Annotated in this window: 99 protein-coding genes, 2 other RNA genes, 1 pseudogene and 1 riboswitch (2 of these 103 cut by a window edge); of the genes and pseudogenes, 46 read left to right on the forward strand and 56 right to left on the reverse strand. The window is 66.7% G+C overall.

Annotated features, from left to right (window positions below; genetic code table 11):
* Positions 1–1,376 carry the 3' portion of an NAD-dependent DNA ligase LigA gene (ligA, locus tag BM198_RS02835; protein ID WP_074967628.1) on the forward strand. 997 nt of this gene lie to the left of the window's left edge, so only the last 1,376 of its 2,373 coding nucleotides appear in the window; its start codon lies off the left edge, out of view; it ends in the stop codon at positions 1,374–1,376.
* Positions 1,377–1,423: 47 nt separating this feature from the next.
* Here ligA and BM198_RS02840 read toward each other — a convergent pair whose 3' ends face one another.
* Positions 1,424–1,705: an HU family DNA-binding protein gene (locus BM198_RS02840; protein ID WP_044412796.1), complete on the reverse strand. Its 282-nt coding sequence runs from the start codon at positions 1,703–1,705 to the stop codon at positions 1,424–1,426.
* 134 nt (positions 1,706–1,839) lie between these two features.
* Between BM198_RS02840 and BM198_RS02845 the strand changes: the two genes are divergently transcribed.
* The 3 genes from BM198_RS02845 (at position 1,840) to BM198_RS02855 (ending at position 5,207) form a co-directional block, all read left to right on the forward strand.
* Complete coding sequence (locus BM198_RS02845) at positions 1,840–3,474, forward strand: methyl-accepting chemotaxis protein (protein WP_074967630.1); 1,635 nt, start codon at positions 1,840–1,842, stop codon at positions 3,472–3,474.
* A 104-nt stretch (positions 3,475–3,578) separates the two neighbouring features.
* Positions 3,579–3,675: signal recognition particle sRNA small type (gene ffs, locus BM198_RS02850), an RNA gene on the forward strand.
* A gap of 80 nt (positions 3,676–3,755) precedes the next feature.
* Entirely contained in the window at positions 3,756–5,207 is a 1,452-nt protein-coding gene (locus tag BM198_RS02855) for a site-specific integrase (RefSeq protein WP_074967632.1), read from the forward strand.
* A gap of 29 nt (positions 5,208–5,236) precedes the next feature.
* Here the strand turns inward: BM198_RS02855 and BM198_RS02860 are convergent, their stop codons facing one another.
* The 7 genes and pseudogenes from BM198_RS02860 to BM198_RS02880 form a co-directional block, all read right to left on the reverse strand.
* Positions 5,237–5,743: a DUF4823 domain-containing protein gene (locus BM198_RS02860; RefSeq protein WP_074967634.1), complete on the reverse strand. Its 507-nt coding sequence runs from the start codon at positions 5,741–5,743 to the stop codon at positions 5,237–5,239.
* Between the two features lie 210 nt (positions 5,744–5,953).
* A complete protein-coding gene (locus tag BM198_RS02865; RefSeq protein WP_074967636.1) occupies positions 5,954–6,535 on the reverse strand; it encodes a KilA-N domain-containing protein in 582 nt (193 codons plus the stop codon).
* A 267-nt stretch (positions 6,536–6,802) separates the two neighbouring features.
* Positions 6,803–6,964 (reverse strand): annotated as a pseudogene (locus BM198_RS30740) (hypothetical protein); the annotation flags it as partial.
* A gap of 34 nt (positions 6,965–6,998) precedes the next feature.
* On the reverse strand, positions 6,999–7,277 hold the full coding sequence (locus BM198_RS30745; RefSeq protein ID WP_083422309.1) for a BRO-N domain-containing protein: 279 nt from the start codon (positions 7,275–7,277) through the stop codon (positions 6,999–7,001).
* A gap of 403 nt (positions 7,278–7,680) precedes the next feature.
* A complete protein-coding gene (locus tag BM198_RS29480; RefSeq protein WP_139233554.1) occupies positions 7,681–7,869 on the reverse strand; it encodes a hypothetical protein in 189 nt (62 codons plus the stop codon).
* Positions 7,869–8,012, reverse strand: a complete 144-nt coding sequence (locus BM198_RS30080; protein WP_167368445.1) for a hypothetical protein — start codon at positions 8,010–8,012, stop codon at positions 7,869–7,871. The genes BM198_RS29480 and BM198_RS30080 overlap by 1 nt, the downstream gene beginning before the upstream one ends.
* Positions 8,012–8,833, reverse strand: a complete 822-nt coding sequence (locus BM198_RS02880) for an antA/AntB antirepressor family protein (RefSeq protein ID WP_208610348.1) — start codon at positions 8,831–8,833, stop codon at positions 8,012–8,014. Before BM198_RS02880 ends, BM198_RS30080 begins: the two co-directional genes overlap by 1 nt.
* Before the next feature lie 1,533 nt (positions 8,834–10,366).
* Between BM198_RS02880 and BM198_RS02885 the strand changes: the two genes are divergently transcribed.
* Positions 10,367–12,109, forward strand: coding sequence for an ATP-dependent nuclease (locus BM198_RS02885; RefSeq protein ID WP_074967640.1), 1,743 nt, complete (start codon positions 10,367–10,369; stop codon positions 12,107–12,109).
* Positions 12,110–12,582: 473 nt separating this feature from the next.
* Here the strand turns inward: BM198_RS02885 and BM198_RS02890 are convergent, their stop codons facing one another.
* Positions 12,583–13,164 (reverse strand): recombinase family protein, encoded by a 582-nt coding sequence (locus tag BM198_RS02890; RefSeq protein WP_074967642.1) that lies wholly within the window; start codon positions 13,162–13,164, stop codon positions 12,583–12,585.
* A gap of 602 nt (positions 13,165–13,766) precedes the next feature.
* Here BM198_RS02890 and ffs (BM198_RS02895) point away from each other — a divergent pair.
* The 4 genes from ffs (BM198_RS02895) to recR all read left to right on the forward strand — a co-directional run bounded on the left by ffs (BM198_RS02895) (position 13,767) and on the right by recR (position 17,346).
* Positions 13,767–13,863, forward strand: an RNA gene (gene ffs, locus BM198_RS02895) — signal recognition particle sRNA small type.
* A 205-nt stretch (positions 13,864–14,068) separates the two neighbouring features.
* Positions 14,069–16,225, forward strand: coding sequence for a DNA polymerase III subunit gamma/tau (dnaX, locus tag BM198_RS02900; RefSeq protein ID WP_074967644.1), 2,157 nt, complete (start codon positions 14,069–14,071; stop codon positions 16,223–16,225).
* 11 nt (positions 16,226–16,236) lie between these two features.
* Complete coding sequence (locus BM198_RS02905) at positions 16,237–16,563, forward strand: YbaB/EbfC family nucleoid-associated protein (protein WP_044412787.1); 327 nt, start codon at positions 16,237–16,239, stop codon at positions 16,561–16,563.
* A gap of 183 nt (positions 16,564–16,746) precedes the next feature.
* The gene (gene recR, locus BM198_RS02910) at positions 16,747–17,346 is read left to right on the forward strand and encodes a recombination mediator RecR (RefSeq protein ID WP_044412784.1); all 600 of its coding nucleotides are present in this window, start codon (positions 16,747–16,749) and stop codon (positions 17,344–17,346) included.
* 61 nt (positions 17,347–17,407) lie between these two features.
* Here recR and BM198_RS02915 read toward each other — a convergent pair whose 3' ends face one another.
* On the reverse strand, positions 17,408–17,893 hold the full coding sequence (locus BM198_RS02915; protein ID WP_074967646.1) for a GNAT family N-acetyltransferase: 486 nt from the start codon (positions 17,891–17,893) through the stop codon (positions 17,408–17,410).
* On the reverse strand, positions 17,887–18,324 hold the full coding sequence (locus BM198_RS02920) for a rhodanese-like domain-containing protein (RefSeq protein ID WP_074967648.1): 438 nt from the start codon (positions 18,322–18,324) through the stop codon (positions 17,887–17,889). The genes BM198_RS02915 and BM198_RS02920 overlap by 7 nt, the downstream gene beginning before the upstream one ends.
* A gap of 97 nt (positions 18,325–18,421) precedes the next feature.
* Here BM198_RS02920 and ftrA point away from each other — a divergent pair, with 97 nt between their 5' ends.
* On the forward strand, positions 18,422–19,390 hold the full coding sequence (ftrA, locus tag BM198_RS02925) for a transcriptional regulator FtrA (RefSeq protein ID WP_074967650.1): 969 nt from the start codon (positions 18,422–18,424) through the stop codon (positions 19,388–19,390).
* A 77-nt stretch (positions 19,391–19,467) separates the two neighbouring features.
* A complete protein-coding gene (locus tag BM198_RS02930) occupies positions 19,468–20,616 on the forward strand; it encodes an acyl-CoA dehydrogenase family protein (RefSeq protein ID WP_074967652.1) in 1,149 nt (382 codons plus the stop codon).
* A gap of 64 nt (positions 20,617–20,680) precedes the next feature.
* On the opposite strand, the gene BM198_RS02935 is transcribed toward BM198_RS02930, so the two are convergent.
* Positions 20,681–21,754, reverse strand: a complete 1,074-nt coding sequence (locus BM198_RS02935; protein ID WP_074967654.1) for an NAD(P)H-dependent flavin oxidoreductase — start codon at positions 21,752–21,754, stop codon at positions 20,681–20,683.
* A 237-nt stretch (positions 21,755–21,991) separates the two neighbouring features.
* On the opposite strand from BM198_RS02935, the gene BM198_RS02940 reads away from it, so the two are divergent.
* Positions 21,992–25,456 (forward strand): response regulator, encoded by a 3,465-nt coding sequence (locus tag BM198_RS02940; protein WP_074967656.1) that lies wholly within the window; start codon positions 21,992–21,994, stop codon positions 25,454–25,456.
* A 28-nt stretch (positions 25,457–25,484) separates the two neighbouring features.
* Here BM198_RS02940 and BM198_RS02945 read toward each other — a convergent pair whose 3' ends face one another.
* The 6 genes from BM198_RS02945 to BM198_RS02970 all read right to left on the reverse strand — a co-directional run bounded on the left by BM198_RS02945 (position 25,485) and on the right by BM198_RS02970 (position 35,864).
* Positions 25,485–28,406 (reverse strand): bpX6 domain-containing protein, encoded by a 2,922-nt coding sequence (locus BM198_RS02945; RefSeq protein ID WP_074967658.1) that lies wholly within the window; start codon positions 28,404–28,406, stop codon positions 25,485–25,487.
* Positions 28,403–30,235 (reverse strand): hypothetical protein, encoded by a 1,833-nt coding sequence (locus BM198_RS02950; protein ID WP_083422310.1) that lies wholly within the window; start codon positions 30,233–30,235, stop codon positions 28,403–28,405. The genes BM198_RS02945 and BM198_RS02950 overlap by 4 nt, the downstream gene beginning before the upstream one ends.
* A complete protein-coding gene (locus tag BM198_RS02955; protein WP_074967660.1) occupies positions 30,232–30,666 on the reverse strand; it encodes a bpX5 domain-containing protein in 435 nt (144 codons plus the stop codon). The genes BM198_RS02950 and BM198_RS02955 overlap by 4 nt, the downstream gene beginning before the upstream one ends.
* Positions 30,663–31,772: an AAA family ATPase gene (locus BM198_RS02960; protein WP_074967662.1), complete on the reverse strand. Its 1,110-nt coding sequence runs from the start codon at positions 31,770–31,772 to the stop codon at positions 30,663–30,665. Before BM198_RS02960 ends, BM198_RS02955 begins: the two co-directional genes overlap by 4 nt.
* 114 nt (positions 31,773–31,886) lie before the next feature.
* The gene (locus tag BM198_RS02965; protein WP_074967664.1) at positions 31,887–34,523 is read right to left on the reverse strand and encodes a patatin-like phospholipase domain-containing protein; all 2,637 of its coding nucleotides are present in this window, start codon (positions 34,521–34,523) and stop codon (positions 31,887–31,889) included.
* A gap of 78 nt (positions 34,524–34,601) precedes the next feature.
* Complete coding sequence (locus tag BM198_RS02970) at positions 34,602–35,864, reverse strand: MFS transporter (RefSeq protein ID WP_044412758.1); 1,263 nt, start codon at positions 35,862–35,864, stop codon at positions 34,602–34,604.
* Between the two features lie 157 nt (positions 35,865–36,021).
* Here BM198_RS02970 and BM198_RS02975 point away from each other — a divergent pair, with 157 nt between their 5' ends.
* Positions 36,022–36,900 carry a LysR family transcriptional regulator gene (locus BM198_RS02975; protein WP_074967666.1) on the forward strand — a complete coding sequence of 293 codons (879 nt, stop codon included), beginning with the start codon at positions 36,022–36,024 and terminating at the stop codon, positions 36,898–36,900.
* Positions 36,901–37,091: 191 nt separating this feature from the next.
* On the opposite strand, the gene BM198_RS02980 is transcribed toward BM198_RS02975, so the two are convergent.
* Positions 37,092–38,135, reverse strand: coding sequence for an LLM class flavin-dependent oxidoreductase (locus tag BM198_RS02980; protein ID WP_074967669.1), 1,044 nt, complete (start codon positions 38,133–38,135; stop codon positions 37,092–37,094).
* 182 nt (positions 38,136–38,317) lie between these two features.
* Here BM198_RS02980 and BM198_RS02985 point away from each other — a divergent pair, with 182 nt between their 5' ends.
* Entirely contained in the window at positions 38,318–40,264 is a 1,947-nt protein-coding gene (locus BM198_RS02985) for a methyl-accepting chemotaxis protein (protein ID WP_074967671.1), read from the forward strand.
* Between the two features lie 67 nt (positions 40,265–40,331).
* Here BM198_RS02985 and BM198_RS02990 read toward each other — a convergent pair whose 3' ends face one another.
* Positions 40,332–41,102, reverse strand: a complete 771-nt coding sequence (locus tag BM198_RS02990) for a COG4705 family protein (protein WP_044400299.1) — start codon at positions 41,100–41,102, stop codon at positions 40,332–40,334.
* A gap of 229 nt (positions 41,103–41,331) precedes the next feature.
* On the opposite strand from BM198_RS02990, the gene BM198_RS02995 reads away from it, so the two are divergent.
* The 3 genes from BM198_RS02995 to BM198_RS03005 are packed head-to-tail and all read left to right on the forward strand — an operon-like array spanning position 41,332 to position 45,200.
* Positions 41,332–42,987: a phosphoethanolamine transferase gene (locus BM198_RS02995; RefSeq protein WP_074967673.1), complete on the forward strand. Its 1,656-nt coding sequence runs from the start codon at positions 41,332–41,334 to the stop codon at positions 42,985–42,987.
* Positions 42,988–43,019: 32 nt separating this feature from the next.
* On the forward strand, positions 43,020–44,294 hold the full coding sequence (locus BM198_RS03000; RefSeq protein ID WP_074967675.1) for a sensor histidine kinase: 1,275 nt from the start codon (positions 43,020–43,022) through the stop codon (positions 44,292–44,294).
* 30 nt (positions 44,295–44,324) lie between these two features.
* On the forward strand, positions 44,325–45,200 hold the full coding sequence (locus BM198_RS03005) for a hypothetical protein (protein WP_074968036.1): 876 nt from the start codon (positions 44,325–44,327) through the stop codon (positions 45,198–45,200).
* 271 nt (positions 45,201–45,471) lie between these two features.
* On the opposite strand, the gene BM198_RS03010 is transcribed toward BM198_RS03005, so the two are convergent.
* From BM198_RS03010 to BM198_RS03020, 3 genes are all read right to left on the reverse strand, one after another.
* Positions 45,472–45,900 carry a thiol-disulfide oxidoreductase DCC family protein gene (locus BM198_RS03010; RefSeq protein WP_074967677.1) on the reverse strand — a complete coding sequence of 143 codons (429 nt, stop codon included), beginning with the start codon at positions 45,898–45,900 and terminating at the stop codon, positions 45,472–45,474.
* Between the two features lie 74 nt (positions 45,901–45,974).
* Positions 45,975–47,279: a methyl-accepting chemotaxis protein gene (locus tag BM198_RS30610; RefSeq protein WP_074967679.1), complete on the reverse strand. Its 1,305-nt coding sequence runs from the start codon at positions 47,277–47,279 to the stop codon at positions 45,975–45,977.
* 311 nt (positions 47,280–47,590) lie between these two features.
* Positions 47,591–49,213: a methyl-accepting chemotaxis protein gene (locus BM198_RS03020; RefSeq protein WP_074967681.1), complete on the reverse strand. Its 1,623-nt coding sequence runs from the start codon at positions 49,211–49,213 to the stop codon at positions 47,591–47,593.
* Between the two features lie 463 nt (positions 49,214–49,676).
* Between BM198_RS03020 and BM198_RS03025 the strand changes: the two genes are divergently transcribed.
* Complete coding sequence (locus BM198_RS03025; RefSeq protein WP_074967682.1) at positions 49,677–50,303, forward strand: TetR/AcrR family transcriptional regulator; 627 nt, start codon at positions 49,677–49,679, stop codon at positions 50,301–50,303.
* Positions 50,304–50,360: 57 nt separating this feature from the next.
* On the opposite strand, the gene BM198_RS03030 is transcribed toward BM198_RS03025, so the two are convergent.
* Complete coding sequence (locus BM198_RS03030; protein ID WP_044400321.1) at positions 50,361–50,909, reverse strand: thioesterase family protein; 549 nt, start codon at positions 50,907–50,909, stop codon at positions 50,361–50,363.
* Between the two features lie 107 nt (positions 50,910–51,016).
* On the opposite strand from BM198_RS03030, the gene BM198_RS03035 reads away from it, so the two are divergent.
* Entirely contained in the window at positions 51,017–51,985 is a 969-nt protein-coding gene (locus BM198_RS03035; RefSeq protein WP_074967684.1) for a GlxA family transcriptional regulator, read from the forward strand.
* A gap of 5 nt (positions 51,986–51,990) precedes the next feature.
* On the opposite strand, the gene BM198_RS03040 is transcribed toward BM198_RS03035, so the two are convergent.
* The gene (locus tag BM198_RS03040) at positions 51,991–52,239 is read right to left on the reverse strand and encodes a hypothetical protein (protein ID WP_074967686.1); all 249 of its coding nucleotides are present in this window, start codon (positions 52,237–52,239) and stop codon (positions 51,991–51,993) included.
* 182 nt (positions 52,240–52,421) lie between these two features.
* Between BM198_RS03040 and BM198_RS03045 the strand changes: the two genes are divergently transcribed.
* Positions 52,422–53,072: a FadR/GntR family transcriptional regulator gene (locus BM198_RS03045; protein ID WP_069565353.1), complete on the forward strand. Its 651-nt coding sequence runs from the start codon at positions 52,422–52,424 to the stop codon at positions 53,070–53,072.
* Between the two features lie 29 nt (positions 53,073–53,101).
* A complete protein-coding gene (locus BM198_RS03050; RefSeq protein WP_074967688.1) occupies positions 53,102–54,376 on the forward strand; it encodes a CynX/NimT family MFS transporter in 1,275 nt (424 codons plus the stop codon).
* A gap of 375 nt (positions 54,377–54,751) precedes the next feature.
* Here BM198_RS03050 and BM198_RS03055 read toward each other — a convergent pair whose 3' ends face one another.
* From BM198_RS03055 to BM198_RS03070, 4 genes are read right to left on the reverse strand one after another with little or no spacing between them, the layout of a single operon-like run.
* Positions 54,752–55,774: a FecCD family ABC transporter permease gene (locus tag BM198_RS03055; RefSeq protein ID WP_139233555.1), complete on the reverse strand. Its 1,023-nt coding sequence runs from the start codon at positions 55,772–55,774 to the stop codon at positions 54,752–54,754.
* Positions 55,771–56,736: an ABC transporter substrate-binding protein gene (locus BM198_RS03060; RefSeq protein ID WP_074967692.1), complete on the reverse strand. Its 966-nt coding sequence runs from the start codon at positions 56,734–56,736 to the stop codon at positions 55,771–55,773. Before BM198_RS03060 ends, BM198_RS03055 begins: the two co-directional genes overlap by 4 nt.
* Entirely contained in the window at positions 56,733–57,512 is a 780-nt protein-coding gene (locus BM198_RS03065; RefSeq protein ID WP_074967694.1) for an ABC transporter ATP-binding protein, read from the reverse strand. Before BM198_RS03065 ends, BM198_RS03060 begins: the two co-directional genes overlap by 4 nt.
* Positions 57,513–57,522: 10 nt before the next feature.
* Positions 57,523–59,661 (reverse strand): TonB-dependent receptor, encoded by a 2,139-nt coding sequence (locus BM198_RS03070; protein ID WP_083422312.1) that lies wholly within the window; start codon positions 59,659–59,661, stop codon positions 57,523–57,525.
* 108 nt (positions 59,662–59,769) lie between these two features.
* A riboswitch (cobalamin riboswitch) is annotated at positions 59,770–59,973 on the reverse strand.
* A 118-nt stretch (positions 59,974–60,091) separates the two neighbouring features.
* Between BM198_RS03070 and BM198_RS03075 the strand changes: the two genes are divergently transcribed.
* On the forward strand, positions 60,092–60,721 hold the full coding sequence (locus BM198_RS03075) for a class I SAM-dependent methyltransferase (RefSeq protein WP_074967696.1): 630 nt from the start codon (positions 60,092–60,094) through the stop codon (positions 60,719–60,721).
* Between the two features lie 76 nt (positions 60,722–60,797).
* On the opposite strand, the gene BM198_RS03080 is transcribed toward BM198_RS03075, so the two are convergent.
* On the reverse strand, positions 60,798–61,283 hold the full coding sequence (locus BM198_RS03080; protein ID WP_074967698.1) for a flavin reductase family protein: 486 nt from the start codon (positions 61,281–61,283) through the stop codon (positions 60,798–60,800).
* A 320-nt stretch (positions 61,284–61,603) separates the two neighbouring features.
* On the opposite strand from BM198_RS03080, the gene BM198_RS03085 reads away from it, so the two are divergent.
* From BM198_RS03085 to BM198_RS03125, 9 genes are all read left to right on the forward strand, one after another.
* The gene (locus tag BM198_RS03085) at positions 61,604–63,010 is read left to right on the forward strand and encodes a purine-cytosine permease family protein (protein ID WP_044400353.1); all 1,407 of its coding nucleotides are present in this window, start codon (positions 61,604–61,606) and stop codon (positions 63,008–63,010) included.
* 140 nt (positions 63,011–63,150) lie between these two features.
* A complete protein-coding gene (locus BM198_RS03090) occupies positions 63,151–63,777 on the forward strand; it encodes a LysE family translocator (protein WP_074967700.1) in 627 nt (208 codons plus the stop codon).
* Between the two features lie 57 nt (positions 63,778–63,834).
* A complete protein-coding gene (locus BM198_RS03095) occupies positions 63,835–64,641 on the forward strand; it encodes an AraC family transcriptional regulator (RefSeq protein WP_074967702.1) in 807 nt (268 codons plus the stop codon).
* A gap of 108 nt (positions 64,642–64,749) precedes the next feature.
* Positions 64,750–65,559 (forward strand): alpha/beta fold hydrolase, encoded by an 810-nt coding sequence (locus tag BM198_RS03100; protein ID WP_044400362.1) that lies wholly within the window; start codon positions 64,750–64,752, stop codon positions 65,557–65,559.
* A complete protein-coding gene (locus tag BM198_RS03105; RefSeq protein ID WP_074967704.1) occupies positions 65,556–66,419 on the forward strand; it encodes an alpha/beta hydrolase in 864 nt (287 codons plus the stop codon). The genes BM198_RS03100 and BM198_RS03105 overlap by 4 nt, the downstream gene beginning before the upstream one ends.
* Before the next feature lie 51 nt (positions 66,420–66,470).
* Positions 66,471–67,133, forward strand: a complete 663-nt coding sequence (locus tag BM198_RS03110) for a glutathione S-transferase family protein (RefSeq protein WP_074967706.1) — start codon at positions 66,471–66,473, stop codon at positions 67,131–67,133.
* An 8-nt stretch (positions 67,134–67,141) separates the two neighbouring features.
* Entirely contained in the window at positions 67,142–67,948 is an 807-nt protein-coding gene (locus BM198_RS03115; RefSeq protein ID WP_044400369.1) for a DUF4892 domain-containing protein, read from the forward strand.
* Positions 67,949–68,021: 73 nt separating this feature from the next.
* Positions 68,022–69,083 carry an AI-2E family transporter gene (locus tag BM198_RS03120; RefSeq protein ID WP_074967708.1) on the forward strand — a complete coding sequence of 354 codons (1,062 nt, stop codon included), beginning with the start codon at positions 68,022–68,024 and terminating at the stop codon, positions 69,081–69,083.
* A 148-nt stretch (positions 69,084–69,231) separates the two neighbouring features.
* A complete protein-coding gene (locus BM198_RS03125) occupies positions 69,232–70,785 on the forward strand; it encodes a YdgA family protein (RefSeq protein ID WP_074967711.1) in 1,554 nt (517 codons plus the stop codon).
* A gap of 60 nt (positions 70,786–70,845) precedes the next feature.
* Here BM198_RS03125 and xopAW read toward each other — a convergent pair whose 3' ends face one another.
* From xopAW to BM198_RS03140, 3 genes are all read right to left on the reverse strand, one after another.
* Positions 70,846–71,670: a XopAW family type III secretion system calcium-binding effector gene (xopAW, locus tag BM198_RS03130; RefSeq protein WP_074967713.1), complete on the reverse strand. Its 825-nt coding sequence runs from the start codon at positions 71,668–71,670 to the stop codon at positions 70,846–70,848.
* Between the two features lie 123 nt (positions 71,671–71,793).
* Complete coding sequence (locus tag BM198_RS03135; RefSeq protein ID WP_139233556.1) at positions 71,794–72,828, reverse strand: ATP-binding protein; 1,035 nt, start codon at positions 72,826–72,828, stop codon at positions 71,794–71,796.
* Complete coding sequence (locus BM198_RS03140; RefSeq protein ID WP_074967717.1) at positions 72,825–73,574, reverse strand: response regulator; 750 nt, start codon at positions 73,572–73,574, stop codon at positions 72,825–72,827. Before BM198_RS03140 ends, BM198_RS03135 begins: the two co-directional genes overlap by 4 nt.
* Before the next feature lie 287 nt (positions 73,575–73,861).
* Between BM198_RS03140 and BM198_RS03145 the strand changes: the two genes are divergently transcribed.
* Both BM198_RS03145 and pyrF read left to right on the forward strand, forming a co-directional pair.
* A complete protein-coding gene (locus BM198_RS03145; RefSeq protein WP_074967720.1) occupies positions 73,862–74,599 on the forward strand; it encodes a ZIP family metal transporter in 738 nt (245 codons plus the stop codon).
* Positions 74,600–74,819: 220 nt separating this feature from the next.
* On the forward strand, positions 74,820–75,518 hold the full coding sequence (gene pyrF / locus BM198_RS03150) for an orotidine-5'-phosphate decarboxylase (RefSeq protein ID WP_074967722.1): 699 nt from the start codon (positions 74,820–74,822) through the stop codon (positions 75,516–75,518).
* A 69-nt stretch (positions 75,519–75,587) separates the two neighbouring features.
* On the opposite strand, the gene BM198_RS03155 is transcribed toward pyrF, so the two are convergent.
* Both BM198_RS03155 and BM198_RS03160 read right to left on the reverse strand, forming a co-directional pair.
* Positions 75,588–76,949 (reverse strand): class II 3-deoxy-7-phosphoheptulonate synthase, encoded by a 1,362-nt coding sequence (locus BM198_RS03155; protein ID WP_074967724.1) that lies wholly within the window; start codon positions 76,947–76,949, stop codon positions 75,588–75,590.
* Between the two features lie 65 nt (positions 76,950–77,014).
* Positions 77,015–78,343, reverse strand: coding sequence for a flavin-containing monooxygenase (locus BM198_RS03160; RefSeq protein WP_074967726.1), 1,329 nt, complete (start codon positions 78,341–78,343; stop codon positions 77,015–77,017).
* Positions 78,344–78,500: 157 nt separating this feature from the next.
* Here BM198_RS03160 and BM198_RS03165 point away from each other — a divergent pair, with 157 nt between their 5' ends.
* Both BM198_RS03165 and tpx read left to right on the forward strand, forming a co-directional pair.
* Entirely contained in the window at positions 78,501–79,247 is a 747-nt protein-coding gene (locus BM198_RS03165; RefSeq protein WP_074967728.1) for a spermidine synthase, read from the forward strand.
* Between the two features lie 124 nt (positions 79,248–79,371).
* The gene (gene tpx, locus BM198_RS03170) at positions 79,372–79,869 is read left to right on the forward strand and encodes a thiol peroxidase (protein ID WP_044400399.1); all 498 of its coding nucleotides are present in this window, start codon (positions 79,372–79,374) and stop codon (positions 79,867–79,869) included.
* 96 nt (positions 79,870–79,965) lie between these two features.
* Here tpx and BM198_RS03175 read toward each other — a convergent pair whose 3' ends face one another.
* Complete coding sequence (locus tag BM198_RS03175; RefSeq protein WP_074967730.1) at positions 79,966–80,856, reverse strand: SDR family NAD(P)-dependent oxidoreductase; 891 nt, start codon at positions 80,854–80,856, stop codon at positions 79,966–79,968.
* The gene (locus tag BM198_RS03180) at positions 80,853–82,412 is read right to left on the reverse strand and encodes a flavin-containing monooxygenase (protein ID WP_074967732.1); all 1,560 of its coding nucleotides are present in this window, start codon (positions 82,410–82,412) and stop codon (positions 80,853–80,855) included. Before BM198_RS03180 ends, BM198_RS03175 begins: the two co-directional genes overlap by 4 nt.
* Before the next feature lie 112 nt (positions 82,413–82,524).
* On the opposite strand from BM198_RS03180, the gene BM198_RS03185 reads away from it, so the two are divergent.
* Positions 82,525–83,238, forward strand: coding sequence for a TetR family transcriptional regulator (locus tag BM198_RS03185; RefSeq protein ID WP_139233557.1), 714 nt, complete (start codon positions 82,525–82,527; stop codon positions 83,236–83,238).
* A 62-nt stretch (positions 83,239–83,300) separates the two neighbouring features.
* Here BM198_RS03185 and BM198_RS03190 read toward each other — a convergent pair whose 3' ends face one another.
* The 3 genes from BM198_RS03190 to fnr all read right to left on the reverse strand — a co-directional run bounded on the left by BM198_RS03190 (position 83,301) and on the right by fnr (position 85,695).
* The gene (locus BM198_RS03190) at positions 83,301–84,134 is read right to left on the reverse strand and encodes a metal-dependent hydrolase (protein WP_074967734.1); all 834 of its coding nucleotides are present in this window, start codon (positions 84,132–84,134) and stop codon (positions 83,301–83,303) included.
* A 214-nt stretch (positions 84,135–84,348) separates the two neighbouring features.
* Positions 84,349–84,897, reverse strand: a complete 549-nt coding sequence (locus BM198_RS03195) for an adenine phosphoribosyltransferase (RefSeq protein ID WP_044400411.1) — start codon at positions 84,895–84,897, stop codon at positions 84,349–84,351.
* Positions 84,898–84,960: 63 nt separating this feature from the next.
* Entirely contained in the window at positions 84,961–85,695 is a 735-nt protein-coding gene (gene fnr, locus BM198_RS03200) for a fumarate/nitrate reduction transcriptional regulator Fnr (protein ID WP_044400414.1), read from the reverse strand.
* A 146-nt stretch (positions 85,696–85,841) separates the two neighbouring features.
* Between fnr and BM198_RS03205 the strand changes: the two genes are divergently transcribed.
* On the forward strand, positions 85,842–86,330 hold the full coding sequence (locus BM198_RS03205; protein WP_233473250.1) for a hypothetical protein: 489 nt from the start codon (positions 85,842–85,844) through the stop codon (positions 86,328–86,330).
* 33 nt (positions 86,331–86,363) lie between these two features.
* On the opposite strand, the gene hemN is transcribed toward BM198_RS03205, so the two are convergent.
* The 14 genes from hemN to ccoN (BM198_RS03275) form a co-directional block, all read right to left on the reverse strand.
* Positions 86,364–87,746 (reverse strand): oxygen-independent coproporphyrinogen III oxidase, encoded by a 1,383-nt coding sequence (hemN, locus tag BM198_RS03210; RefSeq protein ID WP_044400420.1) that lies wholly within the window; start codon positions 87,744–87,746, stop codon positions 86,364–86,366.
* Between the two features lie 124 nt (positions 87,747–87,870).
* Complete coding sequence (locus tag BM198_RS03215; protein ID WP_074967736.1) at positions 87,871–88,554, reverse strand: sulfite exporter TauE/SafE family protein; 684 nt, start codon at positions 88,552–88,554, stop codon at positions 87,871–87,873.
* A complete protein-coding gene (gene ccoS, locus BM198_RS03220) occupies positions 88,547–88,765 on the reverse strand; it encodes a cbb3-type cytochrome oxidase assembly protein CcoS (protein WP_044400426.1) in 219 nt (72 codons plus the stop codon). Before ccoS ends, BM198_RS03215 begins: the two co-directional genes overlap by 8 nt.
* A 46-nt stretch (positions 88,766–88,811) precedes the next feature.
* Entirely contained in the window at positions 88,812–91,211 is a 2,400-nt protein-coding gene (locus tag BM198_RS03225; RefSeq protein ID WP_074967738.1) for a heavy metal translocating P-type ATPase, read from the reverse strand.
* Positions 91,212–91,220: 9 nt separating this feature from the next.
* Positions 91,221–91,718 (reverse strand): FixH family protein, encoded by a 498-nt coding sequence (locus BM198_RS03230; protein WP_074967740.1) that lies wholly within the window; start codon positions 91,716–91,718, stop codon positions 91,221–91,223.
* A 12-nt stretch (positions 91,719–91,730) separates the two neighbouring features.
* Positions 91,731–93,146 (reverse strand): cytochrome c oxidase accessory protein CcoG, encoded by a 1,416-nt coding sequence (gene ccoG, locus BM198_RS03235; protein ID WP_074967743.1) that lies wholly within the window; start codon positions 93,144–93,146, stop codon positions 91,731–91,733.
* 139 nt (positions 93,147–93,285) lie between these two features.
* Positions 93,286–94,260: a cytochrome-c oxidase, cbb3-type subunit III gene (ccoP, locus tag BM198_RS03240; protein ID WP_074967745.1), complete on the reverse strand. Its 975-nt coding sequence runs from the start codon at positions 94,258–94,260 to the stop codon at positions 93,286–93,288.
* On the reverse strand, positions 94,257–94,445 hold the full coding sequence (locus tag BM198_RS03245) for a CcoQ/FixQ family Cbb3-type cytochrome c oxidase assembly chaperone (protein WP_044400436.1): 189 nt from the start codon (positions 94,443–94,445) through the stop codon (positions 94,257–94,259). Before BM198_RS03245 ends, ccoP (BM198_RS03240) begins: the two co-directional genes overlap by 4 nt.
* Positions 94,446–94,450: 5 nt before the next feature.
* Positions 94,451–95,062, reverse strand: coding sequence for a cytochrome-c oxidase, cbb3-type subunit II (gene ccoO / locus BM198_RS03250; RefSeq protein WP_044400438.1), 612 nt, complete (start codon positions 95,060–95,062; stop codon positions 94,451–94,453).
* A complete protein-coding gene (gene ccoN / locus BM198_RS03255; RefSeq protein WP_044400440.1) occupies positions 95,062–96,501 on the reverse strand; it encodes a cytochrome-c oxidase, cbb3-type subunit I in 1,440 nt (479 codons plus the stop codon). Before ccoN (BM198_RS03255) ends, ccoO (BM198_RS03250) begins: the two co-directional genes overlap by 1 nt.
* A gap of 436 nt (positions 96,502–96,937) precedes the next feature.
* Complete coding sequence (gene ccoP / locus BM198_RS03260; protein ID WP_044400442.1) at positions 96,938–97,876, reverse strand: cytochrome-c oxidase, cbb3-type subunit III; 939 nt, start codon at positions 97,874–97,876, stop codon at positions 96,938–96,940.
* Positions 97,873–98,055, reverse strand: coding sequence for a CcoQ/FixQ family Cbb3-type cytochrome c oxidase assembly chaperone (locus tag BM198_RS03265; protein ID WP_044400444.1), 183 nt, complete (start codon positions 98,053–98,055; stop codon positions 97,873–97,875). The genes ccoP (BM198_RS03260) and BM198_RS03265 overlap by 4 nt, the downstream gene beginning before the upstream one ends.
* Positions 98,056–98,058: 3 nt before the next feature.
* A complete protein-coding gene (gene ccoO, locus BM198_RS03270) occupies positions 98,059–98,670 on the reverse strand; it encodes a cytochrome-c oxidase, cbb3-type subunit II (protein WP_044400446.1) in 612 nt (203 codons plus the stop codon).
* Positions 98,671–98,681: 11 nt separating this feature from the next.
* On the reverse strand, positions 98,682–100,106 hold the full coding sequence (ccoN, locus tag BM198_RS03275; RefSeq protein ID WP_044400448.1) for a cytochrome-c oxidase, cbb3-type subunit I: 1,425 nt from the start codon (positions 100,104–100,106) through the stop codon (positions 98,682–98,684).
* Between the two features lie 46 nt (positions 100,107–100,152).
* On the opposite strand from ccoN (BM198_RS03275), the gene BM198_RS03280 reads away from it, so the two are divergent.
* A complete protein-coding gene (locus tag BM198_RS03280; RefSeq protein ID WP_394328321.1) occupies positions 100,153–100,836 on the forward strand; it encodes an alpha/beta family hydrolase in 684 nt (227 codons plus the stop codon).
* Positions 100,837–100,851: 15 nt separating this feature from the next.
* On the opposite strand, the gene BM198_RS03285 is transcribed toward BM198_RS03280, so the two are convergent.
* Complete coding sequence (locus BM198_RS03285) at positions 100,852–101,322, reverse strand: Lrp/AsnC family transcriptional regulator (RefSeq protein WP_074967749.1); 471 nt, start codon at positions 101,320–101,322, stop codon at positions 100,852–100,854.
* Positions 101,323–101,452: 130 nt separating this feature from the next.
* Here BM198_RS03285 and kynB point away from each other — a divergent pair, with 130 nt between their 5' ends.
* From kynB to BM198_RS30615, 6 genes are all read left to right on the forward strand, one after another.
* A complete protein-coding gene (gene kynB, locus BM198_RS03290) occupies positions 101,453–102,094 on the forward strand; it encodes an arylformamidase (RefSeq protein ID WP_074968042.1) in 642 nt (213 codons plus the stop codon).
* A gap of 9 nt (positions 102,095–102,103) precedes the next feature.
* A complete protein-coding gene (kynU, locus tag BM198_RS03295) occupies positions 102,104–103,354 on the forward strand; it encodes a kynureninase (RefSeq protein ID WP_074967751.1) in 1,251 nt (416 codons plus the stop codon).
* 69 nt (positions 103,355–103,423) lie between these two features.
* On the forward strand, positions 103,424–104,734 hold the full coding sequence (locus tag BM198_RS03300; protein WP_083422314.1) for an OprD family porin: 1,311 nt from the start codon (positions 103,424–103,426) through the stop codon (positions 104,732–104,734).
* Positions 104,735–104,766: 32 nt separating this feature from the next.
* A complete protein-coding gene (locus BM198_RS03305; RefSeq protein ID WP_074967753.1) occupies positions 104,767–106,185 on the forward strand; it encodes an amino acid permease in 1,419 nt (472 codons plus the stop codon).
* A gap of 223 nt (positions 106,186–106,408) precedes the next feature.
* Entirely contained in the window at positions 106,409–106,852 is a 444-nt protein-coding gene (locus BM198_RS03310; protein WP_074967755.1) for a hypothetical protein, read from the forward strand.
* A 317-nt stretch (positions 106,853–107,169) separates the two neighbouring features.
* On the forward strand, positions 107,170–108,468 hold the full coding sequence (locus BM198_RS30615) for a methyl-accepting chemotaxis protein (protein ID WP_083422315.1): 1,299 nt from the start codon (positions 107,170–107,172) through the stop codon (positions 108,466–108,468).
* On the opposite strand, the gene BM198_RS03320 is transcribed toward BM198_RS30615, so the two are convergent.
* The gene (locus tag BM198_RS03320; RefSeq protein WP_074967757.1) at positions 108,461–110,362 is read right to left on the reverse strand and encodes a sigma-54-dependent Fis family transcriptional regulator; all 1,902 of its coding nucleotides are present in this window, start codon (positions 110,360–110,362) and stop codon (positions 108,461–108,463) included. The genes BM198_RS30615 and BM198_RS03320 overlap by 8 nt on opposite strands.
* A gap of 308 nt (positions 110,363–110,670) precedes the next feature.
* Here BM198_RS03320 and BM198_RS03325 point away from each other — a divergent pair, with 308 nt between their 5' ends.
* Together BM198_RS03325 and BM198_RS03330 are read left to right on the forward strand one after the other, a co-directional pair.
* On the forward strand, positions 110,671–111,471 hold the full coding sequence (locus BM198_RS03325) for an SDR family NAD(P)-dependent oxidoreductase (protein ID WP_074967759.1): 801 nt from the start codon (positions 110,671–110,673) through the stop codon (positions 111,469–111,471).
* Between the two features lie 8 nt (positions 111,472–111,479).
* Positions 111,480–112,169: the 5' portion of an ATP-NAD kinase family protein gene (locus tag BM198_RS03330; RefSeq protein WP_074967761.1), read on the forward strand. The gene runs 375 nt beyond the window's last position; only the first 690 of its 1,065 coding nucleotides appear in the window; its start codon is at positions 111,480–111,482; its stop codon lies beyond the right edge, outside the window.

A 112,169-nucleotide genomic window follows, 5' to 3' on the forward strand; every position in this document is an offset into this window, starting at 1 on the left:
CCGAGCTGCTGGACGTCGAGTTCCAGGTCGGCCGTACCGGCGCGGTGACGCCCGTGGCGCGCCTCAAGCCGGTCAAGGTGGCGGGTGTCACCGTCGCCAACGCTACCCTGCACAACATGGACGAAGTCGCCCGCCTGGGTCTGATGATCGGCGACACCGTCATCATCCGTCGCGCCGGTGACGTGATCCCGCAGGTCATGCAAGTGGTAGCAGAGCGCCGCCCTGCGGATGCCCGCCCGGTGCACGTGCCGGAGCAATGCCCGGTGTGCGGTTCCGCCGTCGAGCGCACCCAACTGGTCAAGCGCGCCAAGGGCAAGGCCACCACCAGCGAAGGCTCGGTGTACCGCTGCGTCGGCCGCCTGGCCTGCGGCGCCCAGCTCAAGCAGGCGATCATCCACTTCGCCTCCCGCCGCGCCATGGATATCGACGGCCTGGGCGACAAGATCGTCGAGCAGCTGGTGGATACCGGCCTGGTGGCGTCGCCCGCCGACCTCTACACCCTCACCTACGAGCAGGTGGTGGAGCTGGAGGGCTTCGCCGATCTGTCGACCCGCAACTTGCTGGCGGCGGTCCAGGACAGCGCCAAGCCGACCCTGGCGCGCTTCATCTTCGCCCTCGGCATTCCCGATGTCGGTGAAGAGACCGCCAAGCTGCTGGCTCGCGCCCTCGGCTCGCTGAAACGACTGGAACAGGCCCTGCCGGAAGTGCTGACCTACCTGCCCGACGTGGGGCTGGAAGTGGCGTCGGAGATCCACAACTTCTTCGGCGACGACCACAACCGCCAGGTGATTGCTGACCTGCTGGCCCGCGGCGTCGTCCTGCAGGACGAAGGCGAGGTCAGCGCCGAGTTCACCGCCTGCGCCTCCCTGGGTGGCTTCCTCGACAAGCTGAACATCCCCGGTATCGCCACCACCGGCGCCGAGAAGTTGGCGGCCCGCTTCGGCAGCCTGCAGGGCGTGATCCAGGCCGATTGGCTGGACCTGCGCCAGGTGGAACGCCTCAACGAAAAGGCCGCCCGCTCCCTGCGCGACTTCTTCGACGAGCCGGCCAACCGCGAGCACGCCCTGCGCATCGAGGCGCAACTGCTGGAGTTCGGCATGCACTGGTCGTGCGAGCGCAAGGTGGTGGAAGGGTTGCCCCTGGCCGGGCAGACCTGGGTGCTGACCGGCACGCTGGAGGCCATGAGCCGCGACCAGGCCAAGGACAAGCTGGAAGCCCTGGGGGCCAAGGTCGCGGGCTCAGTGTCGGCGCGCACCCACTGCGTGGTCGCCGGGCCGGGTGCTGGCTCCAAGCTGGCCAAGGCCACCGAGCTGGGGTTGCGGGTGCTGGACGAGGAGCAGTTCCTCGCTGAACTGAAGACCCTCGGCGCCGCGTGAGGCGCCACACATGAAAAGGCCGGGCTTCGATGCCCGGCCTTTTCGTATCAGCCGTTGATGGCGTCGGTCAGGGCCTTGGCCGGCACCAGCTTGACCACCTTCTTCGCGGCGATCTCGATGCTCTTGCCGGTCTGCGGGTTGCGGCCGGTGCGCGCCGGGCGTTCGCTGACCTTGAGCTTGCCGATGCCCGGCAGGGTGATCTCATCGCCGTTCTCCAGCGAGTCGCTGACGATCTCGCTCAGTTGCTCCAGCACGGCGCGCACGGTGGCGCGGGTGGCGTCTGTGGCGTCGGCGATGTCGGCGATGAGTTGGTCTTTGGTGAGTGCCATGGGGGTGCTCCGATGAAGATGAAGGCGCCCGGCTCTAAGCGGGGCGGGGGCACGCTAGCACAGATCGGTTTCCCGCGCGTTGCAGGGAGTCGGGCTACGCTTGTGCGAATCGCCGCGCCCTGGGGAGAGTCGTCATGCTGCAAGCCTTCGCCGACCTGAGTTTCCGTTGGAAGATCACGTTGCCCATCCTGCTCCTGCTGGTCCTGCTCGCGCTGCTGGGCGGGCTCGGCGTGCAGGGGCTCAACCAGGTGGTCGACTCCAGTGCCCGCCTGACCAATCGCTACCTGCCCGCCGTCAGTCTGTTGCTGAACGCCGACCGCGACCTCTACCAGGCCTTCACCGCCGAGCGCAGCCTGCTGGACGAGAGCTCCGGGGACTTCGTCACCCAGCTCAAGTCCGACCATGCCGAGAACCTCCAGCAGGCCTACGACCGGGTGCACAAGTACGCCGACCTCAAGCCCGGTGACGAGGCTCGCCAGCTGGTGGCCAGCTTCGACCGTGGGTTTGCCGAGTGGAAAGCCACCTCGCTGAAGGTGGTGGCCCTGTCCTCCAGCGAGCCCGAGGCGGCCAGTCGCCTGAGCTTCGGCGACAGCGAGAAGCAGTTCCAGGCCATGCGCGATGTCATCAACAAGCTGGGTGAGCTGGAGGATGCCGAAGCCAGCGCCGAGGGCCTGGCATCCACCGCCCTGGGTCAGCAGCGCAGCCTCCAGCAGGGCGTGATCATGGCCGTTGCCTGCGGCATCTGCCTGGTGCTGGTGCTGGGGTTCCCCACCCTGGTGACCCGCCCGCTGCATCGCCTGCTGGAACGCATCGAGCAGATCGCCGAGGGCGACGGCGACCTGCGTGTACGGCTGGAAGTCACCTCGCGGGATGAACTGGGCAAGCTCAGCCATGCCTTCAACCGCTTCCTCGACAAGCTCCAGCCGTTGATCCGTGAAGTCGGCCGCGTGACCGACGAGGTGGCCAACTCCGCCCGCAGCCTGGCCGGCCTGGCGGCCGCCAATGACCGCCTGATCACCAGCGAGCACGCCGCCGTCGACCAGGTGAGCACCGCTGCCACCGAGATGAGCGCCGCCGTCCACGAGGTGGCCCGCAGCGCACAGAACGCCGCCGATGCCGCCCGCCACGCCGAAAGTCAGTCCCGCGAGGGCGCCCAGGTGGTGGGGGCCACAATCCGTGCCATCCGCCAGCTCGCCCAGGAAGTGGAGAGCGCCTCCACCACCATCGAGACGCTGCAGCAGGAGACCGCCAACATCGGCGCGGTGCTCGCTGTCATCAAGGGCATCGCCGACCAGACCAACCTGCTGGCACTGAACGCCGCCATCGAAGCCGCCCGGGCGGGCGAGCAGGGCAGAGGGTTCGCGGTGGTAGCCGATGAGGTTCGCGCACTGGCTGCCCGCACCCAGGACTCCACCAAGGACATCCAGGAAATGATCGCCCGCCTGCAGGTCGGCGTTGAGAATGCCGTGCGGGCCATGCAGGCCGGCAGTCATCAGGCGCGGGACAGCGTCGAGCGCGCCGCCGGGGTGGACCAGGCCCTGAGCGACACCGGCGATTCGGTGCAGCGGATCAACGACATGGCCGCGCAGATCGCCACCGCCTGCGAGGAGCAGAGCAGCGTGACGGAGGAGATCGCCCGCAACATCAGCGACATCCGCAACCTGTCCATGGAGGCCTCGCAGACCTCGGACCAGAGCACCCAGGCCAGCCGGCACCTGTCCGAGCTGTCCAGCGGCCTGGCCAGCCTGGTGGGGCGCTTCCGGGTCTGAACGCAAGTGCTTGTCAGGAAAAGTGATTTCAGCGGTTGTAAGTTTGCCAAGAGCCAGTACAATGGCGCGGCTCGCCGATCTGGCGAGCCGCGTTATGGTGGCCCTGCCGGTCCCCCCGCATTGATCAGCCGTGAACCCGGTCAGGCCCGGAAGGGAGCAGCCGCAGCGGTGACATCGAGTGCCGGGGTGTGGCTGGTGGGGTCGCCTCCATTTCTGTAAGTAATTGATTTCTAACGGTTTTTCGCTCTGGAGCACGCAGGTGATCCAAAGGGTGATCCACCGTGTCAGCTCTTCCCTCCTACCTCTGGTTGTCTCGGCATTCGATCTTCTATTTCAGGATCGTGGTGCCCGAAGTCATACGCCCGTTATTTCCTTGCGTTGAGATCCGTCGCTCCCTGCAGACCCGCTGCAAGCGCGAAGCCTTGATTCGTGGCCGTGAGTTGCTCTTGCAGGTTCAGCGCCTCTACACCCAAGCCTTCCAGGGGATTCGGCCTTGTCTGGATGTCTTGTGTGGTGGTTGGGAGGCTGGAGGCAAGAGAGTCGCCAGTTGGGCCTCATGGCTCCGTCAGCAGCAGTTGGTCATGGCGGCTGCTGGAGCGCCCCTGCAGGGGCAGTCTGGAGCGAATGGCGAGGTGGGGCAGGGTAGAGTGGCAGAAGGCACTCAGAAGCTCCGCAGAGCCTCTGCAAGAGCCTCTTCAGGTCAGGGCATGGGGTTAGTACCAGATTCGCCCAGTACGTCTCCTCGCTTCTCCAAGGTGGTCGAGGAGTGCTTGGGGCAGCAGGGGCAGGAAGGCGTCTCGACCAAGACCATCGACGACAAGCGATCCGTTGCATCCCTACTGGTGCGTATCATCGGTGACATGCCCATTGACCTGATCACCCGCCAGGATGCCAGGAAGTTCCGCGAGACAGCTCTCAAGCTGCCCCCGCGTCTCAATCAGCTCCCCGAAGGTCAATCCTTGGAGGAGATCATCAAGACGGCAACGAGCACGATCAGCCACACTACGTTCAACAACTATGTGAAGAACCTGACAACCTTCTTCTCCTACGCCATCCGTGAGGGCTACTGCGAGCGCAATCCCTTCGATGGGCTGAGGGTGAAGCAGCGGGGCAAGGTCAGCGAGGAGCGCAGTGTCTTTACCGAGGAGGAACTGCGCCGATTGTTCTCGACGGAGGTATACGCCTCAGCCGGCACCAAGAAGCCGAATCAGTACTGGCTGCCGCTGCTGGGGCTGTACACCGGAGCGAGGCTCAATGAGCTGTGTCAGCTCTACCTCGACGATGTGGTGACCATCAACGGTGTGGACTGCCTCCACATTCGAGCATCACGACCCGATCAGAAGCTCAAGACTGCATCTTCCGAGCGGCTGGTGCCGATTCATTCCAAGTTGAAAACGCTGGGCTTCATTGAGTTCATTCAGAAACAGCGAGCGGCAGGGTATCAGCGTGTCTTCCCTGAGCTGACCTGCCATAAGAAGCATGGCTATGCGGCTGCTCCTTCCAAATGGTTTGCACGGATTAGGGCTCAAATGGCGTTTGAAGGAAAAAAGGACTTCCATAGCTTTAGGCATACCGTGGCTGACCACTTGAAGCAGAAGGGCGTATCGGAAGCGCTTGTGGGAGGTATCTTGGGTCATCAGACCGGGGGAATAACCTTCGGCCGTTATGGGAAGGATTACAGGCCGGAAGTGCTTGCGCCGGTGGTAGAGCTTCTTACGCTGAATGTGTTGTAGGGGGGGCGTTTTTGGCGCCCCGGTGGTTGTTAGTACTGAGCCTTTACAAACGCTTCAATAGGCTTTTGTAGAAGGTCTTGTGGGTGATCGCCACCGAATGTTGCCCACTTGCTTTTGCCGACAATTACGGTGGAGGCAAGAGGTGCCTGTCCCTCTTGTTCGTAAATTGAGAGTTTTACTTGGATCTTATCGGGAATGCCCGACCACTCAGTTGCGCGATCTTCCCAGTGAAGAATCTCTGGTACGACGAAGTACCCAGAGTGGCCTTGCTGTCGCAGACAGTTGAGTTCTCGGCAGGACTCTATAATCGCAACCTGATTTGAGTAAAGAGAAAATGCATTGCGAACGGCCGCAGCGGTCATCTCTCCCGATGCTTGATAGGTTGTCGATTCATAGCGCCCGTCATTGGGCGTTGCGATAGTCACTGCTGCAGTGCGGTCCAGCTTTCCTGGGTTAATGGATACATCTGTCTGTGCGTACTTCGCAGTGCATCCGCTGGCTAGAATCGAAGCCGCTATTACTAATATCTTTTGCACGTGGCCTCCGCTGTACTTCCATTTTTGACTTGTCCCTGCTGTATGGGTCGCGATTGGCAGTAGGGGAAGAGAAGGCTACTAATGTGCCACCATGCTGTCTATGTCCTTGATGTGTAAATGACTGCCGGGACGCTGCCGAGAGACTTAGCGCTGAGTAGGCGTCAGAGGATTGGCCACAGGGACAAGGCAAGTGGGTTTGCACCCACTCGCTCATGCTGCTGCGTATGCCTTCTTCATGGTCAGCTTGCCGTCACGGTAGAGCTGGACGATCAGCTTCTTGCCCTCGGGAGTCGGCAGGATTTCGTAGACCGGGCGGGTCGGATGGGCGATCAGCTTCTCGGTGAACAACACGTTCCGGTACTTGGCGTACACGCGGTACTTGCCAGCGCCGACGGTGCGGTACAGGTAGCCCAGGTCAGCCAGATCACCCTTGATGGCCATCGTGTTGACGCCTTCCAGGGTGCGCACGAAGGTGGCCAGGGACTCCTGACGCAGCGCCACGCAGTTGTCGAAGACGACAGCCTTCGGTGCCATCTCCTTGTTCTCCAGGGCGAGGCGGTCGCGCTCTGCCTTCAGTACCTTGGCCTGGGCGATGACCTTCTCCATGTAGGTGAGCGGGTCGTCGAGCACTGCCTCGGCGGCGGACGCATGGACGGCCACGCCCTCGGTGGCCAGCCGGTCGTAGGAGCGGATGACTTCGAGGTGGAACTTCGGGCTGATCCACATGGCGTAGGCGTAGGCCAGCTCCTTCACCACGAAGGTGCCGCCGTTGCGCCCGAGCCTGGTTTGCAAAGGGTACGAATCCGTACCTTTTCTCAGCTCATCAATCAGGTCGCCAGCTTGGCGCTCTCACAGCGCTGGCTTATGGCGCGGTTCAGCGCCGGCAGCCTTGTGCAGATCGTTCAGGCAGTAACGGCCCTCGGCGTCCTGCTTGATGGCCACGCCGCATACAGTCAGTTGCTTGCTCATGTTCTGTCCTCCAGAAAAGACGAAGCCCGCTCAGAGGCGGGCTATGGGTGTTCGCTAGAAGTGAGGGGATTTACTGGCCGATCAGTGCCTTCAGGTTCTCGGCGGTCTCCTTGGCAGCCTGGGCTTCTGCGAGCGCATGATCAGCTTGTACAGACCGGACTCATTGAGTACCAAGAGCCGTGCAGTACGGCCCTGGAAGAGAACGTGGTTAGGGCGCGCTCTCTTCTCCAGAGACATCCGCTCATCCTCGCTGAGGTGACGGAACGAACCCCTGTCTGAATCTGTTTCAGAATGACTTCATCATCGGCCATCTTTGGGTGGCCCCAGGTGCCGCCGTTGTTACCACGCTTGGCTTCCACCAAAGCTGTGGATTCCACAGTTTTGGAAAGGGCGTCGATGTACTCCACCGTCTCAGGGGAGCGCGGCCCGGCAAACCTAGATTCAACCTAACTTTGCGGGAGTCTTTGATTTGCCTGGTGGCATCCGTGACGTTCTGGATACCGAGGACGTTGCACACATCCTTTGCCAGGAACCACGGCTCACCGTTCAGATCGACGACGCGGATGCCCTTGGCCTCGACGCTGCCGTCGTGGAAGAAGAAGTTCTGTCCTCCAGAAAAGACGAAGCCCGCTCAGAGGCGGGCTATGGGTGTTCTCTGGTAGCTGACCAGTTGAATCGCCGGGTCAGGTCTGGAGGCTCGTTGGTTATCCCTTGCCTGGTAAGTGATAAGGCTCCCAGAAGCAGCCTTATCCCTACTCGGATCAGTGATAGCCATACCAGCAGCAGCCTTTACCCTTAACCTGAGTAAGGGTTACACCAGCGATCAAAATGCGGGAAAATCCCGCCTTTTAGACATCCACCAGTCCCACCATGGCTCAACTCTGAGCCATCCGCGAAAAAATAACCCCCAGCACCAAGCCGATAAGTCGGCCTCCTGGCTCTCCAGGAGAAGGGTGATGGGGGTTCTGTTAGTCGCTGCTTGTAAGTGCTAGCCGGAGCACCGGAAGGTTCATCTGCTGGGCTGCTTTCCATCTGCGTTTATCTGCGGCCAGGATCTCGCTCAGCAGCGGATGCTGGACGGTGCCTTCTGTTGTGGCAGCCATGCCCGAAGCACTCCGTTTCCTGGCTTTCCTTACTTCGCTGCCGATGCTCTTCATCAGCGAGACCCTTCTGCGGTTCTGTGCTTGGATCGAGCTACCAGCTTGAAGTCGGTCTGCCAGACGATGCACAGCAGGTACACCAGTGGAACCAAAGGCCAGAGAAGCAGGGCGCCCAGGAAGATCAGTTCAGGTAGACGCATCAGGCCACCTCCGCTTGGGTCTTGATGTAGTCGCTCGGGTCGACGCTGTTTCCGAAGGGCAGGTTCAGCACGGCTTCGATCTGCGACAGCGTGAGGCCGCCAGCCAACATGGTCAGGGCGGAGTCGTAGGCTCGGGCGTACTGGTTTAGGTCTTCTGGGCAGAGTACATCACGGATGCCTTTGCCTACCTTGGCCCTCCATTCACCTGCAGAGAGACCAGTCATCACCCTGCACACCAGCGACATGAGTGTCTTCTGGGTATTGAAGGCTTCCTGCTTGACCAGGCTCTTCGGTAGCTCACCAGCCTTGGCCTTGTTACCAGCAACCACGAATGCCTGATGGGCCACTTGGTTGTCGATGGTGGTGATCATGGAGCCACGGATCGGCGTGTACCTCAGGAGCTTGTTTCCGAGTTCCTCCATATCGAGGAAGTAGTCGCGCACGAAGAAACCCTCGTTAGTGTTTGCCGTCATCGCTAGATGTGCAGCACAGTCGCGGCTGAGGGTGTAGTCAGTGCGAGGGCGCTTGCCTGTCGGAGTCTGGTGCTCTAGGACTTCCCCATTTTTCCCGAATCTGTGAAATATGGCTGAAGCTCCGCGAGTTACCCAGTTTGCGAACTTCCCCTCGGGCTTGCCGATGTTCTCCCACAACTTGCGGGCATCAATGCAGGGTGCAGTTCTGCTTTCAACGAACGGGAGGATGCGGCGAACCTTGGTCATCCTCGTAGTCTGTTCCTCGGTGAAACCGAGAGTCAGCATCACATGCTTCGGACAATCAGCCGGGGTGTAGTTGAAGGACTTGCCAGTTCGTTTGCTTTTCATGGCGTAGATGTTCCTTTTTGTTCAGCCGTCAGAGTCCCTTCCATCCATGCCACCAGCTCCCATCTACAAGGGAAACACGGACGGCTCGGACGGCTGGACAAAACGGGCTGGGTTTCAGGGGTATCTGCAAGGGATGCAGGGTTGATGCTTGGTGACTTGCCCAGGAGTTCCCCGGTGCCTGGATGCCATTCACGGGCCAAAGCCTGGGCAGCAGTGGTTGCCTAGGTCGCTACTGTGCTGAGGCCAGGGCTGATGGGTGACAGAGGCGAATGGGGAAACTCCTGGGCGGAGTCATCTGGAGGGGCATGAAGATGAGCAGGAGGCGGACTGACAGAGAGTCTTGGGCTTCCTGACAACCACTGACGGGGATGGTCACTGACAACATCGTCATCGGTGATCATCGATCCTGTGTCAGCAGAGTTGGGGAGGCATCAAGAGCAACTTGCGGTGCAGCTTGAAGAGCACCTGCCAGTGTCCTTCGCAAGACAGGCTTGATGCTGTCTCATTGCTTCGTTCTTCATTGATGGATTGATGGTAATGGCCATGGATACAGGACGGCTCAAAGACACTCATAGAGTGGCTTCGCCATCCACCGCTACACCCCGCGAGTTATCGCAGGTAGCCAGCCTCGACTGGGTGCCATCACCTCCCAGCCAGCTATGTCAGGTTCGTCATCACCCGTGACTGCTGGCCGATCTGTCGGGGCAGTGAGAGGGGCTGTACGCCTGAGCTCAAAGTAGCAGTAGGTACTCGGCGGTCGCCTCGCTGGGCTGTTGCCTTTCCCTGGCTCGACCGTCCTTCCGGCTGTTTGCGGCGGTAATGATCGAGCGCCATGGTTGAGGCTCGAACTTGCGAGATTGCGCGTTCTCCTCTCCATAACTGTGTGTTAATCGATCTTCGTCGAACGTGATTCGATATTGCAAGATTTGTGATGTATAAAGTGATTGGCTTTTGGCTTGCAAGGGTCTCCTATCGCCCAGAAGTCGACATCCGCCGTATGATGCGCACGCCTGAATATCAGAAAGCTCAGAAGCAGTCTTGACCATTGAGAGCACAATCTGCAGGACTCCACATCGCACAGACGAGGATAAGGCGCAGCGGGTTGATTTGCCCCTAAACCTCTCCTGTGCGTCTTCCTTCTGCAACCGTTCGCGGTGTGGGAGAAGATCGAAGCCCTTTTCTGTCGATCACGTTCTGATTGAAAGTCGCGGCCATATTCAACTCACAAAGCTAGGAGAGCTGCTCGGTGATAGCTGTTTTTCTGCTTCGTGCGCAGTCTTGAGCGCCTTTCGTCGTCTGCGATCAGAGGGCGGCCGCCGCTTTGACGCACTGATGCGTAAAAACAAAGTCGACTTGTCGATGGCAGCGATCATGGTCGAAAAATACTGCTCCCTAACATTTCATTATCGATATCCATAGCTGAAAAACAATCACAATGATGTCGTATTGACATTCTGCTGGCGGCGGAGATATTAATTTCGCCTAGAGTTCTCCATTCTCGGGTGCTCAAATTACAACTACAGGGATTTTTCTATGGCTAAGAAGGCTGCAGTACCCGAAATTGTTTCGCTGATTGAAGAGGGTGTACCTCGTCCACGACTGCATAAACTCATCATTCAGAATTTTCGGTCAATTGGTGCAGTTCCAGTTGAGATTGAACTGGATGACATCGTTGTGTTAGTTGGCGCCAACAACGCTGGAAAAAGTAGCATTTTACGAGCTTATGAAATCGTGATGTCTCACGGATCATCTGCCGGCAAGCTGAGCATCAGCGACTTCCCAAATGGCGTAGTAGAGAGGGAAGCGCTTCCGACCATTGAACTTCAAACGATCGTGTTCAGTGATGCGCCAGGGGCGCGCTGGCTTGATGTCCAGGCCAACGGAGAATTCCTGATCCGCGAACGCTGGATCTGGGACAGTCCAACCAAAGATCCGGTCCGGCAGGGCTTCGATGTGCAGAAGGGGGATTGGGATGCACAAGTGCCGTGGGGGGCCCCAAACATAGCCAATGCAAAGCGCCCACGTCCCCATCGCATTGATGCGTTTGCTTCACCCGACGCTCAAGCGAATGAGATTGTCAACTTAATCAGCTCCTTGCTTAAAGAGCGTGTTCAACAGATCAAGTCGGATCCCGCTCAAGTGTTATCTGACTATGAGCTTGTGATTGAGAAAATCAAGTTGCTCCAGACAAAAGCTGTAGAAGCGACTGAGGCAGAGGTTGCTTCGATTGAGTCTGAGATCACCAAGTATCTTGACCGTCTGTTCCCGAACCACCATGTGAAGTTTGATGCCAAACCTGAGTTGGATATCGAAAAGGCCTACACCCCATTCAAAACTACTGCTGATCTGCTGATGGGCCCAAAAGATGGTTACCTGTCAGGAATTGCCAACCAAGGTAGTGGTGCCCGTCGAACTTTGCTCTGGGCAGCCTTGAAATACCTGTCGGAGGTGAAGGATCGCGAAGGGACAAGGCCGCACGTCTTGCTTCTGGATGAACCTGAGATTTGCCTTCATCCCTCGGCTATCCGGGAGGCTAGAGCAGTTCTTTACGATCTGCCTCAGACAGGTAACTGGCAGGTGATGATTACTTCGCACTCACCGATCTTCATCGATCTGTCCAAGGACAATACCACCATTGTTCGCGTATACCGTGGCGAAGGTAACGAGGTAGAAAGTACGACTCTGTACAGACCTACCCGTGCCAAGTTGGACGATGACGATAAGAAAAACCTCAAGATGCTCAACGTGTGTGACCCCTACGTGAACGAGTTTTTCTTTGGTGGGCGGCAGATCATCGTTGAAGGCGATACCGAGTACACAGCCTTCTCCATCATCAAGGACATGTACGTTGAGGAGTATAAGGACGTCCAGATCATCCGGGCTCGTGGTAAGGGGATTATCCCGTCCTTAGCGAAAGTCCTCCTGCAGTTCTCCAAGCAGTTTACGATCCTCCACGATACCGATTCTCCGCTCACGGTAACAGGTAATGGCAATCCAGCTTGGGGAATGAATAAAACCATCGCCTCCGTGCTAAAGCTCGACAATGCTGAAGGACGCGTCAGGCTTGTTGCGTGCTGTACCTGCTTTGAGACGGCGTTGTTCGGAAAAGAGTCCAAGGACGAGAAGCCATATCGAGCTTTCGTCCGTATCCAAAACGATGCAGAGTCTGCTGAGAAGGTGAAAGCACTATTGGATTATCTGCTAGACGCCTCTAAGCCAAAACCGGTTAATTGCCTTGAGTGGACAGCGATTGAAGAGCTGAATGAGGTCGTTTAATCGTCCTGAGGGGACGATGACCATGATCAGCCAATGGTATCGTTCCCTATTCCAAGCGCACTTACAGCACAAGGCACTCTACCGTCGAGAGGGTAAAGTGGCTTTTCTATGACCTCGGCGTAGACGCTCACGGTTGATCAAGGGCGTTCTTGTGAGCGCATTGGTCAAAAAGTGGCTAGCCCCAATATGAATCTGGCGCTGGAAGGTCTTGCTGACAGCCCGCTGAAAATCTCTGGGGTGACCAACTCAGCGAACCTCAAGCTCTCTGTATATAGGCGCCTCGTTTGGCGCTTTCGTTGATCAGGGCGTTAACTGTGATTTGCCTCCCGGCTCTGTAGGAACCCCAAGCCTCGGAATGAAGTGTTGATGAACGTCCACTTGCTTGTTCTCACCGGTCGCTTCGGGTTGATATTGGCCAACTTGCTATGTCTATGGCGAAAAAATAATGCGCCCCCACGCACTCAAGCCTTTTGTTAGGCATCTAACGCTTGGGCCCGCAGCACTCTGCAAGCTCGCTTAACCGCCGCCGTAGAGATCCCCCAGTGCTTCGCTGTATCAGCGATGCTGGCGCCGTTCTCCTTCCTCCAGATAGCCACGGCCTGATCATCGATCACCTTCGGCGCCCCCAGCTTCTTGCCCTGAGCCCTGGCTCGCTCGATCCCGGCCATCTGGCGGGCCTTGATGTTGGCTCGTTCCAGCTCAGCTACTGCAGCCAGCATGGTGAGCATGGCTTTACCGACTGCGCTGGACAGGTCGAAGCCTTCGCGCATCGAGACCACCGTCACGCCCTTGACCTTCAGGGCTTCGACTGTCTCCAGAACGTCGATGGTGTCCCTGCCCAGGCGGTCGATGGCCGCCACGACAACTGTGTCTCCCTTCCTGGCATAGGCATGGAGTGCCTTGAAGCCCTCCCGTTGCAGTGCCTTCGTGGCCCCGCTGGTTGCCTCATCGGAGAACCACTCGCTCACATTGAAGCGTTGGATGATGGCGTGGCGCTGGGCCTCAGTTGTTTGGTCGTCAGTACTGACTCGGACGTAGGCGATGGTGGCGGTCATGGCTAATAGCTCCTTGAGTGCCAGGTGGATCACAAAGCTGGCTCAAGATGCTATTTGGTGGATCATTAGAAATCAACAGTTCTGATCCATCTAGAGGCCGCAGCGCTTCGTCTGGCTCAAGCTGTGATTAGCTTGGCTCGGAAGGTACACCCTCTGATCCACCTCCTGAGCCCGCATGTAGCCCAACTTGGGGCGATCTGAATGACCACACCTTCCGCTTAGTCGCCTTTGCTGAGCAAGCTACGCCTTTATATGTGAGTGAGTTGAGCCACATGCTTGATTGACGCGCCCAGGCTAACCGTCTCTGCGAAAGGGCAGCCTGAGCATCGTGCTTGATGGGGTAGGGGGTGCCCTGATTTTCCAGGCGGGGAGGGGTGGGCACCGGGGGGACTCAAGTGGGACGACTCGATAGATAGGGGCTCGTATTTTTGGCAAAAAACGGCCGGTGGGGTGTGGCCAAGTGATCCAAAAGGGATCCAGAAGTGATCCGAAACGGTGATCCAAAGCGCTCCCAAAGGCTCATGCCAGCGCTATAGAATGTGGTCTCCGATTGATAGTCGTGCGACGAGCAGAAAACGCTAGAAGTCAGGAATGGCGAGGCTTTCAGGCCTTCCCGCATTGATCAGCCGTGAACCCGGTCAGGCCCGGAAGGGAGCAGCCGCAGCGGTGACATCGAGTGCCGGGGTGTGGCTGGTGGGGTCGCCTCCTTATTTTTCCCCTCGCTTCATCCCCTTCTTGCTGATTTCCTCGCCACGCATTGCGTGAGCACTGCCGTGCCACGTCCCGCCCTTATGGCGTTCCCGTCACCGAAAGAAGTTCGTCACGGGCGTGCATCTCGGGTGCAATTTGCAGGTTGCTCCGCTAGCATTAGCCCCCTCCCGATTCACTGCTGCGACGGTTTTCAATGAGTTATCAGGTTCTTGCGCGCAAATGGCGTCCCCGCTCGTTCCGGGAAATGGTCGGCCAGACCCATGTGCTGAAGGCCCTGATCAACGCCCTGGACAACCAGCGCCTGCACCACGCCTACCTCTTCACCGGTACCCGTGGCGTGGGCAAGACCACCATCGCGCGCATCCTCGCCAAGTGCCTGAACTGCGAGACCGGCATCAGCTCCACGCCCTGCGGCCAGTGCTCGGTCTGCCGGGAGATCGACGAAGGTCGCTTCGTCGACCTGATCGAAGTGGACGCCGCGAGCCGCACCAAGGTCGAGGACACCCGCGAGCTGCTGGACAACGTGCAGTACGCGCCGACCCGGGGCCGCTACAAGGTCTACCTGATCGACGAAGTGCACATGCTCTCCACGCACTCGTTCAACGCGCTGCTCAAGACCCTCGAAGAGCCGCCGCCCCATGTGAAGTTCCTGCTGGCTACCACCGACCCGCAGAAGCTGCCCGTCACCATCCTCTCCCGCTGCCTGCAGTTCTCCCTGAAGAACATGCCGCCGGAGCGCGTGGTGGAGCACTTGACCCACGTACTCACCGCCGAGAGCGTCCCCTTCGATCCGGACGCGCTGTGGCTGCTGGGCCGCGCCGCCGATGGTTCCATGCGCGATGCCATGAGCCTCACCGACCAGGCCATCGCCTTTGGTGAAGGCAAGGTCCTGGCCGCCGACGTGCGCGCCATGCTCGGTACCCTCGACCATGGTCAGGTCTACGGCGTGCTCCACGCGCTGCTGCAGGGCGATGCCCGTGGCGTGCTTGAGGCCATCCGTCACCTGGCCGAGCAGGGCCCGGACTGGAACGGCGTGCTGGCCGAAATCCTCAACGTGCTGCACCGCGTGGCCATCGCCCAGGCCCTGCCCGATGCCGTCGACAACGGCCAGGGCGACCGTGACCGCGTGCTGGCACTGGCCGAGGCGCTGCCGGCGGAAGACGTGCAGTTCTACTACCAGATGGGCCTGATCGGTCGTCGTGACCTGCCCCTGGCGCCGGACCCGCGCGGCGGCTTCGAGATGGTGCTGCTGCGCATGCTGGCGTTCCGCCCGGCTGATGCCGACGGCGCGCCGAGGGTGGTGCTAAAGGACCCGGGGATCAGCAAGGCCACAGCTGATTCCAGCCAGAACCCCGTGGCCGGAGCCGCCGTTGTGGCTCCGGCGGCCGTCATCCCCGCGCCCGTGCCCCAACCGCCCATGCCGGCCCCTGCCGCCGCGCCCACTCCGGCGGTCGTGCCGGCCCTGCAGCCGGCGCCGGAACCGGTGGTCGAGGCCGCGCCTGCTGCCGTGGTGCCCGAGCCTGAACCCGAGCCTGTAGCGCCGGTCGAGCCCGGCGTGGTGAGCGAACCGGTCATCGAGCCGGCGCCGCAGCCCGCCGTGGTTGCCGAGTCCCGCGCCGAGGTGCCGGTCGACCTGCCCTGGGAAGAGCCCGCAGCAGCGGCCGCGTCCGTGCAAGTCGCGCAACCTGCCCCCGAGCCCGAGCCCGAGCCCGAGCCCGAGCCTGTAGCTGAAGCGCCCGTACCGAACGCCGCACCGGCACCTATCGCCGCAGCGCCGGTGCCCGTCGCCGAAGCCTTGCCGGCGTCCGAAGCGCCCTTCGACGACGAAGAGCCGCCGCCTGGGGACTATGACGACTACTATCAGGCGGACGCCGATTCCATCGCCTACCTCGACGAGCTCCCCGTCGGCGAGCCGGCCGTGGTGGCCGAGCCCGAAGTCCTGCCGGATGTGCAGCCGGCCACTGGCCTGGCCGCCGAATGGCTGGACCTGTTCCCGCGCCTCGGCATCAGCGGCATGACCGGCAACATCGCCGCCAACTGCACCCTGGTGGCCGTGGAGGGCGACACCTGGCGCCTGCATTTGGACCCGGCCCAGAGCGCCCTGTTCAACGCCACGCAGCAACGGCGCATGAACGAGGCCCTCAACCAGTATCACGGCCGCACCCTGACCCTTGAGGTGGAGATCCGCCGCCCCGAGCAGGAAACCCCGGCCCAGGCCGCCGCCCGCAAACGTGCGGCCCGCCAGCGTGACGCCGAAGACTCGATTGCCAGCGACCCGCTGGTGTTGAAGATGATCGAACAGTTCGGGGCCAGCGTGCGCCCGGACACCATTGAACCCCTTGACCGCTGAGGACAACCATCATGATGAAGGGTGGCATGGCAGGCCTGATGAAACAGGCCCAGCAAATGCAGGAAAAGATGCAGAAGATGCAGGAAGAGCTGGCCAACGCCGAAGTGACCGGTCAATCCGGTGCCGGCCTGGTGAGCGTGGTCATGAACGGCCGTCACGACGTCAAGCGCGTGAGCCTGGATGACAGCCTGATGCAGGAAGACAAGGAAATCCTCGAAGACCTGATCGCCGCCGCCGTCAACGACGCTGTGCGCAAGATCGAGCAGAACAGCCAGGAGAAAATGTCCGGCATGACGGCCGGCCTGCAGCTGCCGCCCGGCTTCAAGATGCCCTTCTAAAGAGGGCGTGCACCCCGACTCGTCGGGGTGCCTTCTGCTTCAAACTCCGGTGCCCGTAGCCGTTCACGCCTTGTACTGCATGCCATCTGATCGCTCCTGGCGACAGCGCGTGGAGTAGAGGTCGGAAGCGAGCAGGGCACCGGAGTCCGTTCTACCCCCCAGCCCCCATTTCCGAGACGCCCCATGAGCTTCAGTCCGCTGATCCGCCAACTGATCGACGCCCTCCGCATCCTGCCCGGTGTAGGCCAGAAGACGGCCCAGCGCATGGCGCTGCAGTTGCTGGAGCGTGACCGCAGCGGCGGCCTGCGCCTGGCCCAGGCACTTACCGCTGCAATGGAAGGTGTCGGGCATTGCAAGCAATGCCGCACCCTCAGTGAGGACGACCTCTGCCCGCAGTGCGCCGATCCGCGTCGCGACGACTCGCTGCTGTGCGTGGTGGAAGGGCCGCTGGACGTGTTCGCCGTGGAGCAGACCGGCTATCGCGGCCGTTTCTTTGTGCTCAAGGGGCACCTCTCGCCCCTGGATGGCCTGGGCCCGGAGGCCATCGGCATTCCCGAGCTGATGGAGCGGATCGAGGCCGGCGCCTTCAGCGAAGTGATCCTCGCCACCAACCCGACCGTGGAAGGGGAGGCGACCGCCCACTACATCGCCCAACTGCTGGCACCCAAGGGCCTGGTGGCCTCGCGCATCGCCCACGGCGTACCGCTGGGTGGCGAGCTGGAACTGGTGGACGGCGGCACCCTTACCCACGCTCTGGCCGGCCGCCGCCCCATCGGCCTCTGATCGCTCTTCCGTAGCCCGGGCTTCAGCCCAGGACAGCATCGGCAACGCATCGACCTACCGGCTACCCCAGCGCTGCCAAGGCCTCCAGCGTCTTGGCATCCATCCCGTAGGCAATCCACTTGCTGTCGGGGCGACCGCCCAGGCGTTGATAGAAGCGCTCGGCACCTCGGTTGCCCACCAGTACATCCCACTTCAGGCGTCCCGCGCCGCGAGCTTGCGCCCAGCGCGCCACGGCGACCATCAGGCGCTGTCCCTGACCCTGGCCACGCGCGTCCGGCACCAGGTACAGCTCCTTGAGCCGCACCGTCGGGCGCAAGTCGTAGGTGAAGGCGATCTCCTGGGCCACGGCATAGCCGAGCAGTCGGCCCGAGGTTTCCACCACGAAGACCTGGCACTGGGGCTCCGGGCCGAAGGCGCGGGCCAGCAGTTGTGCCTCGTTCACCGCGAACTCCTCCAGGTACGCCTCGAAACGCGCCAGCTCGCGCATCAGCGGGAGGAGGGCGGGCACGTCCTCGGCCCGCGCCTCGCGTACGGATGGGCTCAACATGCGCACGAGATGGCTGGGTGGGCTGCCTGCTGGCTTTGCGCACCGCTCAGGCTCAGGCCCTCGTCCAGCCAGCCGGTGACACCGCCGAGCATCTCCTTCACCGCGAAACCCAGCCCGGCCAGGCGCACGGCTGCGCGATGCACGCCGTTGCAGTGAGGCCCTGCGCAGTAGACGACGAACAGCGTGTCGCGCGGGTAGCCGGCCATGAACTCGGCGGTCATCAGCCGATGGGGGATGTTGATCGCACCCGGCACATGGCCGGCGGCATAGGCCGCCTCGCTGCGCACGTCGACCAGCACGTAGTCCATGTCACCGGCCTGCTGGCTGGTATGTACGTCCGAGCAATCGGTCTCGAAGGCCAGGCGTTGGGCGAAATGGGCGAGGGCGGCTTCCGGGTGGGCAGCGGGGTGTTGGCGAACGAGGCTGGGCATGGTGGTTCTCCGTCGGTTAGGGGATGGCGCCACTGTATCCAGCGCGTTTTCTTCCCTAAAGTGGCGGGCGAGACAGTAACTGGTAAGTTTCCGCCAAATGCACGACGACCCCGGCCTGGTGGCCATCCTCGCCTACGACGGCCTCTGCACCTTCGAATTCGGCATTGCCGTGGAGATCTTCGGCCTGCCACGGCCCGAGTTCGATTTCCCCTGGTATCGCCACTGCATCGTCGGCCTGGACGACGGCCCCATGCGCGCCATGGGCGGCATCCAGGTGCTGGCCGATGGCGGCCTGGAGCGCCTGGCCGAGGCCCGGACCATTGTCATTCCCGGCTGGCGTGACCGCGCCGAGGCACCCCCGGAGCGGTTGCTGGCAGCCCTGCGTGATGCCCATGCCCGTGGGGCTCGGCTGGTGTCCATCTGCTCCGGCGTTTTCGTCCTCGCCGCCAGCGGCCTGCTGGACGGCCAGCGCGCCACCACCCACTGGCGCTACACCGACGAACTGGCGCAGCGCTTCCCGGCCATCGAGGTGGACCCGGACGTGCTCTACGTGGATGCCGGCCCGCTCATCACGTCGGCCGGCAGCGCCGCCGGCATCGACGCCTGCCTGCATCTCGTAGCGCGGGACTTCGGCACCCAGGTGGCCAACACCGTGGCCCGGCGCCTGGTCATGTCGCCCCAGCGGGCCGGCGGCCAGGCGCAGTTCATTCCCGCCCCGGTGGCGCAGGCGCCGCGCAATGACCTGTCCGCCCTGATGCAGTGGGCACGCCAGCACCTGCACGAGCCCCTGGAGGTAAGCCAACTGGCCCGCCGCGTGGCCATGAGCGAACGCACCTTCCTGCGGCGTTTCAGCGAAGCCACCGGCATGACCCCCAAGGCCTGGCTGCAGCACGAGCGCCTGGCCCGCGCCCGCGAGCTGCTGGAAAGCACGGCCGACGGCAGCGAGCGCATCGCCGAACGGTGCGGCTTCCGCTCGGTGGAGAGCTTCCGCGTGGCCTTCCGCAACGCCGTCGGGTTGCCGCCTTCGGCCTACCGGGAGCGCTTCGGCGCGGCGCATACGACCTGATCGATGGCGCAACTCCCGCCTTGAAAACCAAGCAAGCGCTCGGTAAGTTTTCCTGACTTTCGCCAGGGAGCTACGCCATGCCGGCCTGCCAGGAATACTTCGACGAATCCCATCAACTGGTGCGTGATTCGGTATGCCGCTTCGTCGAGCGGGAAATCCTCCCCCACATCGACGACTGGGAAGAGGCCGAATCCTTCCCCCGCGAGCTCTACCTCAAGGCCGGTGCCGCCGGCATCCTCGGCATCGGCTACCCCGAGCAATACGGCGGCAGCCATGAGGGCGACCTGTTCGCCAAGGTGGCGGCCAGTGAAGAGCTGATGCGCAGCGGCTCCGGCGGCCTGGTGGCCGGGCTCGGCTCCCTCGACATCGGCTTGCCGCCCCTGGTCAAGTGGGGCCGCCCCGAGCTTCGCGAGCGCATCGCCCCGCAGGTGCTGGCCGGCGAGAAGATCATGGCGCTGGCCGTTACCGAGCCCTCCGGCGGCTCCGACGTGGCCAACCTCAAGACCCGCGCGGTGCGCGAGGGGGACTTCTACCGCGTCAACGGCAGCAAGACCTTCATCACCAGCGGCGTGCGCGCCGACTACTACACCGTGGCGGTGCGCACCGGCGGCGACGGCTTCGGCGGCGTCAGCCTGCTGCTGATCGAGAAGGGCACCCCCGGCTTCAGCGTCGGGCGCCAACTGAAGAAGATGGGCTGGTGGGCCTCCGACACCGCCGAGCTGTTCTTCGAGGACTGCCTCGTCCCGGTGGGCAATCTCATCGGCGTCGAGAACATGGGCTTCGCCTGCATCATGGCCAACTTCCAGTCCGAGCGGCTGGCCCTGGCCATCATGGCCAACATGACCGCCCAGATGGCCCTGGAAGAAGCCGAGTGCTGGGCCCGCGAGCGGCAGGCCTTCGGCAAGCCCATCGGCAAGTTCCAGGTGCTCAAGCATCGCCTGGCGGAAATGGCCACCCAGGTCGAGGTCTCCCGCGAGTTCACCTACCGCCAGGCGGCGAAGATGGCCGCCGGCAAGAGCGTCATCAAGGAAATCTCCATGGCCAAGAACTTCGCCACCGACGTGGCCGACCGGGTCACCTACGACGCCGTGCAACTGCTCGGTGGCATGGGCTACATGCGCGAGAGCCTGGTGGAGCGGCTCTACCGCGACAACCGCATCCTCTCCATCGGCGGCGGCTCGCGGGAAATCATGAACGAGATCATCAGCAAGCAGATGGGCCTCTGAGCCCACGCCCGGTGCCGCGAGGCACCGGGGCTCCACCCTCAGGGGATGAAAGCGCAAAGGCCTTTCAGCGCCCCATGCGCTCCAGGGCTTCGGCCGCCAGCGCCCGAGTCAGCTCGCCCGCCGGCAGGTGCTTCGACAGCGCCGCCGCCTGGCCCGACCACAGCGACATGAAATCATCGGCACCTGCCGCCTCGGCCTTGGCCCGTAACGGGGCCAGCGCACCGCCCGCCAGCGGGAAGGCCGGCGCCAGGTCGCTCAACGGCCCCATCTCACGCATCACCCGATTGAGAATCCCCCGCGCCGGACGCCCGGTGAACAGGTTGGTGATGGCCGTACCGTCGTCCCGGCTCTGCGCCAGCGCCTGGCGGTGCAGGGCCGGCAGGCGCGCCTCCGGGGTGAACAGGTAGGCCGTGCCCAACTGCACCGCCGCCGCCCCCAGCGCGAAAGCCGCTGCGATGCCGCGTGCATCGGCGATGCCACCGGCCGCAATCACCGGCACCCGCACCGCATCCACCACCTGGGGCAGCAGCGCAAAGGTGCCCACCTGGGTGTCCACCCGCGTGTCGAGGAACAGCCCGCGATGACCGCCAGCCTCCGCGCCCTGGGCAATAACCGCGTCGCACCCCCGGGCCTCCAGCCAGCGGGCCTCGGCCACCGTGGTGGCCGACGAAATCACCTTCGCCCCGGTCGCCTTCACCCGCTCCACCAGCGCTGCCTCCGGCAGGCCGAAGTGGAAGCTCACCACCTCCGGCCGCAACGCCTCCACCAGCTCGCAGAGCGCTTCATCGAACGGCGCGCGGTTGGACAGCGGCACTGGCTCGGCGGGGTCCAGGCCGAGTTCCAGGTAGTAGGGTTCCAGGCGCTGCTTCCAGGCTGCCAGGCTGGCCTCGTCCGGCACCGGCGCCGAGTGGGCGAAGAAGTTCAGGTTGATCGGCGCCGCAGTCCCTTCGCGAATCCGCCCGACTTCCTGGCGGATCTGCTCGGCACTCAGCATCGCGCAGGGCAGCGAACCCAAGCCACCGGCCTGTGCCACCGCCACCACCATCTCCGCATACGACGGCCCCGCCATCGGCGCCTGGATGATGGGCAGTTCGATGCCGAACAGATCCTGGATACGGGTATCGGGCCAACGGGACATGGCAGCGCTCCTGGCAGGGGAAAGGGCGACAGGATACTGCCAAATACAGCGCGGCAGAGCGGCTCTAGCATCGTGTGGGTGCGACAGGTGGCCACGTTTCCGGAGCCATGCAGGCATTTTGCCTACGACTGTCTACAGTCTTTCTTGGGTGCCTACGCCGTATCCGACCCCAGTGCAAGGCCTCGGGATGTGCCCTTGTGCGGGGAGTTCCGCTCCACCGTTCAGCAGGGAAGGCCGATGAACAGCACGTCTTTCAGCATCGATGCAGACAGTTTCCGCCGCATTCTCACCCGTAACGTGGCATTGCCCCTGGGCGTTGGCGTCCTGGGCGTGGTGCTGTTCGTCGGGCTGATCGGCTACCTGTTGCACGTGCTCGACTGGGTCGAGCACACCGACCAGGTGATCGCCCGCAGCAACGAGAACCTGCGCCAGTCGGTGGAGTGCGAGTCCAGCTTCAGGGGGTTCCTGCTGTCCGGGGAGGAAGAGTTCCTCGAAGGCTACCGGGAAACGGCCCCGCGTCTGCTGGCCGGGCTGCAGGCGCTGCGTGAGCTGATCCGCGACAACCCCGTCCAGAGCGAGCGTCTGGCGCGCATTGAAGCGGCCCAGACGCGCTGGCTGCAGATGACCGAACCTCTGATCGACGCGCGGCGTGCCAATCAGGACATCAGCGCGTTCATCCGCGAAAAGCAGGGCAAGCGGCAGATGGACGAGGTGCGCCAGGGCTTCGTGGCCCTGGTTGCCACCGAAGAGCAGCTGCGCCACGAGCGCAGCGAGCGGGCCAACCGGGCGGTGGTGCTGATCATCGGCCTGCTGGTGGTCATGCAACTGGGTGGCAGCGGAGCGCTGGCGATCTTCGGCCGGCGCGAGTTGATCGGCCTCTCGACCCACTACAACCGCATCCTCGACCAGCAGTCACGCTTCACCGAGCAGCTGCAGGCCCAGGCTTGGCTGCGGGAAGGGCAGTCGCAACTGGCCGAGCAACTGATCGGCCAGCAGACCCCGGCATTGATCGGTCGCGCCGTGCTGGATTTTCTCGCCGGTTACCTGGAGGTCGCCGTGGGTGCCCTCTATGTGCGCGAGGGCGAAGGGCGGTTGCGACGCGTGGCCGACTACGGCTTCGCGCCCGGGCAGCAGGCCCGCGAGCAGGTCTTCGAGGACAGCGCCAGCCTGCTCGGCCAGGTGCTGCGGTCCCGCGAGGCGCGGGTCATGGAGGGGCTTCCCCCGTCCTACCTGCGGGTCAACTCCGGGTTGGGCGATACCGATCCGCTGACGGTGATCCTGTCGCCGACCCGAAGCGATGGGCAGGTCAACGGCGTGCTGGAACTGGCCTTCCTGCGGCCCCTGTCACCCCGCGACCGGCAACTGCTCGAAGCCGTTGCCGAGAGCCTGGGGACCTCCATCGAGGCGGCCCGCTACCGCCAGCGTCTGCACGACATGCTCACCGAGACCCAGCAGCTCAACGAAGAGTTGCAGGTGCAGCAAGAGGAGCTGCGCGTCGCCAACGAGGAACTGGAAGACCAGGCCCGGGTGATCCGCGACTCCCAGGCCAACCTGGAGACCCAGCAGGCCGAACTGGAGCAGACCAACGAACAGTTGAGCGAGAAGACCCGCCGCCTGGAAGACCAGCGCGACCTGCTGGACGAGCGCAACCACGCCCTCGACCAGGCCCGGCGCGAGCTGGAGGCGCGTGCCGAGGAGCTGCAGCGGGCCAGCCGCTACAAGTCCGAGTTCCTCGCCAACATGTCCCACGAGCTGCGCACCCCGCTGAACAGCTCGCTGATCCTCTCCAAGCTGCTGGCAGAGAATCGCAAGGGCAACCTCGACCCGCAGCAGGTGCATTACGCCGAGCTGATCAACAAGTCCGGCAACGAGTTGCTGCGGCTGATCAGCGACATCCTCGACATCTCCAAGGTGGAGGCCGGCCGCCTGGAAGTGCACCCCGAGGACACCGACGTTGCGCAACTGGTGGACGGGCTGCGCGCTCTGTTCCAGCCCCAGGCCGACGACAAGGGGCTGGGGTTCGATGTGCAGGTCGAGCCCGACGCCCCAGCACGGCTCTACACCGACGGCCAGCGAGCCGGGCAGATCCTGCGCAACCTGCTGTCCAATGCCGTCAAGTTCACCGCCAGCGGTCGCATCGGCCTCAAGGTCCGCGCCGCCAGCGGCGGCATCGCCTTCGAGGTCAGCGACTCCGGTATCGGCATCAGCGACGAGCAGATGGGCATCATCTTCGAGCCCTTCCGCCAGGTAGACGGCACCACCAATCGACGCTTCGGCGGCACCGGCCTCGGCCTGTCCATCTCCCGCAACCTCGCGGAAATGCTCGGTGGCAGCATCACCGTGCAGAGCCAGCCCGGGTGCGGCAGCTGCTTCACCCTCTGGCTGCCCAGCAACTGCCTTGCCGGGGAGCCGCTGCCGTCCATCGCCCAGGTTCAGCCCGCCGAAGGTGTGCGGGCTGCCGCGCCCGCGGCGTCCGCCAGTGGCCTTCAGGACGACCGCCAGCGGCCCGTCGATGCGCGCCACTGCGTGCTGGTGATCGAGAACGACCCGAAGTTCGCCCGTGACCTCTACGAGCTTGCCCACGAACTGGGCCACCGCTGCCTGGTGGCCGGCAACGCCGAGGAAGGCCTGCGTCTGGCACGGGAGCAGGGGCCCGATGCCGTGCTGCTGGACATGCGCCTGCCGGACGAGTCCGGCCTCGCCGTGCTGCAGACGCTCAAGGAAGACCCCGTCACCCGGCACCTCCCTGTGCACGTGCTCTCCGTCGACGACCGCACCGGTCCGGCGCTGCAGCTGGGGGCCATCGGCCACGCACGCAAGCCTGCCACCCGCGACCAACTGCGCGAAGTCTTCGCCCGCCTGGAGGACAAGCTCACCCAGAAGGTCAAGCACGTCCTGGTGGTGGAGGGCGACGCCAGCCAGCGCGACAGCATCGCCCAGTTGGTGAGCGACGAAGACATTCAGGTCAGCGCCGTCGCCAGTGGCACCGAGGCCCTGGAGCGCCTGCGTGGCGGCACGTTCGACTGCATGATCATCGACCTCGCCCTGCCGGACATGCGCGGCAACGAACTGCTGGAGCGCATGGCCGCCGAGGCGCTCGGCAACTTCCCCCCGGTGATCGTCTACACCGCCCGCCAGCTCAGCCTGCGTGAAGAGGAGGAACTGCTACGCCACTCCCGCTCCATCATCATCAAGGGCGCCTGCTCCCCCGAGCGTCTGCTCGACGAGGTCACCCTGTTCCTGCACAAGGTCGAGTCCTCCCTCTCCAGCGACCGCCAGCGCATGTTGCAGAGCGCGCGCAATCGTGACCGCGTGTTCGAGGAACGCACCGTGCTGGTGGTGGACGACGACGTGCGCAACATCTTCGCCCTCATCAGCGCCCTGGACGAGAAGGGCGCCCAGGTGGTGACCGCCCGCAACGGCCAGGAGGCCCTGGAGAAGCTGGAGGAGAACCCGCAGATCGACCTGGTGCTGATGGACGTGATGATGCCGGTCATGGACGGCTTCGAAGCCACCCGGCGCATCCGCCAGGACCCGCGCTGGAGTCGGTTGCCGATCATCGCCGTCACCGCCAAGGCGATGAAGGACGACCAGGAGCAGTGCATGGGCGCCGGCGCCAGCGACTACCTGGCCAAGCCCATCGACCTGGAGCGGCTGTTCTCGCTGATCCGCGTGTGGCTGCCGAAGCTGGACAGGTTCTGAAGCGCGGCGTTGACCGCCGCGCGGCCGCTTACCCGCGCAGCTCGCGGAGTTCGCTGGTCAGGGTGTCCAGGCGCAGCAGGCGTCCCGTCTGGTCGAACAGACGCCAGTCGTGTGCCTGGGCGCGTACCTGCAGCGGGGCGTCCGCCGGCCAGTCCAGCACGGCGCAGGTCTGCAGCGACTGCTGGCTCACCAGGCGCCACTGCCGGGTGTTGCCCAGGGGGGCGAGGCCGATCAGCAGCCACTCCGGGAGCACCTCCAGGTCCGGCACCGTCACCTGCTCCGGCGTCATACCGGGCAGGGGAATGTCGTATCGCCCACCGGTGCTTTCCATCGTCAGGCTCATCATGCCGTTGGTGCCGTCCTGGCAGGTGAAGGTCAGCAACCCGCCCAGGGGGTTGGGGATGATGAGTTGGCGCTCCAGGGGGGCGTCCACGGGCCTGCGCTCGGCCAGGCGCCGCGAGGGCAGGGCGTAGCGCCAGAGTACGAGCGATCCGTCTGCGCCGGACACCAGCCATTGCTCGAAGTGCTCGGTGTGGTGGAAGAGGCGGATGTCGCCCTTGAGGTCGCTGACGTGCCAGAGCACGGCGAACGAGCGGTCCACGTCCACGACACGAACGCTGTCCCGCAGGGTGACGGCCCAGCTGATGCCGTCGAAGACCAGTGAGTGGGCGTGCAGCTCCAGTACACCCAGGTCCAGTGCCGTGCGCCTGACCAGGTCCAATTTGGTGATGCGCCAGACCTGGTCGCGGCGTGCCATGGCCAGGGCAACGCGCCGGTTGTGCGCGATGACCAGGCGGTGTGCCGGCTCGGCGAAGCTGAATACTGCGCGCCCGTGGGCATCCAGCACCTGGGCACCGGCTTCCCCGAGGGCCACCAGTGTGCGTTGGTCCTCCAGGGCCACCGCGTCGAGAATCGCCTGCTGCCCGGCGGGGGGCGCCTGCCAATGCAGCGGCGAGGTGGCGCGCTGCAAGGGGGTGGCACGCCCTTTGGGAAAACCGCGGGACGGCAGGTCGGCCTGCAGCAGCGTGTCTCGGCTGAGCTTGAGCAGGCTGTCCAGCTCGGACCTGGACAGGTGCGCGCGTTGGGTGGCGTGGTCATCCAGCAAGGCGGGCAGCACCATCCGGGCCAGCAGGGCCAGTGAGCGGTTGTCCCGCGTGTGCCGGTTCTTGGTGCCGACCCACAGCAGGGCGCGGGCCAGGGCCTGGCGATCCCGGACACGTGCCGGGTCGTCGCGCAGCGCACGCAGGGGGGCGGCGTAGGCCTCCAGGGTGTCCGGCAGCAGGGCGGCGCGGGTCACCAGGGCCTCGGTGCCCAGGCTGCCACCTGCCGCTTCGGCTTGACTCAGCCAGTGCACCGCGCGATCCCGTGCCTCGGGAATCGGCCAGGCTACGTCCACGGCCTTCAACCAGTCGCCGCGCGCTACCAGCATCTCGGCCCATTCCATGCGCAGCCGGTCGGCCACTTGCGGCCACTTGGTCTGCAACATCTGCACCGCGCTGACGAAGGCGTCGTCACGGCGTGCCACCTGCAGGGCCGTCTTCCAGTCGTCGGCCAGGCAGAAGAGGCGCACGATCCAGTCGGCCGACATGTCCCAGGCCAGTGCCAGCTCGGCGGCCTGGCGGAAGCGTTGGTGGCGCTCCAGGTAGTCCAGCGCCTCCTGCCGCACCTTGAGCAGCTCGGCGAGGATGAACACTGCTTCGTCGATGCGCCCCGCACGGTCGAGTTTCTCGAAGTGCTGGCGATAGACCTTGCGCAGGTGGGCTTCCAGGTCCTCGCCCAGGGAGATGGAGGCCCCGGGGCCTGAGGGGCGTCCCAGGGACAGGTCGTCGCGGCGGTCCGGCGTGCCGAATGCCTGGCCCAGGCTGCCCTGCTCGCCTCCCAGGGGCAGTGCGTGGCGCAGCGCCTCGTCGATGTCGCCCTTCTCGAACAGGTTGAGCATGCGCCTCAGGTAGGCACTCTGGCGGCGGTTGAGCAGTGCACTGAAACGGGAAGTGATGGCCAGGCTGGTGAGCAGGCGACGCCAGCGGCTCGGGGTGGCCGGCGCCTGGTTCCTGCGGGGAGGGAGGGCGCGCGCACTGGCGACCGGCGTGGGGGCTGCCGTCCAGTGCTGGGGCGTGCCGGAGAAGAACCGGCGCAAGGCGCCGATGAGCAGTAGGGTGATGACGATCAGCAGGGCGGCCACGAACAGGAGTGCCCCGGGGCCGGATGGATTGTCGGAGTCCTGGGCCAGCGGAGCCGTGCTGGCCGAGGGCGACACGGCCTTCTGGGCCAGGTGCACGGCGTCTGGCAGGTGGTTACCCAGGATCACCACGGCGAACAGCACGATCCAGATAAGCAGGCCCTTGCCGGCGCCTCCGGATGTTGCCTGCGCAGACGCCTGCTTGCCCGACGCACGCGCCGGGGGTTGCTTCGCCAGTGACTGGAGGAAGGCCTCGCGTTGCGGGCTGGGTGGTTTCACCTTGCCCTGGAGGATGGTGTGGATGTCCTTGGCGGGTGGCAGCTCCTCGATCACCAGTGGCGGTAGCGCGTCCCGGCAGTCATGGGTGTCCTGCCAGGGGTGGCCGTCGAGATCGAGGCAGTCCTCCAGCGCCAGGCGTTCGGCCTGATGCAGGTCCAGCGCGGCGACGCGGCCACCCTGTACCAGCCAGAGATCGGCGGCCGGCAGGGTTGCCTGCTCTTCCTGTGTCAGCTCGGCCGAGCACAGGCCACCGGTCTCCAGGGCCAGCAGCGGCCAGCCCTCCAGCGCGTCACAGTCCTGCACAACGGTCGCGTTGAAGCGCAACAGGTCGCCCTCGGGGAAGCGCCAGGCTGCCGATCCGGCCCGCCAATGGCGCAGCAACAGCGCCGCACGGACCTCGACCGCCAGCCAGTCGGCAGGCAGCCACAGGCCTGCGACCGGTCGGCGCCCCTTGAGCGAGGGCTGACGAACGTGGGTATCCGGTGCACTCATGGCGTGCCTCCTTGGTCATCTGCCCGGGTGCAGGAGGCTCGCAGGCGCACGACGTGGTGCCGGGTGCAATAGAGCACCAGCTCGCGAGCCTGACTGAGGACCGCCAGCAGGCCGCTGCTGGCACAGACACTCAGCCGTGCAATGGCATCGGGTGTTTCGACGATGCTCCGGAGCGCAGTGCCGTCATACAGGGCAAGGCGTTTGCGATCGCCGGACATCAGCACCAGCAGCAACCCCCTGGCGTCGGGGTCGGCCACCAGGCCCTGGGCATTCCAGCCCGGGGGCACGTCGAGTGTCCAGTTCTCTGCAGCGCCGCCTTGCCGATCCTTGGGGCGACACAGCCTCCAGCGCTCCTGGGGCGTTGCGCTCAGTAGCAGGGCGCATGCCGGGTGGGTGCTGGTGGTGCTGAACCGGGCCATGAAGGCCTTGCTGGCCTCACCCACCTCGCCAAGGCGCAGGGGCGTGCTCACGCGGTGGCCCGACAGCACCTCCTGGAGGATGAAGCGCTGGTCACGCTTGTGCAGGTAATAGAGGCGGCCATCGTCGAGGTGGCTCATGGCGAGCACATCGTCTTCGACGCGTTCCAGAAGCGGCTCCTGGCTGCGAGGAAGGCCTTTCTGGTGGTGCCAGTGCAGCAGTCGCCCCTGGGCATCCAGCAGGTAGAGGCGCTCGCCGTCATGGGCGCTGTCCACCAGGGCGAGGGGCAGCAACCTGGCGGTGCCTGGCGGAGCGCTCAGTACCTCCTGTGGCGGGCGTGTGGCGGTACTCAGGGGCGACAACTGCCAGAAGCGCAGGTTGGGGCCGGCATCCATCACGCCCGCCAGGCTCCGCCCGGTGAATGCCAGGGCCAGCGGCTGCTCCCCCGTGCTCCAGAGGAGCCGGCGGGTCCTGGGTTTCTTCTTGCTCCCCAGGGCCGGCAGCTTGAACACCAGTACGCCGGGCTGATCGAGCAGCGCCAACGCCACCATCTGCCCGGAGCGCGAAATGATCGGTGGCAAGGTCAATGCCACACGCTCCACGTTCAGGGTCTCAGCGTGCCCGGCAGGCACCTGCCCGGCGAGGGCGAACTGCCCTGAAAGCAGGCGCCTGCCGATGGCCGGGCTCGGCAAGGGCAGGCTCAGGGCACGTCGGCTGTTGCCCAGGTGCAGCTCGGCCTCCAGCGCTTCGCCATCCAGACTGGTGGACAGGTGCAGGCGGTGGCTGAAACCGTCATCCATGGCCTGGGCGCCAATCAGCCAGCATTCGTCCGGCGTTGCCGGCAGCGCGTTGCGCAGGTCGCTCCAGGCGCGCCAGTCATCGGGCTCGGCGGCTTGCCAGCCCCGGGCTTCGAGCAGGCGGGCGAAGTCGACTGCGCCGCGCACGCCATCGATCCAGCCGGGTTGCTGGAGGATGCCCCAGCGCAACTCGCCACCCACGGCCTGGGCACGGCGCGCCAGGAGGATCAGCATCGCAATGTGGGCCAGTCGTGGGGCGCCCAGTTGCCGGGGGCCGGCATCGAACAGGGCAATGATCGTGCGGTTGCCCTGGCAGGCGCGTGCCTCGGAAGCGAGGAACAGGTGCTCGCCGCTGGCGGCACGCCGCAGGAACTCGTCGGGAAATGCGTCGGCCAACAACCACTCGCTGGGCAGCAGGCGCTCATAGGGGCCGCGACGTTGCAGGTCGCCCAGACCATCCGGCTCCTTCAGCTCGCCGCTCTGCCGGCGCTGAACCGGCCCCACCAGGTTGTGCAGGCGTTGCGCGATGTCGGCCAGGGCTTCGGCCAGCTCGCTGTCCAGTTCCTGCAGAGGCTGGCCCCAGTGGGCCAGGGCGTCGGGCAACTGCAGGCTCATGGGGCTGCCCAATGTTCGGCAATGCGCGCCAGGTGACCTTCGGAAAGCGGCAGCTGGCGGTCCAGCGGCACCGTCCTGGCCGGCGCGGGCCAGAGCAGCAGCGGGGTGCGGCCGTGGCGCTTGGCGAGGGCACGGGCGAGCAGGTCCAGTGGCGCATCGGGGCACAGCCGGGTTGGCAGCCAGAGTTCGGGGGCGCCTTCACAGGGGGCGGCGTAGTCGATGCCATCCACCCAGGGCAGGGCGTCGCCTTCCCCGATCACCACCAGCAGGTCATCGGCGGCAGTGGCCTGCAGGCCCGCCAGTTGCCCGGCGGGCAGGGCCAGCAGGCGTGCGTGCAGGCGCCGGGAGGCTTCGCCCCAGGCCACGGCAGCACGGGGTTCCAGGGCCTGGGCGCGGGGTTGCCAGCGCCAGGTCTGTTTCAGGGCGCTCATGCGGGGGTGGCGAGGCGGGCGACCAGGCGCTCGCGCAGCTCGGCCAGTTCCGGCGGCAGGGCGTCAGCGAGGAAGTTGGCGTCGATCTCCCGCAGCACCGCTTCCGGGTTCGTCCCCTCGGCCTCGTCCAGGCAGGCGCGGGCTTCTTCGGCCAGGCGGCTGGCTCGCGACAGCGGTTGCAGGGTGGCTTCTTCCACCGCGCTGAAGAGGTTGTCGTTGCTGGCCTGGGCGAACAGCTCGCGCAGGACCTCACGGGCCTGTTGCTGCATGGCCTGGGTGGGCAGGGCGTAGAGCAGCGGCCAGAGGTCCGCCTCGCTGGCCTGCTGGCGGCCGCCGAGCAGTGCGGCGGCGGCGATCAGGCGCTGCGATTTGACGATGCGCCGGTCGGAAAGCGGGATGCCGGCCTGGCGCAGGCGGCGGATGGCGTCGGCCAGGGCCGGGCGCACGCTGTCGAGGTCGACCTGGCGCAGGGCGCCGCAGAGCGTGTCCAGGTGGCCCAGGTGGTGCGCGTCCAGCACGGGTAGCTGCTCGGCCTTCCAGCCGCCGGCGAGCATGGCTTCCAGTTGGTGGTCCGGCACGGTGTCGACGAACAGGTGCAGCAGGAAGCGGTCGGCGAAGGCCGCCAGGGCTTCGTCGTCCGGCAGGCCGTTGGCCGCGCCGACGCAGACCCGCAGCGGGCAGCGCAACTCGGTGTGGCCACGGCGGAAGCGCCGTTCGTTGAGCACGCCGAGCAGGGTGTTGAGGATGGCGGTGGAACCGAGGAACACCTCGTCGAGGAAGGCCACGTCGGCTTCCGGCAGCATGCCGCTGACATCGGTTTCCACCGTGCCTTCGCGCAGCTTGCGCAGGTCCACCGGGCCGAACAGCTCGCTGGGCTCGGTGAAGCGCCCGAGCAGGTATTCGAAGTAGCGGCCGCCCAGCACCTGGGCCACCCGCCGCACCACGGCGCTTTTTGCCGTACCGGGCGGGCCGACCACCAGCAGGTGCTCCTGGGCCACGGCGGCGAGGATGATGAGTTCGGCGAGTTGCTCACGGCCGACGAGGCCGGTGGTGGCGGTGCGAATGGCCGAGCGGAGTTCCCTGGCGGCGTGCTGGATGGCGTTCAAAGCGGCGTCTTCCCTGATGGCAAGGCGCGGATTTTGCGCAAATCGACCGGGCTGTCAATGCGCCATGACGCAACCCGTCGGACGGCTCACAAGGAACCGTCCCGACACCTGGGTTCACTCCCCGGCGGCATCCTCCAGCACCGGCTTGGCCAGGTAGCGCGACAGGGCGTGGGCGATGTTGTTGGGGCGCTGGCCGTCGCCGAACAGCAGTTGCCCGATGCTCAGGCCCAGTTGGCGGTAGCTCTCGAACTGGGCTTCGTCGAAGAACTGGTCGCCGGTGGTCTGGTTGGGGAAGTCCGGGTTGGCGCGCACGTAGTTGAGCACGTCGGTGGGCACGCCCTCGATCAGCCGGGGCTTGATCAGCAGGATGCGGCTGGTGAGGCGGCGCGGGATGTCGGGGTTTTCCCGGTCCGGGGTGTGGAAGACGTTGAGCAGCACGGCGCAGCGGCGGTCGCTCGGCTCGGTGGCGGCGCGCAGGGACTGGGTGCTGCCGAACACCTGGGACAGCAGCGGGTGGCGCAGCACGCCGGGGTCTTCCTCGATCTCCAGGTCGTGGTCGATGCGCGACAGCCGCACCAGGTTGGCCAGGTCGTCGAAGCGGTACTCCGGGTCGCAGCCGCAGTCGCACATCACCACCAGTTCGATGTCGCGGGCGGGGCGCAGCAGCTCGTAGGTGGCGGTGTTCTCGAAGTGGCCGCCGTCGGTGAGGTAGAGCTTGTCGCGGCGATGGCCGTGGAAGCGCGCGGTGAGTTCGTAGAACAGGTAGGTCTGGGTCGGCAACCAGTGGGACGACGCCTCGCCGATCCGCGACAGCGGCTTGGCGCGGCCGACGAAGTTGCTCTGCCACCAGGTGCCCAGGCGCACGTTGGCCAGCCCCAGCAGCAGCGAGAGGCCCAGGCTGGTCTGGCGGCCGAGGCCGGTGCTGGCGGCGGCGCCGGAGGTGGCCACCCACTGGCCGAGGCTCAGCGGCTGGTTGATCTCGCCGCGGCCGTTGGGCGGCTGCCGGGACTTGCGCTGGCCGTCGAGGATGAAGCTGGTGACCTGGTCCTGCTCGCCGCCGGGGGTGTAGCGGTAGGGCGCCACGCACAGCGGCTTGCCCTTGCGGTCGCGCTGCACCAGTTGCTCGGCTGGGTCCACGGTGAGGTTCATGGTGACGTTGATCAGGTGCAGCGGGCCGGCGGTGCGTTTGCCGTAGTAGTCCTTCAGGGGAATGTCGTCCCGCGAGAGGGGCTGCGCCACGCTCATGCGTCGGCGGCTCTGGGCGCAGGAGACGTCGAAGCGCTGGCCGTTGGAGGCGCCCAGGTAGGCGCGGGTCAGGCGGGCGGCGTAGAACGCCTGGAGGCTGGAGAGGTTGATGAAGCCGATGAACTGCCCGGTGACCACCGCCATCACCAGGGCGATGGCCGCCAGCAGGCCGAAGCGGAAGAGCTGCGCATCACCCGCGTGGGCGCCCGGCACCCGGCCGTTCCAGGCGAACCAGTGGGCCAGCAGGCCCCAGGCCAGGGTGACGGCCAGCAGCAGGGCCAGGCCGGCGACCAGCGCCAGGGCGTCCAGGGGCAGTTTCTTCAGCAGGCCGGGGGCGGGTTTCTCGTCACGGCTGCGGGCCAGGTGGCGCACCAGCCAGATCAGCACCGGCAGCACGCTGAAGGTGAGGCTGCCCTGCCAGTGCCGGGCCAGCACCGTGTACAGCTCGAAGGTCAACTGGTGCACCAGGACCAGCACCAGGGCGACAGCCGCCCAGGTGATCGCCGTGCTCAGCGCCCGGGTGACGTTGACCCGGTAGTTGCGCACGTTGTCGGCGTCCAGCCCGCCGTCGTCGGGGTGCTGCTTCAGACGTTGGGACGCCACCAGCGCGGCGCACCAGGCCAGCCCCAGGCCGAGCACCGTGACCACGATCCAGAGCAGGTCGCGGGCAGGCACCGGCAGCCAGTCCGCTGTGTCGGGCACCTGGCAGGTGAGCCAGCCCAGCGCCACGGCCATCGCCAGGGCGCTGCCGGTGGCCCAGTTGAGCAGCGCGGGCGGTTCGTCCTGGGTCTTGCGCGAGTAGATCAGCCAGTACGCCAGCATCAGCGGGGCCACGGCCAACAGGGCGATGCCCAGGAGGTGGTCGCAGAACAGGTTCCAGCGCGAACAGGCCACGCCCTGGGTCAGGGCCAGCAGCGCGGTGACCAGCAGGATCGGCAGCCCGATCACCAGGTGCACGGCCACCCAGTTGCGCCAGGTCATCGCCAGGGCGTAGAGCAGGTCACCGGCGCCGGTGGGCGTCAGGTAGCGGCCGTTCTCCCGCAGCCAGGCGGTGGGCCCGGCGCCGACTGGGGCCGCGCGGTAGTTGGTGGAGGAGTGGATGCGCCCCGGCGGCTGGTAGCTCAGCACCCGGTAGGCGTCCTCGGCCGCCTGGCGCGCCTGGGCCTGCTCGGTGCCCGTGCTGGGACGCAGGCGCCCGGGCTGGAACAGGCTGGAGAAGAACGAGCCCATGTAGCCGCCGCCGCTCACGGTGGAGAGGTAGTCGAAACGCGGCAGCAGGCGCTCGGCGGGGGCGTCGCCGGTACTGCCGAGGGGGCGGTTGGCGGGGGTGTAGGGCGCGCGGGCCAGGGCCTGGAGCACGCCGAAGCAGAAGGTGGCGCTGCGGATGCCGCCGCCGGAGAGGGCCAGGGCCCAGGGGCGGCGGCGCGGTTCCGCCGGGGTGTCGATGCCGAGCGTCTCGCGGCGCCAGTCGATGCGTTCCTGTTCGGCCTTGTATTGGTCTTCCACGTGCCCTCCCTGGTGCGATGTTGCCTACAGCTCCTTACTAAAGCAGGTGCCGGGCATTCCGCCAGCCAGGCGTCGGGCTCAGCGCGGGCCTCCCGGGCAGGTTCCCGCTTCGCCCAGGGGGCGCCGGGCCAGGCCGATGGCCAGTACCAGGGCCAGCACCAGCATGCCGCCGACGAACAGGCCGATGCCGTGCCAACCGGCCTGGTGCCAGAACAGCCCGCCGAGGGTGCCGGCCACGCCGGAGCCGGTGTAGTAGAAGGCCTGGTAAAGCGACGCCGCCTGGCCCCGCGCCTGGGTGGCACGGCGGCCGACCCAGCTGCTGGCCACCGAGTGGGCGCCGAAGAAGCCGAAGGTGAACAGCAGCATGCCCAGCAGGATCAGCGGCAGCGGCGCCAGCAGGGTGAGGCCGAAGCCGACGAGCATCAGCAGGATCATCACCCACAGCACTTTCTGCCGGCCCACCCGGTCGGCCAGGGAGCCGGCCATGGCCGAGCTGTAGGTGCCGGAGAGGTACACCACCGAGAGCATGCCCACCGCCGCCTGGCTGAGGTGGTAGGGCGCCTGCAGCAGGTGGAAGCCGATGTAGTTGAAGAAGGTCACCAGGCTGCCCATCAGCAGGAAGGCCTCGACGAACAGCACCGGCAGCCGGGCATCGCGCAGGTGCAGGGCGAAGCCGCCGGCCAGGTTGCCCAGGGTAATCGGCCGGGGCCGGAAGTGCCGGGACTCCGGCAGCAGGCGCCAGAACACCAGGCCGGCGAGCAGCGCCAGCAGGCCGATGCAGGCCAGCACCCAGTGCCAGGACAGGTAGTCCACCATCACCCCGGCCACCAGGCGGCCGCACATCCCGCCGATGGCGTTGCCGCCGATGTACAGGCCCACCGCCAGCCCGGTGTGGGCCGGGTGGATCTCCTCGCTCAGGTAGGTCATGGCCACGGCGGTCAGGCCGCTGAGGGAGAGCCCCACCAGCACGCGCATCAGCAGCACCAGCTCCCAGCGGGTCATGGCGGCGCTGGCGAGGGTGAACAGGGCCGCGCAGAGCAGCGAAACGCCCATTACCCGCTTGCGCCCCAGGGCGTCGGACAGCGAACCGGTGAACAGCAGGCCCACCGCCAGCGCCAAGGTGGACACCGACAGCACCAGGCTGGCCTGGGCAGCGCTGATGGCGAAGGCCTGGGCCAGCACCGGCATCATCGGTTGCACGCAGTAGAGCAGGGCGAAGGTGGCGAAGCCGCCGCAGAACAGCGCCAGGTTGGTGCGCAGGAAGGCGGCGCTGCCTTTCTCGATATGGGTGGGCGGCTCGGCAGGCGCGCCGGTGGCGGTCTGGCGCTCGGGGTGGCTCATCGGGGACCTCATCACGCGAATCAGGCAGTCGGCCCGTCGGGGCCGTGGCCCGCTGCTGGCGGGCTCTGGGGGACGGTGAAAAGCCTATCGGTGCGCAATACGCGTTTCCAATATATTGTTCGACATCTTTGATATCTGAAACCTATCAATCGCCACGATGGAACTCCGCCACCTGCGTTACTTCATTGCCGTCGCCGACGAACTCCATTTCGGTCGCGCGGCGGAGCTGCTGGGCATATCCCAGCCACCGCTGAGCCAGCAGATCCAGGCCCTGGAGGAGGAGCTGGGGGCGCGACTGTTCGAGCGCACCAACCGCCGCGTGGCCCTCACCGAGGCCGGTCGGCTGTTCCTCGACGAGGCGCGCCAGATACTCGTCCAGGTGGACCAGGCGGCCGAGGTGGCGCGCCGTGCCCAGCGCGGCGAGCTGGGTCAATTGAAGCTGGGGTTCACCTCCTCGGCGCCGTTCACCTCGGTGATTCCTGGCGCCATCCTGCGCTTTCGCCAGGCCTTCCCCGAGGTGCAGCTGGAACTGCACGAGCTGAACAGCCGGGAGGTGGCCGACGCGCTGCTCAACGGGCGCATCCAGGTGGGGCTGATCCGCCCGTTGCCGTTGCCGGAGTCTTTGGTGGCGGTGGAGCTGTTCCGCGAGCCGCTGGTAGCGGTGCTGCCCGCCCAGCACCGGCTGGCAGGTGAGAGCGCCGGCCTGCACCTGGCGGAGCTGGCGGCCGAACCCTTCGTGTACTTCCCGCGCAATGCCGGCACCGGCCTCTACGACCAGGTGATCGCCCTGGCCCACGAGGCCGGCTTCAGCCTGCGCATCACCCAGGAATCCCACAGCGCACTGACGCTGATCGGGCTGGTGGCGGCGGGGCTCGGGGTTTCGGTGCTACCGGCGTCCTTCACCCGCATGCACTTCGATGGCGTGGTCTACCGGCCATTGCTGGACGCCGGCGCCACCACTGCCGTGTGGCTGGTACGCCGGGATGACGAGCGCTCACCGCTGTCGCGGGCTTTCATCGAGCTGATCGCGCCCTGAACGCGCGTGCTTGCGGCCCGTCATGGCCGCGCAGGGCATGGCCAGGTGCTGCGGGGGCGGAGGGCTGGGTTCGGCGTTCAGCGAGGGGGCGGGTGACGGGGGAGGGCCCGTGAAAGGGCGGGGGAATGCAAAACGACCCGCCATGCCTGGACGCTCGATCGGCATGGCGAGTCAGAAGGGAGAGCGGGGGATCAGCGGAACGCGGGCACCACGTGCTTGATGAACAGGTCCAGGGACTTCTTCTTCTCGGCGTGGGGCAGGCTGTTGTCACACCAGAAGCTGAACTCGTCCACACCCAGCTCTTGGTAGTAGCGGATGCGCGCGATGATCTCTTCCGGGGTGCCGATCATGGTGTTCTTGCGGATGTTCTCCAGCTCGAATTCGGGGCGGTCCTTGAACTTCTCTTCCGGGCTGGGCGGCAGGATGCCGTTGACCGGGGTCTGCTTGTTGCCGAACCAGGCGTCGAAGGTGCGGTAGAAGCGCGAGATGGCAGCGGCGCCGAGCTTCCAGCCTTCCGGGTCGTCCACGCTGTGCACGTGGGTGTGGCGCAGCACCATCAGTTGCGGGCGCGGCACCTCCGGGTTGTTGGCCAGGGCGGCCTCGAACTTGTTCTTCAGGTCCAGCACTTCCTCGTCACCCTTCATCAGCGGGGTGACCATCACGTTGCAGCCGTTCTTCACCGCGAAGTTGTGGGAGTCCGGGTCGCGGGCGGCGATCCACATCGGCGGGTAGGGCTGCTGGATCGGGCGCGGGGAGGAGGTGGAGGTGGGGAACTTCCAGATCTCGCCGTCGTGGGCGTAGTCGCCCTGCCACAGGGCCTTCACCGCCGGGACCATTTCGCGCAGGTGCTGGCCGCCGTCGGTGGCCGGCATGCCGTTGGCGAGGCGGTCGAACTCGAACTGGTAGGCGCCACGGGCCAGGCCCACTTCCATGCGGCCGTTGCTGATCACGTCCAGCAGGGCGCATTCACCGGCCGCGCGAACCGGGTTCCAGAACGGCGCGATGATGGTGCCGGCGCCCAGGCGGATGGTGGTGGTGCGGGCCGCGAGGTAGGCCAGGGTCGGCATCGGGCTGGGGGAGATGGTGTACTCCATCGAGTGGTGCTCGCCGATCCAGACGGTGCTGAAGCCGCCGGCCTCGGCCATCAGCGTCAGTTCGGTCAGGTCTTCGAACAGCTGGCGGTGGCTGATGCTCTCGTCCCAACGCTCCATGTGTACGAAGAGGGAGAATTTCATTTCGCTTACCTCGGGCTTTTTGTTGTTGGCCGATGCGATGACCCGCCTGCAGCGGGCATTGCCGGGATGTTCAGGCCACCGGATCCGCTCGGGATACCGCTGGTCGGCTGTTGCGATATTGGTATACCATAATATGGAATGTCCGCAAATACAATCTGTCGGCCTCAAGGAATCCGAGCGAGATGAACATAAAACAAAAACTCACGATGGCCTTTGCCGCCATCGCCAGCGTGCCGGTCGTCCTCGTGGCGGTGCTGATCGTCCTCAACCTGCGCGGGGAGGCGCGCGAGGACTTCCTCGACAGCAGCGGCCGCGAAATCCGCCAGGTGGAGAACGCCATGAAGCTGTTCTTCGAGGGCATCAGCCAGAACGTCGACTACCTGGCCACCCACCCGCGCCTGCAGGCGGTGGATGGCAGCCTCAAGCAGTACATCGCCGCCAACGCAGCGGACCTGCCCACCGGCCCCCAGGACGAGCAGGTGTTCGAGCTGTTCAACGGCCTGGCCAAGTCCCACCCGGCCTATGCCTACCTGTCCCTCGGCACCCAGCAGGGTGGCTACGTGTTCTGGCCCGGCGACCCCAAGCTCGCCTGCTACGACCCGCGCACCCGTCCCTGGTACCAGGCCGCCATGGCCCAGCCGGGCAGGACGCTGCGCACCTCCGCCTACTACTGGGCGGCGGACGACGTGGTGCTGGTGAGCACCGTGCGCAGCTTCGCCAACCAACTGGGCGACCCGGGCGGCGTGGTGAACATCGACGTGTCGCTCAAGCAGCTGACCGACCTGGTCAAGCAGATCCGCCTGGGCGAGAGCGGCTACCTGATGCTGCTGGAAGGCAACGACAAGGTGCTGGTGGACCCCAACGCACCGGAGCACAACTTCAAGAACCTCAGCGACCTGGGCGAGGGCTACGCGCAACTGGCCAAGGCCGGCACCGGCCTGGAAGAGGTGGTGCTGGGCGGTGAGCGCTACATGGCCAACGTCTGGACGTCCGACGCGCTGGGCTGGCGCTTCATCGGGGTGATCCGCGAGGACGAGGTGATGGCTTCGGCCACCCGCCTGAGCTGGGTGATCGCGCTCATCGCCCTGGCCTGCGGCGGCCTGTTCGCGCTGGTCGGCGGCTTCTCCGCCGGGCTCATCGTCAAGCCGATCCGTGGCGTGGCCAGCGGCCTGGAAGGCATCGCCCAGGGTGAGGGCGACCTCACGGCGCGCCTGGACGTGCGCGGCCAGGACGAAACCGCACAGCTGGCGGGGTGGTTCAACCAGTTCCTCGAAGCCATCCGCACTCTGATCCGCCGTATCGGTGATGCCGCCGGGGAGATCCACAGCACCTCCGGCCGCTCCACCGAGACTGCCCAGGACCTGGCCGAGGTCGCCAGCCGCCAGCGCGAGGCGGTGGACATGGTCTCCACGGCCTTCCACGAGATGGTCGCCACCTCCAACGAAGTGGCGCGCTCCTGCAGCCAGGCCGCCGACTCCGCCGACAGCGGCCAGCGCCAGGCCCACGACGGCCAGCGGCAGATCGACGAAGCGGTGACCAATGTCGACCGCCTGAGCCGCGAGATCGGCCAGTCCGCCGAGGCCATGCAGCAGCTGGAGCAGGACAGCAACGACATCCAGTCCATCCTCGGCACCATCAGCTCGATTGCCGAGCAGACCAACCTGCTGGCGCTCAACGCTGCCATCGAGGCGGCCCGTGCCGGCGAGCAGGGCCGGGGCTTTGCCGTGGTGGCCGACGAGGTGCGGGCTCTGGCCAAGCGCACCGCCGATTCCACCAGCGAAATCGACACGCTGCTGGGCAACCTGGCCCGCCGCACCCACCAGATGGGCAAGCAGATGCATGCCAGCCTGGAGGTCTCCCAGGAAACGGTGGTGTCGATCAACCAGGCCCGGGCGAGCTTCGAGCTGATCCGCGAATCGGTGGACGTGATCCGCGACATGAACACCCAGATCGCCACCGCCGCCGAAGAGCAGCACCAGGTGGCCGAGGACATCAACCGCCACATCAGCCAGATCCACGGCGATGCGCAACTGGTGGCCAACCTCGCCGAGTCCACCCGCGGCGATGCCCACAACCTCACCGACCTCAGCAACGAGCTGAACCAGCTGGTGCGGCGCTTCCGTACCTGATCCTGAATCGCAAAAGGCCCTGCTGGAGATGCTTCAATCCCGCAGGGCCTTTTGCATGTATCTGCCCTCAACGGGGCGGGCTGTCCTGCAGGGGGATGGCCTGCAGCAGGGGCTGCTGACGTTGCGCGCGGATGGCGATGACCACCAGCACCACCAGCACCCCGGCGAGGATCGCCGAGGAGCCGACCGTGCCGAAGTCCAGGCCGCCCTTGGCGTGGGGTTTGGTGAGGACGTCGCCGAGGGTGGCGCCGAACGGGCGGGTGAGGACGAAGGCCAGCCAGAACAGCAGCACATGGGACAGGCGGGTGAAGTAGTAGGCCAGGGCCACGGCGGCGATCAGGCTGCCGATCAGCAGGGCACCGCCGGCGAAGCCGAGGCCGGAGTCGTCGGCCAGGTAATCGCCCAGGGCGGTGCCGAGGGTGTTGGAGACGAGGATGGCGATCCAGTAGAAAAGCTCGCCGCGACGGCTGTCGATGTGGTCCACGGACAGGGATTTCTCGCTGAACCGCCACACTGCCAGGACGCCAAGCAGCAGCGAGATGAGGATCGCCGAGCCGCTGGCATAGCCGAGGCCGAGGGTGCGGTCCATGAAATCGGACATGGTGGTGCCGGCGGTGCTGGTGGTGAGGATCACTGTCCAGTACAGGGCCGGGTTGTAGGTGCGGGCGCGGAGCTGGGTGACCAGGGAGACGAGGAACAGGCTGATGAGGATCATCGAACTGATGGCGTAGCCGACGTCCAGCGTCATTGACAGCAGGTCGCCGGCGGTTTCGCCGAGTGTGGTAGCGCAGATCTTCATCACCCAGAAGGCCAGGGTGATCTGGGGAAGCTTGTTCATCGGCGTGGTGTCCTCGCGAAGGGGCCTGCGAATGGCAGGGTGCGAGGCGATGCTGCGGGTCATTGCGTCAAGCGCGGGTCAAGCAATCCTGAAAAAAGCGTGAAGGGCGCTGGCTGGCAGGGCGTCCTCGACAATTTGCCAAGGTTTAATTCACGAACTTTTGATATCGCGCTTTCTACTCTCGCTGGCGAATCGACAGGGACGATCCCTTCGCTGCGTGAGCCTACCGATGTTCAAGAACCTCTCCTTCCGCCCCGAAAGCCTGGCCCTGCTGGCGAGCGTGCTGCTGCTGGCGCTGTACAACTACCCCCTCTGGTCCCACCTCTCCAGCATCGTTCCGGCGGGTGCCGGTGGCATCGGCCTGCGGGTCGCCTTCGGGGTGATGGTGCTGTCCATCTTCAGCTTCGTGCTGGCATTGCTGTCGTTCCGTTGGGTATTCAAGCCGGTGCTGATCGTGCTGTTCATGGTCAGCTCCGGGGTCGCCTATTTCATGGGCCAGTACGGCGTGATGATCGACGCCAACATGCTGCGCAACGTGGCCGAGACCGACATCAAGGAAGTGCACGGGCTGATGTCCCTGAGCCTGCTGCTGCACATCCTGCTGTTGGGCGTGCTGCCCAGCTGGCTGCTGTGGAAGGTGCCGGTGCGGCACCGCTCGCTGCGCCGCGAGCTGGTGGGCAAGGTGGTGCTGGCGGTGGGGTCGGTGGCGGTGCTGGGCGGGGTGGCGCTGGTCAATTACCAGGGCCTGGCCTCGCTGTTCCGCAATCACCATGAGCTGCGTCTGCTGGTGGTGCCGAGCAACTACCTGAATGCGTCCTTCGGCTACGTGCGCGAGCAGCTGGCCACCGCCCAGGAGCCGCTGCGCAGCATCGCCACCGATGCCCGCAAGTCTTCTGCCTGGGTGGGGCACCAGCGCAAGTCCCTCACCGTGCTGGTGGTGGGCGAGAGCGCCCGGGCCGACAACTTCGGGGTGCTGGGCTACGCCCGTGACACCACGCCGAAGCTGCGTGCCGAAAGCGGTCTGCTGGGCTTCACCAATGTGCACTCCTGCGGGACCGAGACTGCCGTGTCGGTGCCCTGCATGTTCTCCAACCTCGGGCGGGCCGGCTATGACGCCACTCAGGCACGCACCCAGGAAGGCCTGCTGGACGTGCTCAAGCGCGCCGGCCTGACGGTGAGCTGGTGGGACAACCAGTCCGGCTGCAAGGGCGCCTGCGACCGCGTCGACCAGGTGGACCTGAGCCACCGCCAGGACCCTGACCTGTGCCGCGACGGCGAGTGCCGCGACGAGATCCTGCTGCGCGACCTGCAGGCCTACATCGACCAGCTCAAGGGCGACACCGTGCTGGTGCTGCACCAGGCCGGCAGCCATGGGCCGGAGTACTACAAGCGCTACCCGCAGGGGTTCGAGACCTTCACCCCGGTGTGCCGCAGCAACGCGCTGAACGACTGCAGCCAGGAGAGCATCGTCAATGCCTACGACAACACACTGGTCTACACCGACCACGTGCTGGCGAGCCTGATCGATATCCTGCGCCGCAACCAGGATCGCCTCGACACCGCGATGATCTACCTCTCCGACCACGGCGAGTCCCTGGGCGAGTACAACCTGTTCCTCCACGGCACGCCCTATGTGCTGGCACCGGACCAGCAGAAGCATGTGCCGTTGCTGGCCTGGTTCTCCGACAGCTACACCCAGGACTTCGGCCTGGACACCGGCTGCCTGGCCAAGGACCGCGAGAAGCCGCTGAGCCAGGACAACCTGTTCCATTCCCTGCTCGGCCTGCTGCAGCTGCAGACCACGGCCTACAACGACGGGCTGGACCTGTTCGCCGGCTGCCGGGTCCGCCAGGCCGGCTCGACGTTGGCGGGCACAGGGTCGTGATCGTGGCACTTCGCGCGCGGGCCGGCTGATCCATGCCGGCCCCCAGCAAGCAGCCGCTGGAGCGGCGCATCGTCCTGGCCTTCGTGGTGATGACGCTGCTCGTCAGCGGCCTGTTCTCCCTGGGTATCGTCGGCATCGTGCACTGCCTCGAAGAGAACCTGGTCTCCGAGGAAATGAGCCGCGAGCTGGATTTCGCCATGCGCCGCGAGGTCAGCTATGACCAGGCAGCGCGCATCGATGCCAGCACCCGCTTCTACAGCTCCGAGGGCGGGCACGGCAGCCTGCCGGTGCGCTTCGTCGACCTGCCGGAAGGCTTCTCCGAATGGGTGGCCGGTGACGAGGCCTACTACGTGTTCAAGCGTGCCCACGCCGACCATGTGGACATGCTGGTGGAGGAGCAGCACGAGTTCGAGGCTCGCGAGCACATGCTGTTCGCCGTGGTGGCCGCCGGGTTCGCCCTGAGCGTGCTGGGCGCCTGGGGCCTGGGCCGGCTGCTGGCGCGACGGGTGATGTCGCCGGTGCGGCGCCTGGCCCGGCAGGTGCGTCACCGCGACCTGCTGTTGCCGTTGGCACCGCGCCTGGCGCCGGACTACCCCGACGACGAGGTGGGGCGGTTGGCGGCGGCCTTCGACGAGACCCTTGGGCAACTGCGCGAGACCCTGGAGCGCGAGCGCCTGTTCACCAGTGACGTGAGCCATGAGCTGCGCACCGGCCTGATGATCATCATCACCTCCTGCGAACTGCTGCAGGCCACCGAGCACCTGAGCCGCGCCGAGCGTGGCCAGGTGGCCCGCATTGCCCGGGCCAGCGGCGAGATGAACGACCTGGTGCAGACCTTCCTGCGCCTGGCGCGCAACCGCGAGGACGGTTGCCGCACCGGCGAGAGCGTGGCGCTGGATGCCCTGGCGGCCGAGCAGGCACGGCAATGGACTGTGCAGTTCTCCGCCAAGGGCCTGGCCTTCGAGGTGGTGGAGGAGGGGCTGCCGGCTGGACGCTACGAGGCGCCCCTGCTAAGGACGGTGATGTCCAACCTGTTGCGCAATGCCCTGCACTACACCGAGAAGGGCCGCGTGCGCCTGGTGCTGGTGGCGTCCGGGTTTCGCGTGGAGGACACCGGGGAAGGCATCGCCGAGTCCGAGCAGGAACGCATCTTCCAGAGCTTCGTGCGGGGCGAGCGGGCGCGGGGTGAGGGGCTCGGCCTGGGGCTGTCCCTGGTGCGGCGCATTTGCGAGCAGCAGGGGTGGCGGGTTGACGTCCGTTCAGAACCTCGGCGAGGGAGCTGTTTCACGGTCAGCCTCGAGGGCTGATCCCGGCAACCGACAAGGAGGCCCATGGCCATGGCTGAATCCTGGAACCGCTACGGACGCGCGCTGTTCGCGGGCGTGGCGCTGGTGCTGCTGGTTGGCCTGTGCATTCCGGCCTGGCGGCATTTCTACCCGGTCACGGCTGCCGAGGGCTGGACCTTCCGCGTCAGCCTCTCGGGGCTGGAGAAGGTGAGCGCCTTGCTACCCGATGGCGCAGGTGGCGCCTACCTCAGCGAGGAGCTGGGAAACGGGCAGGGACGTCTCCTGCGCAGCCTCTCCGGCGGTACCAGCCTGGAGCTGGAGGAAGGGTTGTCGAAGCCCGACGGCATGGTGCAGTACCGCGGCGGGATCGCCTTCAGCCAGGAGGAGGGCGAGCACCCGGTATTGTGGCTGGCCGACGGTGTGGTTCACGTGTTGTTCACGGCCATCAACGTGGAAGGCCTGGCCACCGACGGCCACCACCTCTATGCCATCGAGGATCGCAAGGGCGACGGGCGGCTGCTGCGCTACGCGCCCACCACCGGCGAGGTGAGCACCCTGCGCGACGGCCTGGAAGAGGGCGAGGGCGTGGCGGTGTGCCCGGACGGGCAGGTGTACTACTCCGAAAAGCAGAAAGGCATCGTCCATGCCCTGCGCCTGGAGCAGGCGAGCGACCCGGTGGTGCTCGACCAGCTGCGCCAGCCGGGCTACCTGCTGTGCAATGGCGAGGGGCTGTGGGTCAGCGAAGACGCCACCCACCAGGCGCGCCTGCTGCTCTGGGACCGCAAGAATGAACCGCGCGTGGTGCTGGATCACCTGCGCTCGGCGCAGACCCTGGTGGAGGTCGCGCCCGGCCGCTACCTGCTGGCCGAGCAGGGCCGTAATCGGGTGCTGGAACTCCGCCACGAGGGCCCTGCTGAAAAAAAATAGCGGCCGACGAATTCTTCACACAGGTGTGACATCGTTTTGACATTGCGGGCTTTAGTCTTGGCCCCAAGGATGCGGAAAAGGTGGCCTCCCTCTCCTGGGCCTCCGGCTCCTCTCCTCATCGCTGTTCCACCCCGTGTCCGGTGCCATACGGGACAACCGGACATGCTTCGAGCCGCCACTTTCTGGCGGCTCTTTTTTTGCGCGATTCAGTGCCGTCGGGTGTTTCGGTTGGGCCCTGCTGGGTGAAGGCGGGCTCCCTGTAGAAGGGGCGTCAGGGCTTGTCGTGGGGGCTCGGGGGCAACTCGCACTGGCCGGCACAGCGCCGGCTGCCATCCGGGTGCGGCAGCCAGGCCAGGTGCGGACGGAGGCGGCGGAACAGGCCATAGCCGAACTTGAACAGCGGCCGCAGGGGCCGCCAGGCCAGCGGTGCGGCCCAGCGGTACAGGCCGGCGGCACGCCAGCTCCAGAGCGTGGCATCGACGCCCGTGTACCACTGCCCCGAGGCGCTGCGGGCGTGCAGGCGATCTCCCAGCTCCTGGCGGCTGCGGCCGGCTCCTTGTTCGTCGAAGTCGACGGCGCTGATGTCTACCAGGCGCAGCCGTGCCGGGTCGGCGTGGCGCGCCAGCCAATGGGCCTCGCGGGCGCAGAGCGGGCAGGCAAGGTCGACGTAGAGGGTCAGCGGCAGGTCAGGCGTATTCATGGTGTCGCTCCTTGGGCGATCGCGACTCTGCACCCATGTGCGGTCCACGGCAAGCACCGACCGGCGTGTGCGGCTCAGTCGGCGAAGGTCACCGAGAACTGCGCGACGGCATCCACCACCCGGTGGGATTCGCTGCGGATCTCGCGGATCACTTCGCCGGCCTGGTTGGCCAGCTCGACCCCTTCCCGGGCGCGGTCCTGGGTGGTGCTCATGCTGCTCACCGCGCTGCGGGCCAGGTTCTGGTTCTGCTGTACCACGCTGTTGATTTCCACCGTGGCCTGGCTGGTGCGGGAGGCGAGCTGGCGCACTTCGTCGGCCACCACGGCGAAGCCACGGCCCTGCTCACCGGCACGGGCGGCTTCGATGGCGGCGTTGAGGGCCAGCAGGTTGGTCTGGTCGGCAATGCCGCGAATGACCTGGACGATGCTGGTGATCTGCTCGGACTGCTTGTTCAGCCCCTCGATCTGGTCGGCGACCGTCCCCAGGTTGGTGGCGATCTCGGTGACCACGTCGACGGTGCGGGCCACGGTCTGTGTGCCCTGGGCGGCAGTGACGTCGGTCTCCATGGCGATGTCGTGGGCCAGTTGGGCGGCGGCGGCCTCGGCGTCGCGGCGCTCCACCTGGGCAGTGATGTCGCTGGCGAACTTGACCACGCCGTAGAGGCGCCCGTTGGCGTCGTACAACGGGTTGTAGGTGGCGCGCAACCAGACCACGCGGCCGTCACGGGTGACCCGGCGATAGCGGTCGGAGAGGAATTCACCCTGGTTGAGGCGGGCCCAGAACTGCCGGTACTCATCACCCCGGGTGTCTTCGTCGACGCAGAACATGCGGTGGTGCTTGCCGAGGATGTCCTCCAGCCGGTAGCCCATGAGGTTGAGGAAGTTCTGGTTGGCCGTGACCACCTCGCCGGCGAGGTTGAACTCGATCACCGCCATGGAACGGCTGATGGCGTTGATGTAGCTCTCGTGGCGGTGCTCGGCCTTGATCTGGGCGGTGATGTCAGTGGCGATCTTCATGATTCGCAGTGTCTGGCCGAGTCCGTTCTGGATCGGCAGGTAGGTCGCCTCCAGCCAGATCTCCTCGCCGGCGTGGTTGAGGCGCATGAAGCGCTCGCTGAAGCGTTCGCCTTGACGCAGCCGTTGCCAGAACTGCTGGTAGGCGGCGCTCTCGGCCAATTGCCGGGGGCAGAACAGTCGATGGTGCTGGCCCACCACCTCTTCGAGGCGATAGCCCACCACGTTCAGGAAGGCAGGGCTGGCATCCAGGATGATGCCGTCGGGGGTGAATTCGATCGTGGCCATCGAGCGGCGGATCGAGGCCAGCTCAAGCGCGTCGATGGTTTGCTGCGGAGCGGGTTCCTTCTTGCGATTGAGCCACATGCTGTCTTCTCCCTGGCGTAGTGCACGCCGAGAAAAACTAGACGAAGTCAGGTCACTTGGCCCCAGCGCAAGCATCCTGCTGGCCGTCAATGGCTTGTGTTGGTCATCACTGAACGCCGCCATTCCAGCCGCCCGGAGAAAGCGGAAACGAGTAGACGGACATGTTGCGCGAGGAAACTGGCTGGATGCCGAGGTTGTACAAGGTTAATTTTTGTATAGCTTTTCGGTGGGATTTTTCTGGCGCCATTTATTTGTTCTGGCGAATTTCCGACCAGTGGCAGTCAGGGGGCGCATGACGCCCCCTTCGGCCTTCAAAGCTGGAAGCGTTGCACCACGCCGTTGAGGTCGATGGCCAGGCGCGACAGCTCCTGGCTGGCGGCGCTGGTCTGATCGGCGCCGGCGGAGGTCTGCAGCGAGAGGTCGCGGATGTTCACCAGGTTGCGGTCCACTTCCCGTGCCACGTGGGCCTGCTCCTCGGAGGCGCTGGCGATCACCAGGTTGCGTTCGTTGATGGAAGAGATGGCCAGGGCGATCTCGTCCAGGGCGGCACCGGCGGCGCGGGCGACTTCCAGGGTGAAGTCGACCCGCTCGCGGCTGGACTGCATCGAGGTGACCGCCTGGCTGGTGCCCTGCTGGATGGTGTTGATCATCTGCTCGATTTCCTGGGTCGACTGCTGGGTGCGGTGGGCCAGGGCCCGTACTTCGTCAGCCACCACGGCGAAGCCGCGACCCTGCTCGCCCGCGCGTGCTGCCTCGATGGCGGCGTTGAGCGCCAGCAGGTTGGTCTGCTCGGCAATGGAGCGGATCACCGCCAGTACCTGGCTGATGTCGCGGACGTTGTCGGCCAGTTCTTCCACCTTGCTGGAGGTGTTGGCCACGTCCCCGGCGAGCTGGGCGATGGAGTTGACGGCCTGGCCCACCTGCTCACGGCCGCTGCGGGCGGTGTGGTCGGCCTGCTTGGAGGCTTCCGAGGTGCTGACGGCGTTGCGCGCCACCTCTTCCACGGCGGTGGTCATCTCGTTTACTGCGGTGGCGGCCTGCTCGATCTCGGTGTTCTGCTGGTGCAGGCCTCGGGTCGAGTCCTCGGTCACCGCGTGCAGTTCTTCCGAAGCCGAGGCGAGCTGGCTGGAGGAGTCGGCGATGTGCTGGATGGTGCTGCGCAGGCTGGTCTGCATCTCTTGCAGGGAGCGCAGCAGGTGGGCCGGCTCGTCCTGGCCCTGGGCCTCGATGCGGTGGGTCAGGTTGCCGGAGGCGACCACGCGCGCCACGTCCACGGCCTGGGCCAGCGGGAGGATGATGCTGCGGGTGAAGATCACCGCCAGCAGGATGGTCAGCACCACGGCAATGGCGATCACCACGATCACCAGGGTCACGGCATTGTCGAAGGTGGCATCGCTTGCGGCGGAGGCGCGCTTGGCCCCTTCGCTGTTGATGCGGGCCAGCTCACCGAGGGCATTGGCCAGCTGTTCGGCGTAGTCACCGAGCTTCTGCTCCACGGTATGGCGTGCCTCCTCGCTGTTGCCGGCCTGGGTTTGGGAGACGGTCAGGCGTGACTGCTCCATGTAGCGGTCCCGGGCGACCTTGTAGGCGTCATACAGGCGGCGTTCCTCGGCGGAGGAAATCATCGGCTCGTAGCGGCGTTCGGCATCCGCCTGGGCACTCTCGGCCTTTCTCAGGCTGGCCAGGGTGGAGTCGCGGAAGTCGCCCTGGACGATGGCGTAGCGCAAGGTCATGGCACGGATGCGGGAGCTGGCGGCGCTCATGTCATTGACCGCCATGATCGAGGGCAGCCAGTTGGTGTCGACCTCGGCGCTCATGTCATCCATTCGGTTCATCTGGTACAGCGCAATCAGCCCCAGCAGTACCAGCAGCAGCCCCAGCGTCGAGAAGGCGAGAGCCGAGCGAAGACCGATCCGTATTTGTCTAATCCACATGGTGTTTCCCCAGATAATGCAAAGGTGGTGTGTCGGGCGACACGTTCTGGCCCCCTTCGGCCTGCCCTGTGGATGGAACGGATTTCAGTGAAGCGGCGGCTCCTTCTGCACAGGTTCCTGTGCTGCCGTCTGTGCGGCGGGGTAGCGGTGCCCGAGCGTCTGACAACTCTTCACAGAGCGCCTAGGGGTGTTGGTCTTGTGCGTAAAGCATATGAATTCGCCTTAATTTGTGCGACATATCTCACATTGTTTTACTGACATTTCCTGACGCTACATCGCCTTTCCTTGACCCAAGGCAGTGTTTGGGCGAGGTCCCGCCAGCATGGTGCCTGGCCCTGCGGGGCGGGGTGCCCGCCTGCGCGCCCGAAAAAGCCAGGGACAAGGCAGGGCTCGCTGTTTGAAATCCGCTCCGCCCCGGACCACCCTTCATCCGCTGCCCAGAGAAGACCGAATGGACCACCCGATGAAAGAACCCCCTCCCCATGTCGAGGAGCCCCCTGGTGCGCCTCCCAAGCGCATTCGCACCGGCGGGCGCAGTGCCCGTGTGCTGGAGCAGGTCGTGGCCGCCGCGCGGGACGAGCTGCGTGAGCACGGCGCCATCGCTTTTTCCATTCCCCGCGTAGCCAAGCGCGCCGGCGTTCACGTGGCCTCGGTGTACCGGCGCTGGCCAGACGTGAACGAGCTGATCGCCTTCACCGCCAACCGCTACGTGGACCAACTGATTCCGATACCGGACAGCGGCTCGCTGATAGGCGACGTGACCCTGCTGCTGCAGGGCACCCGCGCCTTCCTCTGCGATCCCCTCGGAGCCACCCTGGTGGGCCAGGCCTTCAGCCTGAGCGGGGAAGGCGCCAACCGCGCGTTGATCCGGCTGTACTGGAGCAAGCGCGCCGCCGCCCACCGGGCCGTCTTCGAACGTGCCGTGGCGCGGGGCGAACTGCATGGGGAGGTCGATCCGGAAGTGGTTGTGGAGATGCTGGTGGGGCCGCTCTACATCCGCCACTTCCTCAGCCAGGGTGCCATCAGCGACGACTATCTGCGGGACCTGGCCGAGCGGGTGCTCGCGCCTCTGCTGGTGCCGCGCGGCTGAGCGGGGGTGGCGAGGCGGGGGAGCGCCTCGCCATGCTGCATGGCGCGGGGTTGAGCCTTAGCCCTCCCGCCCTTCCTCCTGGCGCAGGCCCTGGCTGAGGCCATCGCAACTGGTGGACCAGTCCGCCAGCCAGTCGGGCAGGGTGGGGGACTCGGCGGAAACGCCCAGCTCCTGCACGAACTCACCGGGGGCGACCGGCCCCTTGGGGCTGCGGAACAGGCCGCGCATGATCACCACGCCGAGTACCCGGCCGTCCTTGACGAAGCGGTGCTCCATGAAGGTCCACTTCTCGTCCCAGCCCAGCAGGCGGGTGTGGACCTCGAAGGCTTCGAACAGCCGCAGCTCGCGGCGGAACTTGCCCCAGATATCGCCCACCACCGGCAGTGCACGGTGGCGCAGGGCGACCCGGAAGGCACCGCTGCGCAGCACGAAGTCCATGCGCCCAACGTCGGCGAGGGTGAAGTAGCGGCCGTTGTTGACGTGACGGTTGAAGTCCAGGTCCAACGGCCAGACCCGCATGCGGATGACGGTGGTGTCGAGGCCGTGGACGGCTTTGCGCCAGGGGCGGCGGAGGAGCATCAGGAGCAGGCGGAACCAGAGATTCATGGCAGGTCGGACCGATTGGGGAAGACCCGCGCAATCTAGAGCCATGCCCCCTGTTCGGACAGGTGCGCAAATGACATATTCCATGCGAAACCTGCAAGAGCGCCGCCATGCACGTCACCCTGCTCGTCACCGACTACTGTTCTGCCGCCAGCACCTTCCTCGCCCTAGAGGTGCTGCGCGCTGCCAACCTGCTGGCTGAAGGCGAACCGCCGTTCGAGGTGGTGAGCGTGTCCCTGGATGGCGGGGAGGTGACCACCCTCGGCGGGCATCGGGTCGCAGTGCAGGCGGCGTTGGGCAGCATCGAGCGGACCGACCTGGTGCTGGTGCCGGGCTTCATCTTCACCCTGCGCGAGGCCTTGCCCGGTTTCGACCGCTACGTGCCCTGGCTGCGGGCCCGGCATGCCGAAGGCGCGACGGTGGCCTCGATGTGCACGGCGGCCTTCCTGCTGGCGGAGGCGGGGTTGCTGGAAGGGCGGCGGGCCACCACCCACTGGGCCTTCGCCGGCCTGTTCCGGCGGCGCTACCCCGAGGTGTTGCTGGACGAGACGCTGATCCTCTGCGAGGACAGCAACGTGATGACCAGTGGCGGCGCCAGCGCGGCGATGGACCTGTTGCTGCACGTGGTCCGGCGCTTCGCCTCCCTGGAGCTGGCGCAGACCTGCGGCCGCTACCTGCTGATCGACAGCGTGCGCACCGGGCAGTCGGCCTATGTCATGTGGTCGACGCCCAAGGGACATGGGGACGCCAAGGTGCTGCAGGTGCAGAACTGGCTGGAGGCACACTACACCGAGCCGGTGTTGATCGACGAACTGGCGCAGCGCTTCGGTTTCGGCACGCGCAACTTCAAGCGGCGCTTCAAGGAGGCCACCGGCTACTCGCCGCTGGCGTACCTGCAGACCCTGCGCCTGGAGCAGGCCAAGCACCTGCTGGAGACCACCCGCCTAAGCCTGGAGCGCATCACCTTCCAGGTGGGGTACGAGGACAGCAATTCATTTCGCCGGCTGTTCCAGCAGCGCATCGGCATGCCGCCGGCGGCCTACCGCAAGACCTTCCAGGTACGCGGTGTTCCGGCCTGACGGGCTCAACCCTCGGTGCTGCGGATGAAGGCCGGCTCGTAGTCGCGACGGGCGCTGGAAACGCGCGGATTGGGGTTCATCAGCGCCTGGCGGACCTTCTCGTAGTCCTCGTAGGGCAACCCGGCGCGGTTGAGCATCTCCAGGGAGAACTGCTTGATCTCGGCGTCGGTGTAGGGGCGCGGTTCCGGCTGGCTGGCACAACCGCTGAGGACGAGGGCCGCAAGGGCCAGCGCCAGGATGTGAGTGGGTTTCATGATGCCCCCGGGGCAGTGGTGACGGGATGCTGAGCAGGCTACCAATGCCCCCCGGAGGCGAAAAATCACCGTTGTAGATAATGAGTATTGCCTGGATCGCAAGGATATCCGGGGTTGCGAACCCGCCCCGGGGCCGTTAGCCTGCGCACCCCTGAAATTCATCGGATGATTGGATGTCTGCCATGTCCGCACCGGCCCTCAAGCGCTCCCTGGTGGATATCGCCCTGGAGCAGATCCGCCAGCGCATCGACGACGGCACCTGGCTGCTCGGCCAGCGCCTGCCGCCCGAACCCGAGCTGGCGGAGATCATCGGCATCAGCCGCAACACCGTGCGCGAAGCGGTGCGGGTGCTGACCTTCTCCGGCGTGCTGGAAGTGCGCCAGGGCGACGGCACCTACGTGCGCGCCTGCGCCGACCCGCTGTCCACCATGCAGGCCCTGGCCCGAAGCTCGGTGGAGCAGGCCCTGGAGGCACGGGGGATGATCGAGATCGAGGCCTCGCGCCTGGCGGCCCTGCGCCGCACCGAGGCAGACCTCATCGCCCTGCGCGAAGCCCTCGCGGCCTCCGCCGCACGCTCCAGCTACGAAGACCTGCAGGACTACATCGACCACGACCTGGTGTTCCACCAGCGGGTGGTGGACAGCGCCCACAACCCGGTGCTGAGCGAGTTGTACCGCTACTTCTCCCAGGTCATCCGCGTGGGCCTGGAGCGCACCATTTCCGATCCCGACCGCGCGCAGCCGTGCTTCGACCTGCACCGCGAGTTGCTGGACGCCATCGAACGACAAGACGCGGACGCCGCCGCTGCGGCCAACCGTGCGTTGCTGATCTGACGTTTGCCCTTTTCTGGAGTTGCTTTGCCATGCCTGCCCACGATTCCCCCTCCCACATGCCGCCGGCCTGCCCGCCGGAGGAACTGCTGATCGACGCCGAGGCCGACGACGAGCCCGCGCCCCCTGCCATCGCCGGAGGCGCCGCCCTGCTGCTGGTGGGGCTGGTGCTGGTGGCGCTGAACCTGCGCCCGGCGCTGTCCAGCCTGGCGCCGATGCTCAACATGGTGCGCGAGGCCACCGGGCTCTCCGCCTCCGGGGCCGGTCTGCTGACCACCCTGCCGGTGCTCTGCCTCGGCCTGTTCGCCCCGCTGGCGCCGATCCTGGCGCGGCGCCTGGGCAGCGAGCGCACGGTGCTGCTGATCCTTCTCGTCCTGGCCGGCGGCATCGTCCTGCGCAGCCTGTTCCCCCTGGCCGGGCTGTTCCTCGGCAGCGTCATGGCCGGTGCCAGCATCGGCATTATCGGCGTGCTGCTGCCGGGTATCGTCAAGCGCGATTTCCCCCACATCGCCGGGCTCATGACCGGTGTCTACACCATGGCCCTGTGCCTGGGTGCGGCGCTGGCCGCCGGGGCCACCGTGCCCCTCGCCGGTGTGCTGGATGGCGCCTGGCAACCGGCCCTGGCCTTCTGGGCGCTGCCGGCGATCCTCGCGGCGCTGGTGTGGCTGCCCCAGGCGCGGCAGTCCGCCCATGCCGGCCGTCAGGCCTACCGGGTGAGCGGCCTCTGGCGTGACCCGCTGGCCTGGCAGGTGACCCTGTACATGGGGTTGCAGTCCTCCCTGGCCTACATCGTGTTCGGCTGGCTGCCGTCGATCCTGATCGACCGCGGGCTGTCCGCCGTGGAGGCCGGGCTGGTGATGTCCGGCTCGGTGATGACCCAGTTGGTCAGCGCCCTCGGCGCCCCCTGGCTGGCCACCCGAGCGCGGGACCAGCGCCTGGCCGTGGTGCTGGTGATGGGCATGACCCTGGCGGGACTGATGGGAATGCTCTATGCGCCCCTGGGCGGCATCTGGGGCTGGGCGGTGGTGCTCGGCCTGGGGCAGGGCGGCACCTTCAGCATCGCGTTGGCGCTGATCGTCCTGCGCTCGCGGGACGCCCACGTGGCCGCCAACCTCTCCGGCATGGCCCAGGGCGTGGGCTACACCCTGGCCGCCATGGGCCCGCTGGCGGTGGGCGTGGTGCACGACCTGACCCACGGCTGGAGCGCGGTGGGCTTCATCTTCGTCGGCGTCAGCCTGGCGGCCACCGCCTTCGGCCTGGGGGCCGGGCGCAACCTGCTGGTGAATGCCCGCAGCGAACACCTCTGACACCCACACCCACGACAACGCCGGCCCCGGGGCCGGCGTTGTCGTTTCCGGGTATATGGGTGCCGTCCGCAGCCCGTGCGTCAGCCCGGGATTGTGTGCCGCCTGCTCCCGGACTGAAGTCCGGGCTACACGGGGTGGTGCAGTCCGTAGCCTGGGCTTCAGCCCAGGGCGGTGTGCTGCCTGTTCCCGGACTGAAGTCCGGGCTACGTGGGGTTGGCTCAGTCCGTAGCCTGGGCTTCAGCCCAGAGTGGTGTGCTGCCTGCTCCCGGACTGAAGTCCGGGCTACGCGGGGGGGGCAGGCCGTAGCCTGGGCTTCAGCCCAGGGTTGTGTGCTGTCTGCTCCCGGACTGAAGTCCGGGCTACGGGGAGGGGGCGTCAGCGGCGGCGCAGCAGGCCGATGAAGAACAGCCCGCCGATGGCGGCAGTGGCGATGCCGATGGGCAGGTCCTGGGGGGCGGCGAGGGTGCGGGCGCCGACGTCCACCCAGACCAGAAACAGCGCGCCGAGCAGGGCGCTGGTGGGCAGCAGGCGGCGGTGCTCGGCGCCCACCAGGCGGCGCGCCAGGTGCGGCAGCATCAGCCCGACGAAGCCGATGGCGCCGCTCAGGGCCACCAGCACGCCGGTCAGCAGCGAGGCGCAGAGGAACACCCAGAGGCGCACCCGGCGGGGTTCGAAGCCGAGGCTGGCAGCGGTGTCTTCGCCGCTCATCAGTGCGTTCAGGCCACGCGCCTGGGCCATCAGCAGCGCCAGGCCGAGGGCCAGGCTGACGGCTGGCAGGGCCAGCAGCTCCCAGCGGGCGAGGCCGAGCCCGCCGAGCATCCAGAACAGCACCGAGCTGGCGGCATGCGGGTCGCCGAGGAACAGCAGCAGGTTGACCAGCGCCATGCACAGGAAGGACACCGCCACGCCCGCCAGCAACAGGCGGTCGCTCTCCAGGCGGCCGTGGCGGCTGGCGATGGCCAGCACCAGGGCGGTGCTCGCCAGGGCGCCGACGAAGGCTGCCAGGGGCAGGCTCAGGTGGCCGGCGAACTCGCCCAGGTAGAGCACCACCAGCACCGCGCCGAGGGCGGCGCCGGAACTGACGCCCAGCAGGTGCGGGTCGGCCAGGGGGTTGCGGGTGGTGGCCTGCAGGGCGCTGCCCACCAGGGCGAGGCCGGCACCCACCAGGGCGCCGAGCAGCACCCGTGGGGCGCGGATCAGCCAGACGATGCTGGCCTGGCCGTCGCTCCAGTCGCCCCGCTGCAGCAGCCCCAGGCGCTCGCCGACGATGGCCCAGACCTGCTCCTGGGGCAGCCGCGCCGGGCCGAAGCCGAGGGCGGCCACCAGCGACAGCGCCAGCAACGCTGCCAGCCCCGCCAGCAGCAGGCGGAAGGCACCGGCCGAGCGCAACGGCCTCACCGGGCGGCCCCGGCGAACACCTGCGGGTGCAACCCGGCGGCGAGGGCTTCGATGGCGGCGGCGTTCTCCACCGAGGGCGTGGCGTCCAGGTAGGGCAGCACCAGAAAGCGCCGCTCGCGGATGGCGGTGACCCCGGCCAGGGCCGGCTGGGCCAGCAGGAAGTCGCGCTTCTGCTGCCAGCTGCGCTCGCCGTAGTCGACGATGACGATCACCTGCGGGTCGTGCTCCACCACGGTTTCCCAGTTGACCTGGGTCCAGCTGGCGGCCAGGTCGCTGAGCAGGTTGTGCCCGCCGGCGGCTTCGATCAGGGCCTGGGGCATGCCGAGGCGGCCACTGCTGAAGGGGCGGTCTTCGCCGCTGTCGTAGAGGAACACCCGGGGCCGCTCGGCGACGCCGGCCAGGCGTTCGCCCACGGCCGCCACGCGGGCCTTGAGGCCGGTCACCAGGGCCTGGGCGCGGGGCTCGACGTCGAAGATGCGGCCGAGGTTCTCCAGGTCGCGGTAGAGGTCATCGAGGCTGGCCGCCTCGCGGGGCATGACGTGGGCGCAGGACTCGCTCAGTTCGTACACCGGGATGCCCAGCGGCGCGAGGGTGGCGGGGGTGACGTCGCCACCCACGTGCATGCCGTAGTTCCAGCCGGCGAAGAAGAAGTCGGTGTCGGCGGCCAGCAGGGTTTCCACCGAGGGGTACTTGCGGGCCAGTTCCGGCAGGCCGGCGAGGGCCTCGCGCAGGCTCGGGTCCAGGGTCTTCCAGCCGCTGACGCCGCTGTAGCCGGCCATGCGTTCGCGCAGGCCGAGGGCGATCAGCATGCCGGTGAGGTTCACGTCCTGGCTGACGGCGTGGGTGGGGGCGTGCTCGAACACCACCTGGCGGTTGCAGCTGGTGATGGTCACCGGGTACTGGGTGGCCTGGGCGCCGCTGGCGAGCAGCAGGGCGGTGAGGGCGAGGGAGCGGCTTTTCATGGGGGGGTGATCCAGGTGATGCGCGGGTGGCCGCCGATGGGGTGGCGGTCCACCAGCGCGGGGGTGCCGAACACCTCCAGCAGGCGTTGCGGCGTGAGCACGGCTTCGGGGGTGCCGCTGGCCACCAGGCGGCCGCCGTCGAGCACCAGCAGGCGGTCGCAGAAGGCAGCGGCTAGGTTGAGGTCGTGGAAGCTGGCCAGGGTGCTCAGCCGCAGGCGTCGCAGCAGGGCCAGCAGCTCCAACTGGTAGCGCGGGTCGAGGTGGTTGGTGGGTTCGTCGAGCAGCAGCAGGCCGGGGTCTTGCACCAGGGCGCGGGCCAGCAGGGCGCGTTGCTTCTCGCCGCCGGAGAGTCGGGCGAAGGGGGTGTCGCGGTGAGCCTCCAGGGCCACCTGGCGCAGCGCTTCGCTGACCCGGGCGCGGTCGGCGGCGGTGTCGCCGTCGAACGGCCCCTGGTGGGGCGAGCGGCCCATGGCGGCGACCTCGGCGACGCTGAGGCCGAAGTCGCTGGGGAACTCCTGCAGCACCACGGCGACCCGCTGTGCGCACCAGCGCGGCGGCTGGCGCCAGATGTCCTCGTCGTCCACCCGCACCGTGCCGCCGTGGGGGCGGGCGGCGCGGTAGATGCAGCGCAGCAGGCTGCTCTTGCCGCTGCCGTTGGGGCCGATGAGGCCGACGAACTCGCCTTCCTCCACGTCCAGCCCGATGCCGTCCAGGGACCAACCGGCGAGGGCGCCGTCAGGGGCCCAGTGCAGGTCATGGAGGTTCAGGCGGGACATGGCGTAACCCTCAGAAGCTGTAGTCGGCGGTGACGAAGAACGAGCGCGGCTGGCCCAGCAGCCACTGCTGGCCGCCATTCTGCTGGGTGACGGCGTAGCGGCGGTCCAGCAGGTTGTTCAGCTCCAGCCCCAGGCGCGTGTCGGGCAGCACCTGCCAGCCGAGGTTGGCGTCGAGCACGGTGTAGCCGGGTACTTTGACGGTGTTGGCGGCGTCGGCGTAACGGGCGTCGACGTAGCGCGCGCCGAGGCCGGCATCCAGGTCATGCCCCAGCGCTTTGCTGACCCAGAGGTTGGCGGTGCGCCGTGGCACGTCGGTGGGGCGGTTGCCGGACCGGGAGACGAGCTGGCCGCCGACGGACTCGTTGAAGTCGTCATATTCGGCGCGCAGCAGCGAGGCGTTGGCCGAGACGTGCCAGCCCTGCTCCAGGGCCAGTTCGAGGGTCGCCTCCAGGCCGTCGGAGGACTGCTGGCCGATCTGCTGGGTGGGGCGGGTCACCGATTCGCGGGAGAGCAGCTTCTTCTTGACGATGTGGTAGGCGGCCAGGGTCCATTCGCCGCGCCCGTCCCAGAACTGCTGCTTGAGGCCGAACTCGGTCTGCTTCGACTCGGTCAGGTCCATCTGCTGCTGGGTGGGGCTGAGGGTGATGAGGTTGCTGACGCCGTCCTCGCTGGTGGAGTACTGGCCGTAGAAGGACAACTGCGGGGTGGCGGCGAACACCAGGCCGGCGCGCCAGTTGCCACCCTGGATGCTGCGGTCGCTGCGGCTGTTGGCGCGCAGGTCGGTGCGGTCGATGTGGTTCTGGTCGCGGCGCACGCCGGTGACCACGGACCAGCGCTCGCTCAGTTGGGTGCGGTTCTCGGCGAACAGCGCAGCGGTGCGGGTTTCGCTGCGCGAGTGCGGGCGGTAGGCCGAGGCGCTCTGGTAGTAGCCGGGGGCCGGGTTCCACGGGTCGACATAGTCGCCGCCGATGTCGGTGTAGGGCGCGTTGTTCAGCAGGTCGAAGCGGATGCGGTTGAACTCGCCGCCCACCAGGGTGCGGCTGTCGAGGCCGAACAACGAATGGTCGAAGGTGAAGGTCTGGCGGTCGCCGATCTGCTCCTGCTCGTGCTTGATGCGCAGCTGCTCGGCGCGCTCCAGCTGGCCCCGGCCGGCGTCCCAGGTGTAGGCCTCGGCGTTGCGCCAGTAGCGGCGGCTCTTGATGTGGTAGAGCTGGTTGCTGGCGCTGAAGCCTTCGCTGGGCGTCCAGTCGGTGACGAGCCGGGTCCACTGGTCGTTGTAGTGCAACTCGGCGTTGTGCAGGTTGTAGTTCTTGTCTTTCAGGCTGTCCCGCAGGTGGCCGTCGATCAGTGGCGTGCCGAAGTAGTTCATCGGCTGCAGGTCGCCCTGGTCGTGGGCGAGGGTGAAGGCCAGGGCGTCGCTGGCCTGCCAGCGCAGGGCGGCGCTGAGGCCGAGGTTCTTCGAGTCGCCCCGGTCGATCCAGCCGTGGCTGGCCTCGCGGTTGAGGTTGAGGCGGTAGCTGAGGGTGTCGGTGAGTGAGCCGCCGCTGTCCAGGGCCATCTGCTGGCGGTCGTCGGAGCCGTAGCCCAGGCGCAGGCGGTTGCGGATCTCGCCGTCGAAGGGCTTCTTCGGCACCACGTTGATCACCGCGCCCGTGGCGCCTTCGCCATAGAGCACCGAGGCCGGGCCACGGATCACGTCGATGCGCTCGACCATCCACGGGTCGGTGGGGAAGGTGGTGGTGCCCATGCCGGTGTAGAAGCGCGTGCCGTCGTACAGCTGCATCACCGAGGCGTGGCCGGTGAAGCCCCGGGCCGAGAGGGCGGTGCCGCCGTTGCCGGGAGTGCCGATGTGGGTGATGCCGGGGCTGCGAGTCACGGCGTCCTGCACGGTGGCGTTGTTGCGAGCGCGCACGTCGTCACCGCTGATGGCGCTGGTGCTGGCCGGGGTTTCCAGGGCGGACAGGCCCAGGCGCGAGCCGGCGGGCACGGGCGTGTCGAGGCGGATGGCGGTGTCGTCCGCCTGGCCGGTGACGGCGGTGGCCGGTAGCGCCAGGGTGCCGTCTTCGGCGTGCAGGGAGAAGGAAATGGACAGCGCGAGCAGGCCGAAGGCGGCGCTCGCCGAAGCGTTGGAGCTGAAGGTACGGGACATGTCGTTCCTATCACGTCAGGAATGAATGGAGCCCGGAGGGAATGCAAAGGCGCGCGCGGGCGCGTGCACCCGTGCGAGAAACCGGCCCGTGCCCGCCCACCGCGGGTTTGCCTATCGATGCTCCAGGCCGGTCTCCGGGCTTGCGAGGATCACGCCGCATTCGCCTTCCCATGCCGTGGGCACAGTGGCGTATCGAATGCAGCGCTCGCTTACCGTTGCGGGGGCAGCGCCGGACTGGTCCTGATGGACGCACCGGCTTCCCGTTTCACCCCACGCACGACGGCGTGGGACACCTGGAACGGCGCGCATCTGACCACTGGCTCGGGATGGCGTCAACCGTTGTCGGGAATCATTCGCCCTGCCTGCCGGCGATGGCCGTTCCCGTCGCAGCCGGTAGAATGCCCGCCGCCGTTCACTGCCCGGAGGCCCCATGAGCCTGGAACCCCACGATCTCGATGCCATCAGCGCCATCACCCTGGATGACTACCAGCGCAATGCCGAGGGCTTCCGCGAGGGCACCCGCGACCACGACGTGAGCCAGAACATCGAGGCGCTGCTGCGCCACCTGGGGCCGGGCGGGCCGTTCGACATCCTCGACTTCGGTTGCGGCCCGGGGCGCGACCTGCAGACCTTCCGCCGCCTCGGCCATCGCCCGGTGGGGCTGGACGGTACGGCACGCTTCGTCGAGATGGCCCGCACCGATGCCGGTTGCGAGGTGTGGCAGCAGAATTTCCTGGCGCTGGAGCTGCCCGCCGAGCGCTTCGATGGGGTGTTCGCCAATGCCAGCCTGTTCCATGTGCCGCTGCAGGAGTTGCCGCGTGTACTCAGCCAGTTGCACGCCACCCTGCGGCCGGGTGGCGTGTTGTTCAGCTCCAATCCACGGGGGCAGAACGAGGAAGGCTGGAACGGCCAGCGCTACGGCGCCTGGCACGACTACGCGCGCTGGCGTGAGTTGCTGGAGGCGGCCGGCTTTCAGGCGCTGGAGCACTATTACCGGCCGGCGGGGCTGCCCCGCGAGCAGCAGCCCTGGCTGGCGAGTGTGTGGCGGAAGCCGGCCTGAGCAACGGCTGTTCGCCTGGCATAAAAAAGCCCCCATGGCGGGGGCTGAAGAACGCACGGTAGTCAGGTGTCAGGTGTCAGGCCAGGACGGGGAGGGCACCCATCTTGCCGTGGCAATAGAGCAGGGGGGCGGCCTCTTCCTGGGGCAGGACCAGGTTCTTCACGGCGCCCACCATGATGGCGTGGTCGCCGCCTTCGTATTCCCGCCACAGCTCGCACTCGATGATCGCGCTGGCGCCGGCCAGCAGCGGGTTGCCCCGTTCGCTCAGGGTCCATTCGATGTCTTGCGCCTTGTCCTTGCCTTTGCGGGCGAAGGCATAGGCTTCCTTCTGCTGGGCGTCGGACAGGACGTGGATGGCGAAGCGCTTGTTGCGGATCAGCACCGGGTAGGAGTCGGAGCTGTAGTTGGGGCAGAACAGCACCAGGGCTGGGTCCATGGACAGCGAGCTGAAGGCGCTGGCGGTGAGGCCGACCACCTGTCCGTCGTCATCCAGGGTGGTGATCACGGTGACCCCGGACGGGAAGGAGGCCATGGCTTTCTTGTAGAGGGCGGCATCGATCATCGGTGGAACCTCGGTGGTGTACGGCAGGCTGAATCAATTAGGTCTGATGGTATACCGTAATACGCAATTTGCAAGCGCTTTCATGGGCGCTCCGTCGGCCTTCTACTTTCGTCGGAAAGCCTCAAATACCGGGGCTTTGGTTCTGGCGGCGGGACCTCGGGTTGCGTCAGGATGGCGGATCAGATGCGTCGTGGAAAAGCGGATCAGGCTTGTCAAAAGTTTGGAATACCATAATATGGTGTTCATCTGAGGGGCGACGCAGAGCGCCTCCGGTTTGGCTTCAAACAACGATAAGAACAGACAAACTCGAGTTCATTTCCATGTCCCAGATGTCCCGGCAAGACCCCCTGATCGAAAACCACACGGTGGACTACGTCCCCCTTGCGGAGCGCCACGGGAAGGCGCGCGATCTGTTCACCCTGTGGTTCAGCACCAACATCGCGCCGTTGCCCATCGTTACCGGCGCCATGGTGGTCCAGGTGTTCCACCTCAACCTGTTCTGGGGGATGCTCGCGGTCGTCCTCGGGCACCTGATCGGTGGCGTGGTGATCGCCCTGGCCTCGGCCCAGGGGCCGCAGCTGGGGATTCCGCAGATGGTGCAGAGCCGCGGCCAGTTCGGGCGCTACGGGGCCCTGCTGATCGTGTTCTTCGCCGCGCTGATCTACGTCGGCTTCTTCATTTCCAACATCGTCCTGGCGGGCAAGTCCATCGTCGGTATCGCCCCGTCGGTTCCGGTGCCGGCCAGCATCCTGATCGGTGCGCTGAGCGCTACCGCCATCGGGGTGATCGGCTACCGCTTCATCCACACCCTCAACCGCATCGGCACCTGGGTGATGGGCTCGGCGTTGCTGGCCGGCTTCGCCTACATCTTTGCCCATGACCTGCCGGCGGATTTCTTCACCCGTGGCGGCTTCAACCTCGCTGGCTGGATTGCGACCCTGTCGCTGGGGATCATCTGGCAGATCAGCTTCTCGCCCTACACCTCGGACTATTCGCGCTACCTGCCGGTGGAAGTGGGCATCGCCCGGCCGTTCCTGGCCACCTACCTGGGGGCGACCCTGGGCACCATCCTGTCGTTCGCCTTCGGCCTGGTGGCGGCACTGGCCACTCCGGAGGGTACCGAGGCGATGGCGGCGGTGAAGCAGGCCACCGGCTGGCTGGGGCCGATCCTGATGGTGCTGTTCCTGCTCAACATCATCAGCCACAACGCCCTCAATCTTTATGGCGCGGTGCTGTCCATCGTCACCTCGATCCAGACCTTCGCCGGCCGCTGGACGCCGAGCATCCCGGTGCGCGTGGCGCTGTCGGCGGTGATTCTCGCCGGCTGCTGCGTGGTGGCGCTGGGGGCCTCGGCCGACTTCATCTCGCGCTTCATCGGCCTGGTGCTGGCGCTGCTGCTGGTGCTGGTGCCCTGGGCGTCGATCAACCTCATCGACTTCTACCTGATCAAGCGCGGCCGCTACGACATCGCCTCGATCTTCAGCCCGGACGGTGGCATCTACGGGCGCTTCAACCCGCACGCGATCATTGCCTACTTCATCGGCATCATCGTGCAGCTGCCCTTCGCCAACACCTCGCTCTACGCCGGCCCCTACGCCAACCTGGTGGAGGGCGCCGACCTCTCCTGGCTGGTGGGCCTGGTGGTGACCTGCCCGCTGTACTACTGCCTGGCCACCCGCAGCCGCAGCGCGGCCTCGAACCTGGCCGGCGCCGCGCTGGCCGACTGAGCCCGGTGAACCTCGACACGCCGGTGCCAGGCTCTGCCTGGTGCCGGCGTTGTCGTACCGGGCGGGCCGTTTTGACCGCGTCTCGCCGCCCGGCATAGAGTGGCGAGCCGCCCTCCGACTCCCGCCCAGGCCACGGAACCATGATCGACCTGCCCCTGCTGCTCGCCTTCGTCGCCGCCGCCACCCTGCTGACCCTCACCCCCGGCGTGGACACCGCCATCGTGCTGCGTGCCGCCACTGCCCAGGGCCGGCGCCCGGCGGTGATGGCGTCCCTGGGAATCGGCCTGGGTTGCCTGCTCTGGGGCGCGGCGGTGTCCCTGGGGCTGGGGGCGCTGCTGCAGGCCTCGGAGCTGGCCTACACAGCGGTCAAGCTGGCCGGGGCGGCCTACCTGCTGTGGCTGGGAGCCGGGCTGCTGCTGCGCCCGCGCCAGGCCCTGGACGAGGAGGCGGATGCTGGCTCGGGTGGCCAAGGGGCGGCGTTCTGGCGGGGCTTCCTGACCAACCTGCTCAACCCCAAGGTCGGGGTGTTCTACGTCACCTTCCTGCCGCAGTTCGTGCCCGCCGGCGCCAGCGTGGCGGGCTATTCCTTCCTCCTCGCCGGGCTGCACGTGGTGTTGACGCTGATCTGGTTCGCGGCGCTCATCGCCGCCACGGTGCCGCTGGGGCGGTTCCTGCGCCGGGCGGCGGTGATCCGCGCGCTGGACCGGCTCACCGGGGGCGTGCTGATCGCTTTCGGTGTGCGCCTGGCCGGCTCGTCGGCGCATTGAGCGCGGCTGCAATTTCGTCCAAGCCAGGACAGGGGGCGGCGCGCTAGAGTGGCGCGCATGGAACGCACCAGCCATATCGTCGGCGGCCTGCCCGGCATCCGCCTGATCGACGCCGAATACCACCGCTTCGCCTTTCCCCGGCATTTCCACCTGGAGTACCACGTGGGCCTGCTGCTGGAGGGGCGGCAGCGCTTCGTCTACCAGGGCGAGCGCCAGCTGGCGGGGCAGGGCGATGTGCTGCTGATGGCGCCGGAGCAGATCCACGACGGCGCCAGCCTGGACGCGGAGGGCTACCGCATTCGCGTGCTGGCCTTCGAGCCGCACTGGCTGGAGCAGGCCAGCCGCGCCTTGAGCGACGACCGCCGTGGCACGCCCCGGCTGCTCGGCGCGACCCTGCGCCACCCGGCGTTGCAGGCGCACCTGCTGGCCGCCCATGACAGCCTGCTCGGGGATTCGCGGCTGGCCCAGGAGCAAGCCCTGTGGCAGGCCATGGCCTGCCTGCTGCAACTGGGCTCGAGTCTGCGCGTGGAGGACCCGGTCGGTGGTTTCGACGGAGCCACCTGGCGGCGCCTGCGGGAGTGGCTGGAGTCCCGGCTGGATACGCCGCCCTCCCTGGAGGAACTGGCAGCCTTCTGCGGGCTGAGCCCCTGGCAGGTGCTGCGGCGCTTCCAGCGTCATTGCGGATTGCCGCCGCTGCAGTGGCTGACCCAGTTGCGCCTGGCCCGCGCCCTGCCGCTGGTGCTGGCGGGGGAGCCGCTGTCGGACGTGGCGCTGCGCCTCGGCTTCTATGACCAGGCGCATTTCTCGCGCCTATTCCGCCGCACCTACGGCGCGCCGCCGGCCCGCCTGCGCGGGCGTGGCTGAAACCACCTTGCCCCTGGCCATAGCGCCGTCATCACCGTGCGTGAGAGTCATTGCCGGGTGGGGTGGCCTGCCGGAAAATCTCCGGCAGTTCCGCCACGAGCCGCCGCCATGACCCAGACCCTTTTCTTCGCCCATGCCAACGGCTTTCCGTCCGCCACCTACGCCAAGCTGTTCGACGCGCTGGCACCGGACTACCGCGTGCTGCACCTGGAGCAGCACGGGCACGATCCGCGCTTCCCGGTGAACGACAACTGGGAAAACCTGGTGGACGAACTCATCCATCACCTGGAGGCCCAGGCCGAGCCGGTCTGGGGCGTCGGCCATTCCCTTGGCGGGGTGCTGCACTACCACGCGGCGCTGCGCCGGCCGGAGCTGTACCGCGGGGTGGCGATGCTCGATTCGCCGGTGCTGACCCTGGCCGACAAGATGGTCATCCGCGCCGCCAAGCGCTTCGGCTTCATCGACCGCATCACCCCCGCCGGGCGCACCCTCGGGCGTCGCGAGGAATTCGCCGACCCGGAGGAGGCGCGCCGCTACTTCGCCGGCAAGACGCTGTTCCGCCACTTCGACCCGGACTGCCTGGACGCCTACGTGCGCCACGGCTTCACCGAGACCGCCGGCGGGCTGCGGCTGAAGTTCGACCCGGAGACCGAGATCCGCATCTACCGCAGCGTGCCCCACAGCAGCCCCGGCCGGCCGCAGCAATTGCAGGTGCCGCTGGCGGTGGTGCGCGGGCGCCACAGCCGGGTGGTGATGCCGCACCACGCGCGCCTGGTGCGCCGGGTGCCGAAGGGCGAGTACCTGTCGCTGCCGGGCGGCCACATGTTCCCGCTGGAGCGCCCGCACGACACGGCGACGCTGCTCCGTACCCTGTTCAAGCGCTGGGACGGCCAGGCCGCCCGCCAGGAGTCCGCATGAGCGCGCATGTCGAAGAAATCCGCCTGAGCCTGCCCCACGTGGAACTGGCGGCGCACCTGTTCGGCCCCGAGGATGGCCAGCCGGTGCTGGCCCTGCACGGCTGGCTGGACAACGCCATGACCTATGCGCGCCTGGCGCCGAAGCTCAAGGGCCTGCGCATCGTCGCCCTGGACCTGGCCGGGCACGGGCATTCCGGGCATTACTCGGCCGGCTCCAGCTACCAGATGTGGGAGTACGCCGAGGACGTGCTGCATGTGGCCGAGCAACTGGGCTGGGCGCGCTTCTCGCTGATGGGCCACTCCCTCGGGGCCATCGTGTCCATGCTGTTGGCGGCATCGCTGCCGGAGCGGGTGGAGCGCCTGGCGCTGATCGATGGCCTGATCCCTTACACCGGCGAAGCCGATGGCGCGCCGGCCCGCCTGGGCGAGGCGTTGCGGGCACGGCTGGCCCTGCAGGGCAAGCGCAAGCCGGTCTACGCCGACATCGACCGTGCCGTGCAGGCCCGCATGAAGGGCGTGGTGGCGGTGAGCCGCGAGGCTGCCGAGCTGCTGGCCGAACGCGGCCTGATGCCGGTGCCGGGCGGCTACACCTGGCGCACCGACATGCGCCTGACCCTGCCATCGCCCATGCGCCTGACCTTCGCCCATGCCCAGCAGTTCCTCCGCGCGGTGCAGTGCCCCACCTGCCTGGTGCTGGCCGAGGGCGGGCAGATGGCTGCCGAGCCGCGCATCGCGCAGTTGCTGCAAGGGCTACCCTTCGAGGTGCACCATCGGCCGGGCGGCCATCACCTGCACCTCAACGACGAGACCGGTGCCCAGGCCGTAGCAGACTGTTTCAATCCCTTCTTCGCCGCGCCTTGACTTGAATGGGGCAAGCGGGAAGGCTGGGCCCCATTTTCAAGGAGAGACCGGATGATCGACCTCTACACTGCTGCCACCCCCAACGGCCACAAGGTCTCCATCGCCCTGGAGGAACTGGGGCTGCCGTACCGGGTGACTGCGCTGTCCTTCGAGCGCAAGGAGCAGAAGGCGCCGGACTTCCTGGCGATCAACCCCAACGGCCGCATCCCGGCCATCGTCGACCGCGACAACGGTGATTTCCCGGTCTTCGAGTCCGGCGCCATCCTCGTCTACCTGGCGGAGAAGACCGGCCAGCTGATGCCCGCCGACCCCAAGGGCCGTTCCCTAGTGATGCAGTGGCTGATGTTCCAGATGGGCGGCGTCGGCCCCATGCAGGGGCAGGCCAATGCCTTCTTCCGCTACTTCCCCGAAGTCATCCAGCCGGCCATCGACCGCTACCAGCACGAGACCCGCCGCCTCTACGAGGTGCTCGACTCGCGCCTGGCGCTGGTGGAGTACCTGGCCGGCGACTACAGCATCGCCGACATCGCCACCTTCTCCTGGGTGCGCCTGCACGACTGGGCAGGCGTGTCGGTGGAGGGGCTCGCGCACCTGCAGCGCTGGCTGGCCGCCATCGAGGCGCGCCCGGCCGTGCAACGCGGCCTGGCGGTGCCGCCGCGCCAGGCCTCGGCTGAAAACGTGGTGAAATCCGCCCAGTCGATGCTGATGCGCTGAGGTCGCCCATGCGTTTTCTTCCCTTGTGCCTGGGCCTGGCCCTGGCGGCCCCGCTGCAGGCCGCCGACCTGCCCGAGAGCCATGACCTCACGGCGCTGCCGCGCTTCCCCCATGCCGAGATCGTCGACTTCAAGGAAGCGCCCGATCAGGAGCGCTTCTACCCCCAGGGGCCGATCCGCCGCATCAGCAACCAGCTGCGCATGGAACAGCGGGTGGATGCCCAGGGCCGGCAGACCTCGGTGACCTACCAGCTGCCCAGCGGGCACAGCTCGGCCGAGGCCTTCGACCGCGCCCGCGTCGACCTGATGGAGAAAGGCGCCATCCCGCTCTACTGGTGCCAGGGCCGCGACTGCGGTTCCAGCAGCCTGTGGGCCAACACCGTGTTCGGCAACGCCCGGCTCTACGGGCCGGACGACCAGCAGGCCTACCTGCTGGTGCGCCTTGTCGAGCCCAGCCAGGACAGCCTGCTGGCGGTGTACGCCATCACCCGTGGCAACCGCCGCGCCTACCTGCATGCCGAGCAACTGGATGCCGCCGCCCCCCTGGGCGAGCTGCTACCCACGCCAGCGACCCTGCTGCGCGAGCTGAAGAGCAGCGGCGAGCTGCACTTGCCGACGCTGCCGGCCGTGCCCAGCGAGGCCTGGGCCACGTTGCTGGCCCGCGGATTGAACCTGGACAGCACCCTGCGGGTCAGTCTCGGCGGGGCCGGTGCGGAAGCCTGGCGCGAGGCGCTGGTGGGGCAGGGCGTGCGTGCGGCTCGCCTGGAGCTGGGCACGTCCCGCGAGGCCGGCCTGCACCTGGAGTGGCTGCGCTGAGCTTCACCGTCCATGCTTTTCTTCGTTCGTGGCGCCGGCTGGGCGCCACGCGCGCGTCAATCGGAGTGACTTCATGCTGAACAACGACCGCCTGCTGGTGCAGATCCTCCTGCTCACCTTGCTGGCTGCGTGCATCTGGGTGCTGGCGCCGTTCTGGTCGGCGCTGTTCTGGGCCGCCGTGCTGGCCTTCGCCAGCTGGCCGCTGATGCGCCTGCTGACCCGTCTGCTGAACGGCCGCACCGCCACGGCCGCCGCCATCCTCAGTGCCGGCTGGATGGTGCTGGTGGCGGTGCCGCTGGTGTGGCTGGGCTTCAACCTGGCGGACCACGTGCGCGACGCCACCGAGTTCGTCAAGAACGTGCAGGTCGAGGGCCTGCCCCGGCCGCCCGAGTGGCTGGGCGAGCTGCCCATGGTGGGCGACCGCCTGGTGGCCCTGTGGGCGCGGGTGGACGAGCAGGGCGCGGCTTTTTTCAGCAGCCTCAAGCCCTACATGGGGCAGGCCGGCAACTGGCTGCTGGCGCGTAGCGCGCAGATCGGCGGCGGCATGCTGGAACTGGCCCTGAGCCTGGTGCTGGTGTTCTTCTTCTACCGCGACGGTCCGCGTATGGCGCTGTTCGCCGAGCAGGCCTTGGGGCGGTTGATCGGCGACCGCGCCCCGCACTACCTGGAACTGGTGGCGGGCACGGTACAGCGCGTGGTCAACGGCGTGATCGGTACCGCCGCTGCCCAGGGCCTGCTGGCGTTGATCGGCTTCTGGATCGCCGGCGTGCCCGGGGCCATCGTGCTGGGCCTGGTGACCTTCGCCCTCAGCCTCATTCCCATGGGGCCGCCGCTGGTCTGGGTGCCGGCCGCCGCCTGGCTGTTCTGGCACGGCGAGTACGGTTATGGCGTGTTCCTGGCGATCTGGGGCTTCTTCGTCATCAGCGGCGTGGACAACGTGCTCAAGCCCTACCTGATCAGCCGGGGCGGCAATCTGCCGCTGGTGGTGGTCCTGCTGGGGGTGTTCGGCGGCATCCTGGCCTTCGGCTTCATGGGCCTGTTCCTCGGTCCGACCCTGCTGGCCGTGGCCTACAGCCTCATCTCCGACTGGATCGGCGCGCCCCAGACCCACACGGAGCAGGACCCCGAGAGCTGAGCACCACCTCACAGAAACGCGGGGGAACTGCCAGAAAAGCGGCGCGAGGTGATAGCCTTGTGCCGCTTTTTTCCGCCCCGCCGGTCCATGGCACCGCTTGCGGATGCAGGGAAGCAGCCCCACTACAAGGATCATCCGCGAGTCGACCATGAAGAAATCCGCAGGAATCGTTATTGGCGCGGCCGTTGCCGTCGCCGTCGTCAGCACCGCAGGCGCCTGGTACACCGGCAAGCAACTGCCCGGCGTGCTGGACACCTCCATCAAGGAAGCCAACGAGCAGCTGCAGCAGGCCGCACCGTCCCTGGGCGTCAGCGCCCGTGCCGAGCTGGTCTCCCTGGAGCAGGGCCTGTTCAGCAGCACCGCCCATTACCGCCTGGTCATCGGCGAGTCCGAGCTGCTGTTCGTCGACCACATCGACCACGGCCCCTTCCCGCTGAACCGCCTCAAGCGCTTCGAACTGGCGCCGGTGATGGCCGCCAGCACCTATGAGCTGGCCCCGAGCCCGCTGGTGCAGGGCTGGTTCGACGCCGCCAAGGGCGCCTCGCCGCTGGTCGGCACGGCCGCCATCGGCTACGACCGTGCCGTTTCCGGCAGCCTCGAACTCAAGCCGCTGGAAACCCAACTCGACGAGAAGAGCCACCTGGCCTTCTCCGGCCTTCGTCTGGACCTGCGCAGCAGCGCCGGTGGCGAGCGTGTGGCCGCCGTGGGCAGCATGGACAGCCTGCGCTTCGACTCCACCTCCGAAACCGGCCAGCCGGTGCAGGTGGAAATGAAGGGCCTGAGCCTGGACAGCGACCAGTCCCGCACCGAGTCCGGCCTGTACGTCGGCAAGGGTGATCTGGTGCTGAAGACCACCCGCATCCTCATCGACGGCGAACCGACGGTGACCCTGGATGACCTGTCCCAACGCCAGGACACCCGCGCCAACGGCAGCAACATCGAAGGCAGCCTGACCTTCGCCGCCGGCGTTCGCTACAAGGACAAGCCGGTGGGCAACACCGAGATGGTGTGGAGCGTGAAGAACATCGACGCCGCCGCGCTCAAGTCCCTGTCCGAGCTGTACGCCAGCGTGGTGGAAAAGGCCGGTGCCGGCGCCGAGCCCAACCTGGATGCCCTCGACGAAGCCCAGCAGAAGCAGGCCCAGGCCGACCTGGTGCGCATGCTCGACGCCAAGCCGGCCATCGCCCTGGACAAGTTCAGCTTCAAGACCGCCAACGGCGAAAGCCGCCTGAGCCTGGGCGTGCAACTGGCCAAGCCCAGCTCCTTCGAGCAAGCGCCTGACCAGGTAGCCCGCGAGATCGTCACGGGCCTGGACATGGAGCTGAGCCTGTCCAAACCGATGATCAGCGACATCGTCAGCCTGAAAGCCGCCCTGGACGGCGAGGAAGACCAGGAGCTGATCGCCCAGCAGGCCTCCATGACCACCGAGATGGCCAGCGGCATGCTGCTGTCCACCAACCTGGTGGCGCTGGAGGGCGAGACCATCCGCTCCCGCCTGCACTACGCCGACGGCCAGGTGGACTTCAACGGCAAGAAGATGACCGTGGAAGAGTTCGCCGGCATGGCCATGGCCATGGCAGGCGGCCTGGGCGGTGCCCTGGGTGCCCAGCCCGAGATGGGCGGCATGGAGGGCATGGAAGGTATGGAGGGTATGGAAGGCATGGGCGAAGGCGAGGCCGAAGAGGCCGCTCCGCAGGAGTAACCCACGCTGCAGTGCCAGAAGGCCGGCTCCCGAAAGGGGCCGGCCTTTTTTGTCGCCGGCTCAGGCCGCCGTGGACAGCTGGCTGCCCACGCGGGTGGTGTAGGCGGTGTTGCTGCTCTCGTACTGCTTGAGCAGGGAGGCCACCAGCTTGGCGTAGACATCCTGGTCGCTGCTGCTGGTGCTGTTACCAGCGCTGCTGCTGTCGGACTGGCCGAACAGCGCGCTGAGCTCATGCTGGCTGACGCTGCCATTGCCGTCGGCATCCAGTTGCCCGAACAGTTCCTCGCTGTTGCCGTCCGCAGCGCGCGGACCACCCATGCCGCCTGGCGGGGGCGGCGGCGGGGCAAGGGCGGCGCTTTCCTTGGCGCTCAGGCTGCCGTCGCCGTCGCTGTCCAGGGCGGCGAACAGTTCGCTGCTGTCCACATCGCTGTTCTCGCCCAGGGCGCTGGTCAGCTCGTCCTGGCTGATGCTGCCGTTGCCGTCGGTATCCAGCTCGCCGAACAGGTCTTCCGGCTTGCCGCCACCGGCGCCCATCGGGCCTCCACCACCGCCCGGCGGGGGAGGTGGCGGGGCGAGGGCGGCGGTCTCGTCCTGGCTGATGGAGCCGTCGCCGTTGGCATCCAGCTGGCTGAACAGGTCATCGATGTCGATGGTGAGGCTGCTGTCGCTTTCCTTGGCGCTGTCCAGCGCCGTGCTCAGCTCGTCCTTGGCGACGCTGCCGTCGCCGTTGCTGTCCAGCAGGCTGAAGAGCTTTTCCTGCACCTTGTTGCCCTGGCTCGGGGCGCAACTGCCGGCGTTGCCGCTGGCGGTGCTCCGCGCGCTGAGCGTCGAGCCATAGCTGCTGTAGCTGCTGTAGCCCGAGTAACCACTGACGCCACTGATCATGGGATCACTCCTGTGAGAGGGATGGCACGACCGGAAGAGGGTCCTCCGGTTCTCCCAGGCTCAGGGGCGGGCGTGTCGGCGGTGTGTGCGCTTTGTATCGGCGTTGCGACAGCGCGGCCGGGCTCAGTGACGGGGGATGCGCAGGGTGGCCAGCAGGCCGCCGCCGGGGTTTTCCCCCAGGGTCAGCTCGCCGCCCTGGCGACGCGCGGCTTCGCGGGCGATGGTCAGCCCCAGGCCGACGCCCCCGGAACTGCGGTTGCGGGAACCTTCCAGGCGGAAGAAGGGTTCGAACACCGCCTCGCGCTGCTCGGGGGCAATGCCGGGGCCGTGATCGCTGACCTTCACACGGACTTCGGCCGGGCTGTCCTCCAGGCGGATGACCGCGTGGCCGGCGTAGCGCAGGGCGTTCTCCACCAGGTTGCTGAGGCACGAGCGCAGGGCCATGGGCTGGGCGCGCAGGGGCGAGCAGCGGCCTTCGACGCGCACGTCGGCGCCCCGGTCCTGGGCATCCTCGGCCATGGATTCCACCAGGGCCTGGAGGTCGAACATCTGCAGCGATTCGTCGGCGCGTTGCTGGTGCAGGTAGCTGAGGGTGGCATCGAGCATGGCGATCATCTCGCCCAGGTCCTGCTCGATGCGTCCGCGCAGGTTGGCGTCCTCCACCTGTTCGACCCGCAACTTGACCCGTGCAATGGGCGTGCGCAGGTCGTGGGACACCGCAGCGAGCATGCGGCTGCGTTGGGCCACCTGTTCGCGGATGCGCGCCTGCATGCGGTTGAAGGCGTGGGCGGCCTGGCGGGTTTCCCAGGGGCCGCTTTCGGAGAGCGCGGGGCTTTCCAGGTCTTCGCTGAGGCGGTCGGCGGCGTTGGCCAGGCGGCGGATGGGGCGTGACAGCAGGCGTGCGCCGTACCAGGCGGCACCGATCAGGCAGACGAACTGGAAGGTCAGCGGCACCCAGGGGCCGCCGAACATCGGTGGGCGTGGCGGCGGGCCCTGGGTGTGAGTGGCGCCGGGTGGCGGCGGAGGAGGCGGGCCGTCGCGACCGGGGGGCTTGCCGTACTGGCTGAACCAGAGGAAGGCCAGCAGGTGGGCGAGCACGATGGCCGCCAGGAACAGGCCGAACAGCCGGGCGAACAGCGTGTCGGCCTTGCGCATCAGCCGATCTCCCGGGCGTCGAACAGGTAGCCTTCGCCGCGCACGGTCTTGATCAGGCGCGGGGACTTGGGGTCATCCCCGAGCTTCTGTCGCAGGCGCGAGACCAGCAGGTCGATGCTGCGGTCGAAGGCCTCGATGGAACGACCCCGGGCGGCATCCAGCAGCTGTTCGCGGCTGAGCACCCGGCGCGGGCGTTCGAGGAACACCCAGAGCAGGCGGAATTCGGCGTTGGACAGTGGCACCACCAGCCCCTCGGGGGAGTGCAGCTGGCGCAGCACGCCGTTGAGGCGCCAGGCGTCGAAGCGGATGCTGGCGCGCTGGTCGGCGCGCAGGCCTTCGCGGTCGTCGCGCACGCGGCGCAGGATGGTCTGGATGCGCGCCACCAGTTCGCGGGGCTCGAACGGCTTGGCCATGTAGTCATCGGCGCCCAGTTCCAGGCCGATGATGCGGTCGGTGGGTTCGCAGCGGGCGGTGAGCATGAGGATCGGGATGTCCGACTCGCTGCGCAGCCAGCGGCACAGGGAGAGGCCATCTTCACCGGGCAGCATCAGGTCCAGCACCACCACGTCGAACGGTTCGGCGGCCAGCGTCTCGCGCATGGCCTGGCCGTCGGCCACGCCCACCGCTTCGATGTTGAAGCGGGCCAGGTAGTCGCAGAGCAGGTCGCGGATCGGCACGTCGTCGTCCACCAGCAGGGCGCGGGTGCTCCAGCGGCGGGTCTCGGCAGGGGTGTTGGGCGGGTTGTGCATGGAAGGGCTGCCATCTGGCGGGGCGCCGGGCCCCGGTTGCTACGGGAGGGGCGTCGGCTCGGGGCTGGGTCGGCTGGCGCTCATGCTACTCCGCCGGGCGTGGGCCGGCCAACGCGGCGTGAGGCTCGCGCAGTGGCGTGTCCGGGGCGTGTCGGCTTTGTATCGTGCTTGATACGAAAGGCGCCGCTCGTGAGGCCGAATCATTCCGCCGTGGGCTGCTTTCCTGCGGCGGATGGGGTAGTTATGGGCGCCTCGCGCGTTACCGCACCCCGATAGAAGGACGATCCATGGAGCTTTCCACCACTCTGCTCGCCGGCTTCTGGGGCTGGCTCGCCGCCAGCAGCCTGTTGCTGGGCGCCGCCATCGGCTACTGGGTGACCCTGCCGCCGAAGGTGACGGCGTCGATCATGGCCTATGGCAGCGGGGTGCTCATCGCCGCCTTGTGCTTCGGGCAGATTCCCGAGGCCGAGCGCCTGGGCGGGCTGGGCGCGACCCTGGGCGGGATGGTGGCGGGGGGCGTGCTGTTCGTCCTGGCCAGCCAGTGGCTGGACCGCTGGGAGGCGCATCATCGTGCCCGCAGCGGCGGTGCCAGTTCCATGGCGGCGCTGTTGATCGCGGTGGGGGCTTTCCTCGACGGCATTCCCGAATCCCTCGGTCTCGGGCTTGGCCTGCTGGATGGCGGGCAGGTCAGCCTGCTGATGCTGGTGGCGATCTTCCTCTCCAACCTGCCGGAGGGCCTGGCCAGTGCCGCCGGCCTGCGCGAGGAGCAGCGCGGCGCGGGGTTCGTGTTCGGCCTGTGGGGCAGCATCGTGCTGCTGTCGGGCCTGGCGGCCATGGCTGGGCCAGGGCTGATGAGTGACCTGCCGCCGGTCTGGCTCGGCTTCGCCCTGGCGTTCTCCGCTGGTGCGGTGCTCTGCATGCTGGTGGATACGCTGATTCCCGAAGCCTTCGAGAGCACCCACGCCTGGACCGGGCTGATCACCCTGGCTGGTTTCATGACTGCCTTCGCCCTCGACCACCTCTAGGACACTTCTAAAAACTACCTGCGTTGTCATCGCGGCGTTAAAAACAGGCTCAAAATGCTCATTTACACCACGTAAACTGCGCTTTTTCGCCTGTTTTTGCCTTGCGCTGACGGCCTCGCCTACGTTTTTAGAGGCGCCCTCTAGCGGGATCACCGGGGCAGCGGCGCGCGTGGGCTTCCGCTACAATGCGCGCCGTTTTGACTTGCCAGAGAGCCCGCCCATGTCCGCCTGCCAGACGCCCATCATCGTCGCCCTCGATTTCCCCACCCGCGAAGCCGCGTTGAAGCTGGCCGACCAGCTCGACCCGACGCTGTGCCGGGTGAAGGTGGGCAAGGAGCTGTTCACCAGCTGCGCTTCGGACATCGTCGCCACCCTGCGCGAGCGCGGCTTCGAGGTGTTCCTCGACCTCAAGTTCCACGACATCCCCAACACCACCGCCATGGCCGTCAAGGCCGCTGCCGAGATGGGCGTGTGGATGGTCAACGTGCACTGCTCCGGCGGCCTGCGCATGATGGCGGCCTGCCGTGAGACCCTGGACAAGTTCAATGGGCCCAAGCCGCTGCTGATCGGCGTCACCGTGCTGACCAGCATGGAGCGCGAGGACCTGGCCGGCATCGGCCTGGACATCGAGCCCCAGGAGCAGGTGCTGCGCCTGGCGGCCCTGGCGCAGAAGGCCGGCATGGACGGCCTGGTCTGCTCGGCCCAGGAGGCACCGGCCCTCAAGGCGGCGCACCCGTCGCTGCAACTGGTCACCCCCGGCATCCGCCCGGCGGGCAGTGCTCAGGACGACCAGCGTCGCATCCTCACGCCGCGCCAGGCGCTGGACGCCGGTTCCGACTACCTGGTGATCGGCCGCCCCATCAGCCAGGCCGCCGACCCGGCCCAGGCACTGGCCGCCGTGGTGGCCGAGCTGGCCTGAGCCGGCACGAGGCGCTGATGTGAAAAAGCCCGGCTCAGGCCGGGCTTTTTCATGGGCGACTGCCAGCCGTTACCGCCTGATCTGCTTCAGCGTCTCGGCGATGAGGAAGGCCAACTCCAGGGACTGGTCGGCGTTCAGGCGCGGGTCGCAGTGGGTGTGGTAGCGGTCGGAGAGGCCGTCTTCGGTGATGGGGCGGGCGCCACCGATGCACTCGGTGACGTTCTGCCCGGTCATCTCGATGTGGATGCCGCCGGCATGGCTGCCTTCGGCCTGGTGCACCTGGAAGAACTGCTTGACCTCGGAAAGGATGATGGCGAAGTCACGGGTCTTGTAGCCGCTGGAGGCCTTGATGGTGTTGCCGTGCATCGGGTCCGAACTCCACAGCACCTTGCGGCCCTCGGCCTGCACGGTGCGGATCAGCCGCGGCAGGTGCTCGCCGACCTTCTCGGCGCCCATGCGCACGATGAGGTTGAGGCGGCCCGGGTCGTTGTCCGGGTTGAGGATGTCGATCAGGCGGATCAGGTCTTCGCTCGGCATGCTCGGACCGACCTTGACGCCGATGGGGTTGCCGACGCCGCGCAGGAACTCGACGTGGGCACCGTCCAGCTGGCGGGTGCGGTCGCCGATCCAGAGCATGTGGGCGGAGCAGTCGTACCAGCCGCCGGTGAGGCTGTCGCGGCGCACGAAGGCCTGTTCGTAGTTCAGCAGCAGTGCTTCGTGGGCGGTGAAGAAGCTCGCTTCGCGCAGTTGCGGGGCACTGTCCAGGCCGCAGGCGCGCATGAAGGCGAGGGTCTCGTCGATGCGGTCGGCGAGCTGGCTGTACTTCTCCGTCAGCGCCGAGTTGGCGATGAAGTCGAGGTTCCACTGGTGCACCTGGTGCACATCGGCGAAGCCGCCCTGGGCGAAGGCGCGCAGCAGGTTCAGGCTGGCGGTGGACTGGTGGTAGGCCTGCAGCAGGCGTTCCGGGTCGGGGATGCGGCTGGCTTCGTCGAAGCCGATGCCGTTGACGATGTCGCCCCGGTAGGCGGGCAGGGTGACGCCACCGATGGTCTCGTCATTGGCCGAGCGCGGCTTGGCGAACTGGCCGGCCATGCGCCCCACCTTCACCACCGGGCAGCCGGCGGCGAAGGTCATGACGATGGCCATCTGCAGCAGCACCTTGAAGGTGTCGCGGATCTTCGCGGCGGAGAACTCGGCGAAGCTCTCGGCGCAGTCGCCACCCTGCAGCAGGAAGGCGCGCCCTTCGGTGACCTCGGCGAACTGCCGGCGCAGTTCGCGGGCCTCGCCGGCGAACACCAGCGGCGGGTAGCTGGCCAGGGTCTGCTCGACTTGGGCCAGGCGGGCGGCATCGGGGTAGACAGGTTGTTGCAGGATGGGCCGGGTTCTCCAGCTGTCCGGGCTCCAGGGGGCGTGGTGCGAGGTGTCGTTCATCGAGGGCTCGAAAGGGGCGGGCGGGGCGATGGCGAATGGTAACCGAAAGCCCCGCCGGCCCGCGATCAGGCCGGGGCGTGTCGCCCTTGCGGGGCATCGGCCAGGTCGCGGCGCAGGGCGTCGATGTGCTGGCGCAGGGCGGCGCGGTAGCTGTCCTTGTGTACGTAGTAGGCCATGCGCGCCAGGGGCAGGTAGGCGTAGCCGCCGTCCACGCGCTGGCCGGCTCGCTCGGCCTTGGTCCGGGCCAGGTGTTCGGCGGAGGCGGCGCCGGCCTGGCGCTGGCGGATGAACAGCGCCACCAGCTCGGCCTGCTCCGCGCGGCCCTGCCAGCCCAGGCCGGAGGCCTCGACCATGCCGAGCATGAACAGGTTGTCGTACCGGGGATGGAAGATGTTCAGGTACAGCGCCGGCGCGTCGGCGTCCTCGCGCCAGTTCAGCGCGTCGCGGCTGATGAAGGGGTAGTCCAGGCGGTAGCCGGTGGCTTGCAGGATGAGGTCGTAGTCGCCCCGCTGGCCGTCGCTGAAGGTGACGCCGTGGCCTTCGACCGCCTGCACGTCGGGGCGCGCACGGATGTCGCCATGGCCGAGGTGGTGCAGTACCAGAGAGTTCACCACCGGGTGCGCCTCGTAGAGCCGGTAGTCCGGGTCGGGCAGGCCGTAGTCCGAGGGCTTGCCGATCAGCGCGCGCACCAGGGCGGCGTCGAGGCGCTGCTTGAGCGGGCGAGGCAGCTTCACTGCGCCGCCGAAGGTGTCGATGGGCCGGCCGAGCAGGAATTTGGGCAGGAAGTAGTAGCCCCGGCGTACCGAGAGGTCCACCGAGCGGGCGCGGTGCACCGCGTCCACGGCGATGTCACAGGCGGAGTTGCCGCAGCCGATCACCAGCACGCGCTTGCCCTCGAATACCGCCGCCGAGCGGTACTGCGCCGAATGCAGCTGCTCGCCGGCGAAGTGGCCCGGCAGCGGCGGCTGGTTGGGGGTGTGCAGCGTGCCGCTGGCGATCAGCACTCCGTCCACCTGCCACTCCCGTGCCTGGCCCGCCTGGCGAGTGCGTACGCGCCAGCCTTCGCCCTGGGGCTCGATGCGTTCCACCGTGGTGCCGAACTGGTAGTGCCCATGCAGGCCGAAGTGCCGCGCGTAGTCGTGGAAGTAGCGGCGCATCTCGCGGTGGTGCGGGTAGGGCGCCACGTCGTCGGCCATGGGGAATTCGCTGAACTCGGTGGTGCGCTTCGAGGAGATCAGGTGCGCCGATTCGTAGAGCGTGCTGTGGGGGTTTTCGATGTCCCAGAGCCCGCCGACGTCCTGGTGCTGCTCGAAGCCGACGAAGGGAATGCCGTGGCGTTGCAGCTGGCGGGCCGCGCTCAGGCCGGCGGGGCCGGCGCCGATGATGGCGTACATGGGGAAAGCACCTCTTGGCTGGTATTCTTCTCGGGCTTTTTTGCCGGGCCTTGGCCTGGACGGATTATGGCGAGGTGCGTGCACTTCGCTTCAATGGCAAACGGCGCCGTTGTGGCGCGACCCTGGTGCGAATTGTCACAGGGCGTGGGGAGAGGGGATGCGCGAGGAGCGATTGCTCGCCGAGGTGCACGATGCCTTCGGCGTGATCCGGGTACTGGAAGTGGGCGACTACCGCTTCCTCGAATTCGGCGAGGCGGTGGAGCAGAGCTGTGTCTTCACCGCCGATCCCAGTTGGCTGGAGTACGACTACACCCGCGCCATGCTGGTGGGGGCGCTGTGCCACGAGGCGCCGGAGAGCGCGCTGTTCCTCGGCCTGGGCGCTGGCACCCTGACCCAGGCGTGCATGAAGTTCCTGCCGCTGGATGACGTGGAAGTGGTGGAGCTGCGCCCGGACGTGCCGCGCCTCGCCATGGAGTACCTGGGGCTGGACGACGACCCGCGCCTGACGGTGCGGATCGGCGATGCCCTGGAGCTGCTGCCGACGACCGAGACGGCCGACCTGATCTTCGTCGACCTCTACACCGACACCGGCCCGGGCGTTGGCCACCTGGCCTGGCGCTTCCTGGAGGACTGCCAGAAGCGCCTCAACCCGGGCGGCTGGTTGGTGATCAACCAGTGGGCCGGCGACGATGGCCGCCCGTTGGGAGCAGCGCTGCTGCGCGGGCTGTTCCACCGTCACTACTGGGAGTGTCCGGTGAAGGAGGGCAACGTGGTGCTGATCATCCCGGCGGACCTGGACCAGCACCTCGACCAGACGGCCCTCCGAGCCCGCGCCGAAGCCCTGGCGCCGCGCCTGGGCTACTCCCTGCAACCGCTGCTGGACGTGCTCCGCGAGGCCACCTGAGCCGCGCGGGAGCCAGCGTCATGGCCGAGGGTGATCGAAAGTCTGACTTGCCGGTCGGAATTCATTATCCTGCGGCCTCCAACTTGCTGTGCCGTACAACCCATCACTAAGAAGGACAATCCAAATGGCTCAAGTAACCCTCAAGGGCAACCCGGTTTCCGTCGACGGCCAACTGCCGGCCAAGGGCGCCCAGGCGCCGGCGTTCAGCCTGGTTGGCAGCAACCTGGCCGACGTGACCCTGGCCAGCCTGGCCGGCAAGCGCAAGGTGCTGAACATCTTCCCGAGCGTGGACACCCCCACCTGTGCCACCTCCGTGCGCAAGTTCAACGCCGAAGCCAGCAAGCTGGCCAACACCGTGGTGCTGTGCATTTCCGCTGACCTGCCGTTTGCCCAGAGCCGCTTCTGCGGTGCCGAAGGCCTGGAGAACGTGATCAACCTGTCCACCATGCGTGGCGCCCAGTTCCTCAAGGACTATGGCGTGGCCATCTCCAGCGGCCCCCTGGCCGGCGTCGCCGCCCGTGCCGTGGTGGTGCTGGACGAGAACGACAAGGTGCTGCACAGCGAGCTGGTCGCCGAGATCGCCGACGAGCCGAACTACGCGGCTGCCATCGCCGCCCTCTGAGCGTGCGGTGAATGAAGAAGGGAGGCCTTGGGCCTCCCTTTTTTGTGGGTGCTCGCTTGGCGTTCGGGGCATTGCTGCCCCGGCAGCCGTGGGGCATCAGTCAGCCAGGTTCTGCGCTTCCCGCTCGCGGTTGCGGGGCTTGGGGGCGAAGCGGGCGGCCAGGCGCATGGAGGTGGTGACCAGGCGCTGGTAGAGGGTCGGCAGCAGGCGCTGCATGCCGTCCAGGGCCCAGGCGTCGGCGCCGATGAGGATGCGTCGGCTGTCGCGCAGCACGCCGCGCAGGATCACCGAGGCGGCCTTGTCGGGGGTGGTGCGCAGCAGCTGGTCGTTGAACTGCTTGCGGGCCTGGTCGGCCTCCTGGCCGGTGACGCGGGCGAGGCTGGCGTTCATGCGCGCGGTCTTGGCGATGTTGGTCTTGATGCCGCCGGGGTGCACGCAGCTGGCGGAGACGCCGCAGCCTTCCATGTCCAGCTCCTGGCGCAGGGCTTCGGTGAAGCCGCGCACGGCGAACTTGGTGGCGTTGTAGGCGCTCATGCCCGGCTGGGCGAACAGGCCGAACACGCTGGAGACGTTGACCACGTGGCCTTCGCCGGTGGCCTTGATGTGCGGCAGGAAGGCCTTGGTGCCGTGCATCACGCCCCAGAAGTTGATGTTCATGATCCATTCGTACTCGGCGTAGTCGCTGCCTTCGACGGTGCCGGCGTGGGCGACACCGGCGTTGTTGAAGATCAGGTTGACGTGGCCATGGTCGAGCACCACTTGGTCGGCCCAGGCGTGCATGGCTTCGCGGTCGGCGACGTTGACCGGGGTGTGGGTGACCGTGACGCCGAGCTTGCGGGCCTGATCGGCGGTTTCCGCCAGGCCTTCGACATTCACGTCGGACAGGGCCAGGTGGCAGCCCTGGCGGGCGAGGGCGTAGGCCAGGGCGCGGCCGATGCCGGAGCCGGCGCCGGTGATGGCGGCCACTTTGTTCTCGAAGGACTTCATGCGGTCACCTCCTGCGGGGCGGCGTTCTGGAAGGCCAGGGGCCCCTGGCCGGCGTGGACCGGCTGCTGCCGGCTGAAGTGGTAGGCGGCGGGGTCGAAGTTGCGGGTCAGCAGGCGGAAGCGCCAGGTGAAGCCGGGCCAGACGGTGCAGTTGCGGCCGCTGACCGGGTGGATGTACCAGCTCATACAGCCGCCGGCGTTCCACACGGTGTTGCCGAGGCTGCCCTGGAGCTTGCCGTTGAAGCGGTCCTGGACGTCGCGCTTGACCTCCAGGCTCTGCAGGTGGCGGGTCTTGAGCAGGTCGAGGGCGCCGAGCACGTAGTGAATCTGCGATTCGATCATGTAGACCATGGAGTTGTGGCCAAGGCCGGTGTTGGGGCCCATGAGGAAGAACAGGTTGGGGAAGCCGGCGGTGAGGGTGCCCTTGTAGGCTTCCGGACCTTGCGGCCAGGTGTCGAGCAGGTCGACGCCGCCCCGGCCGAACACCACGCCGCGTGGCAGCGGGTCGCTGGGGGTGAAACCGGTGCCGTAGATGATGGCGTCCACGGTGCGCTCCTGGCCGTCACGGGTGACGATGCTGTTGGCGCGGATCTCCTGGATGCCGTCGGTGATGACGTCGACGTTCGGCTGGTTGAGGGCCGGGTAGTAGTCGTTGGAGATGAGCACGCGCTTGCAGCCCATGGTGTAGTCGGGCGTGACCTTGGCGCGCAGGGCGGGGTCGTTGATCTTGCGCTTGATGTAGTGCTTGGCATACAGCTCGGCGAGCTTCATCACTTTGGGGGTCAGGGCGAAGCCGACCACGCGGCTTTCCAGCACGGTGTAGATGAGGCCGCGCCAGAGCTTCTGCGCCAGGGGGAAGCTGCGGAAGCGGTTACGCTCGCGCTCGCTGATGGCGCGGTCCGGCTTGGGCATCACCCAGGGGGCGGTGCGCTGGTAGAGGTCGAGGTGGGCGACCTGCTTCTGGATCTGCGGGACGAACTGGATGGCGGAGGCGCCGGTGCCGATCACGGCGACACGCTTGCCGGTGAGGTCGTAGTCGTGGTCCCACTGCTGGGAGTGGAAGCTCTTGCCGGTGAAGTTCTCCATGCCCGGCAGGTGGGGAATGGAGGGAGTGGACAGGGCGCCCATGCCGGACACCACGAATTGAGCGGTGTAGTGGTTGCCGGCAGCGTCTTCGATCTGCCAGATCTCCTGCTCGTCACTCCAGGCCAGGCGCTTGATCTCGGTTTCCAGCAGGGTCTTGTCCTGCAGGCGGTACTTCTCCCAGCAGCGTTCCAGGTAGGCCTTGATCTCGCCCTGCTTGGCGAACATGCGCGTCCATTCCGGGTTCGGCTCGAAGGAGAAGGAGTAGAGGTGGGATTGCACGTCGCAACCGCAGCCCGGGTAGTTGTTGACCCGCCAGGTGCCGCCGACGCCGGCCTCTTTCTCGAACATGAGGAAGTCGTTCTCGCCGGTCTGCTTGAGGCGGATGGCCATGCCGAGGCCGGAGAAGCCGGAGCCGATGATGGCGATCTTGCAGTGACGGGCAGGGGGTGTGGGCGTGACGGGCGCGTTCATGGAGAGGCTCCTGTTATGATTGTTTTCGCGTATACAGCTGTATACCAATGTAGACATCTGTATACTCGCCAGCAAGCCATTCCCGGACAACCAACCTAAGGTAGGGCCAGACATGGATTCAGTGGTCGATGAGGAGCAGCTGGCTCCGGATCGCACCCCTCCCGCCCCCGGCAAACGCCTGCTGATGGAGGCGGCGCTGCGACTGTCGTCCCAGAGCCGCAGCCTGAGCAGCCTGGGCCTGCGCGAACTGGCGCGCGAGGCGGGGCTCAACCCCAACACCTTCTATCGCCACTTCAAGGACGTGGATGACCTGGGGTTGGCGATCATCCGCAGCATTTCCAGCGAGCTGCGCCAACCTCTGCGCGACCTGCGCCGTGAGGCTGCGGAGCGTGCGGTGCAGGCGAGCGGGCCGGCATCGCCACAGTTGCTGGGCATCGACATGGGGCGGGGGCGGCGGGTCTGTCACGAGACGGTGGATCTGTTCTTCGATTTCGTGGCGGGGCACGCCGAGGCCTTCATCATCGGTGTGCGCGAATTGCACGGTGCCTCGCCGGTACTGCGCGAGGCGCTGCGGCAGGTAATGGACGAGTTCGCCGAGGACATGGCCGAGGACATCATCGAGTTCCGCCTGCTGCCGGCCCAGGTGAGCGAGGGGGTGGTGCGGCGGGTGTCCAGCCTGATCAGTCGCAACCTGTTCCAGATGTCCCTGGACTTCATCGGCGAGCCCGAGCGGCAGGCGGAGATTCGCCAGGAGGCGGAGGAGCAGATTCTCTACTTGTTCACCGGTGCAGCGGTGTTGCAGAGCCTGGAGGCGATGGGCCTCTGAGTGGCTTGCGCTGAGACGGAAAAGCCCGGCGATGCCGGGCTTTTTCATGGGCGGACGGTGGCTCAGCCGGTGAAGCCGAGGCGTTCCTTCCAGCGGCTTTCCAGGGCCTTGGTTTCATGGTCGAAGGGATGGAAGCCAGGACGGTAGTAGTCCAGGTAGGGCTTGATCATGCGCGGGAAGTAGCCGGTGCGCGGGCCGAACAGGGTCTTCAGGCCGCGGGCCCAGCTGCGCAGGTTGAACAGTTGGCCGTCCTTGCGCAGCAGGTGGAACTGGAAGGCGCCGATTACGCCGATGAACATCACGCTGGTGAGTGCCATGGTGATGACGCGCTCGAAGTAGCCGCCACCGACCGCCATGTAGGCGTCGTAGCACACGGCCTTGTGTTCGTTCTCTTCGACGGCGTGCCACATCCACAGTTGGTACATCCGGGTGTCGTCCATCTGGGTGCTGAGGTCTTCGCGGCGCAGCAACTGCTCGGCCATGGTGGCGGTGAAGTGTTCCAGGGCGCAGGTGGCTGCCAGTCGCTGGCGCTTGGTGGTGAAGCGGGTGACCCATTCGAGCAGCACCTTGATGCGCAGCTCAAGGCGCTCCAGGTCGATGCCGTGCTCGGCGGCGTAGTCGTTGTAGGTGGCATGTTCCTTGGAGTGCATGGCCTCCTGGCCGATGAAGGCGCTGATGTCCTTTTGCAGCTGCGGGTCGCTGATCTGGTCGCGGACGGCGCGCACGCTGTCGACGAAGAACTTCTCGCCATAAGGGAACAGCGAGGACAGGTTGTTCATGAAGTGGCTCATGAAGGGATCACCGCTCCACCAGTATTTCTGGGTCCTGGCGAAGCTGAAGTCCATGCGGCGGACGGGGAAGTTGGCCTTGGGCAGGTTGGCGGTTGCGGTGGTCATGCGTGGATCCTCTCGATTGGGAGCCGTCCCATGTTGTTGTCTGGCTTTGGGTGACACGTTCGACTGTGTCATTGATCGATGTAACTGTTGAGGATTAACGCAGGTTTTGCCCGCTGGCGCGGACCAACTTTCGGCGGGTCGTGATGGGCTGAGGCGTAGGGGAGGGGATGCGGAGGTGGGAAGACGGGCCGCGCGAGGACGGCCCGGAGGGCGATTACTTTTCGTCGAGGCGGAAGGCGGTGAGGGCGAAGGTGGGAATGCCGGCGTCCTGCAGGCGCTCGGAGCCGCCCAGTTCCGGCAGGTCGATGATGGCGGCGGCCTCGACCACCCTGGCGCCCATGCGGCGTACGAGGCTGGCGGCGGCGAGCAGGGTGCCGCCGGTGGCGATCAGGTCATCGAAGATCAGGACCTTGTCGCCGTCGCACAGGCTGTCGGCATGCACTTCGAGGAAGGCTTCGCCGTATTCGGTCTGGTAGCCCTCGGCGAGCACGTCGGCCGGCAGCTTGCCCTGCTTGCGGAACAGCACCAGGGGCTTGTTCAGGGCGTAGGCGACGATCGAGCCGATCAGGAAGCCCCGGGCGTCCATGGCGCCGATGTGGCTGAAGTCCGCCTCCACGTAACGCTGGACGAAGCTGTCCACCACCAGGCGCAGGCCGCGCGGGGACTGGAAGAGCGGGGTGATGTCGCGGAACACCACGCCGGGCTTGGGGAAGTCCACCACGGGACGGATCAGGGTCTTGATATCGAGGGCGTCGAAGTTCATCGCAACAGCCTGCTGGAGGAGGTGAGAGGAAAGGAACGTGCCGGCGGGCGCCGGCACGGTGGATCAGCCTTCGATGCTGCCGCCGGCGAGGGCGCAGAGCTCGATGGGGTCGAGGATGTGGACTTCCTTGCCTTCGGCGGCGATCAGGTTGCCCTGCTGGAAGCGGGTGAACACGCGGGAGACAGTCTCAACCGCCAGGCCGAGGTAGTTGCCGATCTCGTTGCGCGACATGGCCAGGCGGAACTGGTTGGCCGAGAAACCACGGGCGCGGAAGCGGGCGGACAGGTTGACCAGGAAGGTGGCGATGCGCTCGTCGGCGGTCTTCTTGGAGAGCAGCAGCATCATCTGCTGGTCGTCGCGGATCTCGCGGCTCATCACGCGCATCAGCTGGCGGCGCAGTTGCGGCAGCTGGACGGACAGTTCGTCGAGGCGCTCGAAGGGGATCTCGCAGACCGAGGTGGTTTCCAGCGCCTGGGCGGAAACCGGGTACAGCTCGGTGTCCATGCCGGACAGGCCGACCAGTTCGCTGGGCAGGTGGAAGCCGGTGATCTGCTCTTCACCCGAGTCGGTCAGGCCGAAGGTCTTCAGGGCGCCGGAGCGCACGGCGAATACCGACTCGAAAGTGTCGCCCTGGCGGAACAGGAAGTCGCCTTTCTTCAGGGGGCGGCCACGCTTGACGATTTCGTCGAGCGAGTCCATGTCCTCCATGTTCAGCGAAAGGGGCAGGCACAGGGCGGCGAGGCTGCAGTCCTTGCAGTGGGCCTGGGGCAGGTTGCGCGCCTTGATGATCTCGGACATCCAGGTTTCCTTCATGGCAAACACGTAGAAGGCGTAAGGGTAACGCAGGCCGGGGGCCGAGGGCCAGAAAAACGCCTCCTGCGAAACGACTCAAGTTCATCCGTGCAGTGCCGAAAACCTGGCGTGATTACGAGGGAGTGCATGTCATGAGGATCGACATTTCCGGCTGGCCCTTCTCCAGCCAGCATGCCACGGCGCTCCGTAGCGCCAAGGCCGAGGGTGCGCAGGAGACGGCCCAGACGGAAGAGGCCAAGGCAGCCGGCAGTGCCACTGCTGCCGAGCAGCCTGGTGTGAAGGTAAGCCTCTCCAAGGAAGGGGTGGCGCGTTCCGAAGGGACGGGCAAGAACGATGACATCGACGAGAGCGGCCTGCCGGATGTCATCAAGCAGATCCTCAAGATGATCCGCCGCTTGCGGGAGCAGGTGCAGGAGAAGCAGAAGGAGCTGCAGGAGGTGGCGACGGACAGCAGCCTGGACGAGGAAACCCGCAAGCTGCGTCAGCAACAACTGCGTGGCGAATTGGCCAGCCTTAACTCCGCGCTGACCACGGCGCTGGTCAACCTGCGCAAGGCAATGAAGGAGTCGAAGCTCAGCGATGAGCAGTCGGTCAAGGCGATGAGCCTGGCCATGAAGTGAGTCAAAGGCCCGCCCCGTTCGGGGCGGGTTTCTTCAGATCACCCGGGAGAAACGCTGGGTGGTTTCCGGGGTGAGGTAGTGGTCGAACAGCATGCACACCGAGCGCACCAGCAGCCGGCCGGTGGGCTGGATGTCGATGCGGCGATCGGTGAGGCTGATCAGCCCGTCCCGCGCCATGGCTTCGAGCTGGGGCCACACGGCGTCGAAGTACCCCCTGAACTCGATGTTGTAGCGCGATTCGATCATCTCGAAATCCAGCTCGAACTCGCAGATCAGTTGCTGGATCACGGCGCGGCGGATGCGGTCGTCCTCATTGCATGACAGGCCCCGGCGAGTGGCCAGTTGATCGGCACCGAGGGTTTCCTGGTAGGTGTTGAGGTTGCTGTCGTTCTGGCAGTACAGGTCGCCGACCTGGCTGATGGCAGAGACGCCCAGGCCGATCAGGTCGCAGTGGCCATGGGTGGTGTAGCCCTGGAAATTGCGTTGCAGGCGGCCGTCTTCCTGCGCGATGGAGAGCTCGTCGTCGGGCAGGGCGAAGTGGTCCATGCCGATGTAGCGGTAGCCGGCCCGGGTCAGCTGCTCGATGCTGCCCTGGAGCATTTCCAGCTTGTGGGCCGGGCTGGGCAGCTCTTCGCTGCGGATGCGCCGCTGGGGCATGAAGCGTTCCGGCAGGTGGGCGTAGTTGAAGACCGAGAGGCGGTCGGGTTGGAGCGCGATCACCTCTGCGACGGTACGGGCGAAGCTCTCCGGAGTCTGTCGCGGCAGGCCGTAGATCAGGTCGATGTTCACCGAGCGGAACTGCAGGGTCCGGGCCGCTTCGATGATGCCGCGGGTCTCGGACAGGCTCTGCAGGCGGTTCACCGCGAGCTGCACGGACGGATCGAGGTCCTGCACGCCCAGGCTGACGCGGTTGAAGCCCAGCTCACGCAGCAGGCCCATGGTGGACCAGTCGGCTTCGCGCGGGTCGATCTCGATGCCGTAGTCGCCCGAGTCGTCGTCCAGCAGGTTGAAGTGCTTGCGCAGATGGCCCATCAGGCGGCGCAGCTCGTCATGGCTGAGAAAGGTGGGGGTGCCGCCGCCGAAGTGCAGTTGTTCCACCCGTTGCTGCGGGTCGAGGTGGCAGGCGATGAGTTCGATCTCGCGCTCGAGCTTCTCCAGGTAGGGGAGGGCGCGGCCCCGGTCCTTGGTGATGACCTTGTTGCAGGCGCAGTAGTAGCAGATGTTCGCGCAGAACGGGACGTGGACGTAAAGCGACAGCGGGCGCTGCGCCTTGCGGCTGTCGCGCAGGGCGTGCAGCAGGTCGAAGGAGCCGATGCGATCGTTGAATTGCACGGCTGTGGGGTAGGAGGTGTAGCGGGGGCCTGCCGCGTCGTAGCGGCGGATCAGGCCGGAGTCCCAGCGGATATCGTCGAGCATGCGGGCAATCCAGGATCAGCAGTCAGTGGCGCGAGTCTAGGTGCCGCCCGGCCATGGCTTGTTGATCTGAGTCATGCTGTCGCAGAGCCCCGCCGCATGGGGTTGAGCGGTTCTACAGGAGGGCTTAGTGCCCCATCAACCAGTGCTGGTGCGGACCGGGAAGCGTCCAGATGCCGAACAGGATCACCAGCACGCCGCCGGCGATGCGGATACCGCGCTTGCGCAGCAGGGCGGTCAGGCGTTCAGCGGCCAGGCCCGTTGCCAGCATCACCGGCCAGGTGCCGAGGCCGAAGGCGAGCATGAGCAGCGCGCTGTCGCTGGCCGAACCCTGGCTCGCCGACCAGAGCAGGGTGCTGTAGACCAGGCCGCACGGCAGCCAGCCCCAGAGCGCGCCGAGCAGCAGGGCGCGGGGCAGTGTGGAGACCGGCAGCAGGCGGCTCGCCACGGGCTGGATGTGGCGCCAGAGGCCGCGTCCCAGTGCTTCGATGCGGGTCAGGCCGCTCCACCAGCCGGCCAGGTAGAGGCCCATGCACACCAGCAGCAGGCCGGCCACCACGCGCATTGCCAGTGCTGCCGGGCTGTTGGCCACGGCCCAGCCGGCCAGGCCGATGAGCAGGCCGGCCGTGGCGTAGCTGAGGATGCGTCCGAGGTTGTAGGCCAGCAGCAGGCGCAGGCGGCGGGCGCGCTGCTCCGGCGGGATGGCCAGGGTCAGAGCGCCCATCAGGCCGCCGCACATGCCGATGCAGTGACCACCGCCCAGTAGGCCGAGAATCAGTGCCGACACCAGTTGTGGGGCGAGTTCAGGCACCGTCGCGGTCCTTGTCCTGCTCGGCGTTTTCGGCTTCGTCCGCCTCGGCGATGCCGGCCTTGTGGCTGGGGTCTTCATCATCGAAGAGGATGCTGTGGGCGGGGCCGTCGAGGTCGTCGTACTGGCCGCTGTCCACTGCCCAGAAGAACAACCAGATGGCGAAGCCCACCAGGCCGATGGCGACGGGAATGAGGATGTAGAGCGCAGGCATCGGGAGTCTCGTTGTCAGGGCAGGGCGGAGGATGCCGGGCTGGCCGCTAGGTGCGCGCCAGCCGAAGGGCGTTGATCACGACCAGCAGTGAGCTGACCGACATGCCGAAGGCGGCCCAGAGCGGAGTGACCCAGCCCAGCGCGGCAAATGGCAGGACGCTGCCATTGTACAGCGTCGCCCAGGCGAGGTTCTGGATGATGATGCGGCGGGTGCGCGAGGCGACCGACAGCGCCTGGACCAGGCTTTCCAGCCGGTTCGAGAGCAGCACCGCATCCGCGCTGGTCTTGGCCAGGTCGGTGGCGCTGCCCATGGCGACGCTGATGTCGGCACCGGCGAGGACGGGGACGTCATTGACGCCGTCGCCCAGCATCAGCACACGCCGGCCTTGCTGGTGCAGATCCCGCAGCACGGCCAGCTTGGCGTCCGGGCTGAGGCCGCCGCGTGCATCGTCAATGCCGAGCTGGCGGGCGATCTCGTCGACCATCGGCGAGCTGTCGCCGGACAGCAGCATGATCCGCCAGCCTTTGGCCTTGCAGGCCTCCACCAGCAACGGAGCGTCTTCACGCAGGCGATCATCGAGCACCAGCCACGCCAGCGGCCCGTTGTCATCACCCAGCAGCAGCCACTGGCCCTGCTGGCCGGGAATGGCGGGCGCTGCCCAGCCACCGAGTTCGGCGACGAAGTCGGCCTGGCCAATGCGCAGGCGGCGCCCCTCCACAAGGCCTTCAAGCCCCTTGCCGGGGATGCTGCGCACTTCGTCGGCGGCCACCGGCGCACGGCCAAAGGCGCGGGCGATGGGGTGTTCGGAGCGGTTCTCGAGTGCAGCGGCCAGGGCCAGGCAGGCGTCGCCGTCCAGGCTCGCGAGGGGGTGGATGGCGCTCAGGGTCAGCCGGCCCTCGGTGAGAGTGCCGGTTTTGTCGAAGATCACGGTGTCGATGTGGTTCAGCCCTTCCAGCACATGGCCCCGGGTCAGCAGGAGCCCGAGCTTGTGCAGGCTGCCGGTGGCGGTGGTGAGGGCGGTGGGTGTGGCCAGGGCCAGGGCGCAGGGGCAGGTGGCGACCAGCAGCGACAGCACGACCCAGAAGGCGCGGGAGGCGTCGATTTCCCACCAGATCAGCCCGACTACGGCGGCCGCCAGCAGGACGAAGATGAGGAACCACTGGGCGACCTTGTCCGCCAGTTCGGCGAGGCGCGGCTTGTCGGCCTGGGCGCGTTCCAGCAGGCGCACGATGGCGGACAGCCGGGTCTTGTCGCCCAGGGCCTGGACTTCGAGGGTCAGTGGCCCTTCGACGTTGAGCGTGCCGGCAGTGACGGCATCGCCCGGGTTGCGCGGCAGGGGCAGGTACTCGCCGGTGAGCAGGGATTCGTCAACGCTGGAGCGGCCTTCCAGGATCACGCCGTCGGCCGGCATCAGGGCGCCCGGAGGCACCAGGACGCGGTCGCCCAGCTTCAACTCGTCGAGGAGGATGCGCTGGCCTTGTCCGGTGTCATCCAGCCGCAGGCAGGAGGCGGGCAGCAGGTTGACCAGTTGGGCGGTGGCGGCGGCCGTTCGCTCGCGGGCACGGCGTTCGAGGTAGCGGCCGGCCAGGAGGAAGAGGGCGAACATGCCCACAGCGTCGTAGTACAGCTCGCCCGTGCCGGTGACCGTCGACCAGATACCGGCCACGTAGGCGCCGCCGATGGCGAGGGACACGGAGACGTCCATGCTCAGGTGACGGGTGCGCAGGTCCCTGAGCGCGCCGCGGAAAAACTGGCCGCAGCAGTAGAAGACGATGGGGGTGGTGAGGAACAGGCTGACCCAGCGCAGGATCTTGTCCAGCTCCGGCGTCAGGTCGATGTTGAATTCGGGCCAGGTGGCCATCGCGGCCATCATCACCTGCATCCACAGCAGGCCGGCGACGCCCAGCTGGCGCATGGCACGGCGGTTCTCGGTGGCGAGTCGCTCGGCGGCTTCGTCGGCCTTGTAGGGGTGGCCGGCATAGCCGATGCGGCGCAGCTCCTTGAGCAGGCTGCTGAGGGGGATCTGGCTGTCGGCCCAGCGCACCTGGAGCCGGTGGTTGGACAGGTTGAGGCGCGCTTCGGCAACGCCTGGCAGGCCCCGCAGGTGCTTCTCGATCAGCCAGCCGCAGGCGGCGCAACTGATGCCTTCGATGAGCAGGCTGGTCTCGCTGAGTTCGCCTTCGTGCTGGACGAAGGGTTGCTGGACGTCCGCGCGGTCAAACAGGGCCAGTTCGTCCGGCAGGGCGCCGGGGAGGGCATCTGGGTTGGCGGCGGTCTCGCTGCGATGGCGGTAGTAGCTCTCCAGGCCGCCGGCGACGATGGCTTCGGCCACGGCCTGGCACCCTGGACAGCACATGGCCCTCGTCTCTCCCAGCACGAGGGCCTCGTAGGGACTGCCGGCGGGAACCGGCAAGCCGCAGTGGTAGCAGTTGAGTGGGGCGGGCATGGGCGAGGCTTATTCGCCGAGCTGGGTTACGCCACCCGCCTCAAGGTTTTCTTCTTCGAAGAGACGCCAGTCCTGGCCGTCTTCCTGGCCGATCAGTTCAACGAAGCGGCGGCCGCTAATGTTGTCTTCCAGGTGTCCGGCGTAGAGGCCGGGTGCCTTGGGTTGGAGCACGACGCGGCGATCCTTCTCGGGCTGGGTAGGGGAGAGGAGGCTGAGCACCAGGTGCTGGGGCTGGCTCTTGCCGTCGAGGCGGACCTCGACCTCGCCGCTGTCATTGTCGAAGCGAACCTCGGCACGCATGCCCAGGCTTTGGGCCAGGTTCTCGCGCTCCAGGGAGGTGTTGATGCCCTTGCCGACCTCGTAGTAGTTGTCTGCCACTAGGCTCGGCGGGTTCTTGATGGCGACTACCAGCATGGTGGTCCCCAGCACCACGGAGGTGCCGAGGATGCCGAGGATGAACCACGGCCAGGGTTGCTTGTACCAGGGGCTTGGGGCTTCGGACTGCATGGTATTCCCGTTCTAGCGGACGCTGGGGCCGATGAAGCGGCTGTCGGCGTCGTTCTCGATGCTGGCGTCATCCACCGCGCGGACGCGGAAGACAATGGTGTTGGTGCTGGACGGCAGCTTGTCCGGGTCGATGGACAGTTCCACCGGTACGGACAGGACTTCGCCTGCCTCGGCACGCACCTCGCGCTTGCCCTCGTAGACCAGGCCATCCAGGCCGTCGGCTTCGAGTACGAAGTCGATGTCCTTCTGGGCCTTGTTCATGATCTTCAGGGTGTAGACGTTCTCGATGCGGCCTTGCTCGTTTTCGCGATAGAGCACCCGGTCCTTGATGACGTCCAGTTCCACCAGGGAACGGGCGCTGACGGCATAGCCGAACAGGCTGATCATCGCGACGAGGGCGGCAGCGTAACCGATCAGGCGGGGGCGCAGTAGGTGCGTCTGCTGGCCGTTCAGGTTGTGTTCAGTGGTGTAGCTGATCAGCCCCTTGGGATAGTTCATCTTCTCCATGATGCTGTCGCAGGCGTCGATGCAGGCGGCGCAGCCGATGCACTCGATCTGCAGGCCGTCACGGATGTCGATGCCGGTGGGGCAGACCTGCACGCACATGGTGCAGTCGATGCAGTCGCCCAGGCCCTGGGCCTTGTAGTCGACGTTCTTCTTGCGCGGACCGCGGGATTCGCCGCGACGCGGGTCGTAGGAAACGATCAGGGTGTCCTTGTCGAACATCACGCTCTGGAAGCGGGCGTAGGGGCACATGTAGATGCACACCTGCTCGCGCAACCACCCGGCGTTGCCGTAGGTGGCCAGGGTGAAGAAGCCGACCCAGAAGTAGGCCCAGCCGTCCGCGTTGCCGGTGAAGAGGTCGGTCACCAGGTCGCGGATGGGGGTGAAGTAGCCGACGAAGGTCAGGCCAGTGACGAAGCCGATCAGCAGCCAGAGGCTGTGCTTGGCCGACTTGCGCAGGAATTTGTTGGCGCTGGCGGGGGCCTTGTCGAGCTTCATGCGCTGGTTGCGGTCACCCTCGGTGACTTTCTCGCACCACATGAAGATCCAGGTCCACACGCTCTGCGGGCAGGTGTAGCCGCACCAGACACGGCCGGCGAACACGGTGATGAAGAACAGGCCAAAGGCGCAGATGATCAGCAGCCAGGACAGGAGGACGAAGTCCTGGGGCCAGAAGGTGGCGCCGAAGATGTAGAACTTGCGTTCCGGCAGGTTCCACCAGACGGCCTGTCGGTCGTTCCAGGTCAGCCAGACGGTGCCGAAGTAGAGCAGGAAGAGGAAGGCGCCCCCTGCCATTCGCAGGTTGCGGAAGAGGCCGGTGAAGGCTCGGGTGTAGATCTTTTCGCGGCTGGCGTAGAGGTCGGTGCTTTGACCGCCTTTTGCCGGGGGAGGGGTAATGTTCTGGACGGGGATCTGTTCGCTCATCTATCTCGTACCACGGCTGTTTGGCTTGCCCCGATCAGTGCTTGCCGAACGGGATCTTAGTGCCACATCACATATGGTACGCCTGATAGCTGCCCGCCATGTGCGACAGTGCGTCGCGCATGGCGGGCATAGGTACTGCTTATTTGCCTTCGGCTTCGGTCGCACCCTTGTGGGAGAGACTGTACACGTAGGCGGCCAGCAGGTGGACCTTGTCGTTACCCAGGTGTTCTTCCTGCGCCGGCATCATGCCCTGGCGACCATAGCGGATGGTCTGCTGCAGTTGGGCAAAGCTGCTGCCGTAGATGAACGCGTTGGGGTGGGTCAGGTTCGGAGCGCCCATGGCCGGGGTGCCCTTGCCTTCCGGACCGTGGCAGGCCACGCAGTTGGCAGCAAAGATGGCTTTGCCGTTTTCCGGGTTGGCGTTGGCGTCCTTCGGCAGGTCGCGACCATCCAGGGTCTGGCGCACAAAGGCGGCGACGTCACGAACGCCTTGCTCACCGATTACTTCGCCCCAGGCCGGCATCACGCCGTGACGGCCGCCGAGGATGGTGGTCTTGATGGTCTCGGGCTCACCACCCCAGCGCCAGTCGGCGTCGGTCAGGTTCGGGAAGCCGTAGGAGCCCTTGGCGTCGGAGCCGTGGCACACCGAGCAGTTGGAGGCAAAGAGACGACCACCCATTTTCAGGGCTTTCTCGTCCTTGGCCACTTCCTCGATGGGCATGGCGGCGTATTTCTTGAACAGCGGGCCGTATTGCTGATCGGCCTTGTCCATTTCCTTTTCCCACTGGTGGACACCGGTCCAGCCGCTTTCGCCGTTGGCGAAGGGCTTGCCTTCGGCCACTTCGTTGTAGCCGGGGAAGATGCCTTTCCAGTTGCCCATGCCCGGGTACAGAACCAGGTAGCCGACGGCGAACACGAGGGTGCCGACGAACAGCATGAACCACCACTTGGGCAGCGGGTTGTCGTATTCCTCGATGCCGTCGAAGGCATGGCCGAGGGTTTCTTCGGTGGTTTCCTGGCGCTGGCCCTTGCGGGTGGCAAAGATCAGCACCGCCAGTGCCACCAGGGTGGCGCTGGTCAGGAGGGTTACGTACCAACTCCAGAACGTGGTCATTCGCTCTTACTCCTAGAAGCTTCGTCGTCGCGCTTGGTGTCCGCCGGCTTGTCATCAGCGAAGGGCAGGTTGGCAGCTTCGTCGAAGCTGCTCTTGCGCTTGCCGTTGTAGGCCCAGAGGACGACGCCGATGAAGGCGACGAACACCAGGATGGTTCCCAGCCCGCGGAGAGTCTGGATATCCATCGTGCTTACCGTTTGTTCTTGATCGAGGTGCCCAGACCCTGAAGGAACGCCACCAGTGCGTCCATCTCGGTCTTGCCCTTGACCGCGTCACGTGCGCCGGCGATGTCATCGTCGGTGTAGGGGACGCCGAGGGTACGAAGCGCTTGCATCTTGGCAGCGGTGTCTTTGCCGTCGAGCTTGTTCTCAACCAGCCAGGGGTAGGCAGGCATCTTCGACTCGGGCACCACGTTGCGCGGGTTGTACAGGTGCGCACGGTGCCAGTCGTCGGAGTAGCGGCCGCCTACGCGGGCCAGGTCCGGGCCGGTCCGCTTGGAGCCCCACAGGAAGGGGTGGTCCCACACGCTTTCACCGGCAACGGAGTAGTGGCCGTAGCGCTCGGTCTCGGCGCGGAAGGGGCGAACCATCTGCGAGTGGCAGCCGACGCAGCCTTCGCGGATGTAGATGTCGCGGCCTTCCAGCTCCAGCGCGGTACGCGGCTTCATGCCTTCGACCGGGGTGTTGGTCACGTCCTGGAAGAACAGCGGGACGATCTGCACGAGACCGCCGATGCTAACGGCGATCACCATGAACAGTGCCAGCAGACCGACGTTCTTCTCGACTAATTCGTGTTGCTTCATTAGTGAGCTCCTTGCGGAATCTGGGCAGCCGCATCGTACTCGGCCGGCTTGGCGGCGCGTACGGTACGGAAGGTGTTGTAGGCCATCAGCAGCATGCCGGTCACGAAGAAGGCGCCGCCGATCATGCGCACCAGGTAGCCCGGGTGGCTGGCCTCAAGGGCTTCGACGAAGGAGTAGGTGAGGGTGCCGTCTTCGTTGACTGCGCGCCACATCAGACCCTGGGTGATGCCGTTGACCCACATGGAGGCGATGTACAGAACGGTACCGATGGTAGCCAGCCAGAAGTGGGCGTTGATCAGGCCGACGCTGTGCATCTGCTCGCGACCGAACACCTTCGGGATCAGGTGGTAGAGCGAGCCGATGGAGATCATGGCAACCCAGCCGAGGGCGCCGGCGTGTACGTGGCCGATGGTCCAGTCGGTGTAGTGGGAGAGGGCGTTGACGGTCTTGATGGCCATCATCGGGCCTTCGAAGGTCGACATGCCGTAGAACGCCAGGGACACCACCAGGAAGCGCAGGATGGGGTCGGAGCGCAGCTTATGCCAGGCACCGGACAGGCTCATCATGCCGTTGATCATGCCGCCCCAGCTCGGAGCCAGCAGGATCAGGGACATGGCCATGCCCAGGGACTGGGCCCAGTCCGGCAGCGCGGTGTAGTGCAGGTGGTGCGGACCGGCCCAGATGTACAGGGTGATCAGCGCCCAGAAGTGCACGATGGACAGGCGGTAGGAGTAGATCGGACGCTCGGCCTGCTTCGGAACGAAGTAGTACATCATCCCCAGGAAGCCGGTGGTCAGGAAGAAGCCCACCGCGTTGTGACCGTACCACCACTGGATCATGGCGTCGGTTGCACCGGCATACAGCGAGTAGGACTTGGTCAGGGTGACGGGGATTTCCATGCTGTTGACGATGTGCAGCATCGCGGTAACCAGGATGAAGGCCCCGAAGAACCAGTTACCGACATAGATGTGCTTGGTCTTGCGCTTGATCACGGTGCCGAAGAACACGAGCGCGTAGGTGATCCAGACCACCGCCAGCAGGATATCGATCGGCCATTCCAGCTCGGCGTACTCCTTGGAGGAGGTGTAGCCCAGCGGCAGGGTGATGACCGCCAGCACGATCACCGCTTGCCAACCCCAGAAGGTGAACGCGGCGAGAGTGTCGGAGATCAGGCGAGTCTGGCAGGTGCGCTGTACCACGTAGTAGGACGTGGCAAACAGGGCGCAACCACCGAAGGCGAAGATCACCGCGTTGGTATGCAAGGGACGCAGACGGCCGAAGCTGGTCCACGGAAGGTTCAGGTTGAGTTCCGGCCACACGAGTTGTGCGGCAATGAACACGCCTAGACCCATCCCAATGACCCCCCAGATCACCGTCATAATGGCGAACTGGCGGACCACCTTATAGTTATAAGCAGTCTGACTGATTGCTGTGCTCATGCTAGGGGTTCCACGGTTAATGGAGTTTTTCGGGACAAAAAAGCGGCGGCAAGTATGGAGAAAGAGGGTATGCAATGCAACGACACATGCCGTCACAAACCCGCTTTCCAAGCCCTCTGGAAAGGGTTTCCAACCTGTTTGCCAGGTGTCCCGACCGTGGTTTCCCAGTGATCGGTTCCAGTGCTTTCGAGAGGGGAAAGTCGCCTCGTGGTTATGCCGGGCGGCGACTACGGACCATATTAGTGCAAGGTCCAACTCGTGAAAGGCTACTGGTCGGAACGGGTGCGACATCGCGTCGCACTATATATAAGGAGGGGTGGACACCTCCCTGTGTCCGGTTTGCCCTTCTTGCGTCGGGCTGCCTTTGCGCGGCTTCCGTCAGGCGCCTTTCGGGCCGGGCGGGGTGGCGACGCCTCCTTGCGTCGCCGGTCTCGGGTTACTCCGCTGCGACTTTGTCGCCGCCCTTGCGGGACAGGCTGTACACGTAGGCGGCCAGGATGTGGACCTTGTCCTGACCCAGGTACTGGTCCTGGGCGGGCATCTGGCCGTTACGACCGTAACGGATGGTCTGTTGCAGTTGGGCCAGGCTGGAGCCGTAGATCCAGGCGGCGGGCTTGGTCAGGTCCGGAGCGCCCATGGCCGGGGTGCCATGGCCTTCGGGGCCGTGGCAGGCCACGCAGGTGCTGGCGAACAGGGCCTTGCCGGCGGCCACGTCGGCCTTGGCGTCTTCCGGCAGCTTCAGGCCGGCCAGGTCCTGGCGGACATAGGCGGCCACGTTCTTGACGCCATCCTCACCGAGTACCTCGCCCCAGGCCGGCATGGCAGCCATGCGACCGTGGAGGATGGTGGTCTTGATGGTTTCGGCGTCGCCGCCCCAGCGCCAGCTGTCGTCGGCCAGGTTCGGGAAGCCGACGGCGCCCTTGGCGTCCGAGCCGTGGCAGATGGAGCAGTAGGTGGCGAACAGGCGGCCGCCCATCTTCAGGGCCTGCGGATCCTGGGCAACGGCTTCGACCGGCATGGCCGAATACTTGGCGAAGATCGGGCCGTACATCGCGTTGGCCTTGTCCACTTCGCGCTGCCATTGCTTGTCCTGGGTCCAGCCGTCGTCATAGCCCGGCAGCACGCCCTTCCAGTTGCCCAGGCCCGGGTAGAGCGCCAGGTAGCCGAAGGTGAAGATGATGGTGCCGACGAACAGCATGAACCACCACTTGGGCAGCGGGTTGTCGTACTCCTCGATGCCGTCGAAGCTGTGGCCCATGGTCTTGTCGACCGTGCCCTTGGCTTCGCCCTTGCGGGTGGCGAAAACCAGCCAGAGCAGCGCCACCAGGGTGAACAGGGTGAGCAGGGAGATGTACCAGCTCCAGAAAGTGCTCATTCGAATGTGCTCCTAGAATCATTCCGGTCTTGCGGGCTTGGCAGGTCGTCGCCGAAGGGCAGCAGGGCGGCCTGGTCGAAATCGGCCTTGCGGCGCCCGCTGTAGGCCCAGCAGATAACCCCGATCATCGCGACCAGCACCATCAGGGTGCCCAGGCCGCGAAGCGTTCCGATGTCCATGCCTTACCTCTTGTTCTTCAGGCTGGTGCCGAGCACCTGCAGGTAGGCCACCAGGGCGTCCATCTCGGTCTTGCCCTTCACGGCATCGGAGGCACCGGCGATGTCTTCTGCGGTATAGGGAACGCCCAGCGTGCGCATGGCCGAGAGCTTGGCGGCGGTGTCCTTGCCGTCCAGGGTGTGCTCGACCAGCCAGGGGTAGGCGGGCATCTTCGACTCGGGCACCACGTTGCGCGGGTTGTAGAGGTGCGCACGGTGCCAGTCGTCGGAGTAGCGGCCGCCTACGCGGGCCAGGTCCGGGCCGGTCCGCTTGGAGCCCCACAGGAAGGGGTGGTCCCACACGCTTTCACCGGCAACGGAGTAGTGGCCGTAGCGCTCGGTCTCGGCGCGGAAGGGACGGACCATCTGCGAGTGGCAGCCGACGCAGCCTTCGCGGATGTAGATGTCGCGGCCTTCCAGTTGCAGGGCGGTGTAGGGCTTCATGCCTTCGACCGGGGTGTTGGTCACGTCCTGGAAGAACAGCGGGACGATCTGAACCAGGCCGCCGATGCTGACGGCCAGGATCATGAACAACGCCATCAGGCCGACGTTCTTCTCGATGACTTCATGCTTTTTCATCTATCGGCTCCTCAGGCGATCTGGGCGATGGCGTCGTACTCGGCCGGCTTGGCGGCCTTGACGGTGCGGTAGGTGTTGTAGGCCATCAGCAGCATGCCGGAGAGGAAGATCGCGCCGCCGATCATGCGCACCACGAAGCCGGGGTGGCTGGCTTCCAGCGCTTCGACGAAGGAGTAGGTGAGGGTGCCGTCTTCGTTGACTGCACGCCACATTAGGCCCTGGGCGATGCCGTTGACCCACATCGAGGCGATGTAGAGCACGGTGCCGATGGTGGCCAGCCAGAAGTGTGCGTTGATCAGGCCGACGCTGTGCATCTGCTCGCGACCGAACACCTTCGGGATCAGGTGGTACAGCGAGCCGATGGACACCATCGCAACCCAGCCGAGGGCACCGGCGTGTACGTGGCCGATGGTCCAGTCGGTGTAGTGGGAGAGGGCGTTGACGGTCTTGATGGCCATCATCGGGCCTTCGAAGGTGCTCATGCCGTAGAAGGCCAGGGAGACCACCAGGAAGCGCAGGATTGGATCGTCGCGCAGCTTATGCCAGGCGCCCGACAGGGTCATCATGCCGTTGATCATGCCGCCCCAGCTCGGAGCCAGCAGGATCAGGGACATCACCATGCCCAGGGACTGCGCCCAATCCGGCAGCGCGGTGTAGTGCAGGTGGTGCGGACCGGCCCAGATGTAAACGGCGATCAGCGCCCAGAAGTGCACGATGGACAGGCGATAGGAGTAGACCGGACGGCCCGCCTGCTTCGGCACGAAGTAGTACATCATCCCCAGGAAGCCGGCGGTCAGGAAGAAGCCCACCGCGTTGTGGCCGTACCACCACTGGATCATGGCGTCGGTCGCACCGGCATACAGCGAGTAGGACTTGGTCAGGGTGACCGGGATTTCCAGGTTGTTGACGATGTGCAGAATGGCCACGGTCAGGATGAACCCGCCGAAGAACCAGTTGCCCACGTAGATGTGTTTGGTGCGGCGCTTCATCACGGTGCCGAAGAACACCATGGCGTAGGCCACCCAGACGACGGTGATGAGCAGGTCGATCGGCCATTCCAGCTCGGCGTATTCCTTCGAGCTAGTCCAGCCCATCGGCAGGCTGATCGCGGCGAGCACGATCACCAGTTGCCAACCCCAGAAGGTGAAGGCCGCGAGGCCATCGGACACCAGGCGGGTCTGGCAGGTACGCTGGACGGCGTAGTAAGAGGTTGCGAACAGCGCGCAGCCACCGAAGGCGAAGATCACCGCGTTGGTGTGCAGCGGGCGCAAGCGGCCAAAACTGGTCCAGGGAAGGTTGAAATTGAGCTCCGGCCAGGCCAGCTGAGCGGCAATGAGAACGCCGAGCCCCATCCCGACGATTCCCCAGACCACCGTCATGATGGCGAACTGGCGGACCACCTTGTAGTTGTAGGCGGTACTGACTTCTGTGTTCATGTGCTTGGGCTTCCGTACACGGTTTTTTAGGAATTGCCGCGAAAGCATGGTTAAACACCCGTTTTGCCCCATTGATCTGGATCAACAGCCAACAGCTAGCGGAGAAGTCCGAATGTTCCTGTGGGAGAGGCCGTCAGGCCCGACTGATAGCACCCTGATACTGGCCCACGGCGCAGGCGCGCCGATGGACAGTCCGTTCATGGATGAAATGGCGCGGAGGCTTGCGCAGAGCGGCATTGCGACCGTGCGCTTCGAGTTTCCCTACATGGCTGCGAGGCGCGAAGACGGGCGTCGCCGTCCCCCCAATCCGCAGGCCGTATTGCTCGATTGCTGGCGGGATGTGCATGCCCAGGTGCGACAGCAGGTCACGGGGCAATTGGCCATCGGTGGCAAGTCCATGGGCGGGAGGATGGCCAGTCTGCTGGCCGATGAGCTGAAGGCCGACGCCCTGGTCTGCCTCGGTTATCCCTTCTACGCCGCCGGCAAACCCGAGAAGCCCCGGGTGGCGCACCTGGCGGATCTGCGCACCCGCACCCTCATCGTCCAGGGCGAGCGGGATGCCCTCGGCGACCGCGAAACCGTCGCCGGCTACTGCCTCTCCGACGCCATCCAGCTGCACTGGCTGGAAGCCGCCGACCATGACCTGAAGCCCCTCAAGGCGTCCGGCCACACCCATGCCGAGCACCTCCAGACTGCCGCCGAGCAGATCGCCCGCTTCCTCAAAGGGTGAGCGGAGGAGGGCGGGTCAGCGGCGCAGCAGGTCCAATGCGCCACCGCCTTCCTTCACCGTCTGCAGGATGATTTCCGAACGGATGTCGGTCACCCCGTGGGCCCGGTTCAGGCGCGTGACGATGAAGTCGGAGAACTGCTTCAGGTTGCGCGCCTGCACCCGCAGCACGTAGTTGCTCGCCCCGGTCACGATGTAGGCGCTGACCACCTCCGGCCAGCCCTGCAGCTGCTCCACGAAGCGCTCGTGCCAGTCCGCCTCGTCCTGGCGCATGGACACATGCACCAGCGCCTCCAGCTCCACCCCCAGGCGCTCCGCGTCCAGCACCGGTCGATACCCCCGCACGATGCCGCTGTCCTCCAGGTTGCGCAGGCGCCGCAGGCAGGCCGACGGTGACAGCGAGACCCGTTCCGCCAGCTCCTGGTTGCTGATCCGGCCGTCGTGCTGCAGGCAATGGAGGATGCGGATATCGGTGCTGTCCAGGGTCATGAGAATAAAATTTCAGGAAAATGGAGTTTCATAGAATTTACTGCGACTGGATGACGCAAGCGTCGCAAAGATAGCACGATAATTCGAAGGCCTTTGCAGCATGATTTTTTCGCCCAACGAGGAGAAGACCATGCGCAATGAGCCGTTGCTGTGGGACATCAGCCCACCCCTGAACAGCCAGACCCCCACCTGGCCTGGCGACACCCCTTTCCAGCAGCACGCCACCTGGCAGATCGACGCGCACTGCCCGGTCAACGTCGGGCGCATCACCCTCTCGTCCCACACCGGCGCCCACGCCGACGCCCCGCTGCACTACGACCCGGCCGGCGCCGCCATCGGCGCCGTCTCGCTCGCGCCCTACCTCGGCCCCTGCCGCGTGATTCATTGCCTGGACGCCGAGGGCCTCGTCGAACCCCATCACCTGCAGCCTCACCTCGCCGGCGTCCCGCCCCGGGTGCTGATCCGCACCTGCCAGGTCGCCCCGCAGGACCGCTGGCCCGACACCTTCACCGCCATCGCCGCCGACGCCATCGCGCTGCTCGCCGCCCATGGCGTCTGCCTGGTGGGGACCGACACCCCGTCCCTCGACCCCCAGCACAGCAAGACCCTCGACGCCCACCACGCCGTTGCCGCCCACGGCATGGCGATCCTCGAAGGCCTGGTGCTCGACGAGGTACCCCAGGGCGATTACGAACTCATCGCCCTGCCGCTCAAGTTCACCCAACTCGATGCCAGCCCGGTCCGTGCCGTGCTGCGTCGCCTGTCGACCTAGGAGCCGACCATGACAACAAGACAAGCCTGCCTCGACCTCGACGCCCGCGATGCCCTCGCGCCCCTGCGCGACGCCTTCGCCCTGCCCGATGGGGTCATCTACCTCGACGGCAACTCCCTCGGCGCGCGCCCCAAGGCCGCCCTCGAACGGGCCCGGCAAGTGGTAGAGGACGAATGGGGCACCGGCCTGATCGGCAGCTGGAACGAAGCCGGCTGGCGCGGCCTGCCCGAGCGCCTGGGCAACCAGCTCGCCGGGCTCATCGGCGCCGGCCAGGACGAAGTGGTGATCACCGACACCACCTCCATCAACCTCTTCAAGGTGCTGGTCGCCGCCCTGCGCGTGCAGGCCCAGCGCGACCCCGCTCGCAAGGTCATCGTCACCGAGAGCAGCAACTTCCCCACCGACATCTACATGGTCGAAGGCCTCGCCGACCTGCTCCAGCAGGGCTACAGCCTGCGCCTGGTGGACACCCCCGAGGAACTGCCCGCCGCCATCGGCACCGACACCGCCGTCGCCCTCATCACCCAGGTCAACTACAAGACCGGCTACCTGCATGACATGCAGGCCCTCACCGCCCTGGCCCACGAATGCGGCGCGCTGACCATCTGGGACCTCTGCCACTCCGCCGGCGCCGTGCCCATCGACCTCACCGCCGCCAAGGCCGACTACGCCATCGGCTGCACCTACAAGTACCTCAACGGCGGCCCCGGCTCCCCCGCCTTCGTCTGGGTCGCCCCCGCCCTGCGCGAGCTGGTCTGGCAACCGCTGTCCGGCTGGTGGGGCCACGCCCGCCAGTTCGGCATGGAGCCCGCCTACGAGCCGGCACCCGGCATCGGCCGCTACCTCTGCGGCACCCAGCCGATCACCTCCCTGGCCATGATCGAATGCGGCCTCGAGGTCTACGCCCGCACCAGCATGGAGGCCCTGCGGGAGAAGTCCCTGGCCCTCACCGACCTGTTCATCGAGCGCGTCCAGGCCCGCTGCGGCCAGCACCCGCTCACCCTGGTCACCCCCCTGGAGCACGCACGCCGTGGCAGCCACGTCAGCTACGAGCACCCCGAGGGCTACGCCATCATCCAGGCGCTGATCGACCGGGGCGTGGTCGGCGACTACCGCGAGCCGCGCATCATGCGCTTCGGCTTCACCCCCCTCTACACCCGCTTTGTCGACGTCTGGGACGCCGCCGAAACCCTCGGCGAGATCCTCGACAGCGAGGCCTGGCGCCAGGAGCGCTTCATGGCCCGCAAGCAGGTGACCTGACCCCAAGCACCCGGCGCCCACCCGGGCGCCTCCACCTCTCACCCATAACCACAACAAGAGGTCGATGAGATGAACACCCCGCGATTGGCCCGCGCCGCCTTGCTCCTGAGCGGCATCGCCGCCAGCCCGCTGATGGCCGCCGACAGCCCCGAAGGCTTCCTCGAAGGCAGCCGCCTGCAGCTCAACCAGCGCAACTTCTACTTCCACCGCAACCTGCTCAACAACCCGGGCGGGCAGAACTACCGCGAGGAGTGGGCCCACGGCTTCACCCTCGACTACCAGTCCGGCTACACCCAGGGCACCGTCGGCTTCGGCCTGGACGCCTACGCCAACCTCGGCCTCAAGCTCGACAGCAACCGCGCCCGCACCGGTACCGACCTGCTGCCGATCGACTCCCGGGGCCGCCCCGAAGACAGCCAGGCCGAAATCGGCGGCGCCCTCAAGCTGCGCGTCTCCCGCACCGAGCTGAAGTACGGCAGCCAGGCCCCCATGAACCCCGTGTTCGGCACCGGCAACGCGCGGCTGTTCGCCCCCATGCCCATCGGCTTCTCCCTCGGCAGCCGCGAGGTGGAGAACCTGCTGCTGGAGGCCGGGCATTTCACCGCCGGTAACGACGGCAACTCCACCAACCGCGACGGCGCCCTCAAGGCTCTGTTCGCCCAGGTTGAAACCCGCCGCGCCGACTACCTCGGCGGCCAGTGGACCCCCAGCGACGCGACCCACGTGTCCGCCTACGCCTCGCGCTATGAGGACATCTGGCGCCAGTACTACCTCGGCGCCGGCCAGCGCCTCGACCTGGCCGACCAGCAGTCCCTGACGCTCGACGCCAGCTTCTACCGCACCCTCGACCAGGGCCGCAGCCTGGCCGGCCGGATCGACACCACCGCCTGGTCCGCCTCCGCCCGCTACCGCTTCGGCGCCCACGCCCTGACCCTGGCGCACCAGCGGGTGAACGGCGACCAGCCCTTCGACTACCTCGGCTTCGACCGCCAGCCCGGCACCTCCATCTACCTCGCCAACTCCGTGCAGGTCCTCGACTTCAACGCCCCCAACGAGCGCTCCTGGCAAGTGCGCTACGACCTCGACTTCGCCCCCTTCGGCGTGCCCGGGCTCAGCTTCATGAGCCGCTACATCCGGGGCGACCACATCGACGACAGCCACCGCAGCAGCCCCAGCGCCTACCAGCGCTACGGCGAGGCCGGCAAGCGCTGGGAGCGGGACATCGAACTCGGCTACGTCGTCCAGGGCGGCAGCGCCAAGGACCTCTCCATCCGCCTGCGCCAGGCCAGCATTCGCTCCACCGCCCAGGTCGGCCGGGCCGATACCGCCGACAACAACGAACTGCGGGTGATCATCGACTACCCGCTGCAACTGCTCTGACGCCCCGCATAACGACAACACCGAGGCACACGATGAACGACAAGACAGGATTCGCCGCCATCACCGCGCGCGAGCAGGGGCTCAAGCGCCAGCTCACCTCCGGCCAGATGGCCATGATCGCCATTGGCGGTGCCATCGGCACCGGCCTGTTCATGGGCAGCAGCTTCGCCATCGGCTTCGCCGGCCCCGGCGTGCTGGTCAGCTACGCCATCGGCGCCCTGATCGCCCTGCTGCTCATGGGCTGCCTGGCCGAAATGACCGTCGCCCACCCCACCTCCGGCTCCTTCGGCGCCTACGCCGAGTTCTACATCAGCCCCCTGGCCGGCTTCCTGGTGCGCTACGCCTACTGGGCCGCCATCGTCCTGGCGGTCGGCACCGAAGTGACCGCCATTGCCGTGTACATGAAGTACTGGTTCCCCGCCGTCGCCGGCTGGGTCTGGATCCTGCTGTTCTCCGCCGCCCTGGTGGTCACCAACGCCATCAGCGTCAAGGCGTTCGGCCACTTCGAATACGGCTTCTCGGCGATCAAGATCGGCGCCATCGTCGCCTTCATCCTGCTCGGCGCCTGGCTGGTGTTCGGCGGCGGCGACCCCGCCTACGGCTTCCACCACTACGTCGCCCACGGCGGCTTCATGCCCCACGGCGTCTCCGGCGTGTGGATCGCCGTGATCATCTCCATCTTCAGCTACCTCAGCATCGAGATGATCGCCGTCGCCGCCGGCGAGGCCGAGCAGCCGGAGGTGGCCGTCAAGCGCGCCTTCCGCGTCACCATGGCGCGCCTGCTGGTGTTCTACATCCTCACCCTCGCGCTGATCCTCGCCCTGGTGCCGTGGAACCAGTCGGGGCAGGGCGCCCAGAGCCCCTTCGTGATGGTGATGGAGCAGGTGGGCATCCCTGGCGCCACCGGGCTGATCAACTTCGTCATCCTCGTCGCCGCCCTGTCGGCCATGAACAGCCAGCTCTACACCACCACCCGGATGATGTTCAGCCTCGCCCGTGCCGGCCACGCCCCGCGCCTGATGGGGCGCCTCGGCAGCAACGGCGTCCCGCTCAATGCCCTGGCCCTGTCCTGCACCGGCATCGCCCTGGCCACCCTGGTCAACCTGGTGTTCCCCGAGGAGTCCTTCATGCTGATGATGGCCATCTCCATCTTCGGCGCGCTGTTCGCCTGGATGATGATCTTCCTCACCCACTACCGCTTCCGCCGCTACCACGCGCGCAACGGCGGCCTGCAGCTGTCCTTCCGCATGTGGGGCTTCCCCTGGGCGACCCTGCTGGGCTTTGGGCTGATGGTGGCCATCCTCATCACCACCGCCTTCGTCCCGGCCTTCCACATGACCCTGGTGTTCGGCATCCCCTTCCTGCTCGTGCTCTGGGGCGCCTTCCACCTGCTCACACGGCGCGCCAGCCTGCTGGTGGAGGCCGAACAGGCGCCGGTAGGGGAGAGCTGACGCCGCCGCAATCCACCTGGAAAAAGACACGCTTCGGCGTGTCTTTTTCGTTGCGGTGTCGAAGCACACGCGCGCCCATCTGCGAACCCATCGACAGGAACCCATCCCGGGGATTGACCTGGCCCGCGCCCCGTCGAAGATGGCGCCCTGGGCACGCCCATCCGCAGGCAGGGAAGCCGCCTCGCCGGGCGTCGAGGATGACCCATACAAGGAGGTCGGCAACATGCAGGGCATGGCATTGATCGGGATGCTGCTGGTGGACACGCTGCCCGCGCTGCTCCCCGGGCGGCGAGCGTTTCTGGTGGCCCTGGCCGGGGTGGCCGTGCTCTACGGGGCGCAAGTCGCCTGGTTCTTCTGGGCCGTGGAGCGGGATGCGACCGAGGGGCCCTCGTTCATGGCCCGTATCGCCATCCTGGGCGTCGAGCAGGTGCTCGTCGTTGCCTCGATCATCGGGCGGCTCATCGCCCACTTCCTGGCCCGCCGACTGGGCCGGTACGCGCGGGCCGGCCCAGTCGGCGGGCTTGCCCTGCTGGCGGCCAGCCTCTGTGCCTTCTCGCTGAGCGGTTACGCCGCGCCCATGCTCATGGGCGCTGCAGCGCCGTTCGTCTGGTTCTGCATGGCCTTGCTGCTGGCGCCTCGTCCAGATCGGGGCCTGTCATTCGCCTGACCCGAACGTGCGGGAGGCTTCAGATGGGGGCTTTGCGGCCCTCGACCTTCTGCCTTGTGTATTCATCAAGCGCAGCGGCATTTGGGTCGCTAAGGATTTCCCTACAGAAAATCGGGAAGTGCCGATAACCATTGAGTCCGGATCACAGGAAGATGAAGCGGAACTGAAGGCAACCCCCAAGCCGATGGGCTCGTTGTTGCATCAGCCTCTCATTCCGTTTGGCTTGGCTACTCTGAGGAAGGTCGCTCCGGCTACCGGACGACCACTGCGGGCAGTAAGGGCAAAACGTTTCGACCCCATACCGCGAGGAGCTCATCATGCTGTTCAGAAAGAGCCGAGTCAGCCCTGACATCAAGACCCCCCAGGACGAAGAAAACCTCCAGCGGCTGCGCGCCATCGAGGACAACGTCGCGTCCATCTCCTTCACCCCCCGGGGCGACATCATCACCGCCAACCCCCTGTTCCTCCAGGTGGTCGGCTACACCGAGCAGGAACTCGTCGGCAAGCACCACCGCATCTTCTGCGAGGACAGCTTCCGCAACTCCAGCGCCTACGAACGTTTCTGGACGTCTCTCGCCAACGGCATCTCCCAGCGCGGCGTGTTCAAGCGCATTGCCAAGAACGGTGCGGTGATCTGGCTGGAGGCGACCTACTTCCCGGTCAAGGACGCCTCCGGCCGCGTGGTGGAGGTGCTGAAGATCGCCAGCGACGTCACCCAGAAGCACTCCGACCTGCTGGTGCTCGGCGCGCTGAGCGACGCGCTCCGCCGCTCCATGGCCATGATCGAGTTCACCCCCGATGGCGAGATAATCGACGCCAACGACAATTTCCTGCGCCTGATGGGCTACGGCCTCGGCAGCCTCAAGGGTCGCCACCACCGCATGCTCTGCCTCGACGCGTTCTACAAGGAGAACCCCGACTTCTGGGCCAACCTCAAGGCCGGCAACTTCTACCGTGGCCACTTCGAGCGCAAGACCGCCTCCGGCAGCACCGTGCACATCGAGGCCAGCTACAACCCGGTGAAGGACGAGTCCGGCACCGTGTTCAAGGTGGTCAAGTTCGCCATCGACGTCACCGAACAGGTGCGCCGCAACGAAGAGGTCCGGCGGGCTGCCGAACTGTCCTTCGCCACTGCCGAGGAGACCGCGCAGATCTCCAACCGGGGCATGGATTCGCTCGACCAGTCGGTGGCCATCTCCGCCACCACCCTGACCATGGTGAACACCGCCGTGGACCTCATTTCCAAGCTGAGCCTGCAGGCCAAGGACATCGAGAACATCGTCACCACCATCCAGGGCGTCGCCGAGCAGACCAACCTGCTGGCCCTCAATGCCGCCATCGAAGCGGCGCGGGCAGGGGACATGGGGCGCGGCTTCGCCGTGGTGGCCGACGAAGTGCGGCAACTGGCCGGGCGCACCAGCGGCGCCACCATCGAGATCAAGAGCGTGGTCACCGAGAACGTGAAGATGACCCAGCAGATCGACGACTACATGAAGAGGATCGAAGCCAGCGCCAAGGACAACAACGCGCAGATCTCCACCGTCGCCTCCATCATGGGCGAGATCAGCCGGGGCGCCGAACACGTCGCCAAGGTGGTCTCGGCGCTCTTCAAGTAACCCCGTCGGAAACGCTCTCCAGCGGGCTCGCCGGCTCGCTCTTCATGCGCGGCATCTCGATGCCGTGCTGCTTCACCCGCCGGTACAGGGTCGCCCGGGAGATGCCCAGGGCCCGCGCGGCGGGCAGCGGTTGCCAGCGGTGGCGCACCAGGGCGTCCAGCAGGGCCTGGCGTTCCGGGCTGGCGGGCGTCTCGTCCCGGAGTTCCGGCGCTGCGCCGCGCAGCTCTTCCGGCAGGTCCTGCAGGCGCAAGGTGTCGCCGGGGCAGATGGCGCAGGCATAGCGCAGCACATGGCGCAGCTGGCGCACATTGCCCGGCCAGCGATAGCCCAGCAGGCATTCCAGCGCCGCCTCGCACAGCCCCAGGCGCAGCCCGCAGCGGGCCGCTTCCTCGTCCAGCAGGCGGTTGATCAGTGCCAGCTTGTCCGTGCGTTCGCGCAGGGGCGGCAGCTCGAAGCGCGCCCCGTTGAGGCGGAAGAACAGGTCCTCGCGGAACTCGCCCGCCGCCACCAGCGCCGCCAGGTCCCGGTGGCTGGCGCAGATCACCTGGATGTCCACCGCCTGCCGGCGTGCCGCCCCCAGCGGCGCCACCTCGCCCTCGGCCAGCACCCGCAGCAGGCGGGTCTGCAGGGCCAGGGGCATGTCTCCGATCTCGTCGAGGAACAGCGTGCCGCCATCGGCCTGCTGCAACAGCCCACGCATGCCCTTGCGCTCCGCCCCGGTGAAGGCGCCGGCCACGTAGCCGAACAGTTCGCTCTCGATCAGGTTCTCCGGGATGGCCGCACAGTTCAGCGCCACGAAGGGCTTGCCCCGGCGTGCGCTGGCGTCGTGCAGCTGGCGGGCGAACACCTCCTTGCCGGCGCCGGTCTCGCCGTGGATCAGCACCGGCAGGTGGCGGTCCTTCACCCGCACCGCCAGGCGCAGGCTCTCCGCGATGCGTGGGTCCAGCTGCGTGGCATCGCGGCTCGGCAGCGCCACGCTCACCGCCCGGCGCGGCACGCTGAGGCGGATGTGCAGCCCTTGCTCGGGCACATGGCGCGGGTGCTCGTCGGCGGCGGCCCGCAGCAGGTCCAGGTCGAACACCTCGCCGATGTGCTGCGGCAGGCGCCCGTGGCGCTCCAGCAGGTAGTGCCGCGCCGCCGGGTTCAGCGCCTGCAGGCGGCCGTCGGCGTCCCAGGCGAACAGGTAGTCCGGCTGGCTGTCCACGTAGCCGGGGGCTGAATGGGCGCGCAGCACCCAGTGGCCACGGGTGCTGTGCATGAAGAAGGCGTTCTCGATATCGCGGGCGCTCTGCACCGCCATCTGGCGGATCAGGTGCTGGCTTCGGCGGTCGTCCGGCGATTCCACGGCGGACACGTCCAGCACCCCCAGCAACTGGCCCTGGGGGTCGAACACCGGCGCCGCCGAACAGGTCAGGCCGATGAAGGCGGCGCGGAAGTGGTCGCGCTTGTGCACCGTCACCGGCACCCGGTTGGTCAGCACCGCCGCCACCCCGCAGGTGCCTTCCTCGCCCTCCGACCAGCAGGTGCCCAGGTACAGCCCCGCCCGGCGGCACTCGCCACGGATGGTGGCTTCCACGCGGTAGTCGATGGTGCGGCCCTGGGCATCGGTGAGCAGCACGCAGTAGTCGGCATCGCGCACCCGCCCGTGCAGGCGCGAGACCTCCTCGCCGGCGATGCGCAGGAAGCTTTCCGCGCGTTCGCGGCATTCCTTCAGCAGCGTCTCGCTGAGGATGCGCGGCCCTTGCAACGAGCCCGGGTCCAGGCGGTGCTGGTCCATGGAGCGGCGCCAGGAGTCCAGGATCAGGTCCGGCACCGGTGGTTCGGGCAGGCGTTTGGCGTGGCGCAGCACACGGCTGACGCAGTCCACATGGGCTTTCGAGTTGGCAGGCAGCATGGGGCCTCCACGGCTCGTGTCGTTGTTCTTGTGCCGGTCATTTAAGCGCCGGCCCGGAGGGCGGACAAGCACGGCGGCGCGCCGCCCGGCGGATGAGACGCCGCGTCTCAGCGTCTCGCCGGCGCCCCGTGCAGGCTGACATGGCGCGTCTCAGATCGCGCTGCACACGGCGCGTCGACAAATCCCTCGCGGCCGCTCTGACCTGCACCTTTGCGCCCCGCCTGCGCCGTCCTGGCACCGCCCTTGCTCCTGTCCTGGCGACACCGGGACGCCGTCCCGCACCCACAACAACAATTCAGAGGTGCGTCATGACCCTTGTTGCCCCTGCGCCATTTTCCCTTTCCGGCCGGATCGCCCTGGTCACCGGCGGCGGCCGTGGCATCGGCCTCGGCATTGCCTGCAGCCTGGCACAGGCCGGTGCCGAACTGGTGATCGCCGACCTCGACCCGGCCCTGGCCGAGGAGGGCGCCGCCCAGGTCCGCGCCCTCGGCGCCCGCGCCACGGCCCACGCGGTGGACGTCGCCGAGCCGCAGAGCGTCCAGGCCCTGGTGGACGCCATCGCCCGCCAGCACGGCCGGCTCGACGTGGCGGTGAACAACGCCGGCGTCATCAGCATCCACAAGGTCCGTGAACTCAGCGTCGAGGACTGGGACCGGGTCATGACCATCAACGCCCGCGGCGTGTTCCTCTGCTGCCAGGCCGAACTGGCCCTCATGCAGGCCCAGCGCTGGGGGCGGATCATCAACGTCGCCTCCATCGCCGGGCGGGTCGGCTTCCCGGACCTGGCCCACTACAGCGCCTCCAAGTTCGCCGTCATCGGCTTCAGCAACGCCCTGGCCAAGGAGGTTGCGCGCGAGGGCATCACCGTCAACGCCCTGTGCCCCGGCATCGTCGGCACCGGCATGTGGCGCGGCGAGGCCGGGCTCTCCGGGCGCTGGGCGCAGCCGGGGGAGAGCGAGGCGCAATCCTGGGAGCGCCACCAGGCCAGCCTGCTGCCACAGGGCGAAGCACAGACCGTGGAGGACATGGGCCAGCTCGCCGTCTACCTCGCCTGCGCGCCCCACGTCACCGGCCAGGCGATCGCCGTCGACGGCGGCTTCTCCCTGTGAGTGCCGCCATGCCCCTGCGCGTCGGCATCATCGCCAACCCCGCCTCCGGCCGTGACGTGCGCCGCCTCACCGCCAACGCCGGGCTGTACTCCAGCACCGACAAGGCCGCCGTGGTGCAGCGCCTGCTCGGCGCGTTCGGCGCCACCGGTGTGGACGAGGTGCTGATGCCGCCGGACATGACCGGCATCGCCGCCGCCGTGCTCAAGGCCAGCGCCAGCCGCCACGCCCACGACAGCCGCTGGCCGCGCCTGGAGTTCCTCGACCTGCCGCTGCGCCAGAGCGTGGAAGACACCCGCCAGGCCGCGCGCCTAATGGTCCGGCGCGGCGTCGCCCTGGTGGCGGTGCTCGGCGGCGACGGCACCCACAAGGCCGTGGCGGGGGAGGTGGGTGACATTCCGCTGTTGTGCCTCTCCACCGGCACCAACAACGCCTTCCCCGAGCTGCGCGAAGCCACCGGCGCGGGCCTGGCCGGCGGGCTCTACGCCAGCGGCCGCATCCCGGCGGAGGTGGCGCTGCGCCGCAACAAGCGCCTGCGGGTGCGCATCGCCGTGCGTGGCATCGACGAAATCGCCCTGGTGGAGGTGGCCGTCTCGCCGCTCACCTTCACCGGGGCCCGCGCCATCAGCCGCGCGGAGGACCTGGCCGAGGTCTACGCCGCCTTCGCCGAGCCCCACGCCATCGGCCTCTCGTCCCTCTGC

Origin of the sequence: Metapseudomonas otitidis, from assembly GCF_900111835.1 — a bacterium.
In the GTDB taxonomy this organism is placed as follows: Bacteria; Pseudomonadota; Gammaproteobacteria; order Pseudomonadales; family Pseudomonadaceae; genus Metapseudomonas; species Metapseudomonas otitidis.

What these genes read in the sequence shown, in the direction of transcription:
- BM198_RS03105 (WP_074967704.1), top strand. Translation starts at nt 65,556, where the DNA reads ATGAGCGCGCATGTCGAAGAAATCCGCCTGAGCCTGCCCCACGTGGAA.
- BM198_RS03140 (WP_074967717.1), bottom strand. Translation starts at nt 73,574, where the DNA reads ATGCACAACCCGCCCAACACCCCTGCCGAGACCCGCCGCTGGAGCACC.
- fnr (WP_044400414.1), bottom strand. Translation starts at nt 85,695, where the DNA reads ATGTCCGAGATCATCAAGGCGCGCAACCTGCCCCAGGCCCACTGCAAG.
- recR (WP_044412784.1), top strand. Translation starts at nt 16,747, where the DNA reads ATGAGCTTCAGTCCGCTGATCCGCCAACTGATCGACGCCCTCCGCATC.
- BM198_RS03205 (WP_233473250.1), top strand. Translation starts at nt 85,842, where the DNA reads ATGAGGATCGACATTTCCGGCTGGCCCTTCTCCAGCCAGCATGCCACG.
- BM198_RS03325 (WP_074967759.1), top strand. Translation starts at nt 110,671, where the DNA reads ATGACCCTTGTTGCCCCTGCGCCATTTTCCCTTTCCGGCCGGATCGCC.
- BM198_RS02970 (WP_044412758.1), bottom strand. Translation starts at nt 35,864, where the DNA reads ATGAGCCACCCCGAGCGCCAGACCGCCACCGGCGCGCCTGCCGAGCCG.
- BM198_RS03045 (WP_069565353.1), top strand. Translation starts at nt 52,422, where the DNA reads ATGTCCGCACCGGCCCTCAAGCGCTCCCTGGTGGATATCGCCCTGGAG.
- BM198_RS02905 (WP_044412787.1), top strand. Translation starts at nt 16,237, where the DNA reads ATGATGAAGGGTGGCATGGCAGGCCTGATGAAACAGGCCCAGCAAATG.
- dnaX (WP_074967644.1), top strand. Translation starts at nt 14,069, where the DNA reads ATGAGTTATCAGGTTCTTGCGCGCAAATGGCGTCCCCGCTCGTTCCGG.
- BM198_RS03005 (WP_074968036.1), top strand. Translation starts at nt 44,325, where the DNA reads ATGGCTGAATCCTGGAACCGCTACGGACGCGCGCTGTTCGCGGGCGTG.
- BM198_RS03065 (WP_074967694.1), bottom strand. Translation starts at nt 57,512, where the DNA reads ATGTCCCGCCTGAACCTCCATGACCTGCACTGGGCCCCTGACGGCGCC.
- BM198_RS03285 (WP_074967749.1), bottom strand. Translation starts at nt 101,322, where the DNA reads ATGACCCTGGACAGCACCGATATCCGCATCCTCCATTGCCTGCAGCAC.
- BM198_RS03115 (WP_044400369.1), top strand. Translation starts at nt 67,142, where the DNA reads ATGCGTTTTCTTCCCTTGTGCCTGGGCCTGGCCCTGGCGGCCCCGCTG.
- ftrA (WP_074967650.1), top strand. Translation starts at nt 18,422, where the DNA reads ATGCACGACGACCCCGGCCTGGTGGCCATCCTCGCCTACGACGGCCTC.
- BM198_RS02995 (WP_074967673.1), top strand. Translation starts at nt 41,332, where the DNA reads ATGTTCAAGAACCTCTCCTTCCGCCCCGAAAGCCTGGCCCTGCTGGCG.
- ccoP (WP_074967745.1), bottom strand. Translation starts at nt 94,260, where the DNA reads ATGACCACGTTCTGGAGTTGGTACGTAACCCTCCTGACCAGCGCCACC.
- BM198_RS03230 (WP_074967740.1), bottom strand. Translation starts at nt 91,718, where the DNA reads ATGCAGTCCGAAGCCCCAAGCCCCTGGTACAAGCAACCCTGGCCGTGG.
- BM198_RS03085 (WP_044400353.1), top strand. Translation starts at nt 61,604, where the DNA reads ATGTCCCAGATGTCCCGGCAAGACCCCCTGATCGAAAACCACACGGTG.
- BM198_RS02885 (WP_074967640.1), top strand. Translation starts at nt 10,367, where the DNA reads ATGGCTAAGAAGGCTGCAGTACCCGAAATTGTTTCGCTGATTGAAGAG.
- BM198_RS02915 (WP_074967646.1), bottom strand. Translation starts at nt 17,893, where the DNA reads ATGTTGAGCCCATCCGTACGCGAGGCGCGGGCCGAGGACGTGCCCGCC.
- BM198_RS03035 (WP_074967684.1), top strand. Translation starts at nt 51,017, where the DNA reads ATGCACGTCACCCTGCTCGTCACCGACTACTGTTCTGCCGCCAGCACC.
- BM198_RS03095 (WP_074967702.1), top strand. Translation starts at nt 63,835, where the DNA reads ATGGAACGCACCAGCCATATCGTCGGCGGCCTGCCCGGCATCCGCCTG.
- BM198_RS03050 (WP_074967688.1), top strand. Translation starts at nt 53,102, where the DNA reads ATGCCTGCCCACGATTCCCCCTCCCACATGCCGCCGGCCTGCCCGCCG.
- xopAW (WP_074967713.1), bottom strand. Translation starts at nt 71,670, where the DNA reads ATGATCAGTGGCGTCAGTGGTTACTCGGGCTACAGCAGCTACAGCAGC.
- BM198_RS03185 (WP_139233557.1), top strand. Translation starts at nt 82,525, where the DNA reads ATGGATTCAGTGGTCGATGAGGAGCAGCTGGCTCCGGATCGCACCCCT.
- BM198_RS02930 (WP_074967652.1), top strand. Translation starts at nt 19,468, where the DNA reads ATGCCGGCCTGCCAGGAATACTTCGACGAATCCCATCAACTGGTGCGT.
- BM198_RS03175 (WP_074967730.1), bottom strand. Translation starts at nt 80,856, where the DNA reads ATGAAGTCCTTCGAGAACAAAGTGGCCGCCATCACCGGCGCCGGCTCC.
- BM198_RS30080 (WP_167368445.1), bottom strand. Translation starts at nt 8,012, where the DNA reads ATGCGTCTACCTGAACTGATCTTCCTGGGCGCCCTGCTTCTCTGGCCT.
- BM198_RS03280 (WP_394328321.1), top strand. Translation starts at nt 100,153, where the DNA reads ATGGTTAAACACCCGTTTTGCCCCATTGATCTGGATCAACAGCCAACA.
- BM198_RS03300 (WP_083422314.1), top strand. Translation starts at nt 103,424, where the DNA reads ATGAACACCCCGCGATTGGCCCGCGCCGCCTTGCTCCTGAGCGGCATC.
- BM198_RS02935 (WP_074967654.1), bottom strand. Translation starts at nt 21,754, where the DNA reads ATGTCCCGTTGGCCCGATACCCGTATCCAGGATCTGTTCGGCATCGAA.
- BM198_RS02985 (WP_074967671.1), top strand. Translation starts at nt 38,318, where the DNA reads ATGAACATAAAACAAAAACTCACGATGGCCTTTGCCGCCATCGCCAGC.
- BM198_RS02920 (WP_074967648.1), bottom strand. Translation starts at nt 18,324, where the DNA reads ATGCCCAGCCTCGTTCGCCAACACCCCGCTGCCCACCCGGAAGCCGCC.
- ccoP (WP_044400442.1), bottom strand. Translation starts at nt 97,876, where the DNA reads ATGAGCACTTTCTGGAGCTGGTACATCTCCCTGCTCACCCTGTTCACC.
- tpx (WP_044400399.1), top strand. Translation starts at nt 79,372, where the DNA reads ATGGCTCAAGTAACCCTCAAGGGCAACCCGGTTTCCGTCGACGGCCAA.
- BM198_RS03160 (WP_074967726.1), bottom strand. Translation starts at nt 78,343, where the DNA reads ATGTACGCCATCATCGGCGCCGGCCCCGCCGGCCTGAGCGCGGCCCGC.
- BM198_RS02890 (WP_074967642.1), bottom strand. Translation starts at nt 13,164, where the DNA reads ATGACCGCCACCATCGCCTACGTCCGAGTCAGTACTGACGACCAAACA.
- BM198_RS03155 (WP_074967724.1), bottom strand. Translation starts at nt 76,949, where the DNA reads ATGAACGACACCTCGCACCACGCCCCCTGGAGCCCGGACAGCTGGAGA.
- BM198_RS03010 (WP_074967677.1), bottom strand. Translation starts at nt 45,900, where the DNA reads ATGAATACGCCTGACCTGCCGCTGACCCTCTACGTCGACCTTGCCTGC.
- BM198_RS02840 (WP_044412796.1), bottom strand. Translation starts at nt 1,705, where the DNA reads ATGGCACTCACCAAAGACCAACTCATCGCCGACATCGCCGACGCCACA.
- BM198_RS03145 (WP_074967720.1), top strand. Translation starts at nt 73,862, where the DNA reads ATGGAGCTTTCCACCACTCTGCTCGCCGGCTTCTGGGGCTGGCTCGCC.
- BM198_RS03020 (WP_074967681.1), bottom strand. Translation starts at nt 49,213, where the DNA reads ATGTGGATTAGACAAATACGGATCGGTCTTCGCTCGGCTCTCGCCTTC.
- BM198_RS03165 (WP_074967728.1), top strand. Translation starts at nt 78,501, where the DNA reads ATGCGCGAGGAGCGATTGCTCGCCGAGGTGCACGATGCCTTCGGCGTG.
- BM198_RS02940 (WP_074967656.1), top strand. Translation starts at nt 21,992, where the DNA reads ATGAACAGCACGTCTTTCAGCATCGATGCAGACAGTTTCCGCCGCATT.
- BM198_RS03070 (WP_083422312.1), bottom strand. Translation starts at nt 59,661, where the DNA reads ATGTCCCGTACCTTCAGCTCCAACGCTTCGGCGAGCGCCGCCTTCGGC.
- BM198_RS03245 (WP_044400436.1), bottom strand. Translation starts at nt 94,445, where the DNA reads ATGGATATCCAGACTCTCCGCGGGCTGGGAACCATCCTGGTGTTCGTC.
- BM198_RS03080 (WP_074967698.1), bottom strand. Translation starts at nt 61,283, where the DNA reads ATGATCGATGCCGCCCTCTACAAGAAAGCCATGGCCTCCTTCCCGTCC.
- pyrF (WP_074967722.1), top strand. Translation starts at nt 74,820, where the DNA reads ATGTCCGCCTGCCAGACGCCCATCATCGTCGCCCTCGATTTCCCCACC.
- ccoN (WP_044400440.1), bottom strand. Translation starts at nt 96,501, where the DNA reads ATGAGCACAGCAATCAGTCAGACTGCTTATAACTATAAGGTGGTCCGC.
- BM198_RS02945 (WP_074967658.1), bottom strand. Translation starts at nt 28,406, where the DNA reads ATGAGTGCACCGGATACCCACGTTCGTCAGCCCTCGCTCAAGGGGCGC.
- BM198_RS03225 (WP_074967738.1), bottom strand. Translation starts at nt 91,211, where the DNA reads ATGCCCGCCCCACTCAACTGCTACCACTGCGGCTTGCCGGTTCCCGCC.
- BM198_RS03075 (WP_074967696.1), top strand. Translation starts at nt 60,092, where the DNA reads ATGAGCCTGGAACCCCACGATCTCGATGCCATCAGCGCCATCACCCTG.
- BM198_RS03265 (WP_044400444.1), bottom strand. Translation starts at nt 98,055, where the DNA reads ATGGACATCGGAACGCTTCGCGGCCTGGGCACCCTGATGGTGCTGGTC.
- BM198_RS30615 (WP_083422315.1), top strand. Translation starts at nt 107,170, where the DNA reads ATGCTGTTCAGAAAGAGCCGAGTCAGCCCTGACATCAAGACCCCCCAG.
- BM198_RS03060 (WP_074967692.1), bottom strand. Translation starts at nt 56,736, where the DNA reads ATGAAAAGCCGCTCCCTCGCCCTCACCGCCCTGCTGCTCGCCAGCGGC.
- BM198_RS03025 (WP_074967682.1), top strand. Translation starts at nt 49,677, where the DNA reads ATGAAAGAACCCCCTCCCCATGTCGAGGAGCCCCCTGGTGCGCCTCCC.
- BM198_RS30610 (WP_074967679.1), bottom strand. Translation starts at nt 47,279, where the DNA reads ATGTGGCTCAATCGCAAGAAGGAACCCGCTCCGCAGCAAACCATCGAC.
- BM198_RS03040 (WP_074967686.1), bottom strand. Translation starts at nt 52,239, where the DNA reads ATGAAACCCACTCACATCCTGGCGCTGGCCCTTGCGGCCCTCGTCCTC.
- BM198_RS03100 (WP_044400362.1), top strand. Translation starts at nt 64,750, where the DNA reads ATGACCCAGACCCTTTTCTTCGCCCATGCCAACGGCTTTCCGTCCGCC.
- BM198_RS29480 (WP_139233554.1), bottom strand. Translation starts at nt 7,869, where the DNA reads ATGAAGAGCATCGGCAGCGAAGTAAGGAAAGCCAGGAAACGGAGTGCT.
- hemN (WP_044400420.1), bottom strand. Translation starts at nt 87,746, where the DNA reads ATGCTCGACGATATCCGCTGGGACTCCGGCCTGATCCGCCGCTACGAC.
- BM198_RS03110 (WP_074967706.1), top strand. Translation starts at nt 66,471, where the DNA reads ATGATCGACCTCTACACTGCTGCCACCCCCAACGGCCACAAGGTCTCC.
- BM198_RS02955 (WP_074967660.1), bottom strand. Translation starts at nt 30,666, where the DNA reads ATGAGCGCCCTGAAACAGACCTGGCGCTGGCAACCCCGCGCCCAGGCC.
- BM198_RS03320 (WP_074967757.1), bottom strand. Translation starts at nt 110,362, where the DNA reads ATGCTGCCTGCCAACTCGAAAGCCCATGTGGACTGCGTCAGCCGTGTG.
- BM198_RS02975 (WP_074967666.1), top strand. Translation starts at nt 36,022, where the DNA reads ATGGAACTCCGCCACCTGCGTTACTTCATTGCCGTCGCCGACGAACTC.
- BM198_RS03120 (WP_074967708.1), top strand. Translation starts at nt 68,022, where the DNA reads ATGCTGAACAACGACCGCCTGCTGGTGCAGATCCTCCTGCTCACCTTG.
- BM198_RS02950 (WP_083422310.1), bottom strand. Translation starts at nt 30,235, where the DNA reads ATGAGCCTGCAGTTGCCCGACGCCCTGGCCCACTGGGGCCAGCCTCTG.
- BM198_RS02990 (WP_044400299.1), bottom strand. Translation starts at nt 41,102, where the DNA reads ATGAACAAGCTTCCCCAGATCACCCTGGCCTTCTGGGTGATGAAGATC.
- ccoG (WP_074967743.1), bottom strand. Translation starts at nt 93,146, where the DNA reads ATGAGCGAACAGATCCCCGTCCAGAACATTACCCCTCCCCCGGCAAAA.
- BM198_RS03310 (WP_074967755.1), top strand. Translation starts at nt 106,409, where the DNA reads ATGCAGGGCATGGCATTGATCGGGATGCTGCTGGTGGACACGCTGCCC.
- BM198_RS03000 (WP_074967675.1), top strand. Translation starts at nt 43,020, where the DNA reads ATGCCGGCCCCCAGCAAGCAGCCGCTGGAGCGGCGCATCGTCCTGGCC.
- ccoN (WP_044400448.1), bottom strand. Translation starts at nt 100,106, where the DNA reads ATGAACACAGAAGTCAGTACCGCCTACAACTACAAGGTGGTCCGCCAG.
- BM198_RS03195 (WP_044400411.1), bottom strand. Translation starts at nt 84,897, where the DNA reads ATGAACTTCGACGCCCTCGATATCAAGACCCTGATCCGTCCCGTGGTG.
- ccoO (WP_044400446.1), bottom strand. Translation starts at nt 98,670, where the DNA reads ATGAAAAAGCATGAAGTCATCGAGAAGAACGTCGGCCTGATGGCGTTG.
- BM198_RS03305 (WP_074967753.1), top strand. Translation starts at nt 104,767, where the DNA reads ATGAACGACAAGACAGGATTCGCCGCCATCACCGCGCGCGAGCAGGGG.
- BM198_RS03180 (WP_074967732.1), bottom strand. Translation starts at nt 82,412, where the DNA reads ATGAACGCGCCCGTCACGCCCACACCCCCTGCCCGTCACTGCAAGATC.
- BM198_RS03190 (WP_074967734.1), bottom strand. Translation starts at nt 84,134, where the DNA reads ATGACCACCGCAACCGCCAACCTGCCCAAGGCCAACTTCCCCGTCCGC.
- BM198_RS02980 (WP_074967669.1), bottom strand. Translation starts at nt 38,135, where the DNA reads ATGAAATTCTCCCTCTTCGTACACATGGAGCGTTGGGACGAGAGCATC.
- BM198_RS03125 (WP_074967711.1), top strand. Translation starts at nt 69,232, where the DNA reads ATGAAGAAATCCGCAGGAATCGTTATTGGCGCGGCCGTTGCCGTCGCC.
- ccoO (WP_044400438.1), bottom strand. Translation starts at nt 95,062, where the DNA reads ATGAAGCAACACGAATTAGTCGAGAAGAACGTCGGTCTGCTGGCACTG.
- BM198_RS02880 (WP_208610348.1), bottom strand. Translation starts at nt 8,833, where the DNA reads ATGAAAAGCAAACGAACTGGCAAGTCCTTCAACTACACCCCGGCTGAT.
- kynU (WP_074967751.1), top strand. Translation starts at nt 102,104, where the DNA reads ATGACAACAAGACAAGCCTGCCTCGACCTCGACGCCCGCGATGCCCTC.
- ccoS (WP_044400426.1), bottom strand. Translation starts at nt 88,765, where the DNA reads ATGCCTGCGCTCTACATCCTCATTCCCGTCGCCATCGGCCTGGTGGGC.
- kynB (WP_074968042.1), top strand. Translation starts at nt 101,453, where the DNA reads ATGCGCAATGAGCCGTTGCTGTGGGACATCAGCCCACCCCTGAACAGC.
- BM198_RS02845 (WP_074967630.1), top strand. Translation starts at nt 1,840, where the DNA reads ATGCTGCAAGCCTTCGCCGACCTGAGTTTCCGTTGGAAGATCACGTTG.
- BM198_RS03030 (WP_044400321.1), bottom strand. Translation starts at nt 50,909, where the DNA reads ATGAATCTCTGGTTCCGCCTGCTCCTGATGCTCCTCCGCCGCCCCTGG.
- BM198_RS03090 (WP_074967700.1), top strand. Translation starts at nt 63,151, where the DNA reads ATGATCGACCTGCCCCTGCTGCTCGCCTTCGTCGCCGCCGCCACCCTG.